This is a genomic window from Acidimicrobiales bacterium, assembly GCA_035547835.1.
In the GTDB taxonomy this organism is placed as follows: domain Bacteria; phylum Actinomycetota; class Acidimicrobiia; order Acidimicrobiales; family Iamiaceae; genus DASZTW01.
This window is the reverse complement of record DASZTW010000001.1, coordinates 57672-173014: the sequence shown is the minus strand read 5'-3', so window position 1 is coordinate 173014 and position 115343 is coordinate 57672. Positions and strand designations below refer to the sequence as shown.

The 115343-nt window shown below is 70.7% G+C and carries 92 protein-coding genes and 1 tRNA gene (2 of these 93 cut by a window edge); 50 read left to right on the top strand and 43 right to left on the bottom strand.

Translation table 11 applies throughout. The features are described 5' to 3' along the window. A protein-coding gene (locus VHA73_00750) for a CoA transferase (GenBank protein ID HVX16534.1) crosses the window boundary here: on the bottom strand, nucleotides 1–835 show its 5' portion. 371 nt of this gene lie to the left of the window's left edge; the window shows 835 of its 1206 coding nt (coding positions 1–835); its start codon is at nucleotides 833–835; its stop codon lies off the left edge, out of view. Between the two features lie 144 nt (nucleotides 836–979). Here VHA73_00750 and VHA73_00745 point away from each other — a divergent pair, with 144 nt between their 5' ends. From VHA73_00745 to VHA73_00725, 5 genes are all read left to right on the top strand, one after another. Further along, on the top strand, nucleotides 980–2359 hold the full coding sequence (locus VHA73_00745) for a phosphotransferase family protein (GenBank protein ID HVX16533.1): 1380 nt from the start codon (nucleotides 980–982) through the stop codon (nucleotides 2357–2359). A gap of 110 nt (nucleotides 2360–2469) precedes the next feature. Then, on the top strand, nucleotides 2470–5268 hold the full coding sequence (locus VHA73_00740; protein HVX16532.1) for a branched-chain amino acid ABC transporter permease/ATP-binding protein: 2799 nt from the start codon (nucleotides 2470–2472) through the stop codon (nucleotides 5266–5268). After that, nucleotides 5265–6044, top strand: a complete 780-nt coding sequence (locus tag VHA73_00735) for an ATP-binding cassette domain-containing protein (protein HVX16531.1) — start codon at nucleotides 5265–5267, stop codon at nucleotides 6042–6044. Before VHA73_00740 ends, VHA73_00735 begins: the two co-directional genes overlap by 4 nt. Before the next feature lie 111 nt (nucleotides 6045–6155). Continuing rightward, nucleotides 6156–7439 (top strand): ABC transporter substrate-binding protein, encoded by a 1284-nt coding sequence (locus tag VHA73_00730; GenBank protein ID HVX16530.1) that lies wholly within the window; start codon nucleotides 6156–6158, stop codon nucleotides 7437–7439. 64 nt (nucleotides 7440–7503) lie between these two features. After that, nucleotides 7504–8736: a cytochrome P450 gene (locus VHA73_00725; protein HVX16529.1), complete on the top strand. Its 1233-nt coding sequence runs from the start codon at nucleotides 7504–7506 to the stop codon at nucleotides 8734–8736. 17 nt (nucleotides 8737–8753) lie between these two features. Here VHA73_00725 and VHA73_00720 read toward each other — a convergent pair whose 3' ends face one another. Then, a complete protein-coding gene (locus VHA73_00720) occupies nucleotides 8754–9179 on the bottom strand; it encodes an OB-fold domain-containing protein (GenBank protein HVX16528.1) in 426 nt (141 codons plus the stop codon). Nucleotides 9180–9202: 23 nt separating this feature from the next. Here VHA73_00720 and VHA73_00715 point away from each other — a divergent pair, with 23 nt between their 5' ends. After that, nucleotides 9203–10417: a thiolase family protein gene (locus tag VHA73_00715; protein ID HVX16527.1), complete on the top strand. Its 1215-nt coding sequence runs from the start codon at nucleotides 9203–9205 to the stop codon at nucleotides 10415–10417. A gap of 51 nt (nucleotides 10418–10468) precedes the next feature. Here the strand turns inward: VHA73_00715 and VHA73_00710 are convergent, their stop codons facing one another. From VHA73_00710 to VHA73_00675, 8 genes are all read right to left on the bottom strand, one after another. Next, nucleotides 10469–11989: an aldehyde dehydrogenase family protein gene (locus tag VHA73_00710; protein ID HVX16526.1), complete on the bottom strand. Its 1521-nt coding sequence runs from the start codon at nucleotides 11987–11989 to the stop codon at nucleotides 10469–10471. Between the two features lie 103 nt (nucleotides 11990–12092). Next, nucleotides 12093–13088 carry a hypothetical protein gene (locus VHA73_00705; GenBank protein HVX16525.1) on the bottom strand — a complete coding sequence of 332 codons (996 nt, stop codon included), beginning with the start codon at nucleotides 13086–13088 and terminating at the stop codon, nucleotides 12093–12095. Beyond that, complete coding sequence (locus tag VHA73_00700) at nucleotides 13081–14508, bottom strand: FCD domain-containing protein (GenBank protein HVX16524.1); 1428 nt, start codon at nucleotides 14506–14508, stop codon at nucleotides 13081–13083. Before VHA73_00700 ends, VHA73_00705 begins: the two co-directional genes overlap by 8 nt. 80 nt (nucleotides 14509–14588) lie before the next feature. Then, nucleotides 14589–15413, bottom strand: coding sequence for a hypothetical protein (locus VHA73_00695; GenBank protein HVX16523.1), 825 nt, complete (start codon nucleotides 15411–15413; stop codon nucleotides 14589–14591). Nucleotides 15414–15436: 23 nt separating this feature from the next. Next, nucleotides 15437–15832 (bottom strand): hypothetical protein, encoded by a 396-nt coding sequence (locus tag VHA73_00690; GenBank protein HVX16522.1) that lies wholly within the window; start codon nucleotides 15830–15832, stop codon nucleotides 15437–15439. Next, nucleotides 15829–18828, bottom strand: coding sequence for an ATP-binding cassette domain-containing protein (locus VHA73_00685; protein ID HVX16521.1), 3000 nt, complete (start codon nucleotides 18826–18828; stop codon nucleotides 15829–15831). Before VHA73_00685 ends, VHA73_00690 begins: the two co-directional genes overlap by 4 nt. Continuing rightward, entirely contained in the window at nucleotides 18828–19553 is a 726-nt protein-coding gene (locus VHA73_00680; protein HVX16520.1) for an ABC transporter ATP-binding protein, read from the bottom strand. Before VHA73_00680 ends, VHA73_00685 begins: the two co-directional genes overlap by 1 nt. A gap of 6 nt (nucleotides 19554–19559) precedes the next feature. After that, the gene (locus tag VHA73_00675; protein HVX16519.1) at nucleotides 19560–21062 is read right to left on the bottom strand and encodes a hypothetical protein; all 1503 of its coding nucleotides are present in this window, start codon (nucleotides 21060–21062) and stop codon (nucleotides 19560–19562) included. Nucleotides 21063–21327: 265 nt separating this feature from the next. On the opposite strand from VHA73_00675, the gene VHA73_00670 reads away from it, so the two are divergent. Then, nucleotides 21328–23799, top strand: coding sequence for a hypothetical protein (locus tag VHA73_00670; protein ID HVX16518.1), 2472 nt, complete (start codon nucleotides 21328–21330; stop codon nucleotides 23797–23799). Nucleotides 23800–23835: 36 nt separating this feature from the next. Here VHA73_00670 and VHA73_00665 read toward each other — a convergent pair whose 3' ends face one another. Then, on the bottom strand, nucleotides 23836–24363 hold the full coding sequence (locus VHA73_00665; protein HVX16517.1) for a hypothetical protein: 528 nt from the start codon (nucleotides 24361–24363) through the stop codon (nucleotides 23836–23838). Nucleotides 24364–24472: 109 nt separating this feature from the next. Between VHA73_00665 and sucC the strand changes: the two genes are divergently transcribed. The 3 genes from sucC to VHA73_00650 all read left to right on the top strand — a co-directional run bounded on the left by sucC (nucleotide 24473) and on the right by VHA73_00650 (nucleotide 27750). Beyond that, nucleotides 24473–25624 (top strand): ADP-forming succinate--CoA ligase subunit beta, encoded by a 1152-nt coding sequence (gene sucC / locus VHA73_00660; protein HVX16516.1) that lies wholly within the window; start codon nucleotides 24473–24475, stop codon nucleotides 25622–25624. A gap of 7 nt (nucleotides 25625–25631) precedes the next feature. Then, entirely contained in the window at nucleotides 25632–26528 is an 897-nt protein-coding gene (gene sucD, locus VHA73_00655) for a succinate--CoA ligase subunit alpha (GenBank protein ID HVX16515.1), read from the top strand. A gap of 181 nt (nucleotides 26529–26709) precedes the next feature. Further along, the gene (locus VHA73_00650; protein HVX16514.1) at nucleotides 26710–27750 is read left to right on the top strand and encodes a DUF2804 domain-containing protein; all 1041 of its coding nucleotides are present in this window, start codon (nucleotides 26710–26712) and stop codon (nucleotides 27748–27750) included. Between the two features lie 192 nt (nucleotides 27751–27942). Here the strand turns inward: VHA73_00650 and VHA73_00645 are convergent, their stop codons facing one another. Together VHA73_00645 and VHA73_00640 are read right to left on the bottom strand one after the other, a co-directional pair. Continuing rightward, the gene (locus VHA73_00645) at nucleotides 27943–28881 is read right to left on the bottom strand and encodes a C-terminal binding protein (GenBank protein HVX16513.1); all 939 of its coding nucleotides are present in this window, start codon (nucleotides 28879–28881) and stop codon (nucleotides 27943–27945) included. A gap of 198 nt (nucleotides 28882–29079) precedes the next feature. Continuing rightward, nucleotides 29080–29886 carry an SDR family oxidoreductase gene (locus VHA73_00640; GenBank protein ID HVX16512.1) on the bottom strand — a complete coding sequence of 269 codons (807 nt, stop codon included), beginning with the start codon at nucleotides 29884–29886 and terminating at the stop codon, nucleotides 29080–29082. A gap of 164 nt (nucleotides 29887–30050) precedes the next feature. Between VHA73_00640 and dtd the strand changes: the two genes are divergently transcribed. After that, a complete protein-coding gene (gene dtd, locus VHA73_00635; protein ID HVX16511.1) occupies nucleotides 30051–30488 on the top strand; it encodes a D-aminoacyl-tRNA deacylase in 438 nt (145 codons plus the stop codon). Nucleotides 30489–30623: 135 nt separating this feature from the next. Here dtd and lnt read toward each other — a convergent pair whose 3' ends face one another. Beyond that, a complete protein-coding gene (gene lnt / locus VHA73_00630; GenBank protein HVX16510.1) occupies nucleotides 30624–32099 on the bottom strand; it encodes an apolipoprotein N-acyltransferase in 1476 nt (491 codons plus the stop codon). Between the two features lie 493 nt (nucleotides 32100–32592). Between lnt and VHA73_00625 the strand changes: the two genes are divergently transcribed. Then, on the top strand, nucleotides 32593–33330 hold the full coding sequence (locus tag VHA73_00625; protein HVX16509.1) for a dienelactone hydrolase family protein: 738 nt from the start codon (nucleotides 32593–32595) through the stop codon (nucleotides 33328–33330). A 120-nt stretch (nucleotides 33331–33450) separates the two neighbouring features. Here the strand turns inward: VHA73_00625 and hemG are convergent, their stop codons facing one another. From hemG to hemE, 3 genes are read right to left on the bottom strand one after another with little or no spacing between them, the layout of a single operon-like run. Further along, entirely contained in the window at nucleotides 33451–35025 is a 1575-nt protein-coding gene (gene hemG, locus VHA73_00620; GenBank protein HVX16508.1) for a protoporphyrinogen oxidase, read from the bottom strand. Next, nucleotides 35022–35981, bottom strand: coding sequence for a ferrochelatase (gene hemH, locus VHA73_00615; GenBank protein ID HVX16507.1), 960 nt, complete (start codon nucleotides 35979–35981; stop codon nucleotides 35022–35024). Before hemH ends, hemG begins: the two co-directional genes overlap by 4 nt. 8 nt (nucleotides 35982–35989) lie before the next feature. Next, nucleotides 35990–37078 carry a uroporphyrinogen decarboxylase gene (gene hemE, locus VHA73_00610; protein HVX16506.1) on the bottom strand — a complete coding sequence of 363 codons (1089 nt, stop codon included), beginning with the start codon at nucleotides 37076–37078 and terminating at the stop codon, nucleotides 35990–35992. A 111-nt stretch (nucleotides 37079–37189) separates the two neighbouring features. On the opposite strand from hemE, the gene VHA73_00605 reads away from it, so the two are divergent. Further along, a complete protein-coding gene (locus VHA73_00605) occupies nucleotides 37190–39532 on the top strand; it encodes a UvrD-helicase domain-containing protein (GenBank protein ID HVX16505.1) in 2343 nt (780 codons plus the stop codon). A 39-nt stretch (nucleotides 39533–39571) separates the two neighbouring features. On the opposite strand, the gene VHA73_00600 is transcribed toward VHA73_00605, so the two are convergent. Continuing rightward, entirely contained in the window at nucleotides 39572–41116 is a 1545-nt protein-coding gene (locus VHA73_00600; GenBank protein ID HVX16504.1) for a hypothetical protein, read from the bottom strand. 23 nt (nucleotides 41117–41139) lie between these two features. Here VHA73_00600 and VHA73_00595 point away from each other — a divergent pair, with 23 nt between their 5' ends. The 6 genes from VHA73_00595 (at nucleotide 41140) to VHA73_00570 (ending at nucleotide 52167) form a co-directional block, all read left to right on the top strand. Next, entirely contained in the window at nucleotides 41140–41925 is a 786-nt protein-coding gene (locus VHA73_00595) for an endonuclease/exonuclease/phosphatase family protein (GenBank protein ID HVX16503.1), read from the top strand. 10 nt (nucleotides 41926–41935) lie between these two features. Then, nucleotides 41936–42607 (top strand): metal-dependent transcriptional regulator, encoded by a 672-nt coding sequence (locus VHA73_00590; protein ID HVX16502.1) that lies wholly within the window; start codon nucleotides 41936–41938, stop codon nucleotides 42605–42607. 49 nt (nucleotides 42608–42656) lie between these two features. Next, nucleotides 42657–43325 (top strand): HAD-IA family hydrolase, encoded by a 669-nt coding sequence (locus tag VHA73_00585; GenBank protein ID HVX16501.1) that lies wholly within the window; start codon nucleotides 42657–42659, stop codon nucleotides 43323–43325. A gap of 10 nt (nucleotides 43326–43335) precedes the next feature. Beyond that, complete coding sequence (locus VHA73_00580; GenBank protein HVX16500.1) at nucleotides 43336–43761, top strand: cupredoxin domain-containing protein; 426 nt, start codon at nucleotides 43336–43338, stop codon at nucleotides 43759–43761. A gap of 58 nt (nucleotides 43762–43819) precedes the next feature. Further along, nucleotides 43820–48436, top strand: coding sequence for a DEAD/DEAH box helicase (locus VHA73_00575; protein HVX16499.1), 4617 nt, complete (start codon nucleotides 43820–43822; stop codon nucleotides 48434–48436). A 95-nt stretch (nucleotides 48437–48531) separates the two neighbouring features. After that, nucleotides 48532–52167, top strand: a complete 3636-nt coding sequence (locus VHA73_00570; GenBank protein HVX16498.1) for an adenylate/guanylate cyclase domain-containing protein — start codon at nucleotides 48532–48534, stop codon at nucleotides 52165–52167. On the opposite strand, the gene VHA73_00565 is transcribed toward VHA73_00570, so the two are convergent. Further along, complete coding sequence (locus VHA73_00565) at nucleotides 52087–52989, bottom strand: phosphatase PAP2 family protein (GenBank protein HVX16497.1); 903 nt, start codon at nucleotides 52987–52989, stop codon at nucleotides 52087–52089. The genes VHA73_00570 and VHA73_00565 overlap by 81 nt on opposite strands. Nucleotides 52990–53217: 228 nt before the next feature. Then, nucleotides 53218–53847, bottom strand: coding sequence for a peroxiredoxin (locus VHA73_00560; GenBank protein ID HVX16496.1), 630 nt, complete (start codon nucleotides 53845–53847; stop codon nucleotides 53218–53220). A gap of 99 nt (nucleotides 53848–53946) precedes the next feature. On the opposite strand from VHA73_00560, the gene VHA73_00555 reads away from it, so the two are divergent. Next, nucleotides 53947–54858: a magnesium transporter CorA family protein gene (locus tag VHA73_00555; GenBank protein HVX16495.1), complete on the top strand. Its 912-nt coding sequence runs from the start codon at nucleotides 53947–53949 to the stop codon at nucleotides 54856–54858. Between the two features lie 66 nt (nucleotides 54859–54924). On the opposite strand, the gene VHA73_00550 is transcribed toward VHA73_00555, so the two are convergent. Further along, on the bottom strand, nucleotides 54925–56034 hold the full coding sequence (locus VHA73_00550) for a cation diffusion facilitator family transporter (GenBank protein ID HVX16494.1): 1110 nt from the start codon (nucleotides 56032–56034) through the stop codon (nucleotides 54925–54927). Nucleotides 56035–56234: 200 nt separating this feature from the next. Between VHA73_00550 and VHA73_00545 the strand changes: the two genes are divergently transcribed. The 4 genes from VHA73_00545 to VHA73_00530 all read left to right on the top strand — a co-directional run bounded on the left by VHA73_00545 (nucleotide 56235) and on the right by VHA73_00530 (nucleotide 60118). Beyond that, nucleotides 56235–57749, top strand: a complete 1515-nt coding sequence (locus tag VHA73_00545; GenBank protein HVX16493.1) for an AMP-binding protein — start codon at nucleotides 56235–56237, stop codon at nucleotides 57747–57749. A 97-nt stretch (nucleotides 57750–57846) separates the two neighbouring features. Then, complete coding sequence (locus VHA73_00540; protein ID HVX16492.1) at nucleotides 57847–59064, top strand: NlpC/P60 family protein; 1218 nt, start codon at nucleotides 57847–57849, stop codon at nucleotides 59062–59064. Between the two features lie 109 nt (nucleotides 59065–59173). Next, a complete protein-coding gene (locus VHA73_00535) occupies nucleotides 59174–59836 on the top strand; it encodes an alpha-ketoglutarate-dependent dioxygenase AlkB (protein HVX16491.1) in 663 nt (220 codons plus the stop codon). 39 nt (nucleotides 59837–59875) lie between these two features. Continuing rightward, nucleotides 59876–60118 (top strand): DUF2630 family protein, encoded by a 243-nt coding sequence (locus VHA73_00530; GenBank protein ID HVX16490.1) that lies wholly within the window; start codon nucleotides 59876–59878, stop codon nucleotides 60116–60118. A gap of 92 nt (nucleotides 60119–60210) precedes the next feature. Here the strand turns inward: VHA73_00530 and VHA73_00525 are convergent. Both VHA73_00525 and VHA73_00520 read right to left on the bottom strand, forming a co-directional pair. Continuing rightward, nucleotides 60211–60286, bottom strand: a tRNA-Arg gene (locus VHA73_00525). Nucleotides 60287–60399: 113 nt separating this feature from the next. Next, nucleotides 60400–60942: a DinB family protein gene (locus VHA73_00520; GenBank protein ID HVX16489.1), complete on the bottom strand. Its 543-nt coding sequence runs from the start codon at nucleotides 60940–60942 to the stop codon at nucleotides 60400–60402. Between the two features lie 452 nt (nucleotides 60943–61394). Between VHA73_00520 and VHA73_00515 the strand changes: the two genes are divergently transcribed. Genes VHA73_00515 through VHA73_00505 form a run of 3 tightly spaced genes read left to right on the top strand, consistent with a single transcriptional unit; the run spans nucleotide 61395 to nucleotide 68442 of the window. Beyond that, nucleotides 61395–63617: an ABC transporter permease gene (locus tag VHA73_00515; GenBank protein HVX16488.1), complete on the top strand. Its 2223-nt coding sequence runs from the start codon at nucleotides 61395–61397 to the stop codon at nucleotides 63615–63617. After that, the gene (locus VHA73_00510) at nucleotides 63614–66718 is read left to right on the top strand and encodes an MFS transporter (GenBank protein ID HVX16487.1); all 3105 of its coding nucleotides are present in this window, start codon (nucleotides 63614–63616) and stop codon (nucleotides 66716–66718) included. Before VHA73_00515 ends, VHA73_00510 begins: the two co-directional genes overlap by 4 nt. Then, nucleotides 66715–68442 (top strand): hypothetical protein, encoded by a 1728-nt coding sequence (locus tag VHA73_00505; GenBank protein ID HVX16486.1) that lies wholly within the window; start codon nucleotides 66715–66717, stop codon nucleotides 68440–68442. Before VHA73_00510 ends, VHA73_00505 begins: the two co-directional genes overlap by 4 nt. A gap of 27 nt (nucleotides 68443–68469) precedes the next feature. On the opposite strand, the gene VHA73_00500 is transcribed toward VHA73_00505, so the two are convergent. The 4 genes from VHA73_00500 to VHA73_00485 all read right to left on the bottom strand — a co-directional run bounded on the left by VHA73_00500 (nucleotide 68470) and on the right by VHA73_00485 (nucleotide 73195). Beyond that, nucleotides 68470–69801: a TetR/AcrR family transcriptional regulator gene (locus VHA73_00500; GenBank protein HVX16485.1), complete on the bottom strand. Its 1332-nt coding sequence runs from the start codon at nucleotides 69799–69801 to the stop codon at nucleotides 68470–68472. A gap of 340 nt (nucleotides 69802–70141) precedes the next feature. Further along, nucleotides 70142–70951 carry a DNA-formamidopyrimidine glycosylase family protein gene (locus tag VHA73_00495; GenBank protein HVX16484.1) on the bottom strand — a complete coding sequence of 270 codons (810 nt, stop codon included), beginning with the start codon at nucleotides 70949–70951 and terminating at the stop codon, nucleotides 70142–70144. A gap of 60 nt (nucleotides 70952–71011) precedes the next feature. Further along, nucleotides 71012–72106: an S-(hydroxymethyl)mycothiol dehydrogenase gene (locus VHA73_00490; GenBank protein HVX16483.1), complete on the bottom strand. Its 1095-nt coding sequence runs from the start codon at nucleotides 72104–72106 to the stop codon at nucleotides 71012–71014. Nucleotides 72107–72256: 150 nt separating this feature from the next. After that, nucleotides 72257–73195, bottom strand: a complete 939-nt coding sequence (locus VHA73_00485) for a cation diffusion facilitator family transporter (protein ID HVX16482.1) — start codon at nucleotides 73193–73195, stop codon at nucleotides 72257–72259. Nucleotides 73196–73230: 35 nt separating this feature from the next. On the opposite strand from VHA73_00485, the gene VHA73_00480 reads away from it, so the two are divergent. After that, complete coding sequence (locus tag VHA73_00480; GenBank protein ID HVX16481.1) at nucleotides 73231–73692, top strand: hypothetical protein; 462 nt, start codon at nucleotides 73231–73233, stop codon at nucleotides 73690–73692. A 192-nt stretch (nucleotides 73693–73884) separates the two neighbouring features. Here VHA73_00480 and VHA73_00475 read toward each other — a convergent pair whose 3' ends face one another. Continuing rightward, nucleotides 73885–74607 carry a crotonase/enoyl-CoA hydratase family protein gene (locus tag VHA73_00475; GenBank protein HVX16480.1) on the bottom strand — a complete coding sequence of 241 codons (723 nt, stop codon included), beginning with the start codon at nucleotides 74605–74607 and terminating at the stop codon, nucleotides 73885–73887. Between the two features lie 95 nt (nucleotides 74608–74702). On the opposite strand from VHA73_00475, the gene VHA73_00470 reads away from it, so the two are divergent. After that, on the top strand, nucleotides 74703–76523 hold the full coding sequence (locus VHA73_00470) for an ATP-binding protein (GenBank protein ID HVX16479.1): 1821 nt from the start codon (nucleotides 74703–74705) through the stop codon (nucleotides 76521–76523). A 142-nt stretch (nucleotides 76524–76665) separates the two neighbouring features. Here VHA73_00470 and VHA73_00465 read toward each other — a convergent pair whose 3' ends face one another. Continuing rightward, a complete protein-coding gene (locus tag VHA73_00465; GenBank protein ID HVX16478.1) occupies nucleotides 76666–77256 on the bottom strand; it encodes a transglycosylase family protein in 591 nt (196 codons plus the stop codon). Between the two features lie 409 nt (nucleotides 77257–77665). On the opposite strand from VHA73_00465, the gene VHA73_00460 reads away from it, so the two are divergent. The 3 genes from VHA73_00460 (at nucleotide 77666) to VHA73_00450 (ending at nucleotide 82237) form a co-directional block, all read left to right on the top strand. After that, complete coding sequence (locus VHA73_00460; protein ID HVX16477.1) at nucleotides 77666–78817, top strand: exonuclease SbcCD subunit D; 1152 nt, start codon at nucleotides 77666–77668, stop codon at nucleotides 78815–78817. Then, nucleotides 78817–81210 (top strand): SMC family ATPase, encoded by a 2394-nt coding sequence (locus VHA73_00455; protein HVX16476.1) that lies wholly within the window; start codon nucleotides 78817–78819, stop codon nucleotides 81208–81210. The genes VHA73_00460 and VHA73_00455 overlap by 1 nt, the downstream gene beginning before the upstream one ends. A 97-nt stretch (nucleotides 81211–81307) precedes the next feature. Beyond that, complete coding sequence (locus tag VHA73_00450; protein ID HVX16475.1) at nucleotides 81308–82237, top strand: hypothetical protein; 930 nt, start codon at nucleotides 81308–81310, stop codon at nucleotides 82235–82237. A 52-nt stretch (nucleotides 82238–82289) separates the two neighbouring features. Here VHA73_00450 and VHA73_00445 read toward each other — a convergent pair whose 3' ends face one another. Further along, on the bottom strand, nucleotides 82290–83138 hold the full coding sequence (locus tag VHA73_00445; GenBank protein HVX16474.1) for a DUF3097 family protein: 849 nt from the start codon (nucleotides 83136–83138) through the stop codon (nucleotides 82290–82292). Nucleotides 83139–83300: 162 nt separating this feature from the next. Here VHA73_00445 and VHA73_00440 point away from each other — a divergent pair, with 162 nt between their 5' ends. The 3 genes from VHA73_00440 to VHA73_00430 all read left to right on the top strand — a co-directional run bounded on the left by VHA73_00440 (nucleotide 83301) and on the right by VHA73_00430 (nucleotide 85863). Next, nucleotides 83301–84131 (top strand): undecaprenyl-diphosphate phosphatase, encoded by an 831-nt coding sequence (locus VHA73_00440; protein ID HVX16473.1) that lies wholly within the window; start codon nucleotides 83301–83303, stop codon nucleotides 84129–84131. A gap of 209 nt (nucleotides 84132–84340) precedes the next feature. After that, nucleotides 84341–85090 (top strand): GntR family transcriptional regulator, encoded by a 750-nt coding sequence (locus VHA73_00435; GenBank protein ID HVX16472.1) that lies wholly within the window; start codon nucleotides 84341–84343, stop codon nucleotides 85088–85090. Continuing rightward, nucleotides 85087–85863 (top strand): sterol desaturase family protein, encoded by a 777-nt coding sequence (locus tag VHA73_00430; GenBank protein HVX16471.1) that lies wholly within the window; start codon nucleotides 85087–85089, stop codon nucleotides 85861–85863. The genes VHA73_00435 and VHA73_00430 overlap by 4 nt, the downstream gene beginning before the upstream one ends. 16 nt (nucleotides 85864–85879) lie before the next feature. Here the strand turns inward: VHA73_00430 and VHA73_00425 are convergent, their stop codons facing one another. Continuing rightward, nucleotides 85880–86551, bottom strand: coding sequence for a hypothetical protein (locus VHA73_00425; GenBank protein ID HVX16470.1), 672 nt, complete (start codon nucleotides 86549–86551; stop codon nucleotides 85880–85882). A gap of 67 nt (nucleotides 86552–86618) precedes the next feature. Here VHA73_00425 and VHA73_00420 point away from each other — a divergent pair, with 67 nt between their 5' ends. The 4 genes from VHA73_00420 (at nucleotide 86619) to VHA73_00405 (ending at nucleotide 90849) form a co-directional block, all read left to right on the top strand. Further along, nucleotides 86619–87233: a NifU family protein gene (locus tag VHA73_00420; GenBank protein ID HVX16469.1), complete on the top strand. Its 615-nt coding sequence runs from the start codon at nucleotides 86619–86621 to the stop codon at nucleotides 87231–87233. Between the two features lie 142 nt (nucleotides 87234–87375). Beyond that, nucleotides 87376–88860 (top strand): FAD-dependent monooxygenase, encoded by a 1485-nt coding sequence (locus tag VHA73_00415; protein ID HVX16468.1) that lies wholly within the window; start codon nucleotides 87376–87378, stop codon nucleotides 88858–88860. Between the two features lie 69 nt (nucleotides 88861–88929). After that, nucleotides 88930–90237 carry a cytochrome P450 gene (locus tag VHA73_00410; protein ID HVX16467.1) on the top strand — a complete coding sequence of 436 codons (1308 nt, stop codon included), beginning with the start codon at nucleotides 88930–88932 and terminating at the stop codon, nucleotides 90235–90237. A 9-nt stretch (nucleotides 90238–90246) separates the two neighbouring features. Beyond that, the gene (locus VHA73_00405; protein HVX16466.1) at nucleotides 90247–90849 is read left to right on the top strand and encodes a TetR/AcrR family transcriptional regulator; all 603 of its coding nucleotides are present in this window, start codon (nucleotides 90247–90249) and stop codon (nucleotides 90847–90849) included. Between the two features lie 624 nt (nucleotides 90850–91473). Here VHA73_00405 and VHA73_00400 read toward each other — a convergent pair. Further along, nucleotides 91474–92664, bottom strand: a complete 1191-nt coding sequence (locus VHA73_00400) for an amidohydrolase family protein (protein ID HVX16465.1) — start codon at nucleotides 92662–92664, stop codon at nucleotides 91474–91476. Nucleotides 92665–92676: 12 nt separating this feature from the next. Next, complete coding sequence (locus VHA73_00395; GenBank protein ID HVX16464.1) at nucleotides 92677–93561, bottom strand: PaaX family transcriptional regulator C-terminal domain-containing protein; 885 nt, start codon at nucleotides 93559–93561, stop codon at nucleotides 92677–92679. Nucleotides 93562–93649: 88 nt separating this feature from the next. On the opposite strand from VHA73_00395, the gene VHA73_00390 reads away from it, so the two are divergent. Next, entirely contained in the window at nucleotides 93650–94003 is a 354-nt protein-coding gene (locus VHA73_00390) for an antitoxin Xre/MbcA/ParS toxin-binding domain-containing protein (protein HVX16463.1), read from the top strand. Between the two features lie 10 nt (nucleotides 94004–94013). After that, on the top strand, nucleotides 94014–94559 hold the full coding sequence (locus VHA73_00385) for an RES family NAD+ phosphorylase (GenBank protein ID HVX16462.1): 546 nt from the start codon (nucleotides 94014–94016) through the stop codon (nucleotides 94557–94559). Nucleotides 94560–94571: 12 nt separating this feature from the next. Here the strand turns inward: VHA73_00385 and dxs are convergent, their stop codons facing one another. Further along, nucleotides 94572–96470 (bottom strand): 1-deoxy-D-xylulose-5-phosphate synthase, encoded by a 1899-nt coding sequence (gene dxs, locus VHA73_00380; protein ID HVX16461.1) that lies wholly within the window; start codon nucleotides 96468–96470, stop codon nucleotides 94572–94574. 106 nt (nucleotides 96471–96576) lie between these two features. On the opposite strand from dxs, the gene VHA73_00375 reads away from it, so the two are divergent. Beyond that, the gene (locus VHA73_00375; GenBank protein ID HVX16460.1) at nucleotides 96577–97449 is read left to right on the top strand and encodes an adenylate/guanylate cyclase domain-containing protein; all 873 of its coding nucleotides are present in this window, start codon (nucleotides 96577–96579) and stop codon (nucleotides 97447–97449) included. A gap of 169 nt (nucleotides 97450–97618) precedes the next feature. Here VHA73_00375 and VHA73_00370 read toward each other — a convergent pair whose 3' ends face one another. The 3 genes from VHA73_00370 to VHA73_00360 all read right to left on the bottom strand — a co-directional run bounded on the left by VHA73_00370 (nucleotide 97619) and on the right by VHA73_00360 (nucleotide 100242). Continuing rightward, nucleotides 97619–98695: a phosphatase PAP2 family protein gene (locus tag VHA73_00370; protein HVX16459.1), complete on the bottom strand. Its 1077-nt coding sequence runs from the start codon at nucleotides 98693–98695 to the stop codon at nucleotides 97619–97621. Then, nucleotides 98692–99714 carry a lysylphosphatidylglycerol synthase transmembrane domain-containing protein gene (locus VHA73_00365; GenBank protein HVX16458.1) on the bottom strand — a complete coding sequence of 341 codons (1023 nt, stop codon included), beginning with the start codon at nucleotides 99712–99714 and terminating at the stop codon, nucleotides 98692–98694. Before VHA73_00365 ends, VHA73_00370 begins: the two co-directional genes overlap by 4 nt. A 150-nt stretch (nucleotides 99715–99864) precedes the next feature. Continuing rightward, nucleotides 99865–100242, bottom strand: coding sequence for a thioesterase family protein (locus tag VHA73_00360; GenBank protein HVX16457.1), 378 nt, complete (start codon nucleotides 100240–100242; stop codon nucleotides 99865–99867). 50 nt (nucleotides 100243–100292) lie between these two features. Between VHA73_00360 and VHA73_00355 the strand changes: the two genes are divergently transcribed. Both VHA73_00355 and VHA73_00350 read left to right on the top strand, forming a co-directional pair. Beyond that, complete coding sequence (locus VHA73_00355; protein ID HVX16456.1) at nucleotides 100293–101687, top strand: TldD/PmbA family protein; 1395 nt, start codon at nucleotides 100293–100295, stop codon at nucleotides 101685–101687. Then, the gene (locus VHA73_00350; GenBank protein HVX16455.1) at nucleotides 101684–103054 is read left to right on the top strand and encodes a TldD/PmbA family protein; all 1371 of its coding nucleotides are present in this window, start codon (nucleotides 101684–101686) and stop codon (nucleotides 103052–103054) included. The genes VHA73_00355 and VHA73_00350 overlap by 4 nt, the downstream gene beginning before the upstream one ends. Nucleotides 103055–103081: 27 nt before the next feature. Here VHA73_00350 and VHA73_00345 read toward each other — a convergent pair whose 3' ends face one another. Together VHA73_00345 and VHA73_00340 are read right to left on the bottom strand one after the other, a co-directional pair. Beyond that, nucleotides 103082–103696 carry a hypothetical protein gene (locus tag VHA73_00345; protein HVX16454.1) on the bottom strand — a complete coding sequence of 205 codons (615 nt, stop codon included), beginning with the start codon at nucleotides 103694–103696 and terminating at the stop codon, nucleotides 103082–103084. 97 nt (nucleotides 103697–103793) lie between these two features. Then, nucleotides 103794–104153: an FmdB family zinc ribbon protein gene (locus tag VHA73_00340; protein ID HVX16453.1), complete on the bottom strand. Its 360-nt coding sequence runs from the start codon at nucleotides 104151–104153 to the stop codon at nucleotides 103794–103796. 150 nt (nucleotides 104154–104303) lie between these two features. Between VHA73_00340 and galU the strand changes: the two genes are divergently transcribed. The 3 genes from galU to moaA are packed head-to-tail and all read left to right on the top strand — an operon-like array spanning nucleotide 104304 to nucleotide 107476. Continuing rightward, nucleotides 104304–105197 carry a UTP--glucose-1-phosphate uridylyltransferase GalU gene (galU, locus tag VHA73_00335; GenBank protein ID HVX16452.1) on the top strand — a complete coding sequence of 298 codons (894 nt, stop codon included), beginning with the start codon at nucleotides 104304–104306 and terminating at the stop codon, nucleotides 105195–105197. Between the two features lies 1 nt (nucleotide 105198). Beyond that, the gene (glp, locus tag VHA73_00330) at nucleotides 105199–106422 is read left to right on the top strand and encodes a gephyrin-like molybdotransferase Glp (protein HVX16451.1); all 1224 of its coding nucleotides are present in this window, start codon (nucleotides 105199–105201) and stop codon (nucleotides 106420–106422) included. A 16-nt stretch (nucleotides 106423–106438) separates the two neighbouring features. Further along, a complete protein-coding gene (gene moaA, locus VHA73_00325; GenBank protein ID HVX16450.1) occupies nucleotides 106439–107476 on the top strand; it encodes a GTP 3',8-cyclase MoaA in 1038 nt (345 codons plus the stop codon). Between the two features lie 81 nt (nucleotides 107477–107557). Here the strand turns inward: moaA and VHA73_00320 are convergent, their stop codons facing one another. The 3 genes from VHA73_00320 to VHA73_00310 all read right to left on the bottom strand — a co-directional run bounded on the left by VHA73_00320 (nucleotide 107558) and on the right by VHA73_00310 (nucleotide 111504). Next, nucleotides 107558–109516: an ABC transporter ATP-binding protein gene (locus VHA73_00320; GenBank protein HVX16449.1), complete on the bottom strand. Its 1959-nt coding sequence runs from the start codon at nucleotides 109514–109516 to the stop codon at nucleotides 107558–107560. A 243-nt stretch (nucleotides 109517–109759) separates the two neighbouring features. Further along, nucleotides 109760–110404 (bottom strand): dethiobiotin synthase, encoded by a 645-nt coding sequence (locus VHA73_00315; GenBank protein ID HVX16448.1) that lies wholly within the window; start codon nucleotides 110402–110404, stop codon nucleotides 109760–109762. Further along, complete coding sequence (locus VHA73_00310) at nucleotides 110401–111504, bottom strand: 8-amino-7-oxononanoate synthase (GenBank protein HVX16447.1); 1104 nt, start codon at nucleotides 111502–111504, stop codon at nucleotides 110401–110403. The genes VHA73_00315 and VHA73_00310 overlap by 4 nt, the downstream gene beginning before the upstream one ends. Nucleotides 111505–111589: 85 nt before the next feature. On the opposite strand from VHA73_00310, the gene bioB reads away from it, so the two are divergent. Beyond that, nucleotides 111590–112561, top strand: a complete 972-nt coding sequence (gene bioB, locus VHA73_00305; GenBank protein ID HVX16446.1) for a biotin synthase BioB — start codon at nucleotides 111590–111592, stop codon at nucleotides 112559–112561. 68 nt (nucleotides 112562–112629) lie between these two features. Here bioB and VHA73_00300 read toward each other — a convergent pair whose 3' ends face one another. Then, nucleotides 112630–113955 (bottom strand): adenosylmethionine--8-amino-7-oxononanoate transaminase, encoded by a 1326-nt coding sequence (locus VHA73_00300; GenBank protein ID HVX16445.1) that lies wholly within the window; start codon nucleotides 113953–113955, stop codon nucleotides 112630–112632. A 220-nt stretch (nucleotides 113956–114175) separates the two neighbouring features. On the opposite strand from VHA73_00300, the gene VHA73_00295 reads away from it, so the two are divergent. After that, nucleotides 114176–115258: a hypothetical protein gene (locus VHA73_00295; protein ID HVX16444.1), complete on the top strand. Its 1083-nt coding sequence runs from the start codon at nucleotides 114176–114178 to the stop codon at nucleotides 115256–115258. Beyond that, a protein-coding gene (locus tag VHA73_00290) for a molybdopterin oxidoreductase family protein (protein ID HVX16443.1) crosses the window boundary here: on the top strand, nucleotides 115255–115343 show its 5' end (the start). It continues 2155 nt past the right edge of the window; only the first 89 of its 2244 coding nucleotides appear in the window; it begins with the start codon at nucleotides 115255–115257; its stop codon lies beyond the right edge, outside the window. Before VHA73_00295 ends, VHA73_00290 begins: the two co-directional genes overlap by 4 nt.

Sequence of the window (115343 nt, the reverse complement as noted above, 5' to 3'; positions counted from 1 at the left end):
CGAAGCGCTCGTCGGCGGCGAGGTCGGGTCGCTCGAGCACCGTGCACAGCTCCTGCCAGTGCCGGTCGGCTTGGAGGCACACGAGGTACAGCCAGCGCTCGTCCTTGGTCCGGTAGGAGTTGACGAGCGGGTTCGGTGACATCGTCCGCGGTGGCACGGGGATCGATCCGACGATCGGGCCCGACATGATGTCGGGACTGAGCGCCCACATGCCCACGTGCAACAGCGCCACGTCGATCTCGGTGGCCTCGCCGGTGCGCTCGCGGTGGAACAGCGCGGTACCGATCGCGCCGGCGATCGTGTTGGAACCTTGGAGGTCGAAGAACGCGGCCGGCTGGTACATCGGCTCGCCGCCGTCGCGGCTCATCTTGTAAGCCATCGACGCCGAGGCCCATGCCGCAGCGAGGTCGAAACCGCCGGTGTCTGCCATGGGCCCGCGGGCGCCCCAACCGCTCCCTGCCGCGTAGATCACGTCGGGGTTGGCCGCGCGGATGTCGGCGAGGTCGAGCTGGAGCTTGGTGCGCACTTTGGGCAGGTAGCTGGTGAGGAAGACGTCGGCAGTGGCCACCAGCTCGAGCAGCAACGTGTGGCCGGCCTCCGACGCCAGGTCGATCGTGACGCTTCGCTTGCCGCGGTTGGGTATCTCGACGAACGGGTTCGCGCGCGGGGCGTCGGGGCGCGCCAACAAGTTCATCAAGCCGCGCTGGGGATCGCCGGTGGGTGGTTCCACTTTGATGACGTCGGCCCCGAGGTCGGCGAGGACCGCGCCCGCGCCCGGCACGAAGGTCCACGCGGCGACTTCGACGATCCGGATGCCTTCGAGTGGCTGGGTCATGGTCGTTGGCTCCTGGTCGGTGAGGGGCACGTGGTGGGGCTCGATAGCTGCGGAGATCTTCGCCGTGGTATTGAGGACACTCTAATGACGACCGCCGAGATGGTCGAATTGAGTGTTCCCTTTTCGGTCGGCAGACTGTCGCAGATGGCCTCGCTCCCCGCGGATCTCGTGAGCTGGATGGAAGACCTCGCAGGGGGTGCGCTGGTCGACAGCCGGCGCCAGCCCGGCGGCGCGCGCAAAGAAGCGTGGTTCGTCGATTTCGAAGCACCGACGGGGGAGCGGCGCGAGCTCTTCCTCCGCTACGACCGCAGCGCGCCGAACCCGCACGCCGACCCGTGGACGCTGCATCGCGAGAGTGAGGTGTACCTGGCGCTGCAGGACACCGAGGTGATCGTGCCGCCGGTGCTCGGCGTGCACGGGGAGCACCAGGCCATGCTCTCGGAGCGCCTCGAGTCCGACGGCAACTGGTTCTCGCGCATCGCGGATCCCGACGTCGCGCTCCGCACGGCGCAGCACTTCATGGAGCAGCTCGCTGCACTGCACCGCACCGATGTACGCCGCTTGTCGCTACCGGGCTTCCCGGCGCCCACCACCATCCCCGCCATGGTCCGCTGGGAGCTCGACGAGTGGGAACGCATCATCGACGCCCGCGGTGGCGACCCCGACCCGCAGCTCGAGTTCGCCATGCGCTGGCTGCGCGCCAACATCCCTGATGTCGACGGGCCGGTGGTGCTGGTGCAAGGCGACACCGGCCCCGGCAACTTCATGTACCGGGACGGCCGGGTGGTGGCCGTGGTCGATTGGGAGCTCGCCCATCTCGGCGACCCCATGGACGACATTGCCTGGTTGGCGCTGCGCAGCACGCAGGACCCGTTCCCCGACTTCCCGGCGCGGCTGCGCGAGTACGAAGCGTTGGTGGGATGGGAAGTCGACGACGAGCGGGTGCGCTACTACCAGGTCGTCGCCGAGACGAAGCTCCTCGTGATGGGGCACTCGCCCCGGCGGGCCAACCGTTACGTGGAGGTCGAGGGCGGAGGCATGGATGTGGGCAACGGCCTCATTTACGGCGTCCTCCACCGGCGGCTCTGGTTCGAGGCGATCGCGGCGCTCCTGGGCCTCGATCTCGACGCGCCGCCGCTCGCCCCCGACGTCGACGACGACCACGACTGGCTGTACCAGGCCTTGCTGCACCAGCTCCGTGAGGTGGTGGTGCCGAAGATCGCCGACCCGCTGGCCCAGCAGCGTGCCAAAGGCTTGGCCCGCATCGTCAAGCACTTGCGCGAGGTGAACCTGCACGGCCAGTTCTACGAGCAAGGCGAGCTGGACGACCTCGCCGGTGCGTTGGGCGCGCCCCCCGCCGACGTGGCGTCGGGACGCGAGGCGCTCCGCGTGGCGGCGCGCGGCGGGAAGGTGTCGGACGCGGCGTACTTGCAGGTGCTGTGGCGGCGGGTTGCGCGCGACGAGGAGCTGCTGCGCTCCGCGTCGGGTGCGTTGGCCGATCGGCACTGGCCCCCGTTGCGCTGAGGTCGCGGCAGCGCCTCCATATTCAGGGTACTGTTTCGAGAGGCGCTGCGGAGGGCTGCGGCGCCTCCGAACCATCGCATCGCACGACAGACTCGGGGGATCGGTTCTTCGTGACCGAACACGTCAGCTTCCTCTTGCTCGGCATCGGCAACGGTGCCGTGTTCGCGGCGCTGGCGCTGGCGCTGGTGGTCACGTACCGGAGCTCGGGAGTCCTCAACTTCGCAACCGGCGCGCTCGCGCTGCACGCGGCGTACACGTACGCCTTCTTGCGTCAAGGCCAACTGCTGAACCCCATCCCGCCCTTCGCTTCGACCATCGGTATCGGCGGCTCGCTCTCGATGCTGCCCGCGCTGGTGCTCACGCTGCTCATCGAGGGGTTGGTCGGTGTCTTGCTCTACGCGGTCGTGTTCAGACCGTTGCGCAACGCGGTCCCGGCGGCCAAGGCCGTGGCGTCGCTGGGGCTCGCGGCGGTGCTGACCGCCATGATCACCCAGCAAGCGGGCTCCAACCAGGTTCTGGTCGGGCAGATCTTCCCCACCACGATCTACTCGATCGGCTCGATCCACGTGGCGGCCAACCGGTTGTGGATCGCCGTGACGGTGGTGGCGGTCGCCCTCGGGTTCGCGGCGCTCTATCGCTTCACGCCGTTCGGTCTCGCCACGCGCGCCGCGTCGGAGTCAGAAGTCGGCGCCCTCGTGTCCGGCGTGTCGCCCGATCGGGTGGCGCTCGTCAACTGGGCGTTGAGCGCGATGGTCGCGGGTCTCGCCGGAGTGTTGATCGCGCCCCTCACCCCGCTGGTGCCCGGTACGTACACGTTGTTCATCGTCCCGGCGCTCGCCGCCGCCGTGCTCGGCCGCATGTCGGCGTTGACCCCGGCCGTACTCGGTGGCCTGGCGATCGGCATGCTGCGCGCCGAGGTCGTGCACTTGCGGGGCACGTACTCCTTCATGCCGAGGGCCGGCGCCGAGGAGCTCGTGCCGCTGGTGCTGGTCTTGTTGGTCCTCGTCGTCAGCGGCCGGCCGCTGCCGACCCGCGGGATGCTCGTGCAGGCGACGCTCGGCCGGGCACCGCGACCTCGCAGCGTGTGGCTGCCGGCCCTGGGCGGTGCCGCGGCGGGCACGATCGGCCTCTTGACGCTCGAGGGCAGCATCCGCGGCGCGCTGATCTACACGTTCATCTCGGCTGTCATCGCGCTCTCCCTCGTGGTGGTCACCGGTTACGCGGGCCAGATCTCCCTTGCGCAGCTCACGCTGGCAGGAGTCGCCGGGTTCTCCTTGACGGGCATGACCACGTCCTGGGGGATCCCCTTCCCGATCGCCCCGCTCCTCGCCGCCGTGGTTGCCACCGCGATCGGTGTGGTGGTGGGCCTCCCTGCACTGCGCATACGGGGCTTGCTCGTGGCGATCGTGACGCTCACGCTCGCGGTCGCGCTCGAAGCGGTCTGGTTCCGGAACTCCGACTTCAGCGGGGGAGCGAACGGCGCCCGAGTCGTGTCGCCCAAGCTGTTCGGCATCGACTTCAGCGTCGGGTCCGGCGTCGCGTACCCGCGGCGGGCGTTCGGGTTCCTCTGCCTGGCCGTGCTCGTCGCAGTCGCGGTCGGGGTGGCCAAGCTCCGCAAGAGCAGCTTGGGCTCCGCCATGCTCGCCGTCCGCGCCGACGAGCGGTCTGCCGCGGCCACGGGTATCAGCGTCGTCCGAGTGAAGCTCCTGGCCTTCGGGATCGCCGCGTTCATCGCCGGCATCGGCGGGTGCCTCATCGCGTACCAACAGACGACGGTCACGTTCCAGAGCTACAGCGCTTTGGGCGGCCTCGACTTGTTCACCACCACGTACCTTGCGGGCATCACCTCGGTGGCCGGCGGTGTGGTGGCGGGCATCATCGCCGCGAGCGGCCTGGTCTTCACCCTCGTCGATCGGGCGATCGACTTCGGGCAGTGGTTCTCGATCATCTCGGGCATCGGCCTGATCGTCACGGTGATGAAGAACCCCGAGGGGCTGGTCGGCCCCCTCCACCTGCTCATCGACAAGCGCCGCCGCGCCCGCGCCGTGTCGCACACTGGCGACCCGGAGGAGTCGCCAGCTGCGTCGGCCGCGGCCGGCGAGCCTGGTGGCGAGCCGCCGGTCGTGGCGGCGGCTGGCCCAGCGCCGCCCGGCGGTCTCGGCCCGGCGCTGCTCGCGGTCAACGAGGTCTCGGTGACGTACGGCGGCGTGAAGGCTGTCGATCAGCTGTCGTTCGAGGTTCCCGAAGGTGCCATCGTCGGCCTCATCGGGCCGAACGGCGCCGGCAAGACCACCGCCATGGACGCGCTGTGCGGTTTTGCCAAGAGCACGGGCACGGTGTCGCTCGGCGGCCGTCGCTTGCACGGCCTCAAACCGCACCAGCGTGCGCGGATGGGGCTCGGTCGAACCTTCCAGGGCATCGACCTCTACGACGATCTGTCCGTCGCGGAGAACGTCGTGGTCGGCCAGTTCGCCGGCACCCGCAAGGCGCTGCGCGTGCTGCGCGGCCACGACTACGCGCAAGTCGATCGCGTGCTCGGCGACCTGGGCCTGCAGGACCGGCGCGACGATCCCGTGCGCGACTTGTCGCAAGGTCAACGCCAGCTGGTGTCCGTGGCCCGTGCGCTCGTGAGCCGTCCCCAGTTGTTGTTGCTCGACGAACCGGCTGGCGGTCTCGACACGCGGGAGAGCCAGTGGCTCGCCGGTCGCCTCCGCGACGTGCGGGCCGCCGGCACCACGATCTTGTTGATCGACCACGACATGGGTCTGGTGTTGAACTTGTGCGACCTGATCTACGTCGTCGACTTCGGCGAGCTGATCGCCTCGGGCACACCGTCGGAGGTGCGCGCCAGCGCCCGGGTGGCTGAGGCCTATCTCGGCGCCGCACGGTCTGAAGAAGTGTCGACGTGAAGGCCGACGGCTCGGCCGATGGGCCCGCGAACGGCACAAGGAACGGCCGTGGGGACAACGGCGCGACGGGTCCGGCGCTCGCGTGCGACGTCACGGTCGGCTACGACGGCGTGGCGGTGGCCCGCGACCTCTCGGTGACGGTCGGCCACGGCGAGATCCTGGCGGTGCTGGGACCCAACGGCGCCGGCAAGACCACGTTGTTGCTGACGCTGTCGGGATTGCTGCCTCCGATCTCCGGCCAGATCGAAGTCGACGGCTCCAGAGTCCGCGCCGGTTCCGCCCGACGGATGAACCAGCTCGGTGTGGTGCTCGTGCCCGACAATCGCGCCCTGTTCACGCAGCTCACCACGCTCGAGAACCTGCGTGTGGCCAAGCGCGCCAGCCCACGCAGGGGACGGACGGTCGATGACGTGCTCGACCTGTTCCCCGTGCTGCGCAAGCGGGCGAACTTGAAGGCCGGGATGTTGTCGGGCGGCGAGCAACAGATGCTGGCGCTCGGGCGCGCCCTGGTGCAGGCACCGCGGGTGCTGCTGGTCGACGAGATGAGCATGGGCCTCGCGCCCGTCATCGTCGAGGGGCTGATGCCGCTCGTGCGAACGATCGCCGACACCACCGGCGCAGCGGTCGTGCTGGTCGAGCAGCACGCGCAGCTCGCGCTCGAAGTGGCTGATCAGGCGCTCGTGCTCGTGCACGGCGAGGTCTCGCTCCGTGCCCCGGCCGCGCAGCTGCTGCAGGACCGCGATCGCCTCGAGCAGGCGTACCTCGGTGCTGGCTGACGGCCGAATCAGGCCGTTGCCCGGTGTCCGAGAAAAGGGTATCCTTATTTTCCTACACGGGGAAGGCTCGGGGGACCGGGCAGACATGACCGGCTGCGGCAGGAGGAAGCAATGAACTGGAGCTCAGCTCGCGCGGGCGGCCGCGCTCGTTGGACAGGTGCGGTGTTCGCTGCCGTGTTCCTGCTCGTCGCGGCAGCTGCGTGCAGCAGCAGTGGGTCGACCAAGAGCTCGTCGACGCAACCCAAGGCGAACCTCGCGGCGTTGGGCACGCCCAAGGCAGCCACCGGCACGCCGATCAAGATCGGACTGATGACCGACGCGGGCGGCGCTGGCGCGCTCGACGCGCAGTCCGGCCTCGCCGAAAAGGGCGCCAAGATCGGCGTCAGCTACTTGAACGACTACACGGGCGGCATCGCCGGCCACAAGGTCGAGCTGTTCGTCTGCGGCAACAAGGCCACGCCGGCCGGCGCGCAGGACTGCGCCAACCAGTTCGTGGAACAGAAGGTCGTGGCGGTCGTCTGGCCGTTCACCGGCCAGGGTGCCGGTGTGCCGATCATCACCGGCGCGGGGATCCCAATCGTGGCCGTGTCCGGCTCGTCACAAGAGGAGCTCACCACCTCGGGTGAGTTCATCATCACCGGCGGCTACCCCGGCACGCTGGGCGCGTTCGCGCTCGACGCGAAGCAGCAGGGCATCAAGAAGTTCGCCATGATCGTCACCGACGTGCCCGCCGCCACCCAGGCCGCCCAGACGCTCGGCAGCATCGTGTTCAAGAACGCCGGCGTGAAGTTCACGGTGATCCCGGCGGCGCCCGGCACTGCCGACCTCACCCCGCAGCTCCAGCAGGCCGTGTCCGACGGTGCCGACGCACTCGGCGTGACCGGTGACGTCACGTTCTGCACGTCGTTCCTGCAGGCGTATCAGACGCTCGGCTTGAAGGCCACGAAGTACGTGATCGGCACTTGCAACGACCAGTCCGTCGTGAAGGCGCTGCCGAACGCACTCGAAGGCGCGCGGGAGCCGTCCCTCAACGGCCAGGGCCCCGATGACCAGCTGTATGCCGCGATGGTCACCAAGTACGGCGGCGGCAACGTCGACACGGACCCGCTCGTCAGCTCGGGCGTCTCGTCGGGCGTCTCGTCGGTCATGGACCTCGCGGCGGGCATGACGACGTTCACCGGTGAGGTGACGCCGGCCGCCATCACCGCACAGTTCAAGAAGGTGACCGGCAAGATCTTCTTGTCGGGCGGCCTGGACTTCAAGTGCGACGGCACCGCCATCCCGCTGCTGAAGAACATCTGCTCGTCGGCGTTCCAGATGACGGTGCTGAACGCAGACGGCACGATCAAGTCCGCCGAGAAGATCGACGCCTCGTCGATGTACAAGGCCGGCTGACGATGGCGTTTCGTCCGCCGGAAGCTCCACGCGTGCGCGCGATCGAACGAAGGGGTGCCCGCCGATGAGCTCGACGATGACCGAGTTGCCGGTGACGGATCTCGCGGAGTCGATCATGTTCACCGACCCGTTCCCGCGCTACGCGGAGCTCCGGCGGACGGCGCCGGTGTCGAGGGTGCTCTACAACGAGACACGTCGCCGCGAGGGCTACATGCTCACCCGGTACGCCGACGTGATGACGCTCCACACCGACCCGCGTTTTTCGAGTGATCCGTTCAAGCAGCGTGGCAGCCCGCTGACCAAGCTGATGCCCCGCATGTTCCGCTTGCTGATCGACACGATGGTGTTCAAGGACGACCCGGAGCACAAGCGGCTGCGCGGCCTGGTGAACAAGGCGTTCACGCCGAAGATGGTCCAGCAGATGGCCGACCACGTGCAGGTGCTCGCCGACCAACTCCTCGACGATCTGGTCGGGGCGGGCGAAGTCGACTTGGTGTCCGCGCTGGCCGTGCCGCTGCCGCTGTCGGTCATCTCCAACATGCTCGGGGTCGACGATCGTGACCGCGAGGAGTTCCAGCGGTCGGTCCACCAGATGACCGACGTCGCGGGGGCCGGCAACGTGTCGGCGATGATCAAGATGCTCCCCGCGGGGCGGCGGATGATCCGCCTGTTCGAGCGTATGGCCGAGCAACGACGCTTGGCGCCCGACGACCGTCTGATCACTGCGCTGGTGGAGGCCAACGAGGACGACGACGTCCTCAGCGACCACGAGATCATCGCCATGATCTTCCTGCTGCTGCTCGCAGGTCACGACACGACGTCGAACTTGATCGGCAACTCCGTGGTCACGCTGCTCGACAACCCCGAGCAGATGCAACGCCTGCGGGACGACCCGTCGCTGATCGACACCGCGGTGGAGGAGCTGCTGCGCTTCACCTCGCCGGTGCCGTGTGGCGCCACCCGCTTCCTGCTCGAGGACGTCGAGATGGCCGGTCAGACCCTGCCGCGCGGCAGCCAGGTGCTCGGCATGCTGATCAGCGCCAACCGCGACGAGGACATCTTCCCCGCCGCGGACCAACTCGACCTGGGGCGCCAACCGAACCGGCACCTCGCGTTCGCGTTCGGGGGCCACTTCTGCCTCGGCAACCAACTCGCGCGTATGGAAGGCCGGATGGCCATCCGCGGGCTGCTCGAACGCTTCGAGCACATCGAGCTCGCGGTTCCCAAGGAGCAGTTGAGGTGGAAGCCCACCCAGTCGCTGCGTGGGCTCGCCGAGCTGCCGCTGCGGTTGAGCTGACCGGCTGGCCCGCAGCGTCAACCGATCGGTTCGAACACCGGCACGTACACGTCGTCGTGGGCCTCGAACACCACCCGTACCCGCTGGTCGATCGCGAGCGTTTCAGGCTCGGCGTTCACGATGTTGGTGGGGAGGCGCAGGTCGCCGTCCTCGTCGAGCGTGACGACCGCGATGACGTACGGCGGCGGCACGTCCGGGTGGTACTGCTGCTCGTTCACCGTGAACGTGTAGATCGTTCCCGTGCCGGCCACCGGCTCGGCGTGCAGCCCGCCTCCGCACGCCGGGCATGCGTCGACCGGCGGGTGCACCCAGCGATCGCAGCTCCGGCACTTCTGGATGAGGAGCTCGCCGTTGGCGCCCCCCGTCCAAAACGCCCGGTTCGCGTCGGTGAGCGGTGGCAACATCCGAGGTGCGGCAGGTCCTGGCGCGGCTGGTTGGTTCACACCGAGAGAATAGAGGTTACGGAATGAACGACCGACCCGAACAGCAGTCGATCATCAGCGGGATCGGCATCTCGCCAATCGGGCGCCGCACCGGCCGCGCGGGCATCGACCTCACCGTGTCGGCCTCGACGGCTGCCATCACCGACGCCGGCCTCACGCCTGGCGACATCGACGGCATCGCCACCATGGGCGACACGCCGCTCGTCGAGGCTGCTGCCGCGCTCGGCATCGAGCCGCAGTACACCGGCGGCGGGTTCGACACGGGCGGGTTGCTGTCGCCGCTGATGTCTGCCTGCGTCGCCGTCGGCGAGGGTCGTGCGCGCCACGTGCTCGTGTACCGCACGGTGCAGATGATGGGCGGCTCGATCGCACCCTCGTCGTCGGGTGGCGGCGGCAGAGGCGGCGGGGGCGCCTCGTCGCCACCGAGGGGTGGGCCGACCCCCGACGAGGCGCGGCTGGTGAGCGTCATGGGTGACATGGCCACGCTGCTCACGTACCACGCGTACTCGGCGGCCAACTGGCTGGCCATGCACTGCCAGCGCCACATGTACCTGTACGGCACCACCAAGGAGCAGCTCGGCTGGTTGGCCATCAACAGCCGTCGCAACGCGGGGCTGAACCCGTTGGCGGTCTACCGCGACCCGATGACCATGGACGATTATCTCGGTGCGCGGGTGGTGTCCACGCCGTTCGGGCTGTACGACTGCGACGTACCGATCGACGGGTCGATCGCGTTCGTGGTGTCAGGGGTCGAGCACGCCGACGACACGCCGCATCCGGCGATCCGCGTGCAGGCGCTCGGCGGTTCTTCCGCGGGTGGTGGATGGATCCACCGACCCGACTACCCGAAGATGGGGTCGGTCGACGCGGCAGCCGAGATGTGGAGCCGCACCGACTTGCGCCCAGCCGACGTCGACATCGCGGAGCTCTACGACGGCTTCACGTTCATCACGCTTGCGTGGCTCGAAGCCCTCGGCTTGTGCGGCGAGGGCGAGTCCGGGCCGTTCGTCGAAGGCGCCACGCGGATCGCGCTCGATGGCGAGTTGCCGCTCAACACGTACGGCGGCCAGCTCTCGGCGGGCCGGATGCACGGCTACTGGGTGATGCACGAGGCGTGCGTGCAGTTGCGCGGCGACGCGGGGGAGCGCCAGGTCCGGACGCGCGGCGGCACGCCCGAAGTGGCAGTGGTGGCCAACGGCGGTGGCCCGATCGCGGGGTGCCTGCTGGTCACCCGGTGAAGGTCGACCTTGCAGGTCGGGCGAGGGCGGCTCGCGCCGTCGCCATGTGGTTCACATCCAGTTGATCGACTTGATCTCTGTGAACTCTTCGATGCCGTGGTGGCCCCACTCGCGCCCGAGTCCGCTCTGCTTGTAGCCACCGAACGCGCCTTCTTGACCGATGCCGCGCATGATGTTGCCCCAGCCCGGACCCTGGCCGGCGCCCTTGCCGGAACCGTGGGCGGTGCCGCCCGTGCCGATCGCCATCATCGACCCGGCCCGGATCTGGCGGGCCACGTTGAACGCCCGTGAGGTGTTCTCGGCGTGTACGGCACCGCCGAGGCCGTACACCGAGTCGTTGGCGAGCCGGATCGCGTCCTCGTCTTTGCCCGAGTACGGGATCACCGTGAGCACCGGCCCGAAGATCTCCTCTTGGGCGATGCGCATCTCGTTGCTGCCGATGAACACGGTGGGCTCGTAGAAGAACCCCTTGTCGAATCCGTCGGGACGTTTCCCGCCGGCGACCAGCTCGGCGCCCTGCTCATGGCCGGACTGCACGTAGCCCTCGACCCGAGCCCGCTGCTGCTCGCGGATGAGCGGGCCCATCACGGTCGAGGGGTCCCTCGGGTCGCCGACCTTGATCATCGGAACGGCGGCGGCGACGCCCTCGCGGTACGCGTCGAGGAGGTGCTCGGGGAGCAGCAGGCGGGTCTGGAGCACGCAGCCCTGCCCGCAGTGGGTGGTCACTTGGCCGAACCCGACCGAACGGGCGAAGTCCTCACCCACGTCGTCGAGCAGCACTTGGGCGCTCTTGCCACCGAGCTCGAGCTGCAGGCGCTTCATGGTCGGGGCGCCGTTGGCCATGATGCGACGGCCGGTCGCGGTCGAACCGGTGAACGCAACCATGTCGACGAGGGGCGTGGAGGTCAGCTCGTCGCCGACGTCACCGTGGCCGGTGATGACGTTGACCACACCTTTGGGGAGCCCTGCCTCCTCGGCCGCCTGCGCGATGAGGAACGCGTCGAGCGGCGTCCACGGGTGCGGCTTGAGCACCACGGTGCAGCCTGCCGCCAACGCGGGGGCGACTTTGACCACGTTGAGCATGAACGGGAAGTTGAACGGGGTGATGGCGGCCACCACGCCCACGGGCTCGCGCACGACTGCGCTGCCGCTCATGCCGGTGAGACCGCCCGACGGGGCGCCGGACTCGACCCACTGCACGACGTGTTCGGTCAGTGCGGCGTTGGAACGGAACATGCCGATCGAACCGCTGGCCTGGATGAAGTCGGTGATGAAGCCCGCCGACCCCGTCTGGGCCACGATGAGCTCGCGCAGCTCCGCCGCCTTGGATTCGAGCGACTCGGCCATCCGCACCAGCGCGGCCGCCCGCTCCGACGGCTTGGTCCACGCCCACGTGCCCTCGTCGAACGCACGCCGCGCCGCCTCGACGGCCCGCATGGCGTCCTTCGTCGACGCTTCCGGCACCGTGCCGATCACGTCTTCCGTGGCGGGGTCGATCACCTCGATCTCGCCGCCCTCACCACCGGTCCACGTGCCATCGATGTACAACTCGAAGTTCCACGGCGCGCTCATCGAATGTCCCCCGGTCTTCGCGGTCGGTCGACGGAAAGCGTCGCAGAATTAAGTGCACTCTGTCCAGCCGCCCGGCGTGCGGGACGCATGGCCAGGCAGGTCGTCAGCGGCGTGGTTCGGCTACTGCTTCGAGCACGCCGGCGGGGGCGTACGTCTGGTCTTCACCCCAGCCGACCAGCCCGTCCCACTCCCACCGGAACAGGCCGGTTCCCGACGCGGTGGCCTCCGCGCCATGGCGCGCCACCAACTCGCCGCTCGCGGACAACTCGCGACCGAGGTCGTCGACGGCCTCGACCTCGACTCGCTTGATCCACTTCATCTGCGGGTCGAGCCACGTGCGGCGGCGGCCGCTCACCAGATGCGCGTACTCGCCGCCGCGCAGCAGGTAGCCGGTGGCGAGCTCGTCGGACGGCACACCGTCGACGACCGTGGGCCGCGTGTAGAGGAGCCAGGCGTCGTCGGGCGACGCGGCCGCGAACGGGTAGCCCACGCCCTCGGGGGCACGGGTGGTCGACCGGGGCTTGCGCTCCGCTGGCGGCTTGCGGGGGTCGGGACCCATGGGTCGAGGTCCCCACGAGCGGTCGCGCCCGGCCAGGCAGTCGACTCCGATCTGCTCCCCCTGCAACGTGATCGTGCCCGTGACGTGCATGGGTTGGTCGAAGTGCCGTCCACGCCAGAACGGCGCCACGCCGAGCGGATGCGAGTTCGGCGCCATGACCCCGTCGAACACCAGGTCGGCCTCGAAACCCGGCGCATCGGCGTAGCGCACCCGGTAGCGCTGCAGCGGTTCGAGCATCGTGATGTGGCAGCCGGTGGGCAACTCGACGTCGCGCAAGTCGAGTTGCTCGAAGTCCACGAGCGGCACGTTGCTCACCTGCTGCTCGTAGATCGCGCCGGCGGGCGAGTCGTCCCACACCCACGCGCCGCCGTTGCACACGCGCTGCGTGGCGAGCACCTGGTTGTAGAACCAGCCGCTGATCTTGCGGTCCGGCACGCTGAAGGAGAACCAGGCGGTCTCCGTCTCCCACCAGTGGTCGGACGCTTCGTGAAAGGCGTCGTCGGCGGCGGTCAGCGGAGGATAGAAGAGGTCATCAGCCACGGGTCACGGCTCCAAGTGCGTCGAGGTGGCGTTGCATGCGATGACGGGCCACCTGCGCGTCGCCGCGGGTGACAGCGTGTGCGATGGCGGTGTGGGCGCGGTGTACTTCTGCCGCCATCTGACGGCGGCGAGCGGCAGGCACCCGTTCGATCTGGCGGATCCGGCTGAGGCGGATCAGGACCAACGCCACGAGCTCGAGCGCCCGGTTGCCGGCCATGGAGGCGACGACGGTGTGGACATCGTGCACGTCGTCGGGGTTGCCACCGGTCTCCCGGTGCAGGGCCTCTTCGAGCGCTTCGACCTTGCCGTCGCCAGCGCGCGTGGCTGCCATCTCGGCGAGCGAGGCCTCGACGGCCGTGCGGAGCTCGGAGAGGTCGTCGAGCTGCATCCCGTGGCGCGCGAGGTAGATGGCGGCAACGTCGGTGACCGCGAACGGGTTGGGTTCCGCCACGAACAGCCCGCCGCCCGGGCCGCGGCGCATTCGAGCGACGCCGTGGTGCTCGAGCAGTCGCACTGCCTCGCGCAACACCGCGCGGCTGACGCCTGTGCGCACCATCAGGTCGCTCTCCGCGCCCACCAGCTCGCCCGGCTGCAGCTTGGCGGTGACCAGCTCGTGGGTGATGCGCCGCGCGGTGGCCTCGGCGCGCTTGCCGTTGGTCATCTCCGACAATACGGCGGCTGTCGGAAGCTGCTGGCGGGTCGAGCGACGGCGGCGGAGGTACGCCGCCTCGGCCTCGAGGTGCTTGCGCATGCGGCGGCTGGCCAGGTCGGGTTCACCGGCGAGAACCGCTTCGGCGATGCGGGCGTGCGCGTGCGCGGTGTCGGTGGTGACGCCCTTCCCGACCGCCTTCCAGTTCGTGGAGTACAAGTTCGCGGTCTCGTCGAGGACCCCGACGAACAGCTCCAGCGCCAAGTTCTTGCTGGCCCGGGCGAGGAGGAGGTGAAGTCCCCGGGCGTCCGACAGGTCGGTCTGGGTGTGGCGCGCGATGTCGCGCAGCGCGGCGCGCTCCGGTTCGTCAGCCCGCTCGCACGCGAGGCGGGTGGCGAGCTCTTCGAGCACGAGACGGGCCTCGACCACCTCGTCGAGTCGGGCATCGACGCGGTGCAGGTAGAGGACGACTGCTTCGACCACGGCGTCGGTGGTGGGCTCCGTGATCCGCAGGCCGCCGCCGGGACCGCGACGCGTGCGGGCGACTTGTTGGTGTTCGATCAGGCGCACGGCTTCGCGGAACACCGCTCGGCTCACCGAGTAGCGCTCGAGCAGTTCGGCTTCGGTCCCGAGGAACGTCCCCACCGGCCAGCCGAGCGCCATGACGTCTTCGATGATCTGGTCGGCGACCTGTGCCGAGCGTTTGGCGTCGGCAGCGACGGGGGTGCGCAACGCATCGTTACGGTCCCTCGCCGGGCCAGCTGTCGCCATGACGTGCCAGGGTACTGTCGGTCCTCTCGGGGGCTGACGGACGGGCGGCGGCGAGTCGGGCACGCGTGGCATCGCGGTCGTCAGGTGCCCGAGCGTCCTCGGCGCAACTCCTGCCAGCTCGACGTCCAGCTCGACGCGAGGAACAGCGCAAGCGCGATGCCCAGCATGCCTTGCAGCGTTCGTACGCCTCCCGGCACCCGATGCGCGATCTGGTCGATGAGGGTCGGCGCGGCGGTGGTCTGTTGCGCGGCGGCCGCACTGTTCGGCGCGGGTGCAGCGATGGGGGTGCTGGCGTCGGCAGTGGGGGTGGGCGTGTAGCCGCCGCCGGCGTCGGCGGGCAGGGCGGCCATTGCTGTGTCGGGTGTCGCCGGCGTCTCGGCCGCCGGCGCCGCGGCGGGCGGGGCCGCCGGCGCGGTGACCACGGCGGCGCCCGCAGGCACTTCACACACGAGCGCCTTTTGGAGCGCCGCCGAGGGCGCGACGCCAAGGAGCTTCAGTCCCGCGTCGAGCGAATCCAACAGGTCGCCGAGCAGACCAGGTGTCGGTCCTGTGGTCGACGACAGTTGCTCCGGCACGAGGCCGGCGATCTGGTCGTCGAGCTGGCACCGCGTGCCCGGCGCCGCGGGGAGCCGCCCACACGCGATGTAGACGGGGCCGAGCGCGTTCAAGATCAGGTCGGCGATCGAGGGCACGCTCTTGGGGAGGTTCTGGTTCACCAGACCGCCGACGATGGGGACGAGCAACGTCGCGGTTCCCGACGTGCTGCAGACCGGCGAGGCGATCGGCGACACCACGGCCAGCACTTCAGTGGTGGGGTCCGGCTGTTTGGTCTGTGCCACCGAGGCGTGCCCGGTGGTGATGAACGACGCGGCCACGATGAAGAGCGCCGTCAGTGCGGAACCCACCCGGCATCCGCGCCACAAGGTCGTCATCTCGTCGTCCCCTTGGTGCTGGGCGGTGTCGTAGTGGTCGATGCACCCGCCGGCTTGGTGTCGGACGTCGTCGTGGCCGGGGCCGTGGCAGCCGGGGCCGTGACGGGCGTGTCGGTGATGGTGTTCGAGTTGGGCTTGTGGGCTGTCGGTAGGCCGGTGGTCGTGAGGATCGCGGCCAGCAGCAGCACCACGATCGCGGTGTAGAGCTGGCCCTCGGTCATGCGGAGCCGCTTGGCCAGGATCGCCATGACCGGAGGGCTGCCCGCGCTGGTGACCTTTTCGCCGCCGGTCCGCGTCGAGGCGCGGGGTTGACGCCCGTCGGCCGGTGGCTCCTCGCGGAGGGCGTGCTCGGCGTCGGGCGCGGGCCCGCCTCGGGGCGTGCTCGTACTCATCCTTCCCTCCCGGTGGCTCCGACGGTCTCGGGTTCCTCATCGCCCCCGGCCGGGCCGGTCACGGCGCCGTCCCGGGCGGCATCGCTGCGGGCGATCGCCCGCTCGTCGGTGCCGAGGTAGCTCGCGACGACGCGTGGATCGTTCCGCACGTCGTCGGGGAGGCCGTCGGCGATGACGCTGCCGGTCTCCATGCAGTACAAGCGGTCGCTGATCGCGCAGATCAGCGGCAAGTCATGCTCGATCACGAGCATCGAGGCGCCGAGCTCGCGGCGGACGTCCTCGATGAGCGGCACGAACGCTTCGGTCTCGCGCTGCGCGATCCCGGCCATCGGTTCATCGAGCAGGATCACCGACGGCCGTGTGGCCAGCAGGCACGCCAGCTCGACGATGCGACGGGTGCCCGTGGACAGCCCGCCGACTCGGGTCTCGGCGTAGCGCTGGAGGCCGAGCAGCTCGAGGAGCTCGTCCCCCGCGGCGCGGCTGCGCCGCTCGGCGCGGATCGCCGGTGGCAGGCCGAGCAGTGACGGCAGGACCTCGGACCGTTCTTGTGCCTCGAGCGCGACCAGCACACAGTCGCGGGCCGTGAGCCGTGGGAACAGCTGGGCCGTCTGGAAGGCACGCCCGAGCCCGGCCCTCGCGCGCAGGTGCGGCGCCAAGCCGGTGATGTCGTTGCCGAGCAACTCGACCTTGCCCGTGCTCGCCACGAACCCGCTGATGGCGTTCATCAGCGTGGTCTTGCCCGCACCGTTCGCGCCGATGAGCCCCACGATCTCGTGCTGGTGCACCTCCAGGTCGACGCGCTCGATGATCGTGCGGCCGCCGAGGCTCACCGAGACCCCTTCGACGCGCAGCGGCGGGGCGGTGCCCGCACCGTTCGTGGAGGGGGCCGCGGCCCGGCCGGCGAATGCCGGGCCGTGCAACGTGTCGGCGCCGCGTGCCGCAGCGTCCGTGGCGGCGGTCGGTACGTGCGGCTCGCCGGCCGGCTGGCCGGCTTCGTGGGCGCCGACCTCGCCCGCTGCCCGGTCGACCAGGGTCGTGTCGCCCTCGTCGGTCACCGCGCCCGGGTCGAGCCCGACCGCGGCCGCTCCCGTGGCTCGCAGCAAGTGCTGCACGGCCCGGTCGCGCAGGCGTGCAGCGATGGCGGCGAGCCCGGACGGCTCGAAGCGCAACAGCACGAGAAGGCCGACGCCGCTGGTGGCGATGCGCGCGGTGGACGAGTCGCCGAACATCGTCGGTACGCCGATCAGGTAGATCGCGCCCGCGATGGCCCCACCGACCGAGCCGATGCCACCGACCACGGTCATGGCGAGGACTTGGAGTGACTGATCAGGGCTGAACGAGTCGACTTGGAACGTGCGCATCACCCCGGCGAGCAGCGCACCGGCGAAGGTCGCGAGCCCGCCTGCGATGGCGAAGGAGATGAGCTTCGTGGCCGCGGGCGACACGGTCATCGCGGCGGCCGAGCGGTCGTTGCCTTCGACGGCGATGATCGTGCGGCCGATGCCCGAGCGGTGCAGGCGCCGTGCCAGCGCCACCACGGCCACCAGCGCGACGACACACAGGTAGTAGTCGGTCCGGTACGACCCGGCGTCGATGAAGCCGACCTTGCCGGGCGAGATGATGTCCACGTCGACCGTGCCGCTGCGGAACAGGTCTTGGGTGAGGAAGTAACTGCTCGCGGCCACCGCCAGGCCGAGCGTGGCGACCGTCAGGAACAAGCCGCGCAACCGGAGCGCGGGTGCGCCCACGATCAGCGCGATCACGATGCCCGCGCACGAGATGTACCCGATGGCCGCGCCGTAGGGCACCCCGCGGCTTGCCAACGCCGCCACCCCGCACGCGCCGAGACCGACGAACGCCATGTGGCCGAGCGTGAGCTGCCCCGCCCACCCGGTGAGGATCACGAGCGAGATCCCGACGATGGCGAAGATCGGGATGCGCGAAAGCAGGAACAAGTTCGACGAGGTCGACCAGATCAACGGCGCGAGCACGGCGGCCGCGACCGCCGCGGTGGCGAGCCCCCACCGGGCGCGACGGACGGCCGGCAGCGTGCGGATCGCCCGGGGCAGTGGCTCGGTGTCGGCACCGAACGCCAGCGCGGCGGATTCCTCGTCGCCTGCGTTGCGCTGCACGAACAGCATCACGAGGATCGCGACGAACAGGACCATGTCGACCACACCGAGCTGGGTCGGGTACGTGGCGTAGAGCACCGCCTCGACGATGCCGATCGCGATGCCGGCCAGGATCGTGCGCGGCAGGCTGGTGAGCCGGCCGGCGAGACCGGCGGCGAGGGCACGGAGCAAGAGCCCCGGCCCGAGCGTGGGTGCGGCGCCGGTGCCGACCTGGATGCCGGTCAGCGGCAGCGTGAGGATGGCGGCGAGCGCGGCGAGCCCACCGGCCAGCGCCCAGACCACGATGCCGACCCGGTTGGGGTCGATGCCGGCGAGACGGGCGGCTTGGCGGTTGTCGGCCACCGAGCGGATCGCCAGCCCGTAGCGCGACCGTTGCAGGAAGCGCAGGAAGGCGAAAAGCGCGATCGGCCCGAACACGAGCAAGGCGGCGTGCTCGCCGTGGAGTACGAGCCCGTCGATCGTGTACGTCCAGTTGATCGGTGTCGGGAACTGGGCGCCGATCACATCGGGTAGCAGCGCTTGCGCGACGAGGAGCACTTGGGTGACACCGATCGTGGCCACCAACACGGCGAGCACCGACCGGCGCGAGAGCGGTTCCACCAGCGTGCGTTCCACGATCACCCCGATCGCGGCGCCGATGAGGATGGCGAGCGGCAGCGCGATGGCGTAAGGGACGCCCCAGTGGTGGAGCTCGACGAGCATGATGGCGCTGAACGCGCCGATCTGGCCGTGGGCGAGGTTGATGACCCGCCCGGCCTTGTACACGAGCAACAGGCCGGCGGCGAGGATGGCGTAGCCGAGGCCCGCCATCGCCCCGATCGCCACCACGTCGAAGCGGATCGCCAGGCCGGCGAACGCGACCATCAGCTCGTTGCCCCGAGGAACACGGCCCGGGCCAGGTCGCCGTTGTCGATCAGCTCGCCGACGTCGCCGGTGAAGCGCACCTCGCCGCGTTCCATGAACACCGCGCGGTCCGCGAACGCGGCCGCGACGTTGAGGGACTGCTCGACGATCAGCATGCTGACGTGGCGCTCCTTGAGGCCGGAGATCACGTCGATCAGATGGCCCACCACGACCGGCGCGAGGCCGAGCGAGAGCTCGTCGATGATCAACAAGCGCGGCTCGGTGAGCAGCGCCATGGCCACGGCCACCATCTGTTGCTCGCCGCCCGACAGGGTGCCGGCGGTCTGGTCGAGTCGGGCGCGCACCGCGGGGACGAGGTCGAGCACCGAGATGATGCGCCGTTCGACGCGCCGGTGATCGCGCAGGATCGTGAACGCGGCGGCGCGCAGGTTGTCGCGCACGGTCATCGTCGGGAACACGGCGTTGCCGCCGACGAGCTGGACGATGCCGGCCTCGACTCTGGCGTGCGCGGGTGTGCGGGTGATGTCTCGGCCGTCGAAGCTCACCGAGCCACCCGTGGGCTTCAGGAGCCCGGAGACCACGCGCAACAAGGTCGACTTGCCGGCCCCGTTGGTGCCGAGCAGTGCGAGCACTTCGCCGTCGTCGACGTGGAGCGACACGTCGAACAGGATCTGGACGGTCCCGTAGCCGGCGTCGATGTGGCTGACATCGAGAAGTGGCGCCACGTTCGGTCAGCCCATCTTCCGGAGCCCGGAACCCGGCACGAGCTCCCAGCACTTGCACGACTTGTGCCACGCGACCTCGCGCTCGTAGTCGACCGCGTCGTGCTTCCCCGGTGCGAACGAGCCGTCCTGGGTCGAGGGGATGGCGAACGTGCCGAGCGAGTTGGCCCCTTGGATGAAGCTGGCCTGCGTCAGGTCGGGCCCGGCCTTGGTGGCGGCGTTGACGAACGCGTCGAAGATCGCGCACTCACCGAGGCCCACCTCGTGCGCCGAGTTGATGAACGGGATGACTTTCGGGTCGGCTTTGCCGACGCGGTCGAAGCAGTGCTTGTCGGCCGGCGGCACCGGCATCCCGGCGCGGTACTCGGGGAAGCGGTGCGTGCTGAGCGCCACCGTCCCGTCGAACGCATCGGGGTAGTACGAGGCCACTTGGTCGTTGATCTCGTTGTTGAAGTCGGACAGCGCGTACTCGGGGTCGTAGCCCGCGCGGTGCGCGGCCTGGGCGAACGGGCCGTCGAGGATGACGTTCGCCGCCATGATGATCAGGTCGACGCCCGCCGCCTTGAAGTTCGACACCGCGATCGGGATCTTCTGGGTGCCGGCGATCGACTGCGGCACGACCTCGACGTCCTTCACGGAGTAGCCCATCTGTTTGAGTGTGGGCACGAGCGTGTCGTCGATGGACAGCCGCTCGGATCCGTCGCCGACGAGCACCCCGATCGTCTTGCCCTCGAGCTTGCCTTTCGACTGCAGGTAATGGGCGTGGTCGAGCAGGATCCGGTTGTCGCTCGCCTGGGTCGAAAAGAACAGCCCGTTCGCGTAGTACGACTGGTCGACGCCGTCGGTCGAGAACAGCAACGTGTGACCTTGGCCGGTCACGCAGACGTTGGCCGGTGCGCCCCACTGCGACTCCGCCAAGACGGCGAACACCTTCACGTCCTGCGTCCATGCGACGCACGCGGCCTGCTCGCTCTCCACGGGGCGCGCAGCCGCGTCGACCGTGCGGTAGTCGGCCACGAGCTTGCGGCCGTTGATGCCACCCCGGCGGTTGACGTCGGCGATCAGGGCGTCGTAGCGGGCGCGCTGGTCGCCGAGATCGAACGAGTAGCCGAGGCTCTTGGCGGCACCGACGTCGATGATCGCGATGCCGAGCTTGATCGTGTCCTTCGTGACACCGCGGGCCGTCCCGCCCGCGCCGTTCGAGTTCGACCCGCCCGGGCCGCCCCCGCCCGTGGCTGCGGCGCCGCCGCCGGCCGCGCCACCACCACTGCTGCCGCCGCCTGCGGCTGGTCCCGTGCCACCGCCAGCGGTCGTCGTGCCCGTGCCTGCGACCCCCGCGATCGTGTCGCCGGTGGCGCCGCCGGTCTGGCCCAGGGTGCCGGTCGCGGCAGCGGGGGTCGTGGCCACCTTCTCCGTGCGGACGTAGGGCACCACCAAGCCGGTCAGGATCGCCCCGACCGCGATCCCCATGGCGAGGAAGAAGGCCGGCCCGCGCGCGGTCAGCGACCTCACCGCGTTCGCCTCTCGTCGGAAGCGCCGGAGCGGATGACCCCCATGCCGTTCGATCCCCCTGCCTCTCCGCGAGGCGACGACTGCGTGGAAATCAGTATCCTAAAATGCTCGGACCGATGCAAGCCACGAATCGGGCGAATTCGGGCAGGTCTGCAGGCGTATCCACGAGGCTCAACGGGCGCCGCGATCCCTGCACCGGGGCGATTCGACGAGGCCGCTACGCTCGCTGTGCCGCAGTCAGAGCGACACCTTCATGGAGGTGCCAATGGTCGACGTCCTCGGGGCGGAGTCCACGCACGAGCACGGGACATCCGCCGGGGACCCGGCCGCAGGTGGTGGCTACCACCTCGAGATCCTGCTCCTCAGCCTGGCGTCGCTGCTGATCGAGATCGGCTACACGCGGCTCGTCTCGTTCAAGCTCTTCTACTACTACGTCTACCTCGTCATCGGTCTGGCGCTGTTGGGCATCGGGTCGGGCGCCGTGGTGGTGTCGCTGTCGGGTCGGCTGCGGCGCGCGTCGACCGACACCATCTTGAAGTGGGGTTCGTTCATCGGTGGGGTGATCGTCGCCGTTGGCTACCTGGTCGTCGCGTTCGTCAAGGTCGACACGTTCGCGATGTGGCGTTACGGCACCGGCGCGTCGTTCACCAACATCGCCCGGCTGCTGCTGGTGTGCTTCGCCGTCTTCGTCACGTTCGTGCCGGTCGGGGTGATGGTCGCCACCTTGTTCGGTCGGCGCACCCGCGGGATCGGTGCGTTGTACTTCGCCGACCTGCTCGGGGCCGGCGTGGGCTGTGCCCTGGCGGTGCCTCTCGTCGACCATCTCGGTGCACCGTCGGTGGTGCTGCTGGCGGGCCTGGTGTTGGTGGTGGCCGGGCTCCAACTCGCCGTGCGGCGGGTGTCGAAGCGGTCGATCCCCGTCGGTGTGGTGCTGGCCGGCCTGCTGCTCGTGCCGGTGGTCGCCCCGAGCGTCATCCCTGACCTGCGACCGGATGCCATCAAGGAGTTCGCGCTCCACGTCGACTACCGCAAGTGGAACTCGATCTTCCGGATCGACGCGGCGGAGATCACCCCACCCGGCGAGGTCACACGGATCCTGCTGTACCACGACGGCATGATCGGCTCGGCGATCTACCAGTACGACGACAACCCCGCGAGCTTGGGCCGCTACGACCGCGATCCGCGCTCGTTCCCGTTCGCCGCCATGGGCAAGGCGCCCGACCGCGTGCTGATCATCGGCGCAGCCGGAGGCAACGAGGTCCTCACGTCGCTGTACTACAAGGTCCCCCACATCGAGGCCGTCGAGCTCAACCCGGTCACGTACTCGCTGGTGAAGGGTCGATACGCGTCGTTCGACGGCCACTTGGCCGAGCAACCGGGCGTGAAGTACGTCAACGCCGACGGTCGCTCCTACCTCGCTCGGTCACACCACCAATTCGACCTCGTGTGGTACCCGGCGCCGGACAGCTATGCGGCCACCAACGCGAGCACGTCCGGCGCGTTCGTGCTGTCGGAGAGCTACCTGTACACCGAGCAGGCCATCGTCGAGAGCCTCCGCCACACGACACCCGACGGCATCGTCGCTGCCCAGTTCGGCGAAGTGAACTACGACAACAAGCCGAACCGCACCTCGCGGTACGTGACCACGGCGCGGGCCGCACTGGCCCACGAAGGGATCCACGACCCCGACCGCCACATCGCGGTGGTCGTGTCGCCCACGGCGCTGGGTGCCACCAAGGTGTCGACGATCCTGGTGGGCAAGAAGCCGTTCACGGCGGCGGCCATCCGGCGGTTGGTGGCACAAGTTCCCCGCGTGCCCGATTCGCAGATCGCGTACGCGCCGGGCGCGGCGTACCGGCCGTCGATCGTGAGCCGCCTCGCGACCGCCCCCGCCGCCGACTTGAAGAAGGTCGAGGACGGCTACGCGTACGACGTTGCGGCCGTCACCGACAACCACCCGTACTTCTGGCACTTCAGCCGCTTCACCGACGTGATCAAGCACTTCGGCTCGCCGCTCGACCGCCAGGATCCCGAGAACGCCACCGGCGAGCGGGTGCTGCTGTTGCTGCTCGCGGTGAGCGTCGTGTTCGCCGCGGTGTTCCTGCTGTTGCCGTTCCTGGTGGTGCGCAGACGCTGGCGGGAGCTGCCGCGCAAGGGTCGGTCCGCTCTCTACTTCTCCGCGCTCGGGCTGGGCTTCATGTTCTTCGAGATCTCGTTGATCCAACGGCTGACGTTGTTCCTCGGATACCCGACGTACTCGCTCACGGTCACGCTCGCGTCGCTGCTCACGTTCACGGGCGTCGGCGCGCTGCTGAGCAACCGGCTCACCGAGCGACCCCGGCGAAGCTTCCCGGTGCTGTACGGCGCCCTCGTGGCGCTCACCGCCGCGTACTTGTTCGGGCTGCCCGCCCTCACCAGCGCCATGCAGGACGCGGCCCTCGCGCTGCGCGTGATCGTCACCGTCGCCGTGCTGGCGCCGCTCGGCGTGGTGCTCGGCTGCTTCATGCCGTTCGGTCTGCGGGCGGTGGCCGGTATGACCGAGCACGGCCGCGAGTACGTGGCGTGGGGTTGGGCGGTGAACGGGTTCGCGTCGGTTGTCGGGTCGGTGCTCACCACGATCTTGGCGATGACGTTCGGGCTGAACGCGGTGCTGGTGCTGGCCGTGATCGTGTACGCGGTCGCGCTGGCCGCCCTCGGCGCGCTGGGTTGGGGCGACCGCGCCGTCCGGGGCTCGTAGCCGTCTGCCGCCCGCCCGCCCGCCCGCCCGCCTGCCTCAGCCGCCGCCGGCAGTGGTGGTCGAGGTCGTGGCCGGCTCCGCGCCCGGCGCGGCCCGCAAGTCGACTTTCACCTTCCCGCTCTTCACCGTGACGGGGTAGTGGTACAGGCCCGGTGCGTCTGCGGCGAGGGTGCGGGCGTGGTCGCACGACGAGCGGAAGCGGCTCTGGTCGCGCTGCCACTGCCAGACGCAGCCGTCGCCCTCATCGGGCACCTGCGCGGCGAAGACCACCCAACCGTGGTCGAGGTCGGTGCCGACGTGTTGCACGTACAGGTCTCGCAAGTGGTTGCCCGATGTGTCCGGGAAGAACGTCGGCTGGTTGTCGCCGTTGATGTGCTTGGCGAGCTGCTTGGTCTTCCCGAGCGTCACCACGCCGCCGACGTCACCTTTGGGGGTGCGGCTGTTGTGCTGGCTCGTGATGACCGCGCTGGCGGCCCACAGCCCGCCGACCGCCACGGCCACCGCTGCGAACGCCAAGAGCAGGGCCCGGGTGGCGTGACCCGAGCTGGGCTGGACCGGGCTCACGGCCGCGATTGGGGATGTGGTTGGGGCACCTGCGTAGTATCGCTGCCGTTTCGTGTGCGGCCGAAAAGCCCGGCCCGCGCACCATCCGGGATCGGAGGCGACACCGCAGGTGGACCTGTTCGAGTATCAAGGCAAGCAGTTCTTCGCGAGCTATGGGATCCCGATCTCCGAAGGCGAAGCCGTCGACACGGTCGACGATGCGGTGGCGGCCGCCGACCGGCTCGGCTACCCCGTGGTGGTGAAAGCACAGGTCCACGTCGGTGGGCGCGGCAAGGCCGGCGGCGTGAAGCTCGCCAGTAACGCGCAAGAGGCCCGCGAGCACGCCGGCAACATCCTCGGCCTCGACATCAAGGGCCACGTCGTGCAGCGCCTCTGGATCGAGAAGGCATCCGACATCGCCGAGGAGTACTACGTCAGCTTCACGCTCGACCGCTCGGCGAAGCAGCACCTCGGCATGTTGAGCGCCGAGGGCGGCGTCGAGATCGAGAAGGTGGCCGAGGAGAACCCCGACGCCATCGCCAAGATCTGGGTCGACCCCGTCGACGGGCTCACCGAGGCGCAGGCACGCGAGTGGGTGCTGGCCGCCAAGTTGAACCCCGACATCACCGACGGCGCGGTGCAGCTGCTGTTGCAGCTGTGGACGGCGTACGACGAGGGCGACGCCGACCTCGCCGAGATCAACCCGCTGATCGTCACCCCCGAGGGCAAGGTCCACTGCCTCGACGCCAAGGTCACGCTCGACGGCAACGCGGTGTTCCGCCACCCCGACTACGAGCAGTACGACGCCACGCAGAACCGCGACGAGCGCGAGGCGGCGGCGCATGAGAAGGGCCTGCAGTACGTCGGCCTCGACGGTTACGTCGGCGTGATCGCCAACGGCGCGGGGCTCGCGATGAGCACGGTCGACATCGTCAACCAGGTGGGCGGCAGCCCCGCCAACTTCCTCGACATCGGCGGCGGCGCCAACGCCGACGTGATGGCCGGCGCGCTCGAGGTCATCAACAACGACCCCAACGTGCGGTCGATCTTCATCAACATCTTCGGTGGGATCACCAAGGGCGAAGAAGTCGCCAACGGGATCGTCGCCGCGCTCGGGCGGGTGCAGATCGACTCGCCGATCGTGGTGCGGCTCGACGGCACCAACGCCGACGAGGGCCGGGAGATCTTGAAGGGGCACTTGTCCGACAAGTTGCAGATGCAGCCCACCATGCTCGAAGCGGCCCAGAAGGTCGTCGAGCTGGCAGGGTCCGGCGGTAAGTGAGGGACTGATGGCCATCTTCGTCGATGAGCACACCAAGGTCGTGTACCAGGGCCTGACCGGCTCACAAGGCCGCTTCTACGGCTTGTTGAACCGCGAGTACGGCACCCAAGTGGTGGCCGGCACCAACCCCAAGAAGGCGGGGACCGACGTCGAGGGCATCCCGGTGTTCGCGTCGGTGGGCGACGCGGTCGCCGAGACCGGCGCGACCGCGTCGTGCATCTTCATCCCGGCACCGGGCGTGAGGGACGCGGTGATCGAGGCAGCCGAGGGTGGCGTCGAGTTCATCGTGGCGATCACCGAAGGCGTCCCGGCGCACGACGAGGCGTGGTTCTACAACAGGCTGCGGCGCGACTTCCCGAGCGTGCAGCTGCTGGGCCCGAACTGCCCCGGCATCATCAGCCCCGGCAAGTGCAACATCGGCATCACCGCCGGCCACATCGCCGAAGCGCCGGTGGCCGGCAAGCCGAACGTCGGGATCGTGAGCCGCTCCGGCACGCTCACGTACCAGGCGCTGTACGAGCTCAAGCTGAAGGGCATCGGCGTCACGACGTGCGTCGGCATCGGTGGCGACCCGGTCCCGGGGACCACGTTCATCGACTGCCTCGAGCGCTTCGAGGCCGACCCCGAGACCGCAGCCGTGATGATGATCGGCGAGATCGGCGGCTCGGCGGAAGAAGAGGCCGCGGAGTTCATCAAGCACCACATGTCGAAGCAGGTGTCGGCGTACATCGCCGGCGTCACCGCGCCGCCCGGCAAGAAGATGGGTCACGCAGGCGCCATCGTCTCCGGCGGCAAGGGGACGGCCGACGCCAAGATGGAGGCGTTGCGTGACGCGGGCGCGAAGGTCGGCCACAACCCGACCGAGGCCGGCGAGCTGATGGCCGGCATCGTCGCCACCTTGTAGCCGCCGCGATCCTGTCGCCACCCACTTCCCGAACTCGGGTGGGGGTGTGGTCGCGGTGGCAGCCCTCTTCCCACCCCGTTCGGCGGGGCTGGCGGTGTGGCTGGCGAGGGTCAGTCCGGAGATGTGGCTCGGGGCGGGGCGGGCTTCGGCTCGAGTCGCGGCTTGGGGGATCGGAGACGAGATGGCGACACACGAGAACGAGCTCACCGAGCGGGTCGACCTGTGCACACCCGACGGCAAGCGCCTCAATCCTGCAGCCAAGGGTTGGTCGCGCCATCCGGTGCACCGCGCCAACCTGCGGGGCGTGTGGGGGCGCAACAAGCGGTGGGACTACTGGGGGATCCTTGCCGGTGACCTCACGTTGGCGGTCACGTACGCCAACGTCGACTACCTCGGTCTGGCCACCGTGTGGTGGTGCGACTTGCCGACCGGGCGCGCCGGCGGTCGCGACATCGCCCGTCCGGCGGCGCCCGGCATCGTCCTACCCGAGGTGCCCGGCTCGGCGCCGTTGCGCTGGTCGGGCGGCGGCCTCGATCTGTCGCTCACCGACGACGCCGAAGGCACCCACTTCGAAGCGTCGTGGAAGGAGAAGGACGGCCGGCCTGGCCGCCTGACCGCGGTCGTCGCCAAGCCCGCCGACCTCGAGTCGCTCAACGTGGTCATCCCCTGGAGCGACAAACGGTTCCAGTACACCGAGAAGGCCCAAGCCCGTCCTGCCGAAGGCGTGCTGGTGGTGGGCGACGAGGAGCGCCGCTTCGGCGGCGGTACCGACGCCGCAGGCGACGCGTGGGGCGTGCTCGACGTGGGCCGGGGTCGTTGGCCGTACCGGGTCAACTGGAACTGGGCGGGTGGCGCCGGCCATGCCGCCGACGGGTCGGTCGTCGGGTTGCAGATGGGCGGCAAGTGGACGGTCGGCACGGGCTTCACCGAGAACGGCGTGATCGTCGACGGGCGCCTCACGAAGATCGGCGACGAGCTCACGTGGACCTACGACTGGGACGAGCCGCTGAAGCCGTGGCACGTCGCCTCGCCGGACGGGTCGCTCGACCTCACCCTGGATCCCGTGTACGACAAGCACTCGCGCACAGAGGCACTGGTGATGGGCATGGAGGTCCACCAGGTGTTCGGTAGGTGGAGCGGCACGGTGACCACCGAGGACGGTCGGTCGCTGCAGCTCGACGGCATCGAGGGCTTCGCCGAGGAGTCCCGCAACCGCTGGTGAACCGGGCGATGTCCGGCTGGTGCGGCCGCTTCCCCGCCCACGCGGTCGCCTGCCCCGCCACGGTCCGTCGCGTCGGCCTGTCCCGCGCGCTGTCTCGCGAGGTGTTTCGCGAGGTGTCCGGCGACCTGCCGGCGGGGTTGGCGCGTCCTGCGGTGGGGTTGGCACGAATCGCAAGAATGCGGCCGGGCACAGTCAGTCGGGGGGCGGTACCGGGTCGTGCGGAGGTTCGCCGCGCAGGACGCGCAGCAGGTCGTCGGTGGCGCGTTCGCGCAACTCGGTGACCGACGCGGTCGACGAGAACGCCACGTGCGGCGTCAGGGTGACCGGGAGGTCGAGTAGCTCCGCGGGGACGTTCGGCTCGTGCGGCAGTACGTCGAGCGCGGCGGCCCCGGGGCGGCCGGCGCGGAGCCCGTCGACCAGGGCGGCGATGTCGACCAGCGCCCCTCGGGCAGTGTTCACCAGCAACGACCCGGGGCGCATCGTGGCAAGGGTCGTGGCGTCGAGGGCCGGTGGCGCGCCCGCCACGGCGGGCATGTGCAGCGTGACGATGTCGGCCCGGGCCACGAGGTCGTCGGCGGGGAGCGGCGTTGCGCCAGCCGCCCGGACCCGATCGGCGTGGCGGTCGTCGCCGATCACGTGGCAGCCGAGGGCGATGAATCGCTCGGCGGTGCGCTGGCCGATGGTGCCGAAGCCCCACACCCCGACCGTGAGGTCGCGCACCCGGCGCAGCGGCCGGTGGCCGGGCCGCCATTGGCCCGAGCGGACCTCGCGGTCGTAGCGCGACACGCCCCTCGCCCAGTCGTGGACCAGCGCCACCACGTGGTCGGCCACCTCGTCGACGCAGTAGTCGGGAACCCGGGTGACCGTGATGCCGCGGCGGGCGGCTTCGGCCAGGTCGATGTTGTCGATCCCCACGCCCAGCCGGGTGGCGACCCGCAGCCGGGGCGCGGCGGCGAGCACGCGGGCGGTCACCGGGGCCCAACAGAACAGCAGGCCCACGGGGTCCGCGTCGGCGATGACGGTGACGAGTCGGTCCTCGTCAAGCTCCTGCGCGTCGACCAGTTCGTAGCCGGCGGCCCCGAGGCGCTCACGTTCGATCGAGGCGTCGTCCCACCCCCGATCCGTCAACACCACCCGCCCCGCCGTCCTGGTGTCCCCCGCCACAATCAGGCGATTCGTGCAGATGTGGTTGGTACGTCGCCACTCCTGCACGAAGAACGTCGGGCGGAGGTCACGGCGTCAACTCTTCGTGCAGATGTGGTTGCTATGTCGCCACTCTTGCACGAATCGGAATGAAATGGCTGCGGCGACATCCGTGCGAGCGAGTGGTCAAAAGACCGTGTAGCCGCCGTCGACCACGACGGTGTCGCCGGTGTGGAACGTGTTGGTCGGGTCGGCCAGGAACACGGCGGCCGGTCCCATCTCCGAGGGGTCGGCCCAGCGGCGAACGGGCGTGCGGGCCACGGTGGTGTCGCGGAACTTGTCCCATGCGTACAGCGGGCCCGCCATCTCCGTGACGGTCCAACCGGGGACGATGGCGTTCACCCTGATCTGGTGGCGGGCGAGGGCGACGGCCAGCGCTCGCACCAGGCCGAGCACCGCTGTCTTCGAGGTCCCGTACGCCTCGTTGCCGGCCGCGCCGTGGATCGAAGAGGTGGATGACACCGCCACCAGCGACCCGCCGCCGGCCTCGATCATGTGCCGGGCGGCCGCCTGCAGTGTCAGGAAGACGCCGTCGACGTTGGTGCGCAGCACCCGGTGCCACTCGTCGAGGTCGAGGTCGACGAACGGGATGCCGCGACCCGTCGTGCCGGCGTTGGCGAACACCGCGTCGATCCGGCCGCCGGCGGTGTCGACGCTGCGAGCGAACACGTCGGTCACGGCGGCCGGATCGGTCACGTCGCACACAAAGGCGTCGACCGCGTGACCTGCCTCCCGCAGCTGCGCGACGGCCACGTCGTTCTTGGCGGAGTCCCGCCCCCACAGCACCAGCCGGGCGCCGGCAACTGCACACGCTTCGGCCATCCCGAGCCCGATGCCGCCGTTGCCACCAGTCACCAAGACCGACCGGCCTGCCAGCGATCCACTCGTCCCCGGCCGGGAGTCCGCGGCGGGTCGGGGCGGTGTCGTCGACATGGCCTGGGACCCTACCGGCCGCCCCGTGGCGAACTCTCGCCGCCCGCCACCACAACCTTGCGATTCGTGCAGAAGTGGCTGCTATGTCGCCACTTCTGCGCGAAGAAGGTCGATCGGTGGTCGCGCTTGGCGGCCGTGCGGAGGGGTGGGCTACACCTGGGGAGGTGCGAGCGCTGGTGCAGCGGGTGACGTCGGCGTCGGTCACCGTCGACGGCGATGTCGTCGGCGAGATCGGTGCCGGGTTGTGCGTGCTGGTGGGCGTCACGCACGACGATGACGAGCGTTCGGCCGCCAGGCTGGCCGAAAAGGTGCACCACCTCCGGGTGTTCGCCGACGTCGCCGGAGTCATGAACCGTTCGCTGGCGGACACGGGCGCGGCGGCGCTCGTCATCAGCCAATTCACGCTCTACGGCGACACGGCCCGTGGGCGTCGGCCGTCGTGGGTGGCCGCCGCTCGCCCCGAGCACGCCGAGCCCCTCGTCGAGGCGTTCGTGGCCGACCTGCGGGCCGCCGGCGTCACGGTGGCGCAAGGACGTTTCGGCGCCGACATGCAGGTGGCGCTGGTCAACGACGGGCCCGTGACGTTGCTGTTGGAGGTCTGACGGACCGGCGGCGGGCGTCGAGCGGGCGGTCGGGCGGGGCCGGGCGGCGGGTGGCGGGGGGGAGCGGGGTCGGGGTCGGTTGGCCGGGGCCGGGCGGGTCGGTGGCCGGCGACTCTTCGTGCAGAAGTGCCGCGATTATTCAGCCACTTCTGCACGAATCGCAGGGTTTTGGCGGTCGCGGCGGTCGCGGTGGTCGAGCGTCCAGGCTGCCACGAGCAGGGCGACGATCGCCGCGAGCACCGGCCACTCGCCGACATGTGTGTAGATGGTGTGGCCGGTGCGGCGCCGGACCTGGTCGGACTGCAACACCCGCTGCTCGCTGATCCCCGTCCGGGCGTGCACCCGGCCGTCGGCGTCGATGATCGCGGAGAACCCCGTCGGCGCGGCTTGCAGCACCCATCGCCCTTCCTCCAGCGCTCGTAGCCGGCTCGACGCGACTTGCTGCGTCTGGACCAACGTCCCGGTGTACGTCGACCCGTTGGTGGGGTTGAGGAGGATCTGGCCACCATCGCCGATCGCGCTGCGGGCGCGGTGGCTGAAGAAGATCTCCCACGAGATCGCCACGCCGAGCGGCCCAACCGCCGTGTGCAGGACGGCCGGCCGGCGCCCGATCACCGCGTCGCGGGCGGTGAGCGACGGTCCTGCGAACGGCTCCACCAACCACCGAAGCGGGACGTACTCGCCGAAGGGGACCCGGTGGACCTTTTCGTAGCGATCGACGAGCCGGCCGTCGGGGTCCCAGGCGGCGGAGAAGTTGAGGAAGTGCTTGGCGCCGTCGTCCTGCACGATCCCGGCGACCACGGTGGCGTGGAGGCGTCGGGCCAGGGCCGACAGGTCGTCGCCCTCCGGCGCGTCGGCGATGTCGAGGTGCTCGCTGGCGGTCGGGTCGTCCGCGTTGACGTCGACCACGTCTTCGGGCCACAAGACCAGGTCGACCGGGGCCTGGATCGATTTGCTCGCGGCCAGGTGTCGATCGAAGACCTTGCGGGCGTCGGTGTTGATCGCGCGGGTGCCCTGCGGCCCCCCGCCTTGCACGACCGCGACCCGCAACGGACGACCGGTGTCGTGGCCCCGCGGCGCGATCGCGGCGGCGCCGGTTGCGATCGCGACCACGGCCACCGCGGCCACGCCGGCCCGCCAACGCCGCGCGGCGAGGGCCGACAGACCGACGCCGCCGATCACCACGAGCAGCGTGAGGGAGGCGGCCCCGAACAGCCGCACAGTCGGGGCGAAGGGCCCGCCGGCCTGGCCGATCGCCAGGTTCGAGATCGGCACGCCACCGAAGGGGAAGGCGCCCTTCCACACTTCTGCCAACGTCCATGCGGCGGGCAGCGCCACCCAGCGGCCGCGGCCGGGGGGCACCAGCATCAGGCACAGACCCGCCATCGCTGCGAACACCGCCACCGCGATGAAGTAGCCCGGGAGCGTCAGGTCGTGGATCCACCACAGCGTGATCACGAACAATCCGAACGCCACGCCCGACCCCCGCCAGAACCGGTTGCGGACGGGCTGATCGGCGAGGACCCGGTCGAGCAACGCGATGCCGACGAACCCGAGCGGCCACCACCCCCACGGCGGCAGCGACGCGGCGAGCACCAGTCCGGTCGCCACGGCAGCTGCCACTCGGCGCGGCCGAGCGCGCGACACGAACCTGCGAAGGCGACCCATGGCGTGTGCATGTTGGCACTTGGCGACGGTCGGCCCGCAGTCGACGGCTCGTCACTTGGCCGGCCCCTGGTTGCCTGGCCGGCCCCTGGTTGCTTGGTCCGGCCCCTGGTTGCTTGGTCCGGCGGTCGCGGTGGTGGGGAGCGCCGTCGGTTGGTGGGGTCGCGCGGGGGCGTGGCGGTGGTTGCCGCGGGCGATCGCGGCGGTCCGGCGGTCGCGGTGGTGGGGAGCGCCGTCGGTTGGTGGGGTCGCGCGGGGGCGTCGTGGCGATGGTTGCCGCGGGCGATCGCGGCGGTCGGGCGGTCGCGGTGGTGGGGAGGGCCTTTGGTTGGTGGGGTCGCGCGGGGGCATCGTGGCGGTGGTTGCCGCGGGCGATCGCAGCCGTCGGGCGGTCGTGGCGCCCGACGCTGCCGATCGGCGCGGACCTAAGGTGCGACGCATGGCCGGCACCCCAGCTACCAGGACCATCGAGCTCCACACCCCCGACGGACCCATGCCCGTGTACGAAGCCGCTCCGGAAGGTTCGGTGAGCTCTGCGGTGATCGTGATCCAAGAGGCATTTGGCGTGACCGATCACATCCGCGACCTCGCCGACCGGTTCGCGGCCGAGGGCTACTTGGCCGTGGCGCCGGCGATCTTCCATCGAACGGGCTCACCCGAGATGGACTACGAGGGCGACTTCGCCCGCATCGCTCCGCACTTCGCCGCGCTCGACGACGACCGCATCTTGATGGATGTCGACGCCACGCTCGGCCACGTCCTGGCGTCGGGTGTCGCCGCCGACCACACGGCCATCGTCGGGTACTGCTTCGGCGGGCGGGTGACGTTCCTGGTGGCGACGACCCGCCGCCTCGGCGCCGCGGTCGGTTACTACGGCGGAGGGATCGTCACCGGTCGCGGGCCCACCTACCCCTCGCTGATCGAGCGGGTGGGGCAGTTGGCCACGCCGTGGCTCGGCCTGTTCGGCGACCAGGACCAGTCGATCCCCGCCGAGGATGTCGAGACGTTGCGCGCCCGCCTGGCCTCCGACGCCCCCGCCGGTGTCGACGCCGAGGTGGTGCGCTACGCCGAGGCCGGTCACGGGTTCTTCAACGACGCCCGCCCGCAACACTTCCACCAGGCCAGCGCGGCCGACGCCTGGCCCCGCACCCTCGACTGGTTCCGCACCCACCTCTGACCCTCGAACCCATCCGTGTTGTGAGCACTTGGCCACCTGGGAGGTGGGTTTGTGCTCACAGCAGGGGTGGGGGGTGCGCGCGCCAGTCGGTGCTGGCGGTCGGAGCGGGGGGACTGACCTTCAGGTGGCGCGGAGGACGGCGTCGGCGGCTTGCTGGCCGCTGTGGATGCAGGCGGGCACCCCGACGCCTCGAAGGGCAGCACCGGCCACGGTCACGCTCGGGTGGCGTTCGGTCAACTCGGCCTCGAGCGCGTCGACCCGATCCAGGTGGCCGGGTGCGTATTGCGGGAACGACCGAGGCCAGCGGCTCACCCGCTGGGCGGCCGGCTGACCGAGGCCCTCGGTGACCCGGCGGAGGTCGTCGACGACCCGTTCGACCAGCTCACCGTCATCGAGGTTGTCGAAGCGGCGGTCGCCGGCCCGCCCGACCGAGGCCCGCACGATCACGGTGCCGTCGCCGGCCTCGGGCGCAAGGTGCGCCCACTTCGACGACGACCACGAACACGCCGTCACCAGCCACCCTTCGGATCGCGGGACGAGGAAGCCCGAGCCATCGAGCGGCCCGAGGTCGCCTGGCTGGAACGCCAGCGTGACCAAGGCGACCGAGGCATGCTCGACCTCGCTCAGGAACTCGCTGCCCTCCGGTGCCAGGTCACCGAGCAGCCCGCCAGCCGCACGAGCAGGCGTAGCCACCACCACGCCGTCGACGTCGATCGAGGGTCCGGTCGACAGCGCGAGCGCCCAACCTCCGGCGCCCGGACCCGGCTCGATCGCCACGACCTCGGTGCCGAGCCGCACGGCCACGCCGAGGCTGGCGAGCTCGTTGGCCAGCGCGTCGACGAGCTGGCCCATGCCGCGTGCGGGTGCGTTGAACACCGGCGACGGCTGGCCGCTTCCCGAACTCCCGCCCGCGTGCGTTGCGGGCTCGCCTGTCGTGCCGGTGGCCGCACCTGCGTTCGGCCGGCCGACGGCTCGACCCCGGGCCGCTGTCGCGTCGGCGGCGGGATTCCCGCCCTCGTGCGTTGCGGGCTCGCCCGTCCCGCGGTCGGCCGCACCGCCGCCAGCCCCGCCGGCGGCGGCCCGGGCGCGCATCGCTGCCGCGGCGCGGATCAGGCTCCGTTCGTCGGGATCGCGCACGGCGGCGTCGATCTGGGGGGTGACGGCGGCCAGCGAGAGCTGGTCGATGTCGCCCGCGTTGATGCCACCGACGAGCGGTCCGACCAGGCGGTCGACCACTTCGTCGCCCAGCCGTCGCCGCAAGTACGGCCCGATGGCCACGTCGCCGTCGGGCGGCGGCGCCGGGTGGTCGAGGTCGTGGCGGGCCGCGTCGACGCCCGCCGCAGTGAGCACGCCGGACGAGGCGAGGGCGTCGAGGTCGGTGGGCACACCGAGCAGTTGCGCGTCGGGGAACGGGCGGAGCTGACCCTCGACCACCACGTACGCGTTGCGGGCGGCGGGGGCGACGAGCCGGTCGCCGAGGCCGACGTGCGTGGCCAGCTCGAGCGCCCACGGCACCCGGATCAAGAACGCGTCGGCTGCCTCGTCGACCGGTCGCCCGGCGAACTCGCTGGTCCGGATCTTGCCGCCGAGCCGGTCTCGCTCGAACAGCACGACGTCGGCGCCGGCATGCGCGAGGCGGTGGGCGGCCGCCAGCCCGGCGATCCCTCCGCCGACGACCGCGATGGTGGGGCTCATCGGGCCACCGCCTCGTCGTGGCCGTCGGCGATGGCGGCGACCTTGGCAGCCAGCGCGCCGAGCACCACCGGGTCGTCGTTCAGCACGGGGGTACGGCCGAACGCCAGCTCGACCTCCGCCGCGACCGCAGCCGCTTCGATGTCGAGGTCGTAGGCCACCTCGAGGTGGTCCGACGTGAACCCCTGCGGGCAGACGACCACACCCTCGGCCCGTCCGGTGGCGGCCAGCTCGCGGATGAGGTGGAGCACGTCGGGCCCGCGCCACGGCTCGGGGGTGGCGCCGGCAGACTGCCAGCAGATCGCCCAGCCGGCCCAGGGGTGGAGCCCGGCGGAAGCCGCAACGGCAGACGCCGACGCGCGGAGCTGCTCGGGGTACGGGTCGCCGACAAGCACCCGTTCCGGCAACGAGTGGGCCGTGAACAGCACTTTCGTGGCCGCTTCGGGTGTTCCGAGCCCGTCGAGCGTGGCCCGAACGGCGCGGGCTTGGAAGTCGATGAGCTCCGGCAACAGGTGCCATTGGTGGACGTGGCCGACGCGGATCCCGTGCTCGTCACACGCTGCGGCGGCCCGCTGCTCGTACTCGCCGACCGAGCCGGCCGACCAGTGCGGTGCGAGCACCACCGTGACGACGTCGCCGACACCCCGACCGGCCAGCTCGCGGACACCGTCTTCGATGAACGGCGCCGCGTGCTTGTTGCCGGCGACCACGTCGAACCTCCCCGGCGCCTGGCGTTCCAACGCCGCCGCGAGCGCGGCGCGCTGGGCCGTGGTGCGGGCGGCCAGGGTCGACACGCCGCCGAGCGCGTCGTAGCGAGCGCGGAGGTTGGCGAGTTGCTCGTCGGTCGGCGCGCGCCCGCGGCGGATGTGGGTGTAGTACGCCTCGAGGTCGTCGGACGACGCGGGCGAGCCGTAGGCCATCACCACCACACCGGTGCGGTGGTCGGAGCGGGCCGCCATCGTGGTCGTCAGCCGCCGGTGGCAGCCACGGCTTCGGACACCGTGCCGTCGGTGCGGCCCTCGGCATGCACCAACTCCACCACTTGGTGCAGCACTTCGGGGTCGACTTCGGGCAGCACCCCGTGGCCCAGGTTGAACACGTGACCGGGGTGGCCGCCGGCCCGGCGCAGGACGTCGCGCGTCCGCTGGGCCACGACGTCCCACGGCGCCAGCAGGCAGGCGGGGTCGAGGTTGCCCTGCAGCGAGACGTCGGGCCCGAGGCGCGCGCGGGCGTCGTCGAGGAGCACATGCCAGTCGATGCCGACCACGTCGGCGCCGGCGTCGCGCAGCGACGGGAGCAGCTCGCCCGTGCCGACGCCGAAATGGATCCGGGGCACGCCGAGGTCGGCGATCCCCTCGAGCACTTTGCGGGTGGCGGGCAGGACGTGGCGCTCGTAATCGGCGCGGTCGAGCGCGCCCGCCCAGCTGTCGAACAGCTGCACGGCCGAGGCGCCCGCCTCGACTTGTGCGCGCAGCCCCACCAGTGCGAGGTCGGCGAGCCGATCGAGCAGCTGCGCCCACAGCGCGGGCTCTCCGTACATCAACGACTTGGTGTGCAGGTACGTGCGCGACGTTCGCCCTTCGACCAGGTAGCTGGCCACGGTGAACGGCGCCCCGGCGAACCCGATGAGCGGCGTGTCGCCCAGCTCGCCGACCAGGTTCTTCACCGTCTCCTGCACGTACGGGACGTCGGCGTCGGGGTCGAGCGGCCGGAGGCGTTCCAGATCGGCGGCCGAGCGGAAGGGGTGGTCGACCACCGGCCCGACGCCCGGCTGGATGTCGACGCCGAAGCCGATGGCCGCAACCGGCACCACGATGTCGGAGAACAAGATCGCCGCGTCGACGCCGTAGCGGCGGACCGGCTGCAACGTGAGCTCGGTGGCGAGCTCGGGTTGGCGGATGGCGTCGAGGATCGTGCCCGTCCCACGCTTGGCGCGGTACTCGGGCAGTGCCCGACCTGCCTGGCGCATGAACCACACCGGCACGTGCGCCGCGGCCTCGCCCCGGCAGGCCCGCAGGAAGGGGCTGTCGGCGAGGCGCGGGTCGGGGCTGGTCATCACGGCCAACCTAGTGGTGCGTCGCGCCGACGGCGGTGCGGAGCGCGGATGCGGCTACGCGAGGCCGGGCCAGTAACATGGTCGGTCACCCTTTGCACCTGAGGCCTTGCATTGACGGTTCATCCAGAGCTGGCAGCTGAGCAGTCCTACGTCGATCACGCGTACGAGTGCCTCGACGCGGCACGGGAATCTGCCAAGCGCCTCTCCGACATGGTCGAAGTGGGCAGGGGCGGCACGTTCCAAGCTCGCTACGAGCGCGAGGTCATCAACGAGACCATCGCCAACCGGCTGAGCGACCTCCAACTCGGCGACGCGTCGCTGGTGTTCGGACGGATCGACCAGGACCCCGCCGAGCTGGCCGCCGGCCGCCTCCGCCAAGGTCGCTATGTCGGGCCCGAGTCGAACGGCGCAGACCCGAACGGCGCGGCCGCGAGCGGTTCAGGACCAAACGGCGCGGCCGGCACCAACGGCACCGCGTCGGCCCACACGATCGGCACCGCGACCGGCACACCTGCCAGCACCGACGGCCAAGGCGTCGCCCCGGCCGCCCCGGCCGACACCGCCCTGGCCGACACCGCCCCGGGTAGTGCGGGCGCCAACGGCGCGCACGGCACGGCGAACGACGCGCGGGTCGAGTTCGGACCCGCCTATTACATCGGGCGCATCGCGGTGGCCGACGAGCACCAGGAGCCGGTGGTGGTCGACTGGCGTGCGCCGGTGGCCGAGCCGTTCTACCGGGCCACCGGCCCGCACCCGATGGGGCTGGCGCGCCGGCGTCACTTCACCTCGCGGGGCCGTACGCTGCTCGACCTCGACGACGAGCTGTTCGGTCGCTTCGCGCAAGAGCTGGGGCGGGGCGACGTGCAGGGCCACGGCGCCCTCATGCGGGCGCTGGAGACCGCCCGGACCGGCAAGCTCGGCGACATCGTCGCCACGATCCAAGGCGAGCAGGACGAGATCATCCGCGCGTCGCTGCCGGGCGTGTTGGTGGTGCAGGGTGGTCCGGGCACCGGCAAGACCGTGGTGGCGTTGCACCGCGCGGCCTACCTGCTCTACACGCACCGCTTTCCGCTCGAGGACCAAGGCGTGCTCGTGGTCGGCCCGAACCGCCTGTTCTTGTCGTACATCGAGCAGGTGCTGCCGTCCCTCGGCGAAGCTGGCGTCGAGCTGGTGGTTCTTCCCGACTTGATCGACCATGTGCGCGTGCGCGGCAACGACCGCCAGGACGTCGCCCGTGTGAAGGGCGACGAGGTCATGGCGCCGGTGCTGGCGAAGGCGGTGCGCGATCGCCAGCGGCCGCTCCGCCACCAGCTCCTCGTGCCGCACGGCGTGCAGGTCTTGCGCCTGCCGGCCGACGCCACCGAGCCGATCGTCGCCGAGGCCCGTCGACGCTTCCGCACCCACAACGCGGGCCGGAAGTTCGTGGAGCAGCGTCTGTTCGAGGCGCTTGCCGAGCGTTCGCGCACGCCGGTTGACCCAGGTGAGCTGCGCCGCGCGCTGCGGCGCACCACCGAGGTGCGCGAGGCGCTCGAGTGGATGTGGCCGGTGCTGACCCCCGCGCAGCTGCTCCACGATCTGTTCGGCTCCAAGGCGTTGCTGCGCCTGGCCGCGGGGCGGCGGCTCTCTGGCGACCAGATCGACGGCCTGTACCGACTCCGGGCCGCGTCGGTCGACGAGGTCGTGTGGACCAACGACGACGTGCCGCTGCTCGACGAGGCCCGCGCGGTGCTCGGTCCGCGGCCCAAGGACCGAAGTGACGAGGTCCGCACGTACGGCCACATCGTGGTCGACGAAGCGCAGGACCTCTCGCCGATGCAGCTGCGGATGCTGGCCCGCCGGTCCTTGAACGGATCGATGACCGTGGTCGGTGACATCGCCCAGGCCACCGGTGCGTGGGCGCACGCCGACTGGGAAGAGATCCTCGACTACTTGCCGCAACGGCGGCCGTCGCAGCGCGCTGAGCTCACGGTCGGTTACCGGTTGCCGGCGCCCAACATGGAGCTCGCGGCGCGCGTGCTGCGGGTGGCGGCGCCCGAGCTGGCACCCCCGGTGGCGGTCCGCGAAGACGGTGATCCGCCGACGGTGGTGCGCGCCGCCGCCGCAGGCCTGCTCGACGCGATCGCTGCGTCGGTCCGCGACGAGGTCGCGGCGGTCGGCGCCGGGAACGTGGCGGTGATCTGTCCTGGTTCGTTGGTCGACGTGGTCGACGAAGGCCTCGACGAGCGCGGCATCGATCACGGCCACGCGTTCGCCCAAGGCCTCGACCACCAAGTGACGGTCGTGCCGGTCGGTTTGGTGAAGGGCTTGGAGCTCGACGCCACCGTCGTCGTGGAGCCGTCACGGATCGCGTCGGAGGAAGCGCAAGGGATGCGGGCGCTGTACGTCGCGCTCACGCGTGCCACCAAACGGCTGGCGATCGTGCACGCCGAGCCGTTGCCCGAAGCTCTGACCTGACCGGCTCTCTCCCGTCACCTCGCGAAGGCGCGGCCGCGCTCAGGGCGTGCCGGTGTCGACGGTGTACGGGCTGTCGTCGGGGTTCCTGCGGGGGGCCGGCGCGTTCCGCTCGTAGATCGTCACGCCGTTCACGACGCCGATGTGGTGGTATTCGGTGCGGATCAGGCGTGCCAGCCCCGGCAGCACGGTGATGGGGTAGTGGCCGTAGCCCCGCAAGTCGGCGGTCGACGTGTCGACGAACACCTTCGGGGGCTCGTTGGTCATGACGTCGAGGTAGCTGTCGATCGCCCCGGGCGTCGCGTCGCGCAACGTCGCTGGGCTCTCCAGGCGACCGGCGGACTTCCCGACCACGAAATCAGTGTGGATCAGGCCGGCCGCGGGGAGCCGGTCTGCCAGCCAGTACACCTCCGGGTACGAGCCCCACACGCCCACCCGGTCGTGTGAGGTGCTGTGGGCGCGGACGACCGCCGCGATGCGCGTCGCGTCGGGGAGCCGATGGATCTGGTCGGGGAAGCATGCCAGCACGAAATAGACGACGGCCGTGATGCCCAGCAGCCCGCCCGCGGCGGACTTCCAGCGCCGCGTCAGGCCCGGCACCGCAGGCGCTGCCAGCAGCACGAGTGCAGGGAGGAACTGGAGCCAGTAGTGGCCGAAGAAGCGGGCGCCGGCCATCACCGACAGCAACCCGCACAATCCCCACAACCACAAGTCGGCTTCGTCGCGGTGCCATCGGCGGAGCCCGACCAGCGCGAGCGCGAGCGCGTGACCAGCCACGAACAGGCCGATGCTCGCCCACGCCGACGCGAAGACGTGACCGAACTGGGAGATGTCGAACAGGAGCGACCCGTTGCCGGTGAACGTCCAGTGGATGAAGGCCCCGAACGGCACCATCAGACCCACGGAGGCGACCCCGGCCAGGGTGGCGACCACGACCAGCGCCGGACGGGTCCATCGTCGCCCGCCGTGCCACCACGCCGCGAACGCCGCCGGTAGGACGCCGATGGCCCACGTCTGGCGTGTCAAGGTGGCGATCGCGACGCACACGCCCGCGCCCGCCACCGCGCGCGCCGAGTCCCGTCGGGCCAACACGATGGCGGCGACTCCTGGCAAGAGCGCGAGCTGGCTGAAATTGGCGGCTTGCGCGTCTTGCGGTACGAGCGCGAGCGCGCCGCCGATCAACAACAACCCGCCCCACAGCCCCGCCTCGGGCCCGGCACGTTCACGGAGCTCCCAGGCGATGAGCAGCGCGGCGCCGACCAGTTCGAGAGCAGCCAGCACGTGCAGCGGCCGCAGGTCGTGGGTGCCGGTGAGGCGGAACGCGGTGGCGTACAAGGTGGGAGCGAGTGGCGGTTTGCGGTCGATGACGTCTGCGTACAGGACCCCGCCGCGCTCGAGGCCGATGCCTTGCACGGCGATGGCCGCTTCGTCCGGGTCGTAGAGCTGGTGGACGAAGCTCGGCAGCCGCACGATGGCGACGGCCACCACGAAGATGACGATCAGCCAGCGGGCATCCGTGAGGCGCCGGCGGCGTGCAGGTGCCGATCCGCCATCCGGCGCGTCAAGCGTCGCGGCGAGTCGGGGCATCGCTTGATGATAAGAGAGGCGCCGTGGACGACCCTTCCGCCCCCGTCCCCGAGCCCGTCGCGCCGGGTCCCGTCACCCACGAGTCGAGGCTCCTGCGGGTGGCGACGTTCAACATCCACCACGGCCGGGTCGGCGCCCACTGGCCCTGCCTGCCGTGGCGCTTGCGCGCCGGGATCCGCCTGCTCGACGCCGATCTCATCGCCTTGCAGGAGGTCGACCGGCGCGTGGTGCGGTCGTGGTTCGTCGATCTGGCGGAGCTTGCGCGCCAGGCGGCACGGGCCGGCGCCGTGACGTTCGCCCGAGCCCGCTGGTTCGGGCCAGGGGGGCAGTACGGCAATGCGCTGGTGAGCCGCGGCACGATCGGTGCCGTCGACGTCGTCCATCTCCCCGTCGGCGGCGGCCGCGAGCCCCGGCTGGCGATCGTGGCACGGGCCGAGGTGGCGGGCGAGCGCGTCGTGGTGGTGTCCACGCACTTGCAGACCAAGCGCAGCGAGGCGATCGAGCAGCTGCACTTCCTCGTGGCCCGGCTGGCGGAGGAGCAGGGCCCGGTCCTGCTGTGCGGTGACTTCAACTTGCACCCTGACGACGTCGCCCCGATCGTCGCGGCCGGCGGCTTCGAGCTGGCGGGTGGTGCCAACTCGTCCGGGGTCGACCATCCGTGGCATCGCATCGACCACATCGCCGTGCGGGGCGGCACGATCCTCGCCGTCGACGTCCCTCGCCCGCCGGTCAGCGACCACCGGCCGGTCATCGCGACCGTGCGCGTCGCTGGTCGATCCGCTGCGCCGTCCGTGTGCTCCGGTCCGTAGACTGACCGGCGTGAACAGCCACGAGGCCCGCGAGTACCACCCGGCGTTCGAGGAGTACTGCGAAGCCGTCTTCGAGCTGCACGAGGACGATGTCGAGGTGATCCAGGCGCGCATCGCAGAGCGTCTCGAGGTGTCGCGTCCGGCTGTGTCCGAGATGATCCGCCGCATGGCCGACGAGGGCCTCGTCACGGTCGACGGCCACATCCGCTTGACCGGCGCCGGCACTCGCCTGGCCGAACGGGTCGTCCGCCGCCACCGCCTCGCCGAGCGTTTCCTCACCGACATGCTCGGTCTGTCGTGGGCCCAAGCCCACCGCGAGGCCGGCAAGTGGGAGCACATCATCAGCCAGGATGTCGAGGAGGCGCTGGTGCGGGTGCTCAACGATCCCACCACCTGCCCACATGGCAACCCCATCCCGGGCAGCGACTACAAGGCGCCCGACACGCACGTGTTGTCCGACCTGGCCGTCGGTGACTCGTTCGTGGTGTCGCGGATCCCCGAGGAGCTCGAGTTCGCGCCCGGGCTGCTCGACTTCCTCGAAGACGCGGACATCCTCCCAGGCCAGCGGGGCGTGCTCACCGCCGCGTCACCCGATGGCACCACCACCGTGCAGATCGGTGAACGTCACGTCGGGGTGGGTGCGTTCGCCAGCTCCCGGATCCTCGTCACCGCCGGCAACTGACGGCCGGCCGCTCGAGCTCGCCGCCTCGTCTCGCTGTCCAGGTTTGATCGTGACCGCCGAGATCGACGGTGTCTTGTTCGACTTCGGGCGCACCTTGTTCGACTCCGTGCCCGAGACCGTCCTGCTCGCGCGGGAGGCCGAGCGGCTCGGCGCCGATCTCACCCCGGACCAGGTCGGGGAGCTCTGGGCCGAGATCCACACCGCCGCGATGGCGCCCGAGGAAGTGGCCCGCGGGCGCGACCTCGACGCGGCGGTGTGGGCGGCGCGCTGGAAGGCCCTGTACGGCCTCGCTGACCGGGTCCTTCCCGGCTTGGGCTCGGCCCTCGATGCCGCGATGCTCGACCCGGCCACCTGGGTGCCGTACCGCGACGCCGTGCCGACGCTCGAGGCGCTTCACGCCGCGGGCACGCCGGTGGCGGTGGTCAGCAACACCGGGTGGGACATCCGCAGCCCGTTCCGCGCCCGTGGGCTCGACCATCTGGTCGACGCGTGGGTGCTGTCATGCGAGGTCGGCGCCGCCAAGCCCGACACGGCGATCTTCATCGAGGCCTGCCGCCGGCTCGGCACGGAACCGGCCCACACGCTGATGGTTGGCGACGACGCGGTGGCCGACGGCGGCGCCACCCGCGCCGGGTTGCCGGTGTGGCTGGTGGCGGCGGGCGCGCCGCTCGGCGACGACAACGGCCTCGATGTCGTGCCCCGCCTCCTCGCTCGGTAGCGTCGAAAACATGATGCGGCGTGTTGGTGTGGTGGCGGTGCTGGTGCTCTCGACGATGGCGGTGGTCGCCGCTTGCGGCAGCAGCGGAAGCTCGTCGAAGAGCCCGAGCGGCACCTGCACGGCGGTCACCGGCGGCAAGGTGACCGTCGACGCCAAGGACCTCCAGTTCACCCAGCGGTGCCTCACGGTGGCGGCCGGTCAACCGTTCACGGTCACGTTCGACAACAAGGACTCCGGCACGCCGCACGACTGGGTGCTCAAGGGCGCGGGTTCCAAGGTCGGCACCGAGATCATCACCGGCGGCCACGAGGCCACGGCAAAGGTCCCGGCGTTGAAGGCCGGCGACTACACGTACGTGTGCACGGTTCACCCGAACATGAGCGGCACCTTGAAGGTCGGCAGGTCCGCGACCACCGGCTCCAGCATCCCGGGCTGAACCGCCGAGCCGGGCATTCGCCGGCGTGACTGCCGGAGGCCGCTCGTAGGCTCGGGGGATCGATCCCCTCGCCGCGTTCTCCCCACCCACCCGCGCCTGGTTCGAGGCGTCATTTCCTGCGCCCACCAGGGCCCAGGTCGAGGGCTGGCCGGCCGTCGCGCAAGGTCATCACACGCTGCTGCTCGCCCCCACCGGTTCGGGCAAGACGTTGGCCGCGTTCTTGTGGGGGCTCGACCGGCTCGCCACCGAGCCCTGCCCCACCGAGCGCACGCACCGCACCCGCCTGATCTACCTGTCGCCGCTGCGGGCGCTGGCGGTCGACGTTGAAAAGAACCTGCGCGCGCCGCTGATGGGCATCCGCTTGGCGGCCGAGCGGCTCGGCATCGCGCTCGCGCACGACCCGGTGGTGGGGATGCGGACCGGCGACACCCCGGCCGACGAGCGTCGCAAACTGGTCCGCAACCCGCCAGATCTGCTGATCACCACACCCGAGTCGCTGTACCTCATGCTCACGTCGCAGGCTCGCGAGACCTTGGCGGGGGTCGAGGCGGTGATCGTCGACGAGATCCACGCGGTCGCCGCCACCAAGCGGGGCTCGCACCTCGCCCTCACCCTCGAGCGGCTCGACGAGGTGGCCGACCGGCCACCCCAGCGGATCGGCCTGTCCGCCACGCAACGCCCCCTCGACGAGATCGCCCGCTTCCTCGGCGGCTTCGACGACCACGGCGCGCCCCGCGCCGTCACGGTGGTCGACGCCGGGGTCCGCAAGGAGCTCGACCTCGAGGTCATCGTCCCCGTCGACGACATGGGCGCGCTGGGCGAGATCGTGGAGCCGGGGCAGGTTCCCGGCGCGCCGGACGGTGTGGTGGGCGGTGGGGCGGGTCGCCGCTCGATCTGGCCGTCGGTGCACCCGCGGCTGCTCGAGCTGATCCAGCAGCACCGCTCCACGATCATCTTCACCAACGCCCGCCGCTTGTCGGAGCGATTGGCCACCCGCCTGAACGAGCTGGCCGCTACCAGCGCCGGCAACGGCGGTGGCGCGCCGGAGTTCAGCGGCGGCGAGGCCATGGGGGCGCCACCTGCGGCGCCGGAGCTGGTGATGGCCCACCACGGCTCGTTGAGCCGCGAGCGGCGGCTGGAGATCGAGGACCGGCTCAAGTCGGGCGAGCTGCGCGCCATCGTGGCCACCTCGTCGTTGGAGCTCGGCATCGACATGGGCGCGGTCGACCTGGTCATCCAAGTCGAGTCACCGGGCGCGGTGAGCCGGGGCCTCCAGCGCATCGGCCGTGCGGGCCACCAAGTGGGGGAGCCGAGCCGCGGCAAGCTGTTCCCCAAGCACCGCAACGACCTGCTCGAGGCAGCAGTGGTCGTCCAGCGGATGCGCGACGGCCTGATCGAGCCCACCCGCTACCCGCGCAACCCGCTCGACGTGTTGGCCCAGCAGATCGTGGCGATGGCCGCGATGGACACCTGGCCGGTCGTCGACCTGGCCCGGGTCGTGCGCCGCGCCGCGCCGTTTCACGACTTGTCCGACGAGGTGCTCACCAACGTGGTCGACCTGCTGGCGGGCCGCTACCCGTCCGACGCGTTCGCCGAGTTGCGCCCCCGCGTCGTGTGGGACCGCACCGCGGGCGAACGGGGCGAGATCCGTGGCCGGGCAGGGGCACAGCGGCTCGCGGTCACGAGTGGCGGCACCATCCCCGATCGCGGCTTGTACGGCGTGTTCCTCCCCGACGGCACGCGGGTGGGGGAGCTCGACGAGGAGATGGTCTACGAGAGCCGACCCGGCGAGTCGTTCCTGCTCGGCGCGTCGACGTGGAAGATCGAGGACATCACCCACGACCGCGTGGTGGTCACCCCAGCGCCGGGTCGGCCCGGCAAGATGCCGTTCTGGCACGGCGACGGCCCAGGCCGGCCCCTCGAGCTGGGCCGGGCCGTGGGCGAGTTCGTCCGCCACGCCCGCACGGCGCCGCGGTCCGAGGTGTTCGACGAGCTGCGACACGACCGGAACCTCGACGAGCTGGCGGCCACCAACTTGTTGGCGTTCCTCGACGAGCAGGCCGCCGCCACCGGTGTGGTGCCCGACGACCGCACCATCGTGGTCGAGCGGTTCCGCGACGAGGTCGGTGACTGGAGGATCTGCCTGCTCAGCCCGTTCGGGGCTCGGGTGCACGCACCGTGGGGGATGGCCATCAAGGCCCGGCTGGCTGAGCGGTGGGGCGACGACGTCGAGCTGATCTGGAGCGACGACGGCATCGTGTTGCGGCTCCCCGAAGCCGTCGAGGAGCTGCCACTCGATGCCTTCACGATCGACCCCGACGAGATCGACGAGCTCGTGGTCAGCGCCCTGCCGGGTACCGCGCTGTTCGCGGCCCGCTTTCGCGAGTGCGCAACCCGGGCGCTGTTGTTGCCACGCCGCCGGCCCGACCGGCGCACGCCGCTGTGGCAGCAGCGCCAGAAGGCCGCCGATCTGCTGGCGGTCGCCGGCGGTCACCCCGACTTCCCGATCTTGTTGGAGACCACCCGCGAGTGCGTGACGGACGTGTTCGACCTGCCGGCGCTGCGCGGGTTGCTGCGCGATCTCCGGTCGAGGACCGTGCGGCTGGTGCCGGTCGACACCCGTCAAGCCTCGCCGATGGCGCAGTCGCTGCTGTTCGGGTGGATCTCGGTCTACATGTACGAGGGCGACGCGCCGCTGGCAGAACGGCGCGCTACGGCATTGTCGCTCGATCGAGACCTGCTGCGCGAGCTGCTGGGGGCCGAGGAGCTCCGCGAGCTGCTTGACGCCGACGTCCTGGCCGCCCTCGAGCGCGAGCTTCAGCGCCTCGCCGGACCTCGACATCCGGCCCGCGACGCCGACGAGCTGCACGATCTGTTGCGGGTGCTGGGCCCGCTGACCGTCGATGACTTGGGCTTGCGCGCCGCGGACGGCGCCGACGTTGCCGCATGGGTCGACCAACTCGCGGGTGAGCGCCGCGTGTTCACGGCGCCGGTGGCCGGAGAGGAACGGGTCGTGTCGGCCGACGACGCGGCGCGGCTGCGCGACGCGCTCGGAGTGGCGATCCCGCTCGGCCTTCCGGCGGCCTACACCGAGCCGGTCGAACGTCCGCTGGTCGATCTCGTCGCCCGCCACGCCCGCACCCACGGCCCGTTCACGACCGCCGAGGTGGCCGGCCGGCTGGGGGTCGCGGCTGAGCGGGTGGCCAGCGTCTTGGCGGAGCTCGACCAGGCCGGTCGGGTCGTCCGAGGCGAGTTCCGGCCCGGCGGCACCGAGCGCGAGTGGTGCGACGTCGAGGTGCTGCGCCAGCTGCGGCGTCGCACGCTCGCCGCGCTGCGGCGCGAGATCGAACCCGTCGAAGCCGAGGCCTATGCACGGTTCCTCATCGACTGGCAAGGAGTCGGGTCCGCCCGGCGCGGGATCGACGGGCTGGTGGAGGTGCTGGGCACGTTGCAGGGCGCCAGCATCCCTGCGTCCGTCCTGGAGGCCGACGTGCTCCCCGCACGGCTGCGCGCCTACTCGCCGGCCGACCTCGACGCATTGTGCGCGGCGGGCGAGACCGTGTGGGTCGGCGCCGGCGCGCTCGGGTCCGGCGACGGCCGGGTTCGGTTGTTGTTCCGCGACCAGGCTGCTGCGCTGCTCGGCCGTGTGGCGGAACCCGGCGAGCTCGAGCCCGTGCACGAGGCGCTGGTGCGGCACCTCCGCGACCGGGGCGCGTCGTTTTGGCCCGAGCTGGTGCGGGCGTCGTCGGAAGCGGGCCTTGCCTACGACGACGCCACCGTCCTGGCGGCCCTGTGGGATCTCGTCTGGGCGGGCCTGGTCACCAGCGACACCGTCGCGCCGCTGCGTGCCTTCCTCGATGGGCCAACGCGAGGTTCCGCCGCCCGTGCCCGCCAGCCACGGCCGGGTCGCTTGGCGCGCCTCGGCCCGCCCGCCGGATCGGGTCGGTGGTACCTCGTGGCCGATCTGGTGGCAGAACATGAGGCCGACGCGGGACCGGTGGCTGCCACGGTGACCGCGGCGGTGCGTGCACAGCAGCTGCTCGAGCGGTACGGCGTGCTGGTTCGCGAGGCGGTGCTCGGCGAGGGCACCGAAGGCGGCTTTGCCGGTGTGTACCCGGTGCTGAAGGCGATGGAGGAGCGGGGGCAGGTCCGCCGCGGCTACTTCGTCGACGGGTTGGGTGGCGCGCAGTTCGCGCTGCCGGGCGCGGTCGACCGGCTCCGCGCCGCCCGCACGGCGGGCGCCGCGTCCGGCACCACCGATCCGTTCGGCGAGGGGGGTGCCGGCGAACCCGGCGTGGCGCCCACTGTGCTCGCCGCGGCCGACCCGGCGCAGCCGTATGGCGCCACCCTCCCGTGGCCCGACGTGTCGGTCACCGCCCGACCCGGCCGCAACGCCGGGGCCCACGTCATGTTGGCGGGTGGCATGCCGCTGGCCTACGTCGAACGGGGCGGCCGCAGCGTGATCCGCTTCGCGGCCGGCCTCGACGCGCCGGAGCGGGTGGCGGAGGCGCTCCGCTCGCTCGTCGTGTCCGGCCGCCATCGGTCGCTGCAGATCGGCAGAGTCGACGGCGAGCCCGTTCGTGAGTCCGACCTCGCGCCCGCGTTGCGCGCCGCTGGTTTCGTCGACGGCTACAGGGGTCTGGTGCTCCGGGCACGGGGTGGCACGGTTCGCTGACCAGCACGTGTGGGGGCGCGGGCGCGCCCTCCACCTGCCCGAAATCGGTGAAAGGAGGACAGGTGCGCCCGACGACCACCCGTATGCTGACAGCCATGTTGTGCGTGTCCTGCGGGGCCCAGATCCCGGGAGCCGCCCGGTTCTGTCCCTCGTGTGGGCACCGGGTCGACGGACGCGCCGACGAGCGGCGCATCGTCACGGTCCTGTTCGCCGACATGGTCGGGTTCACGTCCCTGTCGGAGACCCGCGACCCCGAGGAGATCAAAGGCCTCGTCGACCGCTGCTTCCAGCTGATGGTGGCGGAGATCGTCGGGTTCGGCGGCCGGGTCGACAAGATCATCGGCGATGCGATCGTCGCCTTGTTCGGTGCTCCCGAAGCGCACGAAGACGATGCCGAGCGTGCCGTGCGGGCCGCGCTGCGCATGCAGGAGACGCTCCACAGCCGCCAGGCCGACCTCGATCACCTCGTGCGCATGCGCGTCGGCGTCAACACCGGTGAAGTGCTGGTCGGCGCCCTGCAGGCCGGCGGCGACTACACGGCCATGGGCGACGTCGTGAACACCGCGGCGCGGTTGCAGACCAGCGCGGGCCCTGGTGAGGTGCTGGTCGGACCCGCCACATGGAATGCCACCCGCCGGACCATCGCGTACCAGCCCCGCGGTCTGCTGAGCGCCAAGGGCCGCGAAGCGCCGATCGACACGTTCGTCGCCACCGGCGCGCTCGCCGCGCCCGGCGACCGCTCGGACCGGCCCGACGTCCCGCTCGTCGGTCGCACCAGCGAGCTCGCCCTGCTCGCGCAAGCCACCAACGCCGCGATGTGCCGGCGGCGCGCCACGTTGGTGTTGATCGCGGGCGACGCCGGCATGGGCAAGAGCCGTCTCGCCCACGAGCTCACGGAGAGCCTCGTCGAGCGTCACGGTGCGGTGGCGTTCCACGGCCGTTGCGTCCCCTATGGCGAGGCCAACGTGTGGTGGCCGGTCGCCGAGGCGCTGCGGACCGGCGCGTCGATCTCACCTGACGAAGATCTCGACACCGCGCGCGAGAAGTTGACCAACCTGGTCGCCACCCGCACCCACTTTCCCGCCGGCAGCCCCGACGCTGCTCGCCTGGTCCCGGGTCTGTTGCAGTTCCTCGGCGTCGACCACACGGGCCGAGAAGTCGACCCGAACCGGGTGCGCGACGAAGCGGTCGGCGCGCTGCTCGCCTACCTCGAGGCGGCCACCGACCACCAGCCAGTGGTGGTGCAGCTGTCGGACCTCCACTGGGCCGATGACGCCGTGCTCGACCTCGGCGCCGCGCTGCTCGACCGGTTGAGCCGGCGGCCCTTCACGTTGGTCACTTCGGCGCGCGGCTCGTTGCTCGACCGCTGGCGTCCACCCGCCGGCCGCTTCGACACCATCGTGGTGAACCTCGAACCGCTCGACCGTGAGGCGTCGGCCGCCCTGTTGCGGTCATTGGTCGACGACCGCTCGCAGCTCACCCCCGAGGTCGAGGACGCGCTCATCGACCGGGGCGGCGGGAACCCGTTCTTCCTCGAGGAGCTCGTCACGTTGGTGAAAGAACGCGGCGGCGCGCCCACCGTCGCCACGCCGTATGGCGGCCCGCTCGCCGAACTTCCCGACACGTTGCGCGGGCTGCTGACGGCCCGTCTCGACCGGCTCGCCCCGGCCGAGCGGGTGCTCATCGAAGACGCCGCGGTCCTCGGTCGCCGGGGTCGGGTGGAGTGGTTGGAGATCATGTCGTCGAAAGTCCGCGGCACCGCCGACATCGATGGCAGCCTCGACGAGCTCGTGCGGCGCGACTTGCTCGTCCTCGAAGGCCCGGTGTGGTCGTTCCGGTCCGACTTGTTGCGGGAGGTGGCGTACCACACGCTGCCCAAGCTCGACCGTGCGCGCCGCCATCTCGGCATCGCGGCCTGGCTGGAGCACAAGCACGAAGGTGACTGGAGCGACGGCCAAGTCGACCAGATCGCGCACCACTACGGGTTGGCTGCCGAGTTGTCCAACGAGGTCGGCGGGCTGCCCGAGTTCACCGACGACATGGTCGATCGGGCCTTGCTGTGGCTCGAGAAGGCGTCGGCGCGAGCCGAGCAGCTGCGCACGTTGCCCGTCGCCGCCCGCTTGTACGACGAAGCCCTCACGTTGGCCGGCAACCGTGACCCTGCCGTGCGGTTCCGTCTGCTGCTGGGACGGGCGCGGGTGTCCGCGGAACGGCGCGAGCTCGACGCGGCCCGGGTCGACATCGGCGAGGCTCGGAGGATGGCCGAGGAGATGGGCGAAGCGGACGGCGAGGCCGCCGCGCTGCTGGTCGAGGGCGACATCGAGGCCAAAGACGGCGATGTCGACGCCGCGGTGGCGCTGCTCGACCGCGCTGTCGCGCGCTACGAAGCCGCGGGCGACGAGCACGGCCGGGCCGACGCGCTGCGCACGCGTGCGATGGCCGAGCTCTTCGGTGGCCGCTACTCCGACGCCGAGCGCTCGGCGCTGGCAGCCCTCGAGGGCTACGAGTCGTTGGGCGACGAGCGCCAAGCAGCCTGGTCGGCGCAGACCCTCGGGTGGATCACGTTCGTGACCGGCCGTATCGATGCTGCCGCCAGCTGGCTCGACCGGGCCGTCGCCACGTTCGTCCGCCTCGGCGACTCCGGTGGGCAGGCCTGGGCCGAAGGCCTGTTGGCCTACGTCCGCTTCCAGGAGGGCCGCTCGCTCGAAGCGCGGGAGCTGCAGACCCGGGTGCTCGCCGAGGCCCGCGTCGGGGGTGACCGTTGGGCTTGCGGGATGATGCTCCTGCTCGGTGGGCTGATGTCGCTGTGGCTGGGCGACACGCACGCAGCGATCGAGCAGTCGGCAGAAGCGAGAGGGCAGTTCACCGAGGTGCAGGACCGCTTCGGGTTCGTGCGCTCGTCATGGACCCACGGTCGGGCGCTGGTGATGTCGGGCCGGGTGAGCGAGGGTCTCGACGTGCTCGGCGATGCCGCCGAGGAAGCCGCTGCCCTCGCCGGCACCGACGAAGGCCTGCTGGCCGGTGTGGCCTTGGCCGGCACGCTCGTGCAGATCGGCGACCCCCGGTGTGCGTTCTCGGCCCTCGGGATCGACCCCGACGGCGCAGAGCTCTCGCTGGACCATCACGAAGAGTCGTCGGTGCAGACCGATCGGCTCGTGATCGGCGGTCTCGCCGCGCTGCAGAGCGGCCAGCCCGAGCGCGCCGTCGAATGGTTCGCCGAGGCGCTCGACCGCGGTGTGCGCACGTTGGCGGCCTCGGGCGGTGGGGGGCCGGCTCCCGAGCGCGTCGATGCGTCCGACGACTTCGACTTGTGCCGGACCGACGCCAACATCACGAGCGCGTACGCGCTCGGTCTGGCGTGCGCGGGCAGGTTCGACGAGGCGAGAACGATGGCGTCGGCGGCCATCGAGGCTGAACGTGGCACCTACCTCGACCGGCTCACCGCGCAGCTCGCCACTGCGTTGTCGGAGCTACGGTCCGGCGATCCCGACGCGGCGATGCGTGCGCTGGCCACGGCGTCGACCGAGGTCGATGGCACGGGCGACCGCGTGGCGCAAGCGCTGCTGCGGATGGCCGCCGGGCGCATCCGCGCCGCCGCTGGCCGCCCCGACGACGGGCACGACGCACTCGAAGCGATCACGGCGTTCGAGTCAATGGGCGTGGACCCCTACGGATGGCGTCGCGTCATCGACGACACCCTCCGCGACGCCGCCGCCCCTGCTCCCGCCTGATCCGCCGTCGCCCGCCGCGTCGGACCGGTCGCGCCACGCCGCGGCCATGCGCCGCCACGCCGTCCGGATCGACTGCTGCACCAGCCACGAGGCAGCCAGGACCGCCACGGCGACGATCCCGTCGAGCAGCCAGTGGTTGGCGGTCACGGTCACGACGAAGATCGTGATGACCATGTGGGCGACGGCCAGGTAGCGCCATCTGCTGGACGACAGGCGCCACGCGACGAAGCCGACGAGCACCGCCCAAGCCACGTGCACCGACGGCATCGCCGACAGCTGGTCGGCGAGCCCGGTGCCGAGCGGGCTGTACACGGACTGGTGGTAGCGCTGGGCGAGGTCGACGAACCCGAGGTCGGGAAACATCCGTGGCGGAGCCACCGGGACGAGCTGGATCGCGAGACAGCCGCCGGTGGCGATCGCCAACGTGGTGCGCGCCGACGGGTACCGATCGCGATGACGGACGAACAGCCACAGCAGGAAGATCCCGAGCGTCGGCACATGTAGGTACGCGTAGTAGCGGTTGCACAGCTGCGACAGCAGCGAGTGGGGGAGCACCCATCGCTGGATCGTCACCTCGTTGGGAAGGTGCCAGGCGCGCTCGAACTTCCAGATCGAGCGGCCGCGCGACATGGCGTGGTCGGTGTGCATGATGGAGAGCATCCCGGCGCGTTGCCACAGGGCGTACAGCGCCAAGATGATCGTGATCTCCACGCCGAAGGCCCGCACCGCTTGCACCCGTCGGTCGCGGGCGCGCGCCGTGATGACCATCACCACCCCAAGCCCTGCCGCGAGCCATGCCGCCGCGTCCCACGCCAGCCACATCGGGTCCGAGTCTGGCGCGTGCGGCGGACGGGCGTGGCGACGAGCCGCTGCCCCACCCGGCGGAGAAGCGGTTGCCAGCGACCGGATCCCCACCCAATTCGGCGACGAGACCCATCGCTCGGCCGCCTGCCGTTCGCGCCCGTCCGCGGTGTGCGTCGCGGCGCGACCCGGACGCGGCGAGGGGGCCGGCAGGCCGCCGACCCCCTCGTGCGTCAGGCTCGGACCGGGTCAGCCGGGCTGCTTGGTGTAGCGCAGGTAGTCCTTCTTCTTGTCGAAGCCGCCGAACTTGGCCTTGGCGTCCTCGTCGTTGATGGCGGGCGAGATGATCACGTCGTCGCCCTGGTTCCAGTTGGCGGGTGTCGACACGCTGTGGTTGGCCGTGAGCTGCAGCGAGTCGATCGCGCGCAGGATCTCGGCCCAGTTCCGGCCGGTGGAGGCGGGGTAGGTGAGCGAGAGCTTCACCTTGTTGTCGGGCCCGATCACGAACACGGTGCGGACGGTGGCGGTCTCCAGCGCGTTCGGGTGGATCATGTCGTACTTGTTCGCGACCTCACGGTCCGGATCGGCGATGAGCGGGTAGTTGAGCTCGTTGCCGGTGACGTCTTTGATGTCGCCGGCCCAACCCTTGTGGCTCTCGAGCGGGTCGACCGAGATGCCGATCAGCTTGACGCCGCGCTTGTCGAACTCGGGCTTGAGCCCGGCCAGCGAGCCGAGCTCGGTGGTGCACACGGGCGTGAAGTCCTTCGGGTGCGAGAAGAGCAGGGCCCAGCTGTCGCCCTTCCACTCGTGGAAGTTGACGGTGCCTTCGGTGGTCTCCGCCGTGAAGTCGGGGGCTTCGTCGCCCAATCGAACGGCCATGTTGCGTCCTTTCTCGGATGGTCTGAATTCCCGACTGACCTTATCGGGTTTAGCGGGAGGGTCCTCCAGCGGGCCGTCCCGCACGCGTAGCGTTCAGCCGTGCCGACCTCGTGGACCGACTTGCTCGACCCGAGCATCGAGCAGTTGCGCGAGCAGCTCCCGGTCGAAGTGCACGTGACCGCCATCGAGCAGCTCACGGCGCCAGCCCGTCACGGTGACGAGCCCCGCCCGAAGATGGTGAGCCAAGGCAACTACGTGTTCGGGGTACTGCTCGTGATGCGCGTCGACCGCGAGCGCGACCTCGTGTACCACCAGGAGATCGACCTGGTGTTGACCCGCGACCGCGTGGTCACGGTCCGCAAGACGCCCGAGCGCGGCCAGGCGTTCGACATCGCCGCGCTGATCGACGTGTGCCGCCGCGACGGCCATCCGCCCGGCCAGATCGCGTACCTGCTGGTCGACGAAGTCGCGGAGGCGTATCTCGACCTGGTCGACGACCTGCAGGACGAGATCGACGAGCTCGAGGATCAAGTCGAGGACGCCACCAACGAGCAGGTCCGCAACCGCATCTCCGACTTGCGCCACGACCTGTTGCGCGTCCGCAAGACCCTTGCCCCGACGCGCGACGCCGTGCGCCAAGTGGTCGACAACCGTGTCGAGCTCGACGGCGGCGGCGAGCTGTTCCCCCGCGACGTGGAGCTGCACTTCGGCGATGCACTCGACAAGTTGCTGCGCGCCGCCGATGCGCTCGAGACGTCGCGCGATCTGCTCAGCGGTGTCCGCGACTACCACCAGGCAAAGGTGGCGAACGACCAGAACGAAGTGATGAAGGTCCTCACGGTGATCGCGTCGGCGTTGCTGCTACCGACGTTCATCGTCGGCCTGTACGGCCAGAACTTCCGCCACATCCCGGAGCTGGGGTGGGCGCAGGGCTACGGGTTCTCGTGGCTGCTGATCGTCCTCAGCACCGCCGCCCAGCTCGCCTGGTTCCGTCACAAGCGCTGGATCTGACGCGCCCGGTCGCGCCCGGCGACCGGCACGGCGCGCCCCGGTCGCTCCTGGTTGGCGCCCGGTCGGCTACGACGACTCGCGTCGACGGCGTCGCTCCCCGGTGGCCTGCTCAGGAATGGGCTGCGGGCGCAACAGCGCGTCGAGGTCGTCGTGCGGTGGTACCGGCCCCGCGTCGGCGACGGCGTCGACTGCGCCGGTGATCGTCTCCCACTCGCCGGTGGTGAGCCCCGCTGTCTCGCTGACCATCGGTGCGGCCACCTTGTCGCGCGACACGTCGGGCTCGATGTACATCACTTTGGCGGCGGGCACGTTCGCTCGGACGTTCGCTTCCACGCGGTCGACAGCTTCGGCCACCTCCGGGAGTGTCAGCGAGTGGAGGAACTCGACCTTGGCCGCCACGAGCAGCTCGTCGGGACCTCGGTGCTCCGTGCGCAGATGGATCACCCGCACCACGCTCGGCTCGATCTCGAGGGCACCCCGGATCGCTTCTTGCACATGCTTGGTGGCCGATTCGCCGATCAGCAGCGACTTCATCTCCGACGCGAGCACGACGGCAACGATGCCGAGCAGACCGCCGATGGTGATGGTGCCGATCGCGTCCCACTTGGGATCGTGCGTGAGCTGGCTGGCGACCACCGCGGCGAGCGCCACCACTAGACCGGTGAGGGCCGCGGTGTCCTCCAACAGCACCACGGGCACCTCGGGCGCTTTCGCGCTGCGGATGAAGCGCCACAGCCGGGTGCGCGGGCCCATCGCGGTCTTGGCTTCTTGCATCGCGGTGCGGAAGCTGAAGCCTTCGAGGACGACGGCGACGCCCAAGATCGCGTACGCCCACTGGGCGGCGTCGAGCTGGTGGGGGTGGCGCAGTTTCTCGATGCCGTCGAACACGGCGAACGCTGCACCGAGCGTGAACAGCACAACGGCCACCATGAACGCCCAGAAGTAGCGCTCCCGGCCGTAGCCGAAGGGGTGCTCCGGGTCGGCTTCGCGGCGGGCCTTGCGGCCGCCGAACAGGAGCAGCAGCTGGTTGCCCGTGTCGGCCACCGAGTGCACGCCCTCGGCGAGCATCGACCCGGATCCGGTGAACGCGAACCCGGCGAACTTGGCGATGGCGATCCCCAAGTTCGCGAGGAACGCGGCGACGATGGCCCGGGTGCCGTGGCCCGAGTCGGACATGCGGTGCTCCGTGGGGTAGGTGGTCGTGGATCGGGGTGATCGCGATCGGGTGATCGTTCGCCGCCCGTCGACCTCGAGGGCGCCAGCGCCGATCGTACGACCTCCCATACCGGGCACCGCAGAGCGCCCGGGCGGCACGGTCAGGTGCCGGGCATGGGGAATGGTCCGGCACGGCGGGCCCCCGACGCGACACTGAGTGGATGCGGTCGCCCCTGCTCGAGCTCTTCGTGCCGCACTGGGAAGATCATCCCGACGCGCCGTTCCTCGTGCGCGACCGGGCCGTCGCGCACACGTTGGGCGACCTCGCCTCGCGGGTCCGGGGTTTGGCGGGGGCGTTGCACGACCGGGGCGTACGACCCGGCGACCGGGTCTCGGTGCAGGTCGAGCGCCATCCCGACTCGGTGGTCCTGTACCTGGCAGTCCTGTGGGCCGGCGCCGTCTTTCACCCCATGAACCCCGCCTACCTGCCAGAGGAAGCCGACTACCTCCTGTCCGATGCCGAACCTGCGCTCGCGGTCCGTTCGCTCGCCGAGCTCGGCGAGTTGGTCGCCGCGGCCGACGCCGGCCCCGGACGAGCGATGGCCGAGCCGGTCGACCGCGACGCCGACGACCTCGCCGCCCTGCTGTACACCTCGGGGACGACCGGACGGCCGAAAGGGGCGATGATCAGCCACGGCAACTTGGCGTCGAACGCCGTCGCGCTGCGCCGGGCATGGGGCTTCGAGCCCGACGATGCGGTGCTCCACGTGCTGCCGGTCTTCCACGCCCACGGGCTGTTCGTGGCCTGCAACACCTCGCTGGCCAACGGCACGCCGCTGGTGTGGCACGACGGCTTCGACGTCGACGCGGTCATCGACTCGTTGGCGGGCCTCGACGCGAGCCCCGTGCGGCCGACCGTCTTCATGGGCGTACCCACTCACTACACGAGGTTGTTGGGCTCACCCCGTCTCGATCGCACGGCGGTCGGCGATGTCCGGCTGTTCGTCTCCGGTTCGGCTCCCCTGCAGGCCACGACCCACGGGGCGTTCGAGGAGCGGACGGGGCAGCGCGTGCTCGAGCGCTACGGCATGACCGAGACGTTGATGATCGCCAGCAACCCGCTCGACGGTCCCCGCATCGGCGGCACCGTCGGGTACGCGCTGCCGGGCGTGGAGGTGCGTGTGGTCGACGACTCGGGAGCGACCCTGCCCGCAAGGGCGGCGGGCGACGTGCAGGTGCGCGGTCCGAACGTCTGCCTCGGCTACTGGCGTCAACCGGAGCGGCGCGCCGTCGACACGACCCCCGATGGGTGGTTCCGCACCGGCGACCTCGGCGTGTTGGCCGACGACGGTCGTCTCACGCTGGTGGGTCGCTCGAAGGACCTCATCATCTCGGGTGGCTACAACGTGTATCCCGCCGAGCTCGAGCGGCTGCTCGACGAGCTGCCGGGTGTGGCCGAATCGGCGGTGGTGGGGATGCCCCATCCGGAGTTCGGCGAGTCGGGCGTCGCCGTGCTCGTTGCCGATCCCGCCGGTCCGGTTGGCTCGCCGGATCCCGACGCGTGTTTGCAGGAGCTGGCTCGCCACGTGGCGCGCTACAAGGTGCCGCGCTGGGCGGTGGTGGTGTCCGACTTGCCCCGCAACGCCATGGGAAAGGTGCAAAAGGCACAACTACGACAGGATCTCGCTGCGGGCTGGTCCCGGTTCCTCCAACAGGTGCAGGATGCGGCCGACTGACGCAGAACCACTCACAGTGGGGGACGCGCGGACCGAAGGTGGTAGGCGGGCGCGTGCACGCAGATGGAGCACCGATGATCGAGCTGGGGAACCCGGGGTGAACCGCCGTCCGGTGGTCGCGCTCGCCCTGGCGCTGGGTGTGCTGTTGTCGGTGGCGCTCCTGCCATCGCCCGCGCCGGCCCAGACCATCCCGCCGATCGTGCCGCAGCCGGGCGAGTCCAGCACCACCAGCACCACCACGGCGACCACGCGGCCCAGCCCGCCCTCGGCGCCGTCGAGCAGCACGACGACCCGTCGCCCCACGACCACCACCACGCCCGGCAACCAGCCCCCCGTGCCCAAGATCGTGCGGCAGCCTGTCGCCGACCCCGTGTTCGACCAGGGCGTCATGGTCGACCGTCTCCATGCGTTGTTGATCCAGGCGCAACTCACGCTGGCGACCTCGAACCAGTCGGTGGTGCAGGCCCAGGGCGTGCTCGACAAGGCCAACGCCGCGCTGGCGAAGGCGGGCAACGTGTCGAGGGCAGCGGACCGGCGGGTCGCGCACTGGCGCACGGTGCTCGCCCGATTGGCGATCCGGTCCTACGTCAGCGACGACGACATGAGCTTCGAGGGCAAGCTCGAAGGTGATCCGACGCCCACGTACCGCAGCCTGACGGTCGGTGAAGCTCGCCGGCAGTTCGCGTCGGCCGAGGACAACGCCCACGCCCGCCACCAGCGGGCGGGCGCCGCTCGCCGTGATCGAGATCGGGCGAGGGACGCGCTGCAGAAGGTGCAGCAATCGCAGCAGGACGTGAACCACAAGATCACGTCGCTGTTCGACCAGCTGGGGGTCGCCCAGACCAAGCTGTCGCAACTGGCCATCGGCGACAAGGCCATCAGCCCCGAACAGGCCCAGCGGCTGTTGGCCGAGGCGCTCGCCCGCCGTGGCCTCGACGGTTACGGCACCGCACCGCTGCTCGATCCCCGGGTGCAGAGCGCCATCCAGTTCGCCCGCGACCAGATGGGCAAGCCCTACCAGTGGGGCGGCAACGGACCCAACAGCTTCGACTGTTCGGGCCTCACCCAGCAGGCATTCCTCCACGCCGGCACCGCGATCCCGCGCGTGGCGGCCGACCAGCAGGCCTACACCGTCCCGGTCAGCCCTGCCGACGCCCAACCCGGCGACCTCGTGTTCTTCGGCACCCCGGCCACGCACGTCGGCCTCTACATCGGCGACGGCTACATGATCGACGCGCCCTACACCGGCACGGTCGTGCGGCTCGACCCGGTCTACCGCCGCTCCATCAGCGGCTTCGGCCGCGTCGTCTTTTGACCCCTCCGTCCGCTCGACCCACCCTGCTGTGAGCACTTGACCACCTGTGGGGTGGCCAGGTGCTCACACCACCAGGGGTTTGGGGCGCAGGGGGCGGTACGTTCGGGGGATGACGGTCGCGCTGGCAGCCGAGCCGGAGGTGGAGCGGCTCGACCTGGGTGCCGGCGCGTGGGTCGATGTGGTGCGCGGGTGGATCGACGACGGCGACGAGCTACACGACCACCTCGCCGAGAGGGTCCCGTGGCGGGGGAGCCAGGTCTACCGGTACGACCATTACGTGCAGGAGCGGCGGGTGGGCTCGTTCTGGAAGCTCGGCTCGCCGCCGCCCCATCCCGTCCTGCTCGACGCACAGCGCTGGTTGCAGCACCGCTACCACGTGCGGTTCGACGGGTGCAGCCTCATCCGGTATCGCGACGGAAGCGACGGCCAGGCGTTTCACCGCGATCGGGAGCTGCGCTGGCTCGACGAGACCCTGATCTGCGTGCTCAGCCTCGGTGCCCGTCGGCCTTGGCTGCTCCGACCACGGGCGAACCGTCACGACCACGACCTGCCGGCCAAAGGCGCCACCCATGACTTCGCGCCCGATTCGGGTGACCTGCTGGTGATGGGCGGGACCTGCCAAGTCGGCTGGGAGCACTCGGTTGCCTACCAGCCCGCGAGCGCGTACGGCAGCCGGGTGTCGTTGCAGTGGCGGTGGACGTCGCGCCGAGGTCGCCCCGAGGTCGGGGCCAACTACCGGGCGCCGCGCTTCTACGGCCGCGGCGGCGCATGATGGTGGAGGTGGCCAGGTGGGCGACGCAGGAGGACGATCGTGGATGACCACGAGGTGGTGCAACGGATCAATGAGTTGGCAGAGGAGGAGCATCGGCTCGAGCGCTCGCATGTGGGCGAGCCGCTGAGCGCCGACGACCTCGGTCGGCTGCACGAGATCGAGGTCGCGCTCGACCAGTGTTGGGACCTGCTCCGTCAGCGGCGGGCTCGTCGCGAGATCGGCGGCGATCCGGCCGACACGGCCGTCCGCCCCGAGTCCACCGTCGAGGGATACCAGCAGTAGCGGGGCACCGTCGAGGGATACCAGCAGTAGCGGGGCACCGTCGACGAGCCGACGCGGCGCTGGCATCCCGGGCAGGTGAGCCGACGCGGCGCTGGTGCCCCCGGCAGGATTCGAACCTGCGACGCACGGTTTAGGAAACCGACGCTCTATCCCCTGAGCTACGAGGGCGGGGTACCGCGATCGTACGCGGTGCGCCCGCCCCGTCCTGCTGTGAGCACTTGACCCCCTCCACGGTGGCTGAGTGCTCACAGCACGAGGTTGTCGAGCGGGCGGGGGCGACGTCAGGTGGCGCGATGAGCGGCGCGCTCGGCCAGGCCGCGGATGTACGCGGCTTGGCCGAGATGTTGCATGCAGTCGCCGATGACGCTGACCAGCCGGACCGCCGCGGTGACCGGCGGATCCCATCCGTCGTCGACGATCCGAGCCAGTTCGAGGGTGTCGACCTCGCGCAGGTACTCGACGGTCATGGCGTGCACTTCGGCGTGGTAGCCGCCGAGCAGATCGGCGCGGACGTCCACCTGCCCTGCCTCGTCGGGCGACTGCCCGTAACCCGTGGCGTCCTCGTCGAACGGCAGTCCGAACCGCTCGACCCACCCGCCGGCCTTCCACACTTGGGGCCGGCCCGCGATGTCGGCGATCTGGGCGTCCTGTCCCCGGCCGAGGTGCCAGATCTGCCAGGCGATGGTGTTGGCCTGCGAGTCGGGCCGGAAGGCGAGCTGCTCGGGTGTGATCGAGGCGCTGATGTGCCGGACCTGCTCCTCGATCCGGCTGAAGGAGTCGAGCAGGATGCCTCGGCTGGCCAGGTTGTCAGGCGTGGGCGACATGCGATCCTCTCCAGACGATTGGCTGCAGTTGGCGGCGAACCAGGCGGCCGTGCTCGTGGCTCGGGTGTGGTTCGCCTCGCCTGTCGATGTCGTCGATGATCGTCACGGCGCTCCGCCAGACGTGGTGACCACCGTAGGCAGCCTGCCGTGCGGATGGCGAGACAACGTGTCGGGTCGCTTCCCGGCGGTCACGGCGGGAGACCTGCGAATCCCCATAGATGCCGCGAACCGGTACGTATTGACCCTTGACGCGGCTGGGCGGGTGGTGAAGGTTTTCCAGCCATCGGGGGGCGCCGACCGGGGGAGGGTCCAATGCGCCGGGAAGACCCGCGCGCGACGCGGGCCGAGGCGGCTGGCGTACTCGGCGGTGGGCTGGTCGGTCACGGCGTCGCGCGGGTCGTGCCCCCGTCGCGCTCCCGTCCGGCGACGGTCGTGATGCGAGCGACCCGCAGATGACCACCGCCGTCGCTGACCCGGTGCAGTCGAGTCCCGGCCCGGCCCGGCGCGCGTTCCGCGCCGTCACCGCGTCCACCCTCGCCGGCACGCTCGGACCGGCGGTGGGTGTCGTGGTGTTGCAGCTCGTCGCGTTCCCGGTGCCGCTCGGGGTGTGGGTGCAGGGGCTCGTGCTGGGTCTGCTCGACGCGATGGTCGCGGTGGGTCTCTCGCTCGTCTACCGGGCCAACCGGATCCTGAACTTCGCCCAGGCCGATCTCGGCGCGGTGCCCACGGTGCTGGCGTTCGGCCTGATCACGCTGTCGGGTGTGGGTTACGTGGTCGGACTCCTCACCGGCCTGGCCGCGGCGGTCGTGCTCGGCGCGGTGGTGGAGTTCCTCATCATCCGGCGGTTCTTCCGGGCGCCGAGGTTGATCTTGACGGTGGCCACCGTGGGGTTGTCGCAGCTGCTGATCACGGTCAGCCTGCTGCTGCCCCGCATCTGGGGCTCTTCCCTGCTCAGCAGCGAGACGGTGAGCTTCCCGTGGCACACGTCGTTCACGTTGTCGCCGCTGGTGTTCGGCTCGGACCACATCGTGGCGATGGTCGTGGCCCCGCTCGCGCTGGGCGCCGTCGCCTTGTGGCTGGTGCGCACCGATATCGGCGTGGCGGTTCGCGCCAGCGCCGAGCGCGGCGAGCGGGCGTTCATGTTGGGCATCCCCGTCCGGCGGCTGCAGACCGTCGTGTGGGTGGTGGCGTCGGTGCTGTCGTTCCTCGGCGTGTTCCTGCGGGCGGCCATCGTCGGTCTGCCGCTGTCGGCAACGCTCAGCCTCGGCGCGCTGGTGGCGGCGCTCACCGCGCTCACCCTCGGCGGGTTCACCGATTTCGCGGCCGTGGGAGCTGCCGCGGTGGCGTTGGGCATCCTCCAACAAGGGGTGGCGTGGCACGAGCAGACCCGTCCGACGTTCGTGTACGCGGTGCTGGCGGCCGTGTTGCTGGTCGGCATCGTGATCCGGCGGCCCGGGACGCGGCGGGCGGAGCGAGCCGACATCTCCACCTGGGAAGCGGCCACCGACGTCCGTCCCTTGCCGCAGTCGGTCCGCGGCCGCTGGGAGGTGCGCCTCGCAACGGCGGGCGGCGCGGCGGTGGTCGTCGCGCTGGCTGCGCTGCTCCCGTTGTGGCTCGACTCGTCACAACAGCTCAAGGCCGCCACCGTCTTGGTGTTCGCGTTGATCACCTTGTCGATCGTCTTGCTGAGCGGCTGGGCCGGTCAGGTGAGCTTGGGGCACATGGCGTTCGTGGCCGTGGGCGCCGTCATGGGGGCGGTCGGGCTGGTCGACTGGGGCCTCGACCTCTCGCTGGCGCTCGTCGTCGCCGGGGTGGCCGGTGCCGTCGCGGCGGTGCTCGTGGGGTTGCCCGCGCTGCGCCTCGGCGGCTTGTTCTTCGCGGTCACCACGCTGGTGTTCGGTTTGGCGGCCACCGGGTGGTTGCTGAACCGCAGCTTCTTCACGTGGATACCGAGCGACCGCCTGGACCGACCCCACTTGTTCGCCACGTTCTCCCTGTCGTCGCAGGCCACCGCGTACGAGGTGTGTCTGGTCGTGCTCGCCGCCGCGCTCCTGGCCGCCCACGGGGTCCGACGATCGCGACCCGGCCGCGTCACGAGGGCGGTGCGGATGAACGACCGCGCTGCGAGGGCCTACGGCGTGTCCGCGGTGCGCACCAAGCTGGCCGCGTTCGCGGTGTCGGGGTTCCTGGCGGGCGTGGCCGGTTGCCTGCTCGTCGTGCTCCAGCAGGCCTACAGCGAGAACACGTACGCACCGGCCGAGAGCCTCGGTGTGTTCACGGCGGCGGCCGTCGGTGGCTTGGGCTCGACGTTGGGCGCGGTGCTCGGTGCGTTGTTCCTGCAAGGCGGCCGGTGGTTCCTGCCGTCGACGTGGCAACTGCTGCCGACCGCGATCGGCGTGCTCGCCGTGTTGATGATCTGGCCCGGCGGCCTGGCCGACCTCTTGTTGCGGGCCCGCGACGCCCTGGCCCGACGGCTCGCAGTGCACCGCGGCATCGACGCCCCTTCGCTCACCGGTCGCACGCCCGAAGCGGGCCTTGACGACGGCGACACACCGAGCCGGGTCGACGGTCGCCTCGAGGCCGGCGCGCACGCGCTGCAGAACGCGTCGTCGGGTGGGCCGGGTGGGCCGGGTGGGCCGGCTGTGACGGGAGGGGCGGGAGGGGCGGCTCCATGAAGCGCCGTCTCGCCGAACTGACCGCCGGGGGCCCGGTGCTGCCGCTGGTCGTGCTGATCGGCTTGAACCTCATGGACGAAGTCGACCGCGACGCGTTCGGCGTGCTGATCCCCAACATCCGCGACGCGCTCCACTTGTCCGACCAGGGCATCTTGACGGTGGTGGCGCTCGCGGCTGCGGCAGGTCTGCTCCTCACCGTGCCGATCTCGCTGCTCGCCGACCGCACGAACCGGGTTCGCCTGGCGCTGCTCGGGGCGGTGGTGTGGTCGCTGTTCTCACTCGGCACCGCCGCCACGTTCGGGGTCGTGATGCTGGTGATCGTCCGCGCCGGCACCTCGGTGGGGCAAGGCGTCGTGTTCCCGACCCACAACTCGCTGTTGTCCGACTACTACCCGATCGAAGCGCGCCCGCGGGTGTTCGCGGCGCACCGCGGCGGCAACTCGCTCGGCGTGGTGATCGGCGTGCTCGTCGGCGCAGGGCTCGCCCACGTCTTCAACTGGCGGGTTCCGTTCGTGGTGTTCGCCGTCCCGACCTTGGCGCTGGTGGTGGTGGGCCTCCGCATGAAGGAGCCGGTGCGAGGTGGTTTCGAGCGCGAGGCCGGCGGTGCGGCCGACGGCGCGCTCGGGGTCGAACCACCACCGTCGTTCGGTGAGGCCTACCGCATGGTGTGGAAGATCGCGGCGCTGCGGCGGATCTTCGTGGCGCTGCCGTTCCTCGCGGCGGCCATCATCGGCTTCCAGTCGCTCGCGTCGATCCAGTACGACCGCACGTTCCACCTCGACGAGGTGCAGCGGGCGCTCATCACCGTTCCCGTCCAGGTCTTCGAGGTGGCCGGCCTGCTGATCGCCGCCAGGTACGGGACCCGACTGGCGACGCGGAGCCCCTCGCTCGTGTTCAAGATGCTGGCGGTCGCCTCCGTCGTGGCGTCCCTCGCCGGCCTGCTGTTCGCGTTCGCGCCCTCGGTGCCGGTGGCGTTCATCGCCAACGGGCTCATCGCCGGGTCGCTCGCCGTGGTCGGACCCGGGGTGCTCGCGTCGCTGTCGCTGGCGCTGCCGCCACGGGCCCGGGCCATCGGGTTCTCGATCGGTGCGCTGTTCGTGCTCCCCGGGTTGATCGTGTTGCCGGTGATCGGCGGGATCGGCGACGCCCTCGGCACCCGCTGGGGCATGGCGATGCTCACGCCGGTCTTCCTGGTCGGCGGCTTGCTCGTGGCGGCCGTCGGCGCGGTGATCGACAAGGACATCCACGACGTGTGGACGTCGACCGCGACGCGGGCTGAACTGCTCCTCGCGCGTCAGGGCGGCCGGCTGCCGTTGCTCATGATCCGAGGCCTCGACGTCGGCTACGGCGGGGTGCGCGTGTTGTACGAGATCGACCTCGACGTCGACGAGGGCGAGATCGTGGCGTTGCTCGGCACGAACGGCGCGGGCAAGTCGACGTTGTTGCGCGCGATCGGCGGGGTGACCGAAGCCGACAACGGCGCGGTCGTGTTCGACGGACGCGACATCACGCACATGCCGCCCGAGGAGATCGCCCGGCTCGGCATCGCCCAGGTGCCGGGCGGCGAGGGTGTGTTCCCGTCGCTCACGGTCGATGACAACTTGCGTGCCGCGGCCTGGGGGTTGCGCCACGAGCCCGACGAAGCACGGCGCCGTTGGGAGCAGGTCTACGCGCAGTTCCCGATCCTCGCCGATCGACGCGGCGAACCGGCGGCCGACCTGTCCGGCGGCCAGCAGCAGATGCTCGCCCTCGGCATGGCGCTGGTGGCCCGGCCGCGGTTGTTGCTCATCGACGAGCTGTCGCTCGGTCTGGCCCCGATCGTGGTGGAGCAGCTTCTCGAGCTCGTGCGCGAGCTGCGCGATCGGGGCACCACGGTGGTGCTGGTGGAGCAGTCGGTGAACGTGGCGCTCGAGGTCGCCGACCGGGCGCTGTTCATGGAGAAGGGCGAGCTGCGGTTCAGCGGCTCGGCCGCGGACCTCCTCGAGCGGCCGGACGTGCTGCGATCGGTCTTTCTGCACGGGGCCGCCGAAGGCGTCGGCGCAGCCACCCGCGACACGTCACCCGGCCACGATCAGGGCGCGCGCGGCCCGGCGCCATCGGGTGCGACGCGCCGGCGTGGCGAGCCCCTGCGTGCAGGGTCCGCGCTGCCGGCCGCGGGCGCGGCGTCGACGGCGTCGGCGGCGTCGGCGGGGTCGGCCTCTGCCCCCACCACCCGCGCGCCCGGCGAGCTCCGTGCCGCCGCGGCCGACCCCGGCCGGCAACCCCACCTCGAGGTACGTGGGTTGTCCGTGTCGTTCGGCGGGATCGCCGCGGTCCGCGACGTCAGCCTGTCGGTCGCGCACGGAGAGATCGTCGGCATCATCGGACCCAACGGCGCCGGCAAGACCACGCTGTTCGACCTGGTCTCGGGGTTCACGCCGAGCACCGCGGGTGAAGTGCGCCTCGACGGCGTCGACCTCACGGCGGCGAGCGCCAGCCGTCGAGCCGATCTCGGGTTGGGACGCTCGTTCCAGGACTCCCGGCTGTTCCCGTCGCTGACGGTCGCGGAGACGTTGGCCGTGTCGCTCGAGCGCTGGATCGACGCGGGTGACACGCTGGCCGCCGCGCTCCGCGCTCCGGCACTGGTCGACAGTGAGGCCGCGATCGCGGCGCGGGTCGACGAGCTGCTCGAGCTCTTCGGTCTGGGGCCGTACCGTGACAGCTTCGTCGGTGACCTCTCGACGGGTACGCGGCGGTTGGTCGACCTCGCGGGTGTCGTCGGCCACGGCCCGTCGTTGCTGTTGCTCGACGAGCCGTCGTCGGGGATCGCCCAGCGCGAAGCCGAGGCGCTGGCACCGCTGCTCATCAACCTCCGTGACCACCTCGATGCCACGCTGCTCGTGGTCGAACACGACATCCATCTCGTGTCCACGGTCGCCGGTCGCCTGGTGGCGATGGACCAGGGGTTGTTGATCGCCGACGGCCCGCCCGGCGAGGTGCTGGCCCACCCCCAGGTGCTCGAGGCGTACCTGGGCTCCGGAGGTGCGACCCTCCGACGGACCGGCCAGCGCGAACCGCGCCCGAACCACGAACCGCACCCGAACAAGGCGACGACGACGTGACTCCTGCCCAGCGACCGTGGCCCCGCACCCCGCTGCTCCGGCGGTGGGGACCCATCGCCGTGGTGCTCGCGGTGTTCGTGGCTGCCGGGGTGGTCGCCACGACGCACACCACCGACAAGGGCAAGGCGTCGACGCAGCGGGCCACCACCAACCCGGTCGACAACCCCGACTTGCCGGTGATGTACGAGACCGCCAAGAAGGAGGGCAAGGTCGGCGACTACGACTGGGACCCCGGCTGCGACAAGACCTCCGGGCGCCTGGCGCTCCCCACGGTGTACGCGCCGCCTTGCGTCCCGGTCCACACCGGCCCCAATGGAGGCGCCACCGCCCCCGGCGTCACCGCCGACACGATCAACGTCGTCCTGTACCAGGCACCGCCCACCGATCTCACCGCTGCGCTGCAGGCGAACACCGACCCGCCGGAGGCGCAGTGGGCGACGGCCCAGGACTTCGCGGCCGAGTTCAACCACCTCTTCCAGATGTCGGGTCGGAAAGTGAAGCTGATCCGCTTCCAGAGCAACGGGATCAGCACCGACGACACGACTGCCCGTGCGGATGCCATCAAGGTCGCCGACGACCTCCACGCGTTCGCGTCGATCGGCGGGCCCGCGCAGACAGCGGCCTACGAGGACGAGCTCGCGGCTCGTGGCGTGCTGTGCCTGGGTTGCGGGCTGTCGGTCGGCGACGCCGACTTCCAGCGCGACGCACCGCACATGTGGGGCACGCTGGCCACGCCCGACCAACTCCTCGAGTCGGTCTTCGACTACGTGGTGCAGCGGTTGTACGGCCGCAAGGCGTCGTTCGCCGGCGACCCCGCGTTCCGCAAGGAGACCCGCAAGTTCGGCACGGTCAGCTACACGCAGGACCCACCGGTACCGTCCGCCACCGCGCTGCGCGACAAGCTCAACAAGCAGTACGCCAAAGCCGGCATCCGTCAAGGCGTGAACGAGACGTACCTGCTCGACCTCGCCAAACTTCCCGAGACCGCCACGACGATCGTCGGCCACCTCAAGGCCAAGGGCGTCACGACGGTCGTTTTCGTCGGCGATCCGATCATGCCGATCTACCTCACCAAGGCCGCCACCGCCCAGCATTACTTCCCCGAGTGGATCGTCACGGGCACGGTGCTCACCGACACGTCGGCGCTGGCGCGCCTCTATGACCAAGAGCAGTGGGCCCACGCGTTCGGGGTGTCGAGCCTCGCGGTGCCGGTGCCACAGCACCAGAGCACCGCTTGGCGGCTGTACACCTGGTACTACGGCCATGACCCGGCCGCTCCCAAGACGGTCGGTGTGATCTACCCGTCGCTGTTCCAGCTGTTCACCGGCATTCACCTCGCTGGCCCGCATCTCACCGACCTCACGTTCCAGGGCGGCCTGTTCCGGTATCCGCCGAGCGGGGGAGGGCCCACCAACCCGCGGATCAGCTACGGCAACCACGGGCTGTTCCCGGCGCCTGACTACGTCGGTGTCGACGACACGACCGAGATCTGGTGGGACGCGAACGTCACCGCGGAAGACGAGCAGGGCAAGGTCGCCAAGGGCCACTACCGTTACGCCAACGGTGGCCGGCGCTACCTGCCGGGCCAGATCCCGAAGCGCCCGTCCGACGCGTTCAAGAGGGCCGGTTCCGTCGTCGAGTACGACGACCCGACGAAGCTGCCCGCCAGCGACCGGATCCCCGATGTGCCGCCCTGGCCGGGCTCGCCGGCTGCAGGGGGCTGAGCGAGCCGGTCGGGGTCGATCCGGCGCTCAGGCCGTGCCGCGCACCGCAGGGCGGCGAGCCAGCGCCCCGGCAACCACCGTGTCGTGGATCAGATCGGCCACCTCGCCCGGCGTCGCGTCAGGTCGCCCGGTCGCCAGCGAAAGCGTCGAGCGGGTCAAGAAGATCGAAAACTGCAGCAGTTTGATCGGCGAGTCGACGAGCCCGGCCCGGAACCGGTTCGTGGCCGGTTCGATCAGGCCGACGAGCAGCTCGTGGATCGGCACGACGAACACGGGGTTGGGGCTCGGGTTCCGCTCGTGCTGCGCGTACTCACGTTCGTGCAGCGATGCGAGGAACGCGGCAGTGACCGCTGGGTGCTGCTGGGCGTAGGCGGCGAGCCGTTCGAGGTGGTTGCGGATCGCCAGGTGAAGTGGCAGCGACTTCTCGGTCCAGATCGCGGCGTCGAGCATCGGGATGCACCGCCCGAACACGGGCGCCGCCAGCCCGAGCCGGGTGCGGAAGTGGGCGTTGACCGTGGCGCGGCTGACCCTGGCCTCCGCGGCGACGCTCGCGATCGTGAGCGCTGGCCAGCCGTCGTGGTCGTACAGGCGAGCTGCGGCTGCCGCGATGGCATCGCGCTTGTGGGGGTCGAGCTTGGAGCTCGACGGGAGCGGCACGTGTGGTGCGGGCTCGGTGACGTACGTGGCCCGCCCGACGGTGCAGCCTTCGACCAGCACGCTCACCGCTTCACCGAACACCTCGGGGTCGGCGAGCTCGGGATCGAACCGGTTGCGCATCGCGAAGCCGTCGGCCATCGACGAGACGGCGACGGCGAAGCGCGACGAGTCCCACGCCGGTGCCCATGTGCGATCGAGCGCTTCAACGAAGGCGTCGTAGGCGGGGATCAGCCGCCGGCGGATCTCAGCTTCGCGGTCGGCGAGCAGCTCGCGAGCGTCGTCGTCGCGTGCAGCCGCGGCGTACAGCAGGTAGCGAGCCGTCAGCGCCAGGGTGTGCGTGGGTTGCCGCCAGCGGTTGAGGTTCGCCACGGCGGCCTGCACGACGATGTCGACGCCGCTGGACCCGGTGGCGGTCACGACCACCGCGCCGTCTTGCAGCTCGACCCGGGTGGCGTTGGTGACTTCGTTGCCGATGGCGATCGCCCGCTCGAGCGCGGCGCGCGCCAGTCGTCGGTTGGGTGCCCCTCGTCCTCCCAACGGCGCAAAATGGTGACTGACCGTGCTGGGAGCGACCTTGGCACGCTCCGCCACGGAGCGTGTTCCGATGGCACCCGCGGCATCGGTGAGCATGGTTTCCCCGAGCAGATCGAGGGCCGCTCCGAGCAGCGCGTCACGGCCGACCCGCCGACCAGTCGAACTCATACGAGTGTTTTACTCCACTCGAACAAGTGATGCAGTTTCCTAGATGATTGTCCCAATTCTGTCATCGACACGAGGCGGCCGGTCGGGGTAACAATGTCAACGTTCGACGCGAAACCTTCACCGGCTGCGGGCGGGCCGGTGAAGGTCTCGATACGGCAGGAGGCTGATGGGCCCATCTGCCCGTCGGGTGGGAGGTGCCGGGCCTGGCGGAAGGCCCGGCACTTTCTGCGTTCGGGGCCAGGTACCCGACGCGATCGGGACCGTTCCTCAGCCCGTCCGCTCCTTACGTTCCGTGGTCAGCAGACCGCGGTGCGCTGCGGCCAAGATCAGGGCCGGCGGGTCAGGCGCGCTGGCAGGTCGGGCACCAGAACAGGTTGCGTCCGGCCAGCTCGCGGGTGCGGATCTCGGAACCGCACACATGGCACGGCTGTCCCTGGCGCCGGTACACGTAGACCTCGCCGCCGTGGTCGTCGACGCGGGGCGGCCGGCCCATCGCCTCAGGCTCGTGCTCCGGCCGCACCGTGTCGATCCGGCCGGTGCGCACGCCTTCGCGGAGCAGTCCGACGAGGTCGGCCCAGATGGCGTCCCACTCCTCGCGGGTCAGCGAACGGCTCTCGCGCAGAGGGTCGATCCCGGCGCGGAACAGCACTTCTGCCCGGTAGACGTTGCCGACGCCTGGTGTCACCGCTTGGTCCATCAGACGTGCGCCGATCGGTGTGGTGCTGCGGCTGATCTTGCGCCACGCGATCTCGCCGTCCGCGCCGGGGTCGAGGGGGTCATCGCCGAGGCGCGCCATGACCGCTGCCTTGCCGTCGGGGTCGAGCACCTCACAGGTGGTCGCGCCTCGGAGGTGCCCCCACGAGGTCTTGTTCACCATGCGGAGCCGGACCTGGCCCACCGGATCAGGCGCCGGCGTCCGACCGAGGTCGAACTTGCCGTACAGCCCGAGGTGGACGTGCAGGTACTGCATGCCGGTGAACCGCACGAACAAGTGCTTGCCGTGCGCCTCGGCCGAGACCACCTTGCGTCCGTCGAGCAGGGCGGCGCCGTCGGCGAATCGACCCTGCGGGCTCGATACCGCGACGGGACGGCGGCCGAAGCGACGGTCGATCTCGGCGGCGAGGCGGTGGATGGTGTGGCCTTCGGGCACGTGGTGATGGTCGCGTCCGGAGCCGCCGTCGGGCCAGACGGATCGGGCCGATGCGTGGCGTCAGAACACCACGACAGATCGGAGCACCTCGCCGGCCTCCATGCGGTGGAAGGCATCTTCCACTCCGCTGAGGTCGATCGTCTCGCTCACGAACCGGTCGAGGTCGAGGCGTCCTTGGAGGTAGAGGTCGATGAGCGTGGGGAAGTCACGGCTCGGTAGGCAGTCGCCGTACCAGCTCGGCTTCAGCGCGCCGCCGCGTCCGAAGAAGTCGATCATGGGCAGCTCGATCTTCATGGCTGGGTCGGGCACGCCGACCTGCACGAGGCGTCCCGCCAAGTCCCGGGCGTAGAACGCTTGCTCGAACACCTTGGGGTTGCCGACCGCTTCGATCACGACGTCGGCGCCGTTACCACCCGTGAGGGCCTGGATCGCAGCGACCGGGTCGGTGCTCGACGCGTCGACCGTGTGGGTGGCACCGAACCCGGTGGCGAGCTCGAGCTTGCGGGGGTCGAGGTCGACAGCGATCACCGTCGACGCGCCGGCGAGGCGCGCGCCCGCGATGGCCGCGTCACCCACACCGCCGCAGCCGAACACGGCCACCGACTCGCCCGGTTGCACGTCGCCGGTGTGCATGGCCGCGCCGAGGCCGGCCATCACCCCGCAGCCGAGCAGGCCGGCGGCCTCGGGCCGGGCGGCGGGGTCGACCTTGGTGGCCTGCCCGGCGGCCACCAACGTCTTTTCGGCGAAAGCGCCGATGCCGAGCGCGGGGGTGAGCGCCGTGCCGTCGAGCGTCATCTTCTGGGCGGCGTTGTGGGTGGCGAAGCAGTACTGCGGCCGGCCGGTGCGACATGCCCGGCACGATCCGCACACGGCGCGCCAGTTCAAGATCACGAAGTCGCCCGGCGAAACATCGGTCACGTCACGGCCCACCGACTCGACACAGCCGGCGGCCTCGTGGCCGAGCAGGAACGGGAACTCGTCGTTGATCGCGCCTTCCCGGTAGTGCAGGTCGGTGTGGCAGACCCCGCACGCTTGCACCTGCACGACGACCTCACCGGGACCTGGATCGGGCACGTGGATCGTCACCACCTCGACCGGGGCGCCCGCCGATGTGGCGACCACCCCTCGGACGTCCTGGCCGCCGACCTCGCTCATGACGGGCTCCTCTTGCGAATCCTGCACGGATCTGACGGGGTTCGTGGACTCCGGTCCCGGGGTCGGTTGCGGTCGACGAACCCGAGTCCTTGTGGGCGAATGTTACGGGGCCGGGCGGGGCGAGCTGCGCCGGTCCTGCCGCTCGGGTGTCTAGTGCACCGACCCGTGTGGGCCGATCTCCGACGACGTCGGCTCGCACGGGTGGCACTCGACTTCGAGCGTCGCGTGCGCCACACCGAACCGTTCCTCGAGCAGGCGCTTGAGGCGGTCGGCGTGGCGTTGCGCGTCGTGGAGGGTGAGCTCGCCGCCCAGCACCACGTGGGCCGACAAGGCGGTGGTGTCTGACGCCAGGTCCCACAGATGGAGGTGGTGCACTTCCTCGACCGCTGGATCGGCCACCAATGCGGCCGTGACGTCGTGGGGGTCGAGGTGGTGGGGGGTGCCCTCGAGCAGCACGTGCGTGGTGTCGCGGAGCAGGACCCAGGCGGTCCAGACCACGACCAGCGCGATGAGCAGCGAGATCACGGGGTCGGGCCAGGTGGCGCCCCACACGAGCATGGCGCCGGCCGCGACGACCACCGCCACCGACGTGGCCGCGTCGGCCGCCAAGTGCGCCATCGCGGCGCGCAAGTTGAGCGACCGGCCCGCGTGGCGGGCCACCAGCGCAGCACTCACCACGTTGGCGGCCAGACCGGCCAGCGCGATCCCCAACGTGGGCCAACCGTCGAAGTGGTGGCCCCGACCGAGCCGACCGATCGCCTCGACCACGATCACGACACTGGCGCCGAGCAGCAAGACGCCGTTCGCTTGCGCGGCCAGCACTTCTGCACGTTGCAGGCCGTACGAGTGCCGATCGGTGGCGGGGCGTTCGGCGAGCCGGAACGCGGCTGCGGCGATGCCGAGGCCCACGACGTCGGTGAGCATGTGCACGCCGTCGGCCAGCAGGCTCAGCGAGCCGAACACGAGCGCGCCGATCACTTCGGCGAGCAGGAGCGCGCTGTTCAAGGCGAGCGCCCAGGCAAGCGACCGCCACTGGTCGGCACGTCGCGGCGGGACCGCGGGGCCATGGTGGTGATCGCCGATCCCCATGCCTTCAGGATCGCACGTCGGTAGGATCAGCGGACATGCCGGCGTCGACCCCAGGAGACCGCCGACCGGTCCTCCTCGTCGACGCGCCGATCGAGGTGCTCGCCGATCTCAACGAGTGGTTCGCCACTGTGTTCGGCGCGCTGGAGAAGATCGACGCCACGCAAGTGCCCCGCCGGCTCGTCGAGCTCGGCGACGCGCTGGAGGAGTTGATCGAACGACCCCGGTTCGTGCTCGGCGGGCAGGTGGTGCAAGCCGAGGCTGCGCACGCCGACAACGCCGACTTGCAGCTCGACGTCGGCATCGAGGCGGCCACGCGCATCGCCCGCATGATGTTGATCCTCGACGAGCTCGACGAGTGGTGCCGCAGCGGTCACCTCGCCGCGCCGCCGCGCACCGCCGACCAGGTGTGGGTGCTGCGCTGGATCGGGCGCGAGATCATCGGCCAGATCGAGATCGGCCGCCAGCCCCGCCCCTTCCGCCCCCGCAGCGCCGACTGAGACCGAGTCCTCCGCGACACCGGCCCCTCCGCGGCATCCGTGCCAGTCCTGGGACCGATGGGGTGTCAGAAGGTGCGGCCTGCAGGAGGTCGGGTGGAGTCGTTGCGGCGGCGTGCCCGGCGGTTGGGCCGCGGACCTGGTGACGCAGCTTCGGGGTCGGGGGGCGGGCTGGTGATGTGGGGTGTCGGGCGGTCAGGTCGCGGGGCCGGTGAGGCTTGCCATGTCCGGCGCGAGCGTGGCCTCCATGTAGTCGATGGCTTGGCGGCGGAGGTTCTGCTTGGTCACCCGGTACGCACCGGTGCGCAGTTCGCCGAGCCGGGTGGCTTCGGCCATGGCTTCGTCGAGCAGCGACGCCGACGGCACCACGCGATCGAGGTAGCCCGCGGCGACCGCCCCCTCCGGGTCGTAGAGCTGGGCTTGCGCGGTGGCCCGCTCGAGCGTGGCCGGGTTGGGCATCCGCGCCCGCGCCAGCTCGACAGCGAAGACCGGAAGCTGCATCCCGATGGCCACCTCGTTCAGGCCGATCTTCGACGGCGTGTCGGCCGCACCGATCCGCACATCGGCCGCCAACAACAACAGCGCGCCGGCTGCCAGCGCGTGTCCGTCCGACGCCGTCACCGTCGGCAGCTCGAACCCGTAGAGCCGGATCAGCATCCGAGCACCGGCGGTGACCAGTTCACGCATGGTGTCGACGCCTTCGGTCATCAGCGCCAGGTTGAAGCCCGCGCTGAACTTGCCCGGACGGCCGGCGATGACGACCGCGCGCGCCTCGTCGGCCGCACGGTCGAGGTTGTCGTGGACCGCGTCGAGCAACGCGAAGTCGATGGCGTTGGCCTTGCCGTCGTCGAGGGTGATCACGGCGACGCCGTCGCGCAGCTCGTAGGTGGGGGCGGTGGATCCCGGCTGATCGGTCATGGCCCCGCAACCTACCGGTCCGCCCGCGTCCCCCATCCCCACCGTGACCCTCGCGGCAGGGAGGTTGTCGGAGGCGGCCAGTAGGGTCCGGGGCCATGGCGGAGGCCGAGGGGACCCACGCGGGGAGCGACCCGGAACAGCTGAACGGCGCGGGCCCGCCGCAACAGCTGGGCGACGACTTGTACCACCCCGCCGGCGCGGGCCCGCCCGACGAGCTGGGCGACGCGGTCGGTCGCGTCATCGGTACCGACGACGCGACCCCGCTCGAGTTCTGGGTCGCCGTCGAACCCGGCCAGTTCCTCCAACTCGACGACGTGGTCGCCCTCGAGCGTGAGCTGCCCGGCCGCGATCCGGTGCGGATCTACGGCATGGTCGCCCAGGTCCGTGCCCGCCACGAGGGCGCCCGTTTCGACAGCGACGTCTTCCTCATCGCCGAGGGCGTCCTGCCCGCCGAGATCAGCGAGGCCGCCCTGATCCAGGCGACCCGTTTCGAGCCTGAGGTGTTCGTGCCGCCGCGGCCAGGCGACCTGGTGCGTCGCGCTGCGGGCGCGGGGCGCGACCAGGCGTTGTTCTTCGACGGCATGGAACGGCGCCTCCCGGCCGGCCTGTCCCGCGACGACGAGCCGTTCTTCTTGAACCTCGAGTTCGTCGATGGCACCCGCGGCGCCCACGTCAACATCAGCGGCATCTCTGGCGTGGCCACCAAGACCACGTATGCCACCTTCTTGCTGTTCAGCTTGTTCACGTCTGGTGTGCTGGGCCCCGAGGCCGTCAACACCAAGGCACTCATCTTCAACGTCAAGGGCGAGGACCTGTTGTTCCTCGACCACCCCAACGCCGCCCTCGCGCCAGCCGAGGCGGAGCGCTACCGCCACCTCGGCCTCGCCCCGGGGGCGTTCCCGAGCGTCGGCGTGCTGGCCCCGCCCCGGCGCGACGACGCCCACGCGGTGGCCGACGTCGCCAGCCGCACCCATGGGGTGACGTCGTTCTTTTGGACTCTCCACGAGTTCTGCAAGCAGGAGCTGTTGCCGTTCCTGTTCGCCGACGCGGAGGACGAGCGCCAGCAGTACACGATGGTGGTGTTCCAAGTGACGCTCCGCCTCACCGAGGCCGAGCGGGTGGGCGACGACGGCGCCGTGCGGATCGACGGGGCGACCGTCCGCACGTTCCACGACCTGGTCGAGCACATCTGCGACAAGTTGGAGGACGAGGACCCGATCGAGGCGCAGCGTTGGTCGGGCCGCGCAGTCGGTGCCGGCACCGTCAACGCGTTCATCCGCCGGTTGTGGGCCGCGGTCCCGCACGTGCGCGATCTGGTCCGGTCGGGCGTGCCGCACCCCGAACGCCATCGGATCTCCTTCGAGGAGCAGGTCACGGTCGTCGACCTCCACAACCTCAACGACCGCGCCAAGCGGTTCGTGGTCGGCGTCGTGCTCCGAGCGGCCTTCCGCGACAAGGAGCAGTCGGGCCAGGCCCGCCCGCTCCAGTTCGTGGTGCTCGACGAGCTCAACAAGTACGCCCCCCGTGAGGGGTCGAGCCCGATCAAGGAGATCCTCCTCGACGTGGCCGAGCGTGGCCGATCGCTCGGCATCATCTTGATCGGCGCCCAGCAGACCGCCAGCGAGGTCGAGCGGCGCATCGTGGCGAACTCGGCGATCCGCATCGTCGGCCGGCTCGATGCGGCCGAGTCCAGCCGCGGGGAGTACGGCTTCTTGCCGCAGGTGCAGCGCCAACGGTCGACCATCTTGAAACCGGGCACGATGCTCGTGTCGCAGCCCGAGCTGCCCGTGCCCCTGCTGGTGCAGTTCCCGTTCCCGGCCTGGGCGACACGCTCGGCGGAGGCACGTGCGCAGGACAACCCGAGGGTCGATCCCTCCGACCAGCCAGACGATCCCTTCGCCGGCCTGCCTCGCTGAGCGGAGGTCGCCCGCTGAGCGAGGTCGGTCGACCGGCCTCTCAGGCGGCCCGAAAACGGCGAGAGGGCCGCAGGCCAGTGGCCCACGACCCTCTCCCCCAGCGAGGTCGCCGGCAGCCGCGGAAGGGTGCCGGCGGGCGGGTTCAACAGCCGGGGCCGGCCCAGTTGCCGGCTCCAGCGCCACCTGCGTAGACCTGGCGGGCCCGTGCGTCCTGGACGGACTCCGGGGCCTGGGCGGCGCTCGAGTAGCCGCCGTAGTTGTTCCACGTACCGGGCATGAACTGCCACTTGCCGGACGCGCCGGAGCTGGAGTTCACGGCCGTGGGGTTGCCGTGCGATTCACGGATCATCACGCAGCAGGGGGGCAGGTCGCCGCCGCACGCGTGACCGGTCGAGGTGCCGGCCATGCGGTTCGACGAGTGCCGGGCCTGGTTGGCGCGGGACCGGGCTGCCTGGGCTCGTGCCCGGGCGTCGGCGTTGGCCTTGGCCGCCAGCAAGAACGCGGCAACCTGGTGGTAGTGGAGGTCGGCGGCCAGGTTGGCCAGCCGCACGTCGCCGCCATCGGGTCCGGTGCGGACCAGGTACGGGGCGCCGGTCGGCGTGGCCAGCGCCGCGGTGCCGACGTTGGCCTCGTGTTCGGCCGACGCGGCAGGGAAGTTCCAAGCGGCGCCGACCAGGGCGATCAGCGCCAGGACCGCGACGGCCAGCGTCGCGGTGCGTCTATAGCGGTGCATCAGGGGGCTCCTTCCGCTGACGCGACGGCACGCGCGCAGGATCGGGCGATCCAGAAGGGACGGGCGGGCCGGCGTGTCAGTTCTGTGCCGGTTGCGATCGCTCAGACCGGTGGGCCTGTGGCCCGGGTGGTGTGTCGGTCCGCGACGGTTGCGTCATGCGAAAGCAACGAAACTGTAACTTGCTTTCTGGCGTCGGATGAGATCACGTGACACCTGACCAGAAGTGGTTGTTCGCGCAACCAGCGGCCGTTCGTCGCTCTCCCGCCCGCGCCAGTGGTGGGGCGACCGGCCTCCTGCGTGTCCCGACCACCGTCCACGGCGTTGCCACACGGCCATCGGGGTGGTGAGGAATGCCTTGCTGTGCAAGGGATTCCCGAAGTTGTCGGACCCCGTCGATACCATCGCCGGAGTGAAGATCATCCACACGTCGGACTGGCACGTCGGCCGCCTGTTGCGGGGCAGGAGCCGGGCCGGCGAGCACCGGGCGGTGCTCGCCGAGATCGTCGGGATCGCCGAGGCGGAGCGGGCAGATGTCGTGTTGGTGTGTGGCGACTTGTTCGACACGGCCACGCCTAGCCCCGAGTCGGAGCGCATCGTGTACGGAGCGCTCTTGGCCCTCGCCGCCACGGGCGCCACCGTGGTGGTCATCGCGGGCAACCACGACAACGCCCGCCGCTTGCAGGCGGTCGAGCCGCTGCTCGAGCTCGGCCATGTCGTCACCCGACCGTTCTTCCTTCCGGCCGATGAGGGAGGCGTCATCGAGATCACCACCCGCGACGGCGTGCAGCAGGCGAAGGTCGCGGTGTTGCCGTTCCTGTCCCAGCGCCACGTCGTCACGGCCGACGCGTTGATGCAGAACGACCACGATCAGCACCAGCACAGCTACGACAGCCGGGTCCGCTCGATCCTCGGCAAGTTGTGCGAGTCGTTCGAGCCCACCACGGTGAACCTCGTCGCCGCCCACCTCACGGTGAAGGGCGGCCTGCTCGGAGGCGGGGAGCGGGCCGCCCACACCGTGTTCGAGTACGAAGTCGGCGCCTTGGGCTTCCCCGCCACCGCGCAGTACGTCGCGCTCGGCCACCTGCACCGCTCCCAGGTCGTGCCGGGGCCGTGTCCGATCCGCTACTGCGGGTCGCCGCTCCAGCTCGATTTCGGTGAGGTCGACGACCGCAAGGGCGTGCTCGTGATCGACGCGATGGCGGGCGTGCCCGTGAAGGTCCGCGCGGTGGAGCTCGAGACCGGCCGCCGGCTTCGCACCATCGCCGGGACCGTCGCCGAGTTGGAGGCGCTCGCCGGCACCACGGGTGACGACTACCTGAAGGTCGTCGTGCGGTCGGCGGCGCGGGTAGGCCTCGCCGATGAGGTGCGCGACCTGTTTCCGCATGCCGTCGACGTGCTCGTCGAACCGCCCGGAGTCGAGCGGGGGTCCGCGCCGCCCACGCCGTCACGCCGGGGCCGGTCGCCCAGCGAGCTGTTCACCGACTACCTGGCGAGCCGCGACGTCGTCGATCCCGCGCTCGAAGCGCTGTTCCGCGAGGTCCACGAGGAAGTCGCCGGCTGATGCGCCCCAGCCGCCTCGAAGTCGAGGGCTTCACCGTGTTCCGGCGACCCACGGTGGTCGACCTCGACGGGGTCGAGCTGTTCGCGCTGGTGGGACCCACCGGCTCCGGCAAGTCGAGCCTCATCGACGCCATGGTCTTCGCGCTGTACGGCTCGATCCCGCGGCTCGATCGGCGTGCCGTCGCGCCGATCATCGCCCTCGGCGCCAGCGAGGCGAAGGTGCGGCTCGACTTCGCCGTCGGCGCCGAGTCGTTCACCGCCGTGCGGGTCGTGCGGCGCACGAGGGCCGGCGCAACCACCAAGGAGGCCCGCTTGGTGCGGGCGAGTGATGGCGAGGTGCTCGCCGGCACCGCCGATGAGCTCACCGCCTCGGTGACCGACCTGCTGGGGCTGGGCTACGAGCACTTCGTCAAGTGCGTGGTACTCCCGCAAGGCGCGTTCGCTTCGTTCCTGCACGACAGTGGTGCCGACCGCCAAGGCCTGCTGATCAAGCTCCTCGATCTCGGCCTCTACGAGCGCATGGCCTCGGTCGCCCGACAACGAGAAGCCGAGGCGCGCCGGTCGTTCGACCAGCTGTCGGGCCAGCTCGAGGCGCTGGCCGACGCGACCCCAGCAGCCGTGGCCGCAGCCGAAGCCGAGCTCGCCGCGCGCGAGGCGCTGGCGGCCAAGGCCGACGGCTGGGCGGCCCAGCTGACCGAGCTGGCGAGCGACCACCAGACCGCCGTCGCGGCTGCTGGCGCCGCCAACGACCACGTCGACCTGCTGGCGTCGGTGCAGGTCCCGGCCGGGGTAGCCGAGCGGTCCGCCGACTTGCTTGCGGCGCGCGCCGCGCTGGACGAAGCCGGTGCCGAACATGAAGCCGCGGTGGCGGCGAGCGATGCCGCAGCCGCGGCCCGCGCGGTACTGGCTGACCGCAGCGAGCTCGAGCGGGCAGCCCAGGCCCACGAGCAGCTGGCGGCGGTGGGCGAAGCTCGCGACACTGCCGAGGCCGCCGTGGCCTCCGCTGAAGCAGCCGTCGCGAACGCCGACCGCGAGCTGGCGGAGGCCGAGGCCGCGATGGTCGACGCAGCCGCGGCGCTCGAGGCAGCGCAGTGGCGCCATCGTGCCCGCGACCTCGCCGCCCACTTGGTGGTGGGCGAGGCCTGCCCGGTGTGCGAGCAGGAAGTGGCCGCCCTGCCGTCCGCAGGGCCGTCGGGGAGTGATCCCGTCGCGGCGGCCCGCGAGGCGGCCGAGCAAGCGACGTCCGCACGCGACCAGGCTCGGCGTCGCCACTCCAAGGCCGAGCGCGACCACGTGCGCGCCGACACCGAGTTGACGCAGGCGCTGAGCCGGGTCGCCGGGCTCGAACCACTGGTGGCGGCGTGGCCCGACCTCGCCGCGCTGCGCACCGCGATCGACGAGGTCGTCGCCGCCGACGAGGCGGTCGCGGCGACGCAAGCGCACGCGCGCCGCGCTCGCCGGGCGGAGAGCGAAGCGCAAGCACGGGTGCGGGAGCTGGAGGGCGCCCAGCGCGATGACCTCGCCGCCTTCGACCGCGTCCGCGACACCGTCGCTTCCTTGGGTCCACCGGCGGCCGATCGCGCCGACTTGGCGGCCGCGTGGTCGGCGCTGAAGGCGTGGGTGGCTGAGCGGCTCCCCGTTGCCCGCGACGCGGCCGACGCAGCGAGCGCGCGCGTGGAAGCCGCGCGAGGGCAGGCGCAGGCGATCCGCTCGGAGGCGGCCGCGGCACTCGCTGAGCACGGCCTGCAACTCGCGACCGGCGAGGATCCGGCGCGGGTTGCGGCGGCCGGCACCGAGCGCAGCCGTGCCGGGCTCGAACGGCTCCAGCGCGATGCCGGACGGGCAGCGGATCTCCGGACCCAGTGCCACGAGGCGGAGCGTTCGGCCGACCTCGCGCGGGCCCTCGGTCAGCACTTGTCTGCCCGCGGCTTCGAGAAATGGGTGCTCGACGAGGCGCTGGCGGAGCTCACGGTCGGTGCAACGGAGACGCTGCGCACCCTTTCCGGCGGGGCGTACTCGCTCACCCTCGACGACAAGTCCAACTTCGTGGTGGTCGACCATCGCAATGCCGACGAAAATCGGTCCGCCCGCACGTTGTCGGGCGGTGAGACCTTCCTGGCGTCGCTGGCGCTGGCGCTCGCCCTGGCCGATCAGGTGGGGTCGCTGGCCAGCGACGGTGCCGCCCGGATCGAGTCGATCTTCCTCGACGAGGGCTTCGGCACGCTCGACGCCGACACGCTCGATGTGGTGGCTGCCGCCATCGAGGAGCTTGGCTCGCGCGGCCGCATGGTGGGCCTCGTCAGCCACGTACCGGAACTGGCCGAGCGGGTGCCCGTCCGATTCGAGGTGCGTCGTGACCCGGCGGGATCGCATGTCGAGAAGGTCGTGGTTTGACCGGTCCTGGCGTCAGCCGTCGGCTGGGCCAGCGGACGGGCCGGCGGGCACGTCGTGTGGCGCGCCGGTCGGTGGCACCGACGGCGGAGGTGGAGGCGTGAAGTTCGCGGTCGAGACGTGGGCGCCGGAGTACGGCGCGTCGGTCGATGAGGCGGGGCCGGAGGCGGCGAGCGAGCCGGTCGACCTCGCCGTCGAGGTCGCCCCGGCGGGCTGGGCGCCCATCGCAGCCGCGGGCGGTCCGCCCGAAGGCCCGGTTCGCTTCGTCGACGGGGTCCGCCGGATCGAGGCGCGGGTCTGGATCACGGGCGCGGACGGTCTCGTCCGCCAAGGGATCTGCGCCAGCTACGCGGCCGGGGTGGTCGTGTGCGACGGGCGGGCCGCCATCGAGTCGGCCATGGTCCGTCGGGCGCTGTTCGCGCCGGTGGAGGGTGCCGGCCCGGTGGTCACGTCGCACGGCACGTTCGTGCACCAACCCGTTGCGGCCGATGGGCCCGATCACCTCAGCGTGGCGCTGCAAGGAGCCATGGCCGAGCTCGAGCACGAGGTGAGCGTCGGCGCGCCGCCGGGTGAGCTGCTGGTGGTCGACGGCCCGTTGCGTTCTCGCCACCGGATGCCGGGAGCGGTCGGCTACGTCAAGACGCATCATCGCTCGTACTTGCCCGAGCCGCTCCAGCCGGTGGTCGGCCGGCTTGCCGCAGGGGAGCGCACCCCCGTCTTCTTGATCGACGGGCAGTCGCGGCGCTGGTCGTGGTACGTGTGCCTCCCCGGTGAGCGGACCCACGTCTGGGCGGCGGTGGTGCGTGCCGAGGTGCCGGCCGATCGCCCGCTCGATCAGGTCATCCGGCTGGCCGACCAGTTGGGCGTGGCGTTGCCCCGCTTCGCTTCGCGCCCGCACAAGGACGCCCGCGCACCGCAGAACCTGTACCCGATCGCCGGCCTCGAGCGCGAGCTCCGTCGGCGGCTCGGCGACACCAACGTGTTGCAACGCGCCCTGCGCGTCGCCGCGGCCACCACCACGCTGCTGTGAGCACGTAGCCACCTCCACGGTGGTCAAGTGCTCACAGCAGGGCCTGGTCCGGCTACGACGCCGGAACCGTCACGAAGTCGATCAGCTGCTCGACGGCGCCGATCAGTGCAGGCTCGAGGTCGGTCCACGACGACACCGACCCCAACAGGCGCTTCCAGAAGCGTCCCGGCTCCTCCTGCACGCCCAGGCGCGCCAGCACGCCTTCCTTCCACGGCTCACCGATCGGCACCGCGGGCCAGGTGTCCGCGCCGATCGCGCCTGGCTTCACGGCCTGCCAGATGTCGACGAACGGGTGCCCGACCACCAGCACGTCGGGGTGGTCGACGGCGGCCGCCAGCCGCGTCTCCTTCGACCCGTCGACGAGGTGGTCGAGCAGGATCCCGAGGCGTCGGCCGGGGCGCGGCCCGAACGTTCGCACCACTTCGGCCAGGTGGTCGGCGCCGCCGAGCTCCTCGACCACCACCCCCTCGACGCGGAGATCGTCACCCCACACTTTCTCGACCAACTCGGCGTCGTGTTGGCCTTCCACGAGGATGCGGCTGGCTCGGGCGACCTTTGCCGCGCCGCCCTCGACCGCGATCGACCCCGACGTCGTGCGCGTCGGCGCGCGCCTCGCGTCGCCCGGCCGGACGCGTGGCGGAACAAGCGTGACGTACGCGCCGTCGACCTCGAACCCGCCAGGCGTGTAGCGCACCCAATGATCGTCGCCCCGACGGTCGCGCAGCAGCACCGCTTCGGTGTTGGCCTCGATGATGGCCCCGGCGAACGGTGTGCCGCGCTGCTGGGCGACCAGCCCTGGTCGGGCCTCCACTTCGGGGTACGTCGTGCGGCGGCGTCGGGGTCCGTCGAGGTCGAGCGGTTCGGCCCCCGGAGGCGGTGCGTAGCGATGCGGGCGGGACACGGTCCCGTGAACGTACCCGTCAACCGGTCCGCTGCGGGGGATCAGAGCACGCCTGGCCTCCACGCCACCGCGCGCGGCCGCGACGTCACCGCCCAATAGAGTCACATCCGTCGCCCCCGAGCACCTCCAGCGTGCTCCCGCCTGGTCCGTTGGAGTCGCTTCGTGCACATCTGGCAGTCGATCATTCTCGGCGTCGTCGAGGGCGTGACCGAGTTCCTGCCCGTCTCGAGCACCGGCCACCTGACCGTGGTCGAGAAGTTGATGGGGATGAAGGTCAACAACGACTCGGTCACCGCCTACACCGCGGTGATCCAAGTGGGCGCGATCATCGCCGCCCTCTGGTACTTCCGGCGCGACATCGTCGCCATCGTCGAGGGGTGGTTCGGGGGGCTGCGCCAGCGGGAGCGCCGCGGTGAGCTGCACTACCGCATGGGGTGGCTGATCATCGTCGGCACGATCCCGATCGCCATCGTGGGCTTGGCCGCCAAAGGCGTGATCGAAGGGCCGTTGCGCAACTTGTGGTGGGTGGTCGCCGCGCTGATCGCCTGGGGCGCAGCGATGGTGTGGTCAGAGTCGTCGGCTCGCCAGACGCGCGGCGAACCGTCGCTCACCGTGATCGACGGGCTGGTCATCGGCGTGGCGCAATGTTTGGCGCTCATTCCGGGCGTGTCCCGGTCGGGCGCCACCATCGCGGCGGGGCTCTTCCGCGGCATCGACCGGGTGACGGCCACCCGCCTGTCGTTCTTCCTCGCGATCCCGGCCTTGGTGGCCGCTGCCGGGCTCGAAGCGCCCAAGGCCTTCAAGCACGGGGGTGTTGGCGCGGCCCCGACGGTGGTCGGGATCGTCGTGAGCTTCGCGGTGGCCTACGCAGCCATTGCCTGGTTCCTCCGGTTCGTGGGCCACCATCGGATCGACACGTTCGTGCCGTACCGGGTCATCGCCGCGCTCGTCGTGATCGGCCTGCTGCTGTCGCACACGATCACCTCGATCTGATCCTCACGCGGACTCAGTGGTCAGACCAGTGGAGCAGCGACCGCCAGCCGGTCTGTTTGCCTCGGCGCTGGTCGTGGTTCTTGCGCCTCGTCGGTCTCCAGTGGCATAGTGGTCAGACCACCTGATGATCCGCCACAAGTCCTTCTGCGCGCAGAAGGTGACCGCGACGGTGGGATCTTCCGCGCGGAACGGAAGCGAGAGGACAGCTGATGGCCTTGCAACTCGAACCGCTCGAACGCCGAACGGTGGCAGACGAAGTCTTCGAGCGGCTGCTCGAGGAGATCCGCGCAGGTCAGGTCAGCGCCGGCGATCCGCTCCCCGCCGAGCGGGCGCTGAGTGAGCAGCTCGGTGTCAATCGCCAAGCCGTGCGCGAGGCGCTGCAACGCCTCGCCCAGGCCGGCCTCGTCGACATCCGCCAAGGCGGGCTCACCCGCGTGCGCGACTTCCGCCACGCCGCTGGCCTCGACCTACTGCCTCGTCTCCTCCTCGGCCGGGACGGCGTTCCCGACCCTTCGGTGATCCGATCGGTGATGGAGCTACGAGCCACGCTCGGGCCAGACATCGCCGCACGGTGCGCCGAGCGGGCCTCGGTCGCCGTGGCCGCCGAGCTGCGCGAGGCGCTGGCCGAGCTCGTCGCCACCCCGCGGGTCGACACGGTGGAACGCGCCGAGCGCGATCTTCGTTTCTGGGAGTGCCTGGTGGAGGGCGCCGACAACGTGGCCTACCGCCTGGCGTTCAACAGCCTCCGCCAGGTTTACGAGCCTGTCCTCCCGGTGTTGGCGGGCATCCTCGCCGACGAGTTCGGCGACCTCGACGACCACCGTGCCATCGTCGCGGCCGTGGCCGATCGTGATCCGGCTACGGCGCAGGACGCTGCCTGGGCGTTGCTGGCCCGCGGGACTGCGGCGATGGAGTCTGTGCTCGAGTCGCTGTCGGCGACCGAAGGGGCTGCGTCGTGACCACCACCGACGCGCCGCCGCCCCGCCCGGCTCCGGACCCCGCATCCGGTACGACGCCTCGGGTCCAGCGGGCCCCGCTGCTCACCGAGCCGCCCTCATCGGGACGGCCGCGGCTGGTGGTCGGCGGCCCCGGTGGCCCGGCGTCGAACGACCTTGCTGATCTCGCCCGGTGGTTCATCCGCCGGCCGACGCCCCGCCTCATGGCCGGCTTTCTCGCCGCAGCCGTGGTCGGCCGGGCGACGGAAGGCAAGCCGCGCCGCAGCGATGCCGCGGTCGCGGCGGCGATGGTCGCCGCCCAGCCTCTCACTGAGTTCGTGATCCACACGCGGCTGTTGCACCGTCGGCCCACCCGGTGGCGGGGTCGCACCATCGACCCGGTGGCGGCGCACGACCACCGCATCCACCACGCGGACCCGAAGGACCTGAGCTGGGTGTTCGTGCCGCTCCCAACCTTGCTCATCGGTTTCGGTGCTGCGGCCGCCGGGGCGTGCATCCCCGGGGCCGACCGCCGCCTGACCTCGACCGCTGCAGTGACCGGCGGAGCGTTGTTGGCCGCGTACGAGTGGTCGCACTACTTGATGCACACCGGCTACCGGCCGAAAACCGGTTGGTTCCGCAGCCGTTTCCGCACCCACCGGCTGCACCACTACCGCAACGAGAAGTACTGGTTCGGCGTCACCACCCACCTCGCCGACCAAGCGTTCGGCACGATGCCGGTGCCGGGCGAGGTGCCCCGGTCGGAGACGGCGCGGTCGCTTCCTGCCGAGGTCTGACCCGCTCCCCGGTGGCTCAGCTCGGGTCCTCGGGCAGCGCCGGGGGCGGCGGGGGAGGCACCGCGACGTCGTCAGCTGCGGCGACGGGTGCGGGCGACAGCACCACGCCCGCCACGTGCGCCGGGCTGAGCCCGAGCGCGCCGCCGACCTGTTCGAGGACGGGGCGGGCCGGCTCGACGCCGCCGTCGCTGTTGGCCACGTGCACCAGCGAGCTGAGGAACTGCTCCTTGCCGGGCAGGGTGAGCGCACCCGACAGGTACGACAGGTGTTGGCCGAGCTCGTTGGTGTCGAGGTTGGCAAGGTCGTGTGCCAGCGCGGCGTCGTCGTAGCCGGCGAAGCCGGTGCGCTGGATCGCCTCGACCGCTGCCGGGGCGCCGGAGCCGCCGCTCGCACGAAGCACGGTGGCGACGGCGAGACGCATCGACCCCTGCAGCTCGGTGCTGAGCTCGGTGCTGGTGGGCTGCTGCAGCACCCCCGGCTCGAAGCGGTTCTTGCACGTCTCGCACTGCACGGCTTCGGCGGCCGGCTTGCCGGTGGGGAACAGCGGGATCCAAAACAACGTGAACCAGCGCCGGGCGACCGACTTGACCCACGTGCGGTCGCCGCCGCACGCCGGGCAGAAGAACTGGCCGGTGTGCTCCCGCTTCGTCGACCAGCGGTACTTGAAGCCCCACACGATGAAGAACATGGACGAGTCGCCTCCTGCTGCCGGCGGCCCGGTGGGGCCACCTGCGACCGAAGATAGCCTTGCGGCCGTGGCTCAAACCCTCACGGAACCCGTCATCACTGTCACCGAACAGGCCCTCACCAAGATCCTCGAGCTGCGCGCCAACGAAGACGGCGCCGACACGCTCGGTCTGCGGATCGCGGTCACGGGCGTGCGGGGGCCGGAGTACACGTACGACTTGTCGTTCGAAGAGCTCGGCTCGGCCGACGACGATGACGTGATCACGGAACAAGGTGGCCTCCCGGTGATCGTGCCGGCCGATTCGCTCGACCCATTGCAGGGCGCCACGCTCGACCTGCCACGCAACGCCGACCAAGCGGGTCTGGTGCTGCGCAACCCCAACCGGCCCGACCCGCTGGCGGGGATCGACATCGAGCTCACCGGTGACATCGCCGAGAAGGTCACCACGTTGCTGGAGCAGGTGATCAACCCTGCGCTCGACGCGCACGGCGGCTACGCGGAGTTCAAGGGTGTCGACGGCGACCGGGTGTTCGTGTCGATGGGTGGCGGCTGCCAGGGCTGCGCCGTGTCGGCGATGACCCTGCGGCAGGGCATCGAGCGCACGATCAAAGAGCGCATCCCCGAAGTGACCGACGTGGTCGACGTCACGGATCACGACGCGGGTGAAAACCCGTTCTACTGATCCCCGAGGGCGCCCGCCCGCTCCGTCATTAGCAATATAGCCCAGGGGTGGGGGCTTGCTGCAAACGCCCAAAGTGTGTTGACCATTACTCCCTATGTCAGGCCCTGACGGGCTGGCGACGGCGAGGGAGAAGAAGATGCACGTGGATCGTTCACCTTCGGTGGTGGTGGCGGGCGGCGGCCCGGTCGGGCTGATGCTGGCTGCGGAGCTGATGCTGGCTGGGACCGACGTGGTCGTCGTCGAGCGCCGAACCAGCCAAGCGCTCGAGAGCTCGCGCGCGGGCGGGCTGCACCCTCGCACCCTCGAAGTGCTCGACCAGCGCGGCGTGGCGGACCGGTTCGTGTCCGCGGGCGAGCCGCACCCGGGCGTCGGCTTTGCCCACATCCCGCTGGGCATCAGCGATTTCCCGAGTCGACACAATTACGTGTTGGCGTTGTGGCAGCGGGATTTCGAGCGGATATTGGCCGAATGGGTCGCGCAGATCGGTGTCGCGATCCTGCGCGGCCGTGAGGTGGAGAGCTTCGAGCAGGACGAGACCGGCGTCGATGTCCACATCGGCGGCGACGGTCCGACGACCTTGCGGGCGGAGTACCTCGTCGGGTGCGACGGAGGGCGCAGCCTGGTCCGCAGGGCGGCCGGCATCGACTTCGTGGGGACGGACGCGTCGACGAGCTGGATGATCGCGGAGGTCGAGATGGGCGAGGAGCCCGAGTTCGGCTTCCGCCACGACGACGCCGGCACGCATGCGATCGGTCGCCGCCAGCCGGATGAGCCGATCCGGCTCGCGCTGACCGAGCGCGAGGTCGACCACCGGGATCCGACCGTCGACGAGCTGCGGGCCACCCTGATCGGCGTGTACGGCACGGACTTCGATCTGCAGCGTGTCGACTGGGTCTCCCGCTTCACCGACATGACTCGCCAGGCCGTCGCGTATCGCGACCGGCGGGTGTTGCTGGCGGGCGACGCGGCGCACGTGCACCCGCCGCACGGCGGCCAGGGCCTCAACCTCGGGGTGCAGGACGCGGTGAACCTCGGATGGAAGCTCGCCCAGGTGGTCAGTGGGGTCTCGCCCGACAGCTTGCTCGACACGTACCACGCCGAACGCCAACCTGTGGGGGCGCGGGTGCTGCGCAACACGCTGGCGCAAGTGGCCCTCGGCCTACCTGACGACCGCCACCGAGCGTTGCTCGACACGATGACCGAGCTGTTGGCGCTGGATGAGCCGCGCCGCCACATCGCCGGGATGATCTCGGCGCTCGACCTTCACTACGACCTCGGCGGCGGGCATGCGCTCGTCGGGCGACGCATGCCCGACCTCGACTTGGTGACGGCCGAGGGTCCACGGCGGGTGTTCGACCTCCTGCACGACGCGCGCCCGATCCTGGTGGCGTTCGACGCCGGAGACGGCCTCGACGGGGTGCCGTGGGCCGACCGGGTCCGAACGGTCCACGCCACGTGCGACGGTCGTTGGGAGTTACCGGTCGTGGGGGAGGTCGATCCGCCCGAGGCCGTCCTGGTCCGACCCGACGGGTATGTGGCGTGGGCCGGAGAGGTCGGAGATCCCGACTTGTCCCGGGCGCGGGCGACGTGGTTCGGGTCGTCGTCGCCGACGCACAGCCGGGCCTGATGTCGGGACTGTGGTCCCGGCACCGGCGCGCGCTCCCCATCAAACGTTCGTTTGGTACGGTCTGGCGCCATGGCTGACACCGTGGTGACCAAGGACGATCTGCCCACCCCACCGTTCGACCTCGACGTGCTGGATCCCCGGTTCTACGACGATCCGTGGGACGGCTACCGCTGGCTGCGGAACCATGCACCGGTCTGGTGGGACCCCCGCAACGAGCTGTGGGTCGTGTCCAAGCACGAGGACGTCAGCTACGTGAGCCGCAACGACGACCTTTTCTCCGCGGCGCAGGGTGTACGGCCGAAGCTCATGGCGCCGATGTCGATCATCGCGATGGACGACCCCGAGCACACTCGCCAGCGGCGCCTGGTGAGCAAGGGCTTCACACCGCGGGTCGTGCGGCAGCTCAGCGACCACATCCGCGATCTGTCACGCGAGCTGATCGACTCGGTCGCGGCCAAGGGCGAGGTCGAGTTCGTCGAGGACTTCGCCATCCACGTGCCGCTGATCGTGATCGCCGAGATGATGGGGCTCGACCCCGAACAGCGCAAGCACCTGTACCACTGGTCCGACGACATGATGGCGGGCGACGGCCACACGGACCCCGAGAGCCCGGCGCTGCTAGCCGCCGCGGTGGCGTTCGGCGAGTTCTGCGATGCGTGCAGCGTGCACATCGACGAGCGCCGCCGCACCGGACGGACCGACGACATCATCGGGATCTTGACCAACGCCTTTGACGACGGGGAGCTCGGCCGGGGCGGGATGCCGTCGGTGGCCGACGAGGCCACTGCGACTGCGGTGAGCCCGTTGAGCAACGACGACCTCCTGATGTTCCTCACGTTGTTGGTGGTGGCCGGCAACGAGACCACCCGCAACGCGCTGTCCGGCGGGCTCCACGCGTTGAGCCGCTTCCCGGACCAGCGCGCCCGCCTGGTGGCGGAGCCCGAGCTGATGGAGACCGCGGTCGATGAGATCGTGCGGTTCGTGTCGCCCGTGCTGAGCTTCAACCGCACCCTCACGCGTGACCACGTCTACAAGGGCGTGCAGCTCTGCGAAGGCGACAAAGTGCTGATGCTGTACCAGTCGGCCAACCGCGACGAGGACGTCTTCGACCGGCCCGACGACCTGATCCTCGACCGCGACCCCAACCCGTCGTTGGCGTTCGGGGTCGGCACCCACTTCTGCATGGGCTACAACCTCGCCAAGGCCGAGATCCGCATCGTGTACGAGGAGCTGTTCGCTCGACTCCGGGACATCTCGGCCGTCGACCCGTCGGCTCCGCTCGAGCGGGGCGACTCGTCGTTGGTCATGTCGATCAAGCGCTTGCCGGCGCGGTTCACGCCCGAGCGCGAAGGCCGCGCGCCGCAGGCGGGGGTCTAGACAGTCGACATGCCCGCTTCCGTCACCGCGTCCCCCGCCGGCGCCGGCACTGTCGACCAGCGGGCGCGCATCCTCGCGACCGCGCTGGAGCTGATGGGCGAACGTGGGGTGGCCAAGACGTCGATGCGCCGGCTCGCGTCCGCGTGCGGCCTCAACGTGGCCACGCTGTACCACTACTTCCCGTCGAAAGCGGAGCTCGTGCGGGCACTGCTCTTCGAGCGGCGCTACACCGAACGCCTTCGCGAGGAGCAGCCCACGGTCGACCCGTCGCTGCCGCCCCCCGCTCGGCTCGAATCGCTGTTCGCAGCCGTCTGGGAAGGGACGCTTGCGGAGGAATCGGTGTGGCGCGTGCTGGTCTCGGAATCGATCCAAGGCGACGCGTCGGTTCGGTCAGCCATCGACGAGCTGGTGTCCTCCGTGTCCGACGGCCTCGCCGCGTGGATGTCGCAGCTGTTTCCGGAGCTTGCCGCCGGACCCGTCGACGTCGCCATGGCAGCTCGGCTCGTGCGCTCCACATTGTTCGCGCTGATCGTGGAAGAGCTGGCCGTCGGCGAGGCAGATGCCACCGTCGCCGCGGCCGATCTCGCGTCGGTGCTCTTCCCTGGGGGATAGCTGCGTGCCTGGTCTCACGCCGTCACCGCGGGGATCGCCATGGGTGACGGGCGCGCCGACGGGCGCATGGTCCGGCGTCGAACGCCAGCCGGGTCAGCTGGGTGCATTGGGGGCGCTGCTCATCGCGTCGATCGGGGTGGACGTCGTGGGGCGAGATCGTCCGCGGCAGCCGGGGTCGGGCCCACCTCGTGCTGCACCTCGATCCCGGCGAACCCAGTGGGCCGCACGGGCACTGGCTGGGCGCGGTACGCCTCGCAGGCCGGTTCTCCGACACCCCGCTGCAGCCGGTCGAGCTCCGCGGCGACTCCTGCCGCGGTGGCACCGTGGTCGCGCGGTGCGAAGGCGCAGTCCTGTGGACCGACAGCGCGGTGCGGGGCCCCGCGCAACGCTCGCCGGCTCCTCGTACACCGACGTGGCGGGGAGCGGCCCCCGACGGCGTGGTCCTCTGCGCCTCCGGGGCCCGTGGCGTCCGATCCCCACCTGCCGCCACGTCCACCGCCCTACCGCGACCTGCCGAGGACCCCGCTGCCGGGCCAACCTCCCGCGCCCGGGGTCGGGCCGACCGAACGCCGCAAGGAGTTCTGGGCGACCGGCGCGCGGGCGGCGAGCGCCGTCCGGTGCGGGTCACGCGGGACGCAGGTCGTTGAGCTCGGCGACGTTGTCGTGCAGGATCTTGCGGCGTGAGGCCTCGTCGAGGTGGGCGACTTCCTCGAGGTAGTCGAGCGGGTGGGGAAGTGCCTCGATGTGGGGCCAGTCCGACCCGAACAGCACACGGTCGGCGCCCATCAGCTCGACGACCTCGTCGATGTCGTCCTCCCAGAACGGGTTGATCCAGATGTGGCGCCGGAACGTGACCGCCGGGTCTTCCTGGAACCAACCGGGCATCTTCTTGCTGACGATCTGGAGGCGGTGCAGGAGCGAGCGGAGGAAGCCTGAGCCGTTCTCGACCGATGCGATCCGCACGTTGGGGAAGCGGGCGAAGAGTTGGTCGCCGACCAGCGACGCGAGGAAGTCCTCGATCGGTCGCTCGAGGTTCAGCATCTTGATGGGGCGTGGCACGCCGCCGCCGGCGAAGTTCGCGCTGAAGCCGTCGTCGGCGTAGCCGTGGGACGTGTAGCCCGAGTCGCCCGCATGGACCACCACGGTGATGCCGGCTTCGTTGACCCGTGCCCAGAACGGGTCGAAGGCGGTGTCGGCGGGCGGCTTGGGGCCGTCGACCGTGGTGGGCGCGGCGGGGCGCATGACCACCGTGCGGGCGCCGTGGTCGAGCGCGAACTCGAGCTCGCGGCAGGCCCACCCGGGATCGGCGAGCGACAGGTACGGCGCCGCGAACAGCCGGTCGTCGTGGTTGTAGCCCCAGTCGTCGAGCAGCCAGCGGTTGAAGGCCTCGAAGGTGATGGCGACCGCGCCGGGATCGTGCTTGAGGTGCTCCTCGTAGATCATCCCGAGCGTCGGGAAGATCCATGCGGCCTCCAGCCCGTGCTCCTCGAGGACCGGCAGCCGCGCCGCGGCGGTTCGGTACGCGTCGCGCACGGGCTCACGCTCTTTGAGCCGCTCGAGCGGGTTGGCGCCGTTGGGGTTGCCACGGAAGTAGTCCGCGAGGATGCCCGGCTTCGCCACCGGGTCGAACGTGGGGTTGGTCACGGCCCGGCAGATCTTCCCGGCGAGCAAGTGGTACTTGCGGCCGTTGACTTCGGCCCACTCCACCGTGCGGGGGCCGGCGCCCGCTGGGAGGTGGCGGGTGAACGCGTCAAGGCCCTCGTAGTAGTGGTTGTCCGCGTCGAAGATGGGGTGGGTCGGCGTGCGCGCTGCCATGTCACTCATTGTCTACGCAAGATCGCGCTCTGTCAATGCTGTGTAGTACGTGGCCGCGGGCTCCACGCAACGCCGGTAGAGGGTGACGAAGCGCGCTCGACTCGTCCGGCCCGGCCAATCGTCGGGCAGGAGCTCATCGGGCAGATCGGGTGCGAACTGGAGAAGCTCCTGCCACTCGTGGCCCAGGCGAGTGATCGTGGCGAACGCGTCGGGCGGTGCGACGGCCCGCCCGTCGTCGCCTGGAGCGTCAGCCCACCGGTGCAGGAAGCTGTCGTGCGCGGCTGCCGCAGCATCGAGGTCCCACGCCTGGCCCACGAGGTCGACGTCATCGAGCAGCCGGGCTTCGAACAGCACGGTCCGGTCGGTGAGCCCGGCCTCGGCCACTGCTTCGCGCGTCCCTGCCGCAGCCCGGCGGTCGGTCGCGATCCACAAGCCGCTTGCCAGCGAACCGAACCCCTCGAACTCGAGCCGGCTCTGCAGCGACGCGCGGGCGGTTCGTGCGTCGCCGGCCCGGTCGCCGTCCGCCGGGGGTCGGAGGTGGAGGATCAGCCACTGCCCGTCCCATGCGGGACGGTCGCCGTCCTCGAGCGAGCGCGTCAGGCGGGCGGTCGCTGATGCGAGCAACTGGCATGCGCCCTCGGTGAGCCGCAGGCGGGTGAAGCGACCTTCGGTGGTCGACGTGAACCATCCGCCCGCTTCGGAGCGTGCGAGCGCCTGGCGGGCTGCGCGCTCCTCGACGCCGACGGCGCCGAGCGCTCCGACGAGCGTCCACGTCCACGCTTGGCCACCGGCAGGGGCGACGTGCTGGCCGAGGATCGACAGCAGCAGCGCCCTGGCGCTCGGCTGACCGTCGGCTCGACGCCGCGTGCGGGTGGCGTGGGGTCGGGTCGAGGTCACCGCGCCAAGCTACGTCGGCGCCCGATCGGTCCCCGGAACCCTGGTTCAGTCTGCCCAACAAATTCGTTGGGCATGGTAGCCTTGCGGCATGGCAGTGCGTGCGGCCACGAGTTGGTTGTCGAGCGAACGGACCGAGTTCCTGATCGATGTGGTGGGGGGCGTGAACGCGCTGGCCCGCCTGCTCGACGTGTCGGCATCGCAACCCAGCCGCTGGCGCAAGGGCCTCGAGGCGCCCGGGCCCGAGACCGCACGGCGGCTGCTCGACCTCGACCACGTGGTGGCGAGAGTGCTGCTGTTGTGGGACCGGTCGCTGGTGGAAGCGTGGCTCACCGGCTCGAACGCCCACCTCGCGGGCCGCCGCCCGATCGACGTGCTGCGCCACCGAGGCGCGCCCGAGGTGCTCGCGGCGCTCGACGCCGAGGCCCAAGGCGCCTTCGGTTAGCGCCCGAGCCGTGCTCACCTACCGGGTCTTCCCGCACGTCGCGGGGGTTCGAGCCACCCAGCCCGGCCATGCCCGCTACTTGCCCGAGCAGGGGGCGGGCCGTTTCGACAACCCCGCCTCGTACCGCGCGCGGTACCTCGCGCTCGACCCCACGACCGCCGTGATCGAGCGGTTCGCAGGCCTGGCGTGGTGGAGCGCCGCCATGTTCCGGGTGCCGGGTCTGGCCGGCGCGATGTATCGGCTCGGCGTGCTCGAAGTCGACGAGGGCATCGACGTGGTCGATCTCGATGACCCGCGACGGCTGGTCGACTTGGGGTCGCGGCCCACCGAGGTGATGAGCGCCGACCGGTCCGTCACCCAGGAGTTGGCTCGTCGCATCCACGAGCGGGGTGCCGACGGGGTGCGCTGGTGGTCGACGTGGCCCGAGCACCGGCCGCTGCTGGCGTTGTGGTCGACCGACGTTCGCGTGGTGCGCGTGCTCGATCTCGGCCTCGACCACGACGCCGTGATCGCGGCGGCCGGCATCCTGGCCAAGCCGGTGCGGATGGTGGGGTAGCGGGCGGGCTTGTCAGGCGCCGAGGAGGTGCCGCGCCGCGGTCGCGATGCCGTCGGCGTCGAGGCCGAGCATCGCCAACAAGGCTGCCGGCTTGCCTTGTTCGACGTACGCATCAGGTGTGCCGAGCATGCGGACGAACGGAGGGTGGGCCGCGCCGGCCGCCACGGCGGCTTCCGTGACGGCGTCGGCGACGGCCGAGCCGACGCCACCTGTGCGCACACCGTTCTCGACCGTGAGCACGGCCCGGTGGCGGACCGCGTCAGCGACGAGGTCGGGATCGAGCGGTTTGACGACTCTGGGGTCCCAGATCGACACGCCGATGCCTTCGGCGCTCAGGCGGTCGGCTGCCTCCTCGCACACTTCCAGCCGGTCACCCACGCCGACCATGCACAGGTCGGCATCGGCGCCATCCGCGAGCGGTCGGGCGAGGCGGGCGTGGAGGCCGCGGCCTACCTCGTGCTCGCCGACCATGCGAGCGTCGGTACCGGGCCAGCGGATCGCCACCGGTCCGTCAGTGAGCTCGAGCGAGTCGTGGAACATCTGCTGGAGCTCTTGGTAGGACGACGGCGCGAAAACGGTGATCCCGGGGACGGCCATGAGCAGGCGGAGGTCGTACAAGCCGTGATGGCTCGGTCCGTTGGGACCGGTGATGCCGGCCCGGTCGATGGCGAAGATGATCGGCTCGCGGTGCAGACCGACGTCGTACAGGATCTGGTCGAGCGCGCGGGTGAGGAACGTGGAGTAGATGGCGACGACTGGCCGCAGGCCGCCGATCGCCATACCGGCCGCAGAGGTGACCGCGTGCTGCTCGGCAATGCCCACGTCGAAGAAGCGATCGGGGTAGCGGGCGGCGAACGGGAGCAGTCCGGTGGATCCCGGCATGGCCGCGGTGATCGCCACGATCTCGGGGCGGGCCTCGGCTTCTTTGAGTACGACCTCGCTGAAGGCCCCGGTGTACTTGGGCGAGGGGTTGTCGACCGGCTGCGGGCCCAACTCGGGATCGAACACCGACGTGTCGTGGAGGCACATCTCCTCGTCGCCTTCGGCAGGCGGGTAGCCCTTGCCCTTGGTGGTGAGCACGTGGACCACGACCGGACCGTCGTAGCTGCCAGCGGCGCGCAGCGCGCGCTCGAGCCCCTCGACGTCGTGGCCGTCGAATGGACCGGAATAGCGCACGCCGAGCGTCTCGAAGAACACGTGCGGCTCGACCAACTCGCGCAGGCCGGCCGCCGCGCCGCTCAGCCCCCAGGCGATCCGGTCGCCGATGAGCGGCAGCTCCTGCACGCGCCGCTTGAAGCGCTCGCGCGACTTCAAGTAGGCGGGGTTGAGCCGCAGGCGCGCGACGCTCTCGGACAGCCGACTCACGGTCGGGGCATAAGAGCGGCCGTTGTCGTTGAGCACGATCACGGCCCGTTTGCCGGAGTGGCCCAGGTTGTTGAGCGCCTCGTAGGCCATGCCGCCGGTCATCGAGCCGTCGCCGATGACGGCGATGACGCGGCGGCCCTCGCCTACTTCGGGCGAGGCCTGGGCGACCGCAAGGCCGTGCGCGTAGCTCAAGCTCGTGGAGGCGTGACTGTTCTCGATCCAGTCGTGGGGCGACTCGGCCCGGTTCGGGTAGCCGGACAGGCCGCCTTGCTGGCGCAGGTCGACGAAGCCGGCGCGACGCCCGGTGAGCAGCTTGTGGACGTAGGCCTGGTGGCCGGTGTCCCACAGCAGGATGTCGCGGGGCGAGTCGAAGACCCGGTGGAGCGCGATCGACAACTCGACCGCGCCGAGGTTGGATCCGAGGTGACCACCGGTGGCGGAGACCGCTCCGACGATGAAGTCGCGGATCTCCGCTGCCAGCTGGTCGAGTTGCTCATACGTCAGCCGGCGCAGGTCCGCCGGGCTGTCGATGGTGTCGAGGAGCATGTGGGGTGAGGCTCCGAGGTTGGGCGGACGTACCAATGCTATCGACGCCGCGCCCAAGTGGCCCGTCGAGCGGAGGCCCGGATATCGCGGCGCATAGAGTCACGGCGTGTCTGAGACCCCTGACCTGACGCCCGCCCGACGCGGCGACCGTCCCGCCGGCGACGCCGCAAGTCCGCGCGTGCGGCGGGCCAAGGCTCGGGCCGCCGGATCAGAGGCGCTGGCCACCATGCGCCGCAACCTCGGCGTGCACCTCGCGGAAGTGATCCGCAGCGATCCCGAGCGTGCCGCCAGCGCCGTGGAGGTGGGGCTGATCGACCGCAAGTGGCTCGAGGACCCGAGCCGCCACCGCGTGTCGACCGCCGGACCGAAGGAAGTGCTGCAACGGTTCCTCGAGCGCTCGGTCGAGCAGCGGCCCTCGATGATCAACCAGCTCGGGCTGACCACGCTGCAGCTCCTGTCATACGACGCTGAACACGGTGGCACCACCGGCACTGAGGAACTGACGGTGATGTTCACCGACCTCGAGGACTTCACCCGTTTCACGTCGTCGCGCGGTGACGAGGCGGCCATCGAGCTGCTCGCCGACCACCACCGCAAGGTGGGCCCGGTGGTTCGCAGCCGCGGCGGCAAGGTGGTGAAGCGCCTCGGCGATGGTCTGCTCCTGTCGTTCTCCGACCCGGCCGCGGCCGCCCTGGCGGGGGTGGAACTGGTCGAGGTCACCGACGGCCCGTTGCGGTTGCGGGCCGGCATGCACGCGGGGGAGGCGGTGGTGACCGCCGACGACCTCGTCGGCCACGTCGTCAACATCGCCGCCCGAGTCACCGAACAGGCGGCTGGGGGCGAAGTGCTGGCCACGGCCGCCGTGCGCGATGCCGCAGCCGACGTTCCTGGCCTGCGGTTCGACCACGCCCGGGCCGTCCGGCTCAAGGGCATCTCCGGGCGAACCGAGATCTGCCGCGTCTCCACCGCACGCCGCTGACCCCGTCGTCACCGGCCGCCCGCTGACCCCGTCGTCACCTCTGCCCTGTCGCCACCCCGCTCGCGCCAAAATCCTCCGATTCGTGCAGAAATGGCGGCTGTTCAGCCACTTCTGCACGAAGAGTTGGTGGCGGTGTGTTGCGGCGCGGTTCTTCGTGCACTCTTGGCGGTCATTCAGCCAGTTCTGCACGAATCGCCGGTTGGGGACTGTCGCGGCGCTCGCGGCGCTCATCCCAGCGGAGAGTGAGTTGCAGCGCGAGGTAGCCGACCAGGAAGCCGGCCGCGAGGGTGACGAGGCCACCGACCGCGTCGAGCCAGTAGTGGTTGGCGGTCACCAGGATGCAAAACAGCGTGGCCATCGGGTAGAGCACGACGAGCGCCTTCACCCAACGACGCTTGATCATGGGTAGCAACACAATGGCGCACCAGGTGGACCAGCCGATGTGCAAGCTCGGCATGGCGGCGTACTGGTTCGAGATCGCCGCCATCGTGCCCGATCCGAACGACCACAGGCCGCCGAACTTCGCCAGCGTGTCGACGAGCCCGTAGTGCACGCAGCTCAGGTGGTACGAGGCGTGGCACGCGCCGTACATCGAGCTGTCCGACAGCAGGCGTGGCGGCATGAGCGTGAATGCCGCGAACCCCACCAGCGCCAAGCCGGTCGTGGCGGCGAACACGTTGCGCCACAACCGGTAGCGCCGCCGTGCGTTGCGGTACAGCAGGACCAGCGCCACGATCGTGATCACGAAGTGCAAGCTGGCGTAGTACACGTTCCAGAACCGGATGATGCCGTGGGTGGGGAGGTCGAGGTACCAGCGCTGGAGGTGCGGTTCGAAGAAGAACCCCAGCGACTTCTCGACCGAGATGACGTCGTGGGCGTGACCGTAGGCGTGGGCCACGGCCGTGGGACTGATCTTGCCGTGGCTTGCCGAGCCGCTGGACCCGAACTGGTTCCGCACGAGCGAATAGATCTCGTAGAACACCCAGACGAAGATCAGCTCCTTCCACCATCGCAGCCGGCTGGTCTTCACCCCGTCGTCGGTCGTGGGTCGGCGCCATGGCCGGCGGGTCCGGGCCGCCTGGGGATCGGCGGTCGCGCGCGACACCACGCCATCAACTGTGCCGCCCGCGTGCACCGCGCCAGACCCCCCGGATCCGCCGGGCCGATGTGGCGCGGCGGAGGGGCCTGCCTTGCGGGCGCCGGCGCTGCTGTCGTCGTCGTCGTGCAGTCGAGTCTCCGCGGTCATGTCCTTGCGGTCGAGGCCTCCGGGCTGGGAGGCGAGGAGTGGCGTTGACCCCCTTTGGCGCCCAGCGCAAACGCGGGGGCGCCGAACAGGCTCACCCCGAGCGTCAGAAGGTAGATCAAGATCCCGAGCGCCACGGACTTGCCGTTCGGAACGCCCAGCGGGTGGAGGAACAGCACGAACAGACCCTCGCGCACGCCGAGTCCGCTGATCGAGATGGGCAGCACTTGCGCGATGAGCACCACCGGGAAGTACGTGAGCATGGCGGTGTAGCCGATGGCTTCCGCCGACAAGGTGCGAGCTGCGCTGTACGCCGCGGTGACCAAGATCAGCTGGTACAGGAACCCCCACGCCACCACGCGCAGCCCCCTCGCCGGGTGCCGCCGGAGGTGGTCGCTGCCGTAGTGGACGGCGCCGGCGAAGCGCCGCCAACCTTCCGACGAGCCGAGCCGCCCACCGATGCGAGGGTGCACCAACAGGTAGGACACGATCGCCAGGAGCGCCAACGTCCCGCAGGCGATGAGCAGGGCGACGGTGCGCGAGTGGTGCTCGCGCAGGAACCCCCGGTTGATCGTGAAACCCGCGAGGGTGAGGACGGGGAGCACCAGCCAGCCCGTGAGCCGTTCGAGGACGACCGACGCGAAGCTCGCCGGCGTGTCGGAGCCGAGGTCGTGGGACAGGCGGCTGACCCGCAAGACGTCGCCGCCGATCGTGGACGGCAGCACGTTGCCGACGAACAGCCCTGCCAGGTAGAGCGACACGAGCCTCGTGAGTGGCGGCACGTGGTCGACCTCGAGCGCTTCGAGCACCGCACGCCACCGCAGGGAGGACACCACCACCGACAAGAAGGTGAGCGCGAGGGCCAGCGCCAGCCAGGCGACGGTCGTTCCGGTGAACGGCGGAAGGATGCGGTCGTGACCGTGGCCGTTCTTGGAGTCGTTGATCTTCCAGACGAGGAAGGCGAGCATCCCGACCGAGACGACGACCCGGGCCACGAGGATCAGCGCCTTCTTCGCGGTCATGGCGGACTCGGTGTCGGCAACGGGAACGGCGACAGGCTACCGGCTCATTTCTCCCACCCCGGCGGATGTCGCCTCGGCCTTTGGCCCGGTCACCCCGTCCTGCTGTGAGCACTTGACCACCTGGTGGGTGGCTGACCGCTCACAGCTCGGTCAGGCTGTCTTGGCGAGGAAGGCCGCGCGGTCGACCACGGCGCGGGTGACCTTGCCGGCGGCGATCAGGCCGCGGTCGTCGTGGGCCGAGACGTTGAAGGTGAGGCGCTTGCCCTCGATACGGTCGAGGGTGGCCTCGATCTCGACCTCTTGGCCGATCGCAGTGGGCATCAGGTGCGACACCTCGACCCGCATGCCGACGCTGGTGGTGCCCGGCGGCAGCGCGTCGCCGATGGCAAGGATCGACGCCTGCTCGCACAAGGCGATGAGTCGAGGCGTGGCCAGCACCGGCACGTCACCGGATCCGTACGCGATAGCGGTGTCGCCCTCTCCCACCTGTACACGAAGTTCGGCGCACCGACCGGTATCCACTGGCACCCGCGTACCATAAGCCGTCCCGGCCGCACGCAGCCAACGAGGAGAAGCCGATGCTGGTCGATGCCGATGTCGTGAGCGAGACGCTGGATGCCGCGCTGCAGACCGGCGGCGAGTTCGCCGAGGTCTTCGTCGAGGACAAGCGCTCGTCGTCGGCCTTGCTCGACGACGGCCGCATCGAGCGGCTCACGTCGGGACGCGACCGCGGGGCCGGCATCCGGGTGGTCGTCGGTGACACCACCGGCTTTGCGCACACGGCCGACTTGACGCCCGAGGGGCTGCGCAGCGCGGCCCGGGCCGCGTCGGCCGCGGCTCGATCGGGCGGCGGCGGCGTCCGCCAGGTGTCGCTCACCGAGGAGCACCACGCGCACCCTTCGCCGGCGTCGATCGTGCCGTCCGACGTCGAGAAGGCCACGAAAGTTGCGCTGCTCCAGCGGGCCGACGAGGTGGCACGCGCCGAGCACTCCTCGATCACGCAGGTCACCTCGCAGTACGCCGACTCGGAGCGTCGGATCCTGGTGGCCAACTCTGACGGTCTCCTCACCGGCGACGAACAGGTCCGAACGTTGTTCTCCGTCAGCACGGTGGCATCCGGCGACACCGGCATGCAGACCGGGCGCGAGTCGATCGGCCACACGATCGGCTTCGAGTTGTTCGACCGCTACGACGTCGACGAGCTCGCCCGACGGGCGGCCAACCGGGCGGTCACCAAGCTGGCGGCGAGCCCCGCTCCCACGGGCGAGATGCCGGTGGTGATCGGCCGGGGCGCCGGTGGGGTCTTGTTCCACGAGGCTTGCGGCCACGGTCTCGAGGCCGACCTCGTGGGCAAAGGTGCGTCGGTGTTCCGCGGTCGGCGTGGTGAGCAGGTGGCGTCGCCGCTGGTCACGCTCGTCGACGACGGCACGATGCCGACCGAGTGGGGTTGCTTCGGCATCGACGACGAAGGCACGCCCGCGGGTCGCAACGTCCTGATCGAAGACGGCGTGCTCACCGACTACATGTGGGACTTCCTCCGAGCCCGCAAGGAAGGTCGGGCTCGGTCGGGCAACGGACGCCGACAGAGCTACCAGCACTTGCCGATGGTCCGCATGACCAACACCTATGTGCTGGCCGGCCAGGAGGATCCCGAAGCGATCATCGCGGGCACCGACCACGGGGTGTACGTGGCACAACTCGGCGGCGGCCAAGTGAACACGGCCACCGGCGACTTCGTGTTCGGCATGACCGAGGCGTACCTGATCGAGGGCGGCAAGATCACCGAGCCGCTGCGTGAGGGCAACCTGATCGGCAACGGGCCCCAAGTGTTGGCCGACATCGATGCGGTGGCCCACGACTTCGAGATGGGCCCGCCCGGCACGTGCGGCAAGGACGGGCAAGGCGTACCGGTCGGCGATGGTTGTCCCACCTTGCGCGTGACCCGGCTGACCATCGGCGGGACCGCAGCGTGAGCGCGGCCACGGCGCCCACCACCAGCGACGACCTGTTGGCCCTGGCCGACCGCGTCGTCGACCAGGCGGTCGACGGCGAGCAGATCGAGGTCGTGGTCGGTCGCGGCCGCACCACCGATGTGCGGGTCTACGAAGGCGAGATCGAACAGCTCCAGTCGGCCGAGTCCCAGGGGTTCGGCATCCGGGTGGTGGCCGACCACCGGCAGGGGTTCGCGTACGCCGGGTCGCTCGACGAGTCGGTGCTGGCCGAGACGCTGGCCGAGGCCCGCGACAACGCCAAGTTCGGTTCGCCCGACGAGCACCTCGGCCTGGCCGAACCCGACGGCGTGCCGGTGCCCGAGCTCGATCTGTACCGTCCCGAGCTGGCCGACACCCCCACCCCGGACAAAGTGGCGTTGGCGATGGAGCTCGAACGAGCTGTGCGCGCGGCCGACCCGCGCATCACGGGTGCCGAGAGCGTCGACTACGGCGACGTGCTCGCCGAGGGTTGCGTGGTCACCAACACCGGGATCCGCACGGCGAGCCGCGAGAGCGGCTGCTACATCGGCGCGTATCCGCTGGCCGCCGAAGGCGACGAGACCCAGACGGGCTTCGGTTTCTCGGTGGGCAGGGTGCTCGGCGACCTCGACGCCGAGGCGGCCGCCCGCGAGGCGGCCCACCGCGCGACCCGGCTGCTCGGGGCCACCAAGCCCCGCGGCGGCCGGATGACCGTGGTGCTCGACCCGTATGTGACCGCCCAACTCATCGGGATCATCGGCGGCACGCTCAACGGCGAGTCGGTCCTCAAGGGGCGGTCGCTGTTCGCCGACCGGCTCGGCGAGGAGGTGGCGGCCTCGCTGGTGACGCTGATCGACGACCCCACCGAGCCGCGCGCGTACAGCGCGTCGGAGACCGATGGCGAAGGGCTCGCGGCGCGGCGCAACGTGCTGATCGACGGCGGTGTGCTGCGGCAGTTCGTGCACAACACGTACACCGGCCGGTGGTCCGGTGCAGGCTCGACGGGCAACGCCGTTCGTGGAGGGTTCCGGGGCGTGCCCGGCGTCGGCTGCCTCGCCGTGGCGTTGCAGCCGGGCACCCGCATGCAGGATGAGTTGCTCGCTGCGGTGGGCGACGGGCTGTTGGTGTCGTCGGTGTCGGGGTTGCACTCGGGGGTGAACCCGGTGAGCGGTGACTTCTCGACCGGCGCGCAAGGCCTGCGCATCAGCGGCGGCGCGGTCGGCGAGCCCTTGCGAGAGTTCACGATCGCGTCGACGCTCCAAAAGATGCTGCAAGACGTGGTCGAGGTGGGCGGTGACGTCGAGTGGCTGCCGATGAGCGCCACCGGGGTGAGCCTGGTCATCCGCGACGTGTCGGTGTCGGGGAGCTGATCGCCGGCCCCGGCGACCGATGCCCGCTCATGAGGGCGGGCCCACGAACACCACGGTCAACTCGCCGTCCGCCAGCGACGACGCCAGCGAAGGCACTTCGTCGGCGCGGACCGCGACCGTGATCGACTCGGCGTGCGCGTCGATCACTTCGAGGCGGTGCCCCACCACCCGGGCCTCACCCGCCGCTGTCGTGTCCACCACGTCGACACGGTCGCCCACTCGCAAGGTGGGCGCGGTGTCGGGGAGCGGCACGGCCACGCCGCTGAATCCCGGCGCCAACAGCGCAGCGGGCCCAGCGCCGGTCCGGCCCGAAACCCGATCGGTCACCAGGACCTCGCCCCGGTGGAGCGTGACTCGAGCGGCACGGTGCCGCGGGAGTCGGGTGACCGCGCCGGCGGGCACGATCGACGTGTCGACGTCGGCGTAGCGGACATGGCCGTCGAGCGACGCGCCCGGCGTGAGGTTGGCCGTGGCCACCACGACGCGACGCGTGGCGGCGGGAGCCGGGGAGGAGCGACCGGAGCCGCCGCGGGCGACGAAGCCGGCAGTGGCCGAACACAGGACCACGGTCAGCCAGGTGGCGACGGCCCGGCGGTGCAAGCGGAGGCGGAGGCGGGCGACGATCAGCGACAGAGGCGGCACGGAAGCTCCTCGGGACAGGCCGGTTGGCCAAGATGCGGAGGAGGGCCGTGCGTCGACCCACGAACGAGGGGAGGTTAGGCGATCGCCGCGCTGCGGCTCAGGAACTGGAGCTGGAAGTCGTGGCTGAGGGGCTCTTGTCGCCCGAGCCCTTCGATCCCCCGGATCCGGCGGAGCCGTTGGTACCGCCCGATCCGCCGGAGCTACTGGTCGACTCGCTCGACGACGTCGTGGACGAGCCGTCGGACGACGATGAGCCGGAGCCCGATCGGCTCTTGGTTCCCGAGCGGCTGTCGGTCTTGTAGAAGCCGCTGCCTTTGAATGTGATGCCGACGTTGCCGAAGACCTTTCGCAGCGTGCCGCCGCAGTTGGGGCATTCGGTGAGCGAGTCGTCGGTGAACGACTGGAAGACCTCGAGGGTCTGGTCGCACTTCTTGCAGCGGTACTCGTAGGTGGGCATCGGACCTCGCCGGCTGGCACTCGGCAACGTTGAGTGCCAATGCTACCGGACCGTCCCGCCGCGGCCTCCAATCCGTGGCGCGAGCGGCGAGACAGTGCTCGACGGTCCGGACCTGCGCTGCGGGGTGGCCCGGTCGTAGGATGCGCGGCGATGGATGCGACGCACGGGGCGGTGCGCAAGGCGGTGGTGCCAGCTGCTGGTCTGGGCACCAGGTTCCTGCCGGCCACCAAGGCCCAGCCAAAGGAAATGCTGCCGATCGTCGACAAGCCGGCGATCCAATACGTGGTCGAGGAAGCGGTGCAGGCCGGCCTCACCGACATCTTGGTGGTCACCGGGCGCAACAAGCGCTCGATCGAGGACCACTTCGATCGCCAGGGCGAGCTGGAGTTCGCGCTGGACCGGGCCGGCAAGCACGACATGTTGGCCGAGGTCCAGGGGCTGGCCGACCTGGCCGACATCCACTACGTGCGCCAGGGTGAACCGCTCGGTCTGGGCCACGCGGTGGGCGTCGCGGCAAAGCACGTGGGCGACCAACCGTTCGCCGTGCTGCTCGGCGACGACATCATGGTCGACGAGGCCCGTCTGCTGCGGCGCATGATCGAGGTGTACGAAGCGCGCGGCGGCACCGTGCTGGCGCTCAAGCAGGTGCCGATCGAGTCGATCTCCTCCTACGGCTGCGCCGCAGTCGAAACCACCGATGAGCCCGACATCGTGCGCCTCACGGGCATCGAGGAGAAGCCCAAGCCTGCCGACGCGCCGTCGAACTACGCGGTGATGGGCCGCTACATCTTCTCGCCGCGGATCTTCGACGCCATCGACAAGATCGAGCCCGGTGTCGGCGGTGAGATCCAGCTGACCGACGCGATCAGCTTCCTCATGGACACCGAACCCGTGTACGGCGTGTGCTTCACCGACGGCCGCTATGACGTCGGCGACAAGCTCGACTACCTCCGGGCCACGGTGGAGTTGGCCCTCGAGCGCGACGACTTGGGAGCTGAGTTCGCGACTTTCCTCGCTGATCTGGTCCGCGACCGCGGCCTCTGAGGTGGCGCTGCTCCCGCTCGACGCTGCTGTCCAGCACGTCCTGAGCCGGGTCGGTCCGCTCCCGCCGGAGCAGTACCCGCTCGGCGAGGCGCTCGGCCTCGTCGTGGCCGAGACCGTCACCAGCGAGGTTGCGGTCCCCCCGTTCGACAACTCGGCGATGGACGGGTTCGCACTGCGCTCGGCCGATGTCGCCGGCGCCTCCCAGGACACGCCCGCGAGGCTGCGCATCATCGAGACCGTCGCCGCCGGGGCGGTCGCCACGGAGGCGGTGGGTCCCGGCTGCGCCATCCGGATCATGACGGGTGCACCGCTGCCCGCGGGTGCGGACGCGGTGGTCATCGTGGAACGAACCACGGTCGACGGCGATCTCGTCACCGTGACCGAAGCCGTGACCGGCGGCGCGAACGTGCGGCGGGCGGGGTCCGACCTCTTGCCCGGTGCGCCGGTCGTGGCCGCGGGCGTGCAACTCGGCCCGGCGAACCTCTCGCTCCTTGCAACCGCCGGAGTTGCCGAGGTCATGGTGACGCCGCGCCCGCGGGTCGGGGTGTTGTCGACCGGCGACGAGTTGGTCGCTCCTGGTGCGCCGCTGGGGCCGGGGCAGATCCACGACAGCAACCGGCTCGGCCTTCTCGCGCTCATCCGCGCCGGGGGGTTCGAACCCGTCGACCTCGGTTGGGCGCCCGACGACCCAGTGGCCATCGAGGCGCTGCTCCGTCGCGGTGCCGCCACGTGCGACGCAGTGGTGAGCAGTGGTGGGGTGAGCATGGGCGATTTCGACGAGGTCAAGGCCGTGCTCGACCGCATCGGTCAGATGCGGTGGATGCAGATCGCCATCCGGCCGGCCAAGCCCTTCGCGTTCGGGGTGGTGGACCACACGCCGGTGTTCGGACTCCCGGGCAACCCTGTGTCATCCCTTGTCTCGTTCGAGCTGTTGGCCCGTCCGGCCCTACGGGCTGTCGCCGGCCACCCCGCCGAGGCGCTCCGGCGTCCCGAGCTCGCCGCCGTCGCGGAGGAGGCGTTCGCCCGGCGCGCCGACGGCAAGACCCACTTCGTGCGGGCCACCGGTCAGTGGGCGTCGGACGGGCGTTTCCACGTGCGGTCGGCGGGCGGGCAGGGGTCGCACCAACTCACGGCCATGGCGGCCGCCAACGCGCTGGTGGTGCTACCCGACGGGCCCGGCGTCGACGCGGGGTGCGAAGTGGCCTGCCTCGTGCTCGGCACCTGACGTTACGGTGGGCGACGTGACACGACAGCTGGTCGACGGGTACGGGCGCACCCACCGCGACCTGCGGATCTCGGTCACCGACCGATGCAACTTCCGCTGCGCCTACTGCATGCCCGCCGAAGGCATGACCTGGCTACCCCGATCGGAAGTCCTCACGTTCGAGGAGATCGAGCGGCTCGCGACGCTGTTCGTCGACCGCTGGGGGGTCGACTCGATCCGGCTCACCGGTGGGGAGCCCACCGTCCGTGCCCACCTCCCAGTGCTGGTCGCCAAGCTGGCCGCGCTCCCGGTCGACCTGGCGCTGACCACGAACGGCTCGGCGCTGCCCACGATGGCCCACGATCTGCGGGTGGCCGGCCTGGGCCGCCTGAACGTGTCGTGCGACTCGTTGCGATCCGACCGCTTCGAGGCGCTCACCGGGCGCGACGAGCTCGCCAAGGTGCTCGCCGGGATCGATGCCGCCGTCGACGAGGGATTCTCGCCGGTCAAGGTCAACGTCGTGGTCATGCGAGGCGTGAACGATGACGAGGTGGTCGACTTCGCCCGCTTCGGGCGCGACCGGGGCGTGGTCGTGCGCTTCATCGAATTCATGCCGCTCGACGCCCAAGGCAAGTGGCGGCCCGACCAGGTGGTGCCCTCGGGGGAGATCCTCGCCGCCATCGAGTCCGCGTTCCCGCTCGAGTCGGTGGGCCGCGGTGGTTCGGTGGGCCGGGGTGGTTCGGTGGGCCGCGGTGGTTCGGTGGGCCGCGGCCATGAGCCCGCCGAACGATGGCGGTATGCCGATGGCGCCGGTGAGGTCGGGGTGATCGCCAGCGTCACCCGACCGTTCTGCGAGCAGTGCGACCGGGTCCGCCTCACCGCCGACGGGAAGCTCCGCAACTGCCTGTTCGCCTTGGAGGAAACCGACTTGCGTGGGCCGCTTCGAGCCGGCGCCGGCGACGGCGAGCTCGCCGCGCTGGTGGAGGGCAACGTCGCCGCCAAGTGGTCAGGTCACGCCATCGGCCAGGTCCAGTTCATCCGCCCGCGTCGCTCCATGAGCCAGATCGGCGGCTGACCAGCCCGCGGGCCACCCGCCCGTCCCGCGCGTATTCCTGCGATTCGTGCAGAAGCGGCGGGCTGGCTCAGCCGGTCGATGCTATTTCGCCACTTGTGCACGAATCGGAAGATCCGGATCGTCCGGGCCGCCCGGGCCGCCCGGGTCGTCGGGGTCGTCCGGGTCGGCGAGGGTGGCATCGGCGGTCGGGATCGCCTCACCCGTCTGGACGCGCCACAGGGCGGCGTAGAGACCGCCGCGAGCGACGAGCTCGTCGTGGGTACCTGCCTCGATCACGCGTCCGGCCTCCATCACGTGGATGCGGTGGGCGTGGCGCACGGTCGACAGGCGGTGGGCGATCACGATGGTGGTCCGGCCGGCCGACACCTTGGCGAGCGACCGCTGGATGGCGGCCTCGGTCTCGTTGTCGACCGCCGACGTCGCCTCGTCGAGCATCAAGATCGCGGGGTCGCGGAGGATCGCCCGCGCGATGGTGAGGCGCTGACGCTGCCCACCGGACAGCTTCTGGCCGCGCTCGCCGACCATCGTGTCGTAGCCGTCCGGCAGCGACTCGATGAACGTATCCGCCTCGGCGAGGCGGGCGGCCTGTCGGATCTCGGCGTCGGTCGCGTCGGGACGACCGTACGTGAGGTTCTCCCGGATGGTGCCGTAGAAGAGGAACACGTCCTGTGCCACGAACCCGGTGGCCCCCCGCAAAGAGCGGAACGTGAGCCGGTCGATGGCCTCGCCGTCGACCGTGATGCGACCCGACGTCGGCTCGTAGAGCCGCAAGAGCAGCTTGACCACGGTCGACTTGCCCGACCCGGTCGCGCCGACGATCGCGTGGGTCTCGCCGGCACCGGCGTCGAGGTCGAACCCCTGCAGCACGTCGCCGCTCGCCGGTGAATACGCGAACGACACGTTCTCGAATCGCACGGCGCCCCGCACGGGAGCCGGCAGGTCATGGGCGCCGGGGAGGATGCGCGGCTCCGCCTGCAACAACCCGAAGATCCGCCGGCACGACGCCATGGCCCGCTGGTACAGGTCGAACGTCTCGCCCAAGTCGGTGAGTGGCCACAGCAGCCGCTGGGTCATGTACACGAGCATCGAGAACAGGCCGACGGCCAGGTCGCCTCGGAGCGCCGCACGGCCACCGATCACCAACGTCATCGTGAAGCCGGCGAGCACCGCGGTGCGGATGAGCGGGCGGAACGCGGTGGAGTACGTGATCGCGTCGGCGTTGGCCAGGCGGTAGTCGTCGCTGTCGGCGCGCACCCGGGCCACTTCCCGGACTTCGGCGTTGAACGCCTTGATGGTGGCGATGCCGCCGATCCCGTTGGTGAGGGCGTCGCTGATCGCGCCGGCCGCCCGGCGAACCCTGGCGTATCGCGGCTCGAGCCGCTTCTGGTACCAGAGCGATCCGGCGACGATCACCGGGATCGGCACGAACGCCAACAGCGCGAGCAGCGGCGACACCACCAGGAACGTGACGCCCAGGAACACGACGTTGGCCGCCGTGATCACGAGCTTGTGCGGGCCCATGTCGAGGAAGCGCTCGAGCTGGTTGACGTCGTCGTTCAGCACGGTCATCAGCCCACCCGACGTACGGTCCTCGAAGTAGGCCATCTCGAGCGTCTGCACGTGGCGGTAGGTGTCCATGCGCGCGTCGTGCTCGATCGACTGGGCGAGGTTCCGCCAGTTGGTGACCGCGAGGTACTCGGTGAGGGACTCGAGCAGCCAGATCGCCACGGTGACCACGACGAGCACCGTGAGTTGGGTGAAGCGGTCGTCCGAGCCGATCACGCGGCCCACGAACGAGCGGCCGTTCTGCTTGACCACCAGATCGACCGCGGCACCGATCAACAGCTCGGGCGCGATGTCGAACACCTTGTTGCACACCGACATCACGAAGGCGAACACCGCTTGCGGGCGGTGTCCCCGTGCGTAGCGCCAGAGGTCGCGCAGCGGAGGGGTGGTCGACAGGGGGATCGCAGACGCCGCGGTCGTGGGGACGGTGGTCCGGTCCTGCCCGTCGACGGGCGGTTCCGTGTCGGGTTGCACGACCCGACGATACGAGGGCGACCGGCGGACCCCCCAACCGTTTCGCCCCCACCATTCCCGCTGTGCGCGCTCAGCCACCTCCTGGGTGGTCAAGTGCTCACAGCAGCGGTGGGAGGGGTCCCCACGATTCCTGCTGTGCGCGCTCAGCCACCTCCTGGGTGGTCAAGTGCTCACAGCAGCGGTGGGAGGGGTCCCCACCATTCCTGCTGTGCGCGCTCAGCCACCTCCTGGGTGGCCAAGTGCTCACAGCAGGGTGAGGGAGGGGTGGTGGAGGGCGTCGGCGGGGTGGACGACGACGTCGAGTCCGGCGTGGTGCTCGAGCCAGGCACGGTTGCGGCGCTGGAGGTCGTCGGCGTCGTCGTAGCGGTTCAAGATGACGAGGACCGGGAGCGGCGTGAGCGCGTCGACACTCAGGCGGGTGAGGTTGATCGTGCCGAGCGTCGCGTCGGCGACCAGCAGGACCAGGTCCGGCGCGAGGCGCTGCGCGAGGTCGACGCCGTCGCCGTCGTGCGCGATGGGCGAGCGGACGCCACCCGCGGCTTCGACGACCACCAGGTCGCACCCCTGCGGCCAAGTCGTCTCGGCGACGAGGTCGGCCAGCCGGACGGGTGGACGATCGAGCGCGTCGGCGGCCATCGGTGGCGCCATGGCCACCGGGTACCAGCGGTGCGACGGGCACACCGTGGTGGGCGCTTCGCCGGACGCGGCGCCGAGCAGGTCGGCGTCGGTCGCGGCCAGCGGCTCGCCGTCCGCGCCCGCGTCATATGACTGCGCGGGCTTGCGGGCGGCCACGCGCCGACCTGATCCCCGGGCCGCCCGTGCCACCTCGCACGCGACCCACGTCTTGCCGACCTCGGTGCCCGTTCCTGCGACGAACAGGACCGTCACGGCCGCAGCCCCACTGCGGACAGGCCCTCGAGGAGGCGATCGATCATGGCATCGTCGTGCGCAGCAGACAGGGCCACCCGCAGCCGCGAGCTGCCCGGCGCGACGGTCGGTGGGCGGATGGCCGGGACGAGCAGCCCGCGAGCGAGCAGCGCGTCGGCGGCCGCCACCGCTTCGGCCTCCTCACCGACGACGAAGGGGACAATCGGCGACGGGTGACCAGGCGCCACCCGCTGTACCACGGCACGTAGCCGGCCGACGAGCGAGCCGCCCTCCTCGCTGCGGAGCACCCGCAGGGCTGCCAGCGCGGCCGCCATGTCGGCCGGCGATGGCGCGGTCGTGAAGATGTACGAGCGCGCCCGATTCACCAACAAGTCAACGAACGGCTGGCTGGCGGCGACGAACCCGCCGAGCGCGCCGAGCGACTTCGACAAGGTGCCGACGCGGATCGTCTCGGGCGAGCTCTCGACGTCGGGTCCGAGTACGGCGTGGGCCTCGTCGAGCACCAGCAGCGCGCCGTGCCGAGCGCACAACGCCTGCAGCTCCGCGACCGGCGCGACGTCGCCGTCCATCGAGAACACCGTGTCGGTGACCACGACCCGACGCCCCGCGGCCGTGGCCAGCAACTCCGTGACGTGGTCGAGGTCGCCGTGTCGGAACCGCCGGATCCTCGAGCGGCTCAGGCGGCAGCCGTCGATGATCGACGCGTGGTTGAGCTCGTCGCTGAGGATCGTGACGTCGTTGCCGCCGACGGTTGCGAGCACACCGAGGTTGGCGGCATAACCGGTCGAGAACACCACGGCGGCCTCGCACCCGCGCCACTCGGCGAGGTCGGCTTCGAGCTCCTCGTGCGCCGGGCGGCTCCCGACGATCAGCCGCGATGCAGTTGAGCCGGCGCCCCAGCGGCTCGCCGCCGCAACCGCCGCGTCGATCACGGCGGGGTGTGCGGACAGGCCGAGGTAGTCGTTCGACGCGAACGACACCACCTCGCGCCCGCCGAGCACGCCAGTCGGGCCGAGCGCGTCGAAGCTTCGCGTGTGGCGCCACTGCCCGGCTGCGCGGATGGCGGCGAGCTGGTCGTCGACCCACTGGTGCCACGGCATGGCCTGTCACCCTTGCCGGTGGCGCTCGCTCGGAGCCAAACGGCCCGTTTGGTGTGCCGCGGCCCTGGCAGGTGAGACTCAGCGGATGCCGATCGCACGCCACGACTGGACGCTCGACGAGGCCGAGGAGTTGCTCGGCCGGCCATTCCATGACCTGCTGTTCGACGCGCAATCCGTGCACCGCGAGCGCTTCGACGCGCACGTGGTCGAGGCAGCGATGTTGCTGTCGATCAAGACGGGCGCATGCCCCGAAGACTGCGCGTACTGCCCGCAGTCGGCCAGGTGGAACACCGAGTTGCAGCCTGAGCCGTTGTTGCCGCTCGACGAGATCGTCCGAGCCGCCGAAGCGGCCCGTGCCGCCGGCGCGACCCGCTTCTGCATGGGTGCGGCATGGCGTGCACCGAAGGACCGCCAGGTCGAGGAAGTGGCCAAAGCGGTGTCGGCCGTCGGCGCGCTCGGTCTCGAGACCTGCGTCACCCTCGGCATGGTGACCGACACCCAGGCCCAACGCCTCGCCGATGCCGGTCTCGACTTCTACAACCACAACCTCGACACGTCGCCCGAGTTCTACGGCGAGATCATCACCACGCGCACGTACCAAGACCGTCTCGAGACCCTCGCCAACGTCCGCGACGCGGGGGTGAAGCTGTGCTGTGGCGGGATCGTCGGCCTCGGCGAGAGCCGGCGCGACCGTGCCGGTCTGCTGGCCCAGCTCGCGCGCCTCGACCCGCACCCCGAGAGCGTGCCGATCAACCTCTTGGTGCAGGTGCCGGGCACGCCGCTGTTCGGCACGGACCGTCTCGACCCGCTCGAGCTCGTCCGCACGATCGCGGCTGCCCGCATCATGATGCCGGCGTCGGTCGTGCGGCTTTCCGCCGGACGCGCCGAGATGACCGACGAGCTCCAAGCGCTGTGCCTTCACGCAGGCGCCAGCAGCATCTTCCTCGGCGACAAGCTGCTGACCACCGACAACGCCGGGGAGGACCACGACCGCGATCTCCTCGGCCGCCTCGACGCCACGGTCGCCGCGGCTCCCCTTCTCACCGAGTCCCGCTAGTCACCGAAGACCCCCCGTTCCGCGCGGGAGATCCCACCGCGGCGGTTGCTTCCCACGCGCGGAAGGGATCAGGAGGGTGAGACGCGGGCGATGACGTCGACCATGGCGGCGGCGATGCGGGCGACGTCGTCGTCGGTGGCCACATAGGGCGGCATCGTGTACACGAGCCGGCCGAACGGGCGCAGCCACACGCCGTGTTCGAGGAAGACGTCCTGCATCGCGGCCATCGGCAACGGGGCTGCGCACTCGATCACGCCGATGGCACCGAGCACCCGGACATCGGCCACGGCAGGATGCGCGGCGACCGGCGCGAGCCCGAGCCGGAGGCCGGCGTCGATGGTGGCGACACGATCGGCCCAGGGCTGGCCGAGCAGCAGCCGGATCGAGGCGAGGGAGACCGCACACCCCAACGGGTTGGCCATGAACGTCGGCCCGTGCATGAGCGCGCCGCTCGCAGCGCGGCTCACCCCGTCGGCCACCGCGGGCGTGCACAGCGTGGCCGCCATGGAGAGATAGCCGCCGGTCATTGCCTTCCCCAGGCACAAGATGTCGGGAGCCACGGCCGCGTGGTCGCAACCGAAGAGGCGCCCGGACCGTCCGAAGCCGGTGGCGATCTCGTCGGCGATGAGCAGCGTGTCGTGCTCGTCGCACAGCCGCCGAACGGCCGCGAGGTAGTCGGGGGAGTAGAAGCGCATCCCACCTGCGCCTTGCACGACCGGCTCGAGGATCACGGCAGCGACCTCGTCTCGGTGCGCGGCGAGCAGGTCCGACAGCTCGGCCACATGTGATTCGTCGAAAGGCTCGCCGAACGCCGGCTCCGGCGCCGGTGCGAACAGATGCGATTGAAGGCTGCCGGCGAAGAGGTGGTGCATCCCCGTGACCGGGTCGCAGATCGCCATCGCCCCGAACGTGTCGCCGTGGTAGCCGGATCGCACCGTCAGCAGGCGGCGCCGCTTCGGATGCCCGCGGCCGGACCAGAACTGGAGCGCCATCTTGATGGCGACCTCCACGGCAACCGACCCCGAGTCGCAGAAGAACACGTGCCGGAGGTCGCCGGGGGTGATCGACACCAGGAGCTCGGCCAGCTCGACGGCTGGTCGATGGGTGAGACCGCCGAACATCACGTGGGCCATGTCGTCGAGTTGCGCCCGCACCGCCCGGTCGAGCACGGGGTGCCGGTAGCCGTGGATCGCCGCCCACCACGACGACATCCCGTCGATCACCTCGCGCCCGTCGGCGAGCTGGAGCCGGGTGCCCTCGGCAGCGACGACCGCCAGAGGTGGCAGCGCAGCGGGCATCGGCGCGTACGGATGCCAGACCGTGGCGAGGTCGCGACGCACGAGCTCGTCGGCGGCGACCTCGTTCGCCGCACCACCGGTGCCCGACGCGCTCACCATCTTGATGTCGCGAGCACGGAGTCCTGCGCCTCGCAGAGGAACATGGGCGTGCAGTCTGGTCGCTGCGACGCGGCCCTCGTTCCGGCTCGCCGCTGCGGGCCGCCACGTCGCCACCGCGGGTCGCTGCGAGGAAGGGCCGCCGTCGCTCGCGATCGGCCCTCGGGTGCCGCGCCGCGTAAGGTCGACCACGTCCCGCCCCGAGGCTGGGAGATCGCCGTTGGCCACGCACCCCACACCGAGTCGCCGCACGCGCTGGATGGTCTCGCTGCGGGTGCGGGCGTGGGGTCTGGCCGCAGCCGTGGTGCTGGCGTTGCTGATCTGGCTCGGGTCCGAGCGGTTCCACGTCTTCGACTCGGCCCTCATCGGTTACGCCGTGGCGGTGGTGGCACTCACGTTCGCGGTCGTGGCCCGCTACGCGCGCTGGCTGCGGATGCCGTCGACCCGTCGCTACTGGCGGCGGGGTTGGCAGCTTGCCGCGTCGCCCCGCGCGTTCCGCTCGCTGCCGGCGCTGCTGCCCCGGGCGGTCGGGGGTCAGCTCCTGGGCCAAGGGTTCATCCGGCGCCGTGGCGTGATGCGATGGGTCGCGCATCAATGCCTCTTCTGGGGCGTGGTCACGGCCACGCTGATCACGTTCCCGCTCGTGTTCGGATGGCTCAGCTTCCGTCTCGCACCCCACAGTTTCGACCACTACCGCATCTACGTGTTCGGCTTCGGCACCGTGAACTTGCCGACCAGCGGGTTCCTGGCCTGGTCGGCGTTCCACGCCCTCGACTACTCGGCGGTGCTCGTGATCGTCGGCGCCAGCATCTTCTTGTGGCGCCGCTTCCGTGACCGCGGGGTCATGTCGACCCAGACGCTGGGCTACGACATGGTGCCGCTGCTGATGCTCATGGTCATCTCGGCGACCGGCGTCTTGTTGACGCTCGACGAGATGTTCTTCCACGGCTCGAACTACGACTTTCTGGCGATCGTGCACATGGCCTCGGTCGTGTTCGCGCTGGTGTTCATCCCGTTCGGGAAGTTCTTCCACGTGCTGCAACGGCCCGCGTCGGTCGGCATCCAGCTCTACACGGAGGTGAGCGCAAAGGCCGGGCGCCAACCCTGCGCGGAGTGCGGTGAACCTCTGGCGCCCCCGGTCTTCTTGTCGGACCTGCAAGCCACGCTTGACGAGCTCGGCCAGGACTACCGGCTCGCCGACGAGGGGCTGCCGAGCCACCTCACCGAGCTGTGCCCTCGGTGCCGGCGTCGGGCGCGGGGCCGGGCGTTCTTCGACGTGAGCGGAAAGAGCTTCGCCCGGTGAGCCCCCGTCGCCCCTCCGCACCCCGCGGCTACCGGATGCCCACCCCGCCGGGCGTCGGTGACCTCCACGGGGCGGGCAAGGAGCC

Bases quoted from the DNA above. Each gene is read 5' to 3' on its own strand.
- VHA73_00745 (HVX16533.1), top strand. From the start codon at position 980: ATGGCCTCGCTCCCCGCGGATCTCGTGAGCTGGATGGAAGACCTCGCA.
- VHA73_00730 (HVX16530.1), top strand. From the start codon at position 6,156: ATGAACTGGAGCTCAGCTCGCGCGGGCGGCCGCGCTCGTTGGACAGGT.
- VHA73_00725 (HVX16529.1), top strand. From the start codon at position 7,504: ATGAGCTCGACGATGACCGAGTTGCCGGTGACGGATCTCGCGGAGTCG.
- VHA73_00715 (HVX16527.1), top strand. From the start codon at position 9,203: ATGAACGACCGACCCGAACAGCAGTCGATCATCAGCGGGATCGGCATC.
- VHA73_00710 (HVX16526.1), bottom strand. From the start codon at position 11,989: ATGAGCGCGCCGTGGAACTTCGAGTTGTACATCGATGGCACGTGGACC.
- VHA73_00700 (HVX16524.1), bottom strand. From the start codon at position 14,508: ATGGCGACAGCTGGCCCGGCGAGGGACCGTAACGATGCGTTGCGCACC.
- VHA73_00690 (HVX16522.1), bottom strand. From the start codon at position 15,832: ATGAGTACGAGCACGCCCCGAGGCGGGCCCGCGCCCGACGCCGAGCAC.
- VHA73_00685 (HVX16521.1), bottom strand. From the start codon at position 18,828: ATGGTCGCGTTCGCCGGCCTGGCGATCCGCTTCGACGTGGTGGCGATC.
- VHA73_00670 (HVX16518.1), top strand. From the start codon at position 21,328: ATGGTCGACGTCCTCGGGGCGGAGTCCACGCACGAGCACGGGACATCC.
- sucD (HVX16515.1), top strand. From the start codon at position 25,632: ATGGCCATCTTCGTCGATGAGCACACCAAGGTCGTGTACCAGGGCCTG.
- VHA73_00650 (HVX16514.1), top strand. From the start codon at position 26,710: ATGGCGACACACGAGAACGAGCTCACCGAGCGGGTCGACCTGTGCACA.
- VHA73_00640 (HVX16512.1), bottom strand. From the start codon at position 29,886: ATGTCGACGACACCGCCCCGACCCGCCGCGGACTCCCGGCCGGGGACG.
- VHA73_00625 (HVX16509.1), top strand. From the start codon at position 32,593: ATGGCCGGCACCCCAGCTACCAGGACCATCGAGCTCCACACCCCCGAC.
- hemG (HVX16508.1), bottom strand. From the start codon at position 35,025: ATGAGCCCCACCATCGCGGTCGTCGGCGGAGGGATCGCCGGGCTGGCG.
- hemH (HVX16507.1), bottom strand. From the start codon at position 35,981: ATGGCGGCCCGCTCCGACCACCGCACCGGTGTGGTGGTGATGGCCTAC.
- hemE (HVX16506.1), bottom strand. From the start codon at position 37,078: ATGACCAGCCCCGACCCGCGCCTCGCCGACAGCCCCTTCCTGCGGGCC.
- VHA73_00600 (HVX16504.1), bottom strand. From the start codon at position 41,116: ATGCCCCGACTCGCCGCGACGCTTGACGCGCCGGATGGCGGATCGGCA.
- VHA73_00580 (HVX16500.1), top strand. From the start codon at position 43,336: ATGATGCGGCGTGTTGGTGTGGTGGCGGTGCTGGTGCTCTCGACGATG.
- VHA73_00570 (HVX16498.1), top strand. From the start codon at position 48,532: ATGTTGTGCGTGTCCTGCGGGGCCCAGATCCCGGGAGCCGCCCGGTTC.
- VHA73_00565 (HVX16497.1), bottom strand. From the start codon at position 52,989: ATGTGGCTGGCGTGGGACGCGGCGGCATGGCTCGCGGCAGGGCTTGGG.
- VHA73_00560 (HVX16496.1), bottom strand. From the start codon at position 53,847: ATGGCCGTTCGATTGGGCGACGAAGCCCCCGACTTCACGGCGGAGACC.
- VHA73_00550 (HVX16494.1), bottom strand. From the start codon at position 56,034: ATGTCCGACTCGGGCCACGGCACCCGGGCCATCGTCGCCGCGTTCCTC.
- VHA73_00545 (HVX16493.1), top strand. From the start codon at position 56,235: ATGCGGTCGCCCCTGCTCGAGCTCTTCGTGCCGCACTGGGAAGATCAT.
- VHA73_00535 (HVX16491.1), top strand. From the start codon at position 59,174: ATGACGGTCGCGCTGGCAGCCGAGCCGGAGGTGGAGCGGCTCGACCTG.
- VHA73_00520 (HVX16489.1), bottom strand. From the start codon at position 60,942: ATGTCGCCCACGCCTGACAACCTGGCCAGCCGAGGCATCCTGCTCGAC.
- VHA73_00515 (HVX16488.1), top strand. From the start codon at position 61,395: ATGACCACCGCCGTCGCTGACCCGGTGCAGTCGAGTCCCGGCCCGGCC.
- VHA73_00510 (HVX16487.1), top strand. From the start codon at position 63,614: ATGAAGCGCCGTCTCGCCGAACTGACCGCCGGGGGCCCGGTGCTGCCG.
- VHA73_00500 (HVX16485.1), bottom strand. From the start codon at position 69,801: ATGAGTTCGACTGGTCGGCGGGTCGGCCGTGACGCGCTGCTCGGAGCG.
- VHA73_00490 (HVX16483.1), bottom strand. From the start codon at position 72,106: ATGAGCGAGGTCGGCGGCCAGGACGTCCGAGGGGTGGTCGCCACATCG.
- VHA73_00485 (HVX16482.1), bottom strand. From the start codon at position 73,195: ATGGGGATCGGCGATCACCACCATGGCCCCGCGGTCCCGCCGCGACGT.
- VHA73_00480 (HVX16481.1), top strand. From the start codon at position 73,231: ATGCCGGCGTCGACCCCAGGAGACCGCCGACCGGTCCTCCTCGTCGAC.
- VHA73_00475 (HVX16480.1), bottom strand. From the start codon at position 74,607: ATGACCGATCAGCCGGGATCCACCGCCCCCACCTACGAGCTGCGCGAC.
- VHA73_00470 (HVX16479.1), top strand. From the start codon at position 74,703: ATGGCGGAGGCCGAGGGGACCCACGCGGGGAGCGACCCGGAACAGCTG.
- VHA73_00465 (HVX16478.1), bottom strand. From the start codon at position 77,256: ATGCACCGCTATAGACGCACCGCGACGCTGGCCGTCGCGGTCCTGGCG.
- VHA73_00455 (HVX16476.1), top strand. From the start codon at position 78,817: ATGCGCCCCAGCCGCCTCGAAGTCGAGGGCTTCACCGTGTTCCGGCGA.
- VHA73_00435 (HVX16472.1), top strand. From the start codon at position 84,341: ATGGCCTTGCAACTCGAACCGCTCGAACGCCGAACGGTGGCAGACGAA.
- VHA73_00425 (HVX16470.1), bottom strand. From the start codon at position 86,551: ATGTTCTTCATCGTGTGGGGCTTCAAGTACCGCTGGTCGACGAAGCGG.
- VHA73_00410 (HVX16467.1), top strand. From the start codon at position 88,930: ATGGCTGACACCGTGGTGACCAAGGACGATCTGCCCACCCCACCGTTC.
- VHA73_00405 (HVX16466.1), top strand. From the start codon at position 90,247: ATGCCCGCTTCCGTCACCGCGTCCCCCGCCGGCGCCGGCACTGTCGAC.
- VHA73_00400 (HVX16465.1), bottom strand. From the start codon at position 92,664: ATGGCAGCGCGCACGCCGACCCACCCCATCTTCGACGCGGACAACCAC.
- VHA73_00390 (HVX16463.1), top strand. From the start codon at position 93,650: ATGGCAGTGCGTGCGGCCACGAGTTGGTTGTCGAGCGAACGGACCGAG.
- dxs (HVX16461.1), bottom strand. From the start codon at position 96,470: ATGCTCCTCGACACCATCGACAGCCCGGCGGACCTGCGCCGGCTGACG.
- VHA73_00370 (HVX16459.1), bottom strand. From the start codon at position 98,695: ATGACCGCGGAGACTCGACTGCACGACGACGACGACAGCAGCGCCGGC.
- VHA73_00365 (HVX16458.1), bottom strand. From the start codon at position 99,714: ATGACCGCGAAGAAGGCGCTGATCCTCGTGGCCCGGGTCGTCGTCTCG.
- VHA73_00355 (HVX16456.1), top strand. From the start codon at position 100,293: ATGCTGGTCGATGCCGATGTCGTGAGCGAGACGCTGGATGCCGCGCTG.
- VHA73_00340 (HVX16453.1), bottom strand. From the start codon at position 104,153: ATGCCCACCTACGAGTACCGCTGCAAGAAGTGCGACCAGACCCTCGAG.
- galU (HVX16452.1), top strand. From the start codon at position 104,304: ATGGATGCGACGCACGGGGCGGTGCGCAAGGCGGTGGTGCCAGCTGCT.
- VHA73_00310 (HVX16447.1), bottom strand. From the start codon at position 111,504: ATGCCGTGGCACCAGTGGGTCGACGACCAGCTCGCCGCCATCCGCGCA.
- bioB (HVX16446.1), top strand. From the start codon at position 111,590: ATGCCGATCGCACGCCACGACTGGACGCTCGACGAGGCCGAGGAGTTG.